117 protein-coding genes and 1 riboswitch (2 of these 118 only partly in view) are annotated in these 109,592 nt (G+C 65.9%); of the genes, 55 read left to right on the top strand and 62 right to left on the bottom strand.

All coding sequences use genetic code 11. The annotated features are described in order from the left end of the window. The 12 genes from ACTU6U_RS07965 to ACTU6U_RS07910 all read right to left on the bottom strand — a co-directional run. On the bottom strand, positions 1-214 hold the start of the coding sequence (locus ACTU6U_RS07965) for a hypothetical protein (RefSeq protein WP_443468588.1). The gene continues 434 nt to the left of window position 1, outside the view; the window shows 214 of its 648 coding nt (coding positions 1-214); its start codon is at positions 212-214; the stop codon falls past the left edge of the window. Continuing rightward, positions 211-1,404: a hypothetical protein gene (locus tag ACTU6U_RS07960; protein ID WP_443468587.1), complete on the bottom strand. Its 1,194-nt coding sequence runs from the start codon at positions 1,402-1,404 to the stop codon at positions 211-213. Before ACTU6U_RS07960 ends, ACTU6U_RS07965 begins: the two co-directional genes overlap by 4 nt. A gap of 9 nt (positions 1,405-1,413) precedes the next feature. Then, positions 1,414-1,713 (bottom strand): hypothetical protein, encoded by a 300-nt coding sequence (locus ACTU6U_RS07955; RefSeq protein ID WP_417509060.1) that lies wholly within the window; start codon positions 1,711-1,713, stop codon positions 1,414-1,416. A 92-nt stretch (positions 1,714-1,805) separates the two neighbouring features. Beyond that, a complete protein-coding gene (locus ACTU6U_RS07950; protein WP_443468586.1) occupies positions 1,806-2,093 on the bottom strand; it encodes a WXG100 family type VII secretion target in 288 nt (95 codons plus the stop codon). A gap of 213 nt (positions 2,094-2,306) precedes the next feature. Next, the gene (locus tag ACTU6U_RS07945; RefSeq protein WP_443468586.1) at positions 2,307-2,594 is read right to left on the bottom strand and encodes a WXG100 family type VII secretion target; all 288 of its coding nucleotides are present in this window, start codon (positions 2,592-2,594) and stop codon (positions 2,307-2,309) included. A 116-nt stretch (positions 2,595-2,710) separates the two neighbouring features. Next, entirely contained in the window at positions 2,711-3,727 is a 1,017-nt protein-coding gene (locus ACTU6U_RS07940) for a hypothetical protein (RefSeq protein ID WP_443468585.1), read from the bottom strand. Positions 3,728-3,759: 32 nt separating this feature from the next. Beyond that, on the bottom strand, positions 3,760-4,383 hold the full coding sequence (locus ACTU6U_RS07935; RefSeq protein WP_443468584.1) for a hypothetical protein: 624 nt from the start codon (positions 4,381-4,383) through the stop codon (positions 3,760-3,762). Between the two features lie 7 nt (positions 4,384-4,390). After that, on the bottom strand, positions 4,391-5,017 hold the full coding sequence (locus tag ACTU6U_RS07930; RefSeq protein ID WP_443468583.1) for a hypothetical protein: 627 nt from the start codon (positions 5,015-5,017) through the stop codon (positions 4,391-4,393). Beyond that, positions 5,014-6,198 carry a hypothetical protein gene (locus ACTU6U_RS07925; protein ID WP_443468582.1) on the bottom strand — a complete coding sequence of 395 codons (1,185 nt, stop codon included), beginning with the start codon at positions 6,196-6,198 and terminating at the stop codon, positions 5,014-5,016. The genes ACTU6U_RS07930 and ACTU6U_RS07925 overlap by 4 nt, the downstream gene beginning before the upstream one ends. 23 nt (positions 6,199-6,221) lie before the next feature. Continuing rightward, the gene (locus ACTU6U_RS07920) at positions 6,222-6,542 is read right to left on the bottom strand and encodes a hypothetical protein (RefSeq protein ID WP_443468581.1); all 321 of its coding nucleotides are present in this window, start codon (positions 6,540-6,542) and stop codon (positions 6,222-6,224) included. A gap of 120 nt (positions 6,543-6,662) precedes the next feature. Continuing rightward, complete coding sequence (locus tag ACTU6U_RS07915; protein WP_443468580.1) at positions 6,663-11,354, bottom strand: type VII secretion EssC family protein; 4,692 nt, start codon at positions 11,352-11,354, stop codon at positions 6,663-6,665. A gap of 33 nt (positions 11,355-11,387) precedes the next feature. Further along, entirely contained in the window at positions 11,388-12,761 is a 1,374-nt protein-coding gene (locus ACTU6U_RS07910) for an RDD family protein (RefSeq protein ID WP_443468579.1), read from the bottom strand. 136 nt (positions 12,762-12,897) lie between these two features. On the opposite strand from ACTU6U_RS07910, the gene ACTU6U_RS07905 reads away from it, so the two are divergent. Continuing rightward, on the top strand, positions 12,898-13,767 hold the full coding sequence (locus ACTU6U_RS07905; RefSeq protein WP_443468578.1) for a spermidine synthase: 870 nt from the start codon (positions 12,898-12,900) through the stop codon (positions 13,765-13,767). An 81-nt stretch (positions 13,768-13,848) separates the two neighbouring features. On the opposite strand, the gene ACTU6U_RS07900 is transcribed toward ACTU6U_RS07905, so the two are convergent. Beyond that, positions 13,849-14,823, bottom strand: coding sequence for an EamA family transporter (locus ACTU6U_RS07900; protein ID WP_443468577.1), 975 nt, complete (start codon positions 14,821-14,823; stop codon positions 13,849-13,851). 103 nt (positions 14,824-14,926) lie between these two features. Here ACTU6U_RS07900 and ACTU6U_RS07895 point away from each other — a divergent pair, with 103 nt between their 5' ends. The 3 genes from ACTU6U_RS07895 to ACTU6U_RS07885 are packed head-to-tail and all read left to right on the top strand — an operon-like array spanning position 14,927 to position 16,766. Continuing rightward, positions 14,927-15,178, top strand: a complete 252-nt coding sequence (locus ACTU6U_RS07895; RefSeq protein ID WP_443468576.1) for a hypothetical protein — start codon at positions 14,927-14,929, stop codon at positions 15,176-15,178. Beyond that, on the top strand, positions 15,175-16,230 hold the full coding sequence (cds1, locus tag ACTU6U_RS07890) for an L-cysteine desulfhydrase Cds1 (RefSeq protein ID WP_443468575.1): 1,056 nt from the start codon (positions 15,175-15,177) through the stop codon (positions 16,228-16,230). The genes ACTU6U_RS07895 and cds1 overlap by 4 nt, the downstream gene beginning before the upstream one ends. 29 nt (positions 16,231-16,259) lie before the next feature. After that, positions 16,260-16,766 carry a glycine cleavage system transcriptional repressor gene (locus ACTU6U_RS07885; protein WP_443468574.1) on the top strand — a complete coding sequence of 169 codons (507 nt, stop codon included), beginning with the start codon at positions 16,260-16,262 and terminating at the stop codon, positions 16,764-16,766. Between the two features lie 103 nt (positions 16,767-16,869). Here ACTU6U_RS07885 and ACTU6U_RS07880 read toward each other — a convergent pair whose 3' ends face one another. From ACTU6U_RS07880 to rlmN, 3 genes are all read right to left on the bottom strand, one after another. Further along, entirely contained in the window at positions 16,870-17,883 is a 1,014-nt protein-coding gene (locus tag ACTU6U_RS07880; RefSeq protein ID WP_443468573.1) for an aldo/keto reductase family protein, read from the bottom strand. Between the two features lie 24 nt (positions 17,884-17,907). After that, a complete protein-coding gene (locus tag ACTU6U_RS07875; protein ID WP_443468572.1) occupies positions 17,908-19,422 on the bottom strand; it encodes a DUF4407 domain-containing protein in 1,515 nt (504 codons plus the stop codon). 72 nt (positions 19,423-19,494) lie between these two features. Continuing rightward, positions 19,495-20,739, bottom strand: coding sequence for a dual-specificity RNA methyltransferase RlmN (gene rlmN, locus ACTU6U_RS07870; protein ID WP_443468571.1), 1,245 nt, complete (start codon positions 20,737-20,739; stop codon positions 19,495-19,497). Between the two features lie 173 nt (positions 20,740-20,912). Here rlmN and ACTU6U_RS07865 point away from each other — a divergent pair, with 173 nt between their 5' ends. Further along, positions 20,913-21,659: a sulfite exporter TauE/SafE family protein gene (locus ACTU6U_RS07865; RefSeq protein WP_443468570.1), complete on the top strand. Its 747-nt coding sequence runs from the start codon at positions 20,913-20,915 to the stop codon at positions 21,657-21,659. Positions 21,660-21,751: 92 nt separating this feature from the next. Here the strand turns inward: ACTU6U_RS07865 and ACTU6U_RS07860 are convergent, their stop codons facing one another. Together ACTU6U_RS07860 and ACTU6U_RS07855 are read right to left on the bottom strand one after the other, a co-directional pair. After that, entirely contained in the window at positions 21,752-22,585 is an 834-nt protein-coding gene (locus ACTU6U_RS07860) for an SDR family oxidoreductase (RefSeq protein ID WP_443468569.1), read from the bottom strand. Between the two features lie 105 nt (positions 22,586-22,690). After that, positions 22,691-23,452, bottom strand: coding sequence for an SDR family NAD(P)-dependent oxidoreductase (locus ACTU6U_RS07855; RefSeq protein WP_443468568.1), 762 nt, complete (start codon positions 23,450-23,452; stop codon positions 22,691-22,693). 97 nt (positions 23,453-23,549) lie between these two features. On the opposite strand from ACTU6U_RS07855, the gene ACTU6U_RS07850 reads away from it, so the two are divergent. Beyond that, positions 23,550-23,909, top strand: a complete 360-nt coding sequence (locus ACTU6U_RS07850; RefSeq protein ID WP_443468567.1) for a DUF488 domain-containing protein — start codon at positions 23,550-23,552, stop codon at positions 23,907-23,909. 38 nt (positions 23,910-23,947) lie between these two features. Then, the gene (locus ACTU6U_RS07845; RefSeq protein ID WP_443468566.1) at positions 23,948-24,340 is read left to right on the top strand and encodes an MmcQ/YjbR family DNA-binding protein; all 393 of its coding nucleotides are present in this window, start codon (positions 23,948-23,950) and stop codon (positions 24,338-24,340) included. Positions 24,341-24,348: 8 nt separating this feature from the next. Here the strand turns inward: ACTU6U_RS07845 and ACTU6U_RS07840 are convergent, their stop codons facing one another. The 3 genes from ACTU6U_RS07840 to ACTU6U_RS07830 all read right to left on the bottom strand — a co-directional run bounded on the left by ACTU6U_RS07840 (position 24,349) and on the right by ACTU6U_RS07830 (position 27,219). Then, a complete protein-coding gene (locus ACTU6U_RS07840; protein WP_443468565.1) occupies positions 24,349-25,137 on the bottom strand; it encodes an energy-coupling factor transporter transmembrane component T family protein in 789 nt (262 codons plus the stop codon). Then, positions 25,134-26,579 carry an ABC transporter ATP-binding protein gene (locus tag ACTU6U_RS07835; protein WP_443468564.1) on the bottom strand — a complete coding sequence of 482 codons (1,446 nt, stop codon included), beginning with the start codon at positions 26,577-26,579 and terminating at the stop codon, positions 25,134-25,136. The genes ACTU6U_RS07840 and ACTU6U_RS07835 overlap by 4 nt, the downstream gene beginning before the upstream one ends. Before the next feature lies 1 nt (position 26,580). After that, positions 26,581-27,219 carry an ECF transporter S component gene (locus ACTU6U_RS07830; RefSeq protein WP_443468563.1) on the bottom strand — a complete coding sequence of 213 codons (639 nt, stop codon included), beginning with the start codon at positions 27,217-27,219 and terminating at the stop codon, positions 26,581-26,583. Then, positions 27,211-27,321, bottom strand: a riboswitch (TPP riboswitch). It overlaps the preceding gene by 9 nt. A 70-nt stretch (positions 27,322-27,391) precedes the next feature. On the opposite strand from ACTU6U_RS07830, the gene ACTU6U_RS07825 reads away from it, so the two are divergent. Beyond that, on the top strand, positions 27,392-28,975 hold the full coding sequence (locus ACTU6U_RS07825; RefSeq protein ID WP_443468562.1) for a D-alanyl-D-alanine carboxypeptidase family protein: 1,584 nt from the start codon (positions 27,392-27,394) through the stop codon (positions 28,973-28,975). Positions 28,976-29,040: 65 nt separating this feature from the next. On the opposite strand, the gene ACTU6U_RS07820 is transcribed toward ACTU6U_RS07825, so the two are convergent. The 3 genes from ACTU6U_RS07820 to ACTU6U_RS07810 form a co-directional block, all read right to left on the bottom strand. Then, positions 29,041-31,179, bottom strand: coding sequence for an ABC transporter ATP-binding protein (locus ACTU6U_RS07820; RefSeq protein ID WP_443468561.1), 2,139 nt, complete (start codon positions 31,177-31,179; stop codon positions 29,041-29,043). 8 nt (positions 31,180-31,187) lie between these two features. Further along, the gene (locus tag ACTU6U_RS07815; protein ID WP_443468560.1) at positions 31,188-32,915 is read right to left on the bottom strand and encodes an ABC transporter ATP-binding protein; all 1,728 of its coding nucleotides are present in this window, start codon (positions 32,913-32,915) and stop codon (positions 31,188-31,190) included. 145 nt (positions 32,916-33,060) lie between these two features. Beyond that, positions 33,061-34,128, bottom strand: coding sequence for an enoyl-CoA hydratase/isomerase family protein (locus ACTU6U_RS07810; RefSeq protein ID WP_443468559.1), 1,068 nt, complete (start codon positions 34,126-34,128; stop codon positions 33,061-33,063). Positions 34,129-34,236: 108 nt separating this feature from the next. Here ACTU6U_RS07810 and ACTU6U_RS07805 point away from each other — a divergent pair, with 108 nt between their 5' ends. After that, positions 34,237-35,484, top strand: a complete 1,248-nt coding sequence (locus ACTU6U_RS07805) for an ABC transporter ATP-binding protein (protein ID WP_443468558.1) — start codon at positions 34,237-34,239, stop codon at positions 35,482-35,484. Positions 35,485-35,491: 7 nt separating this feature from the next. Here ACTU6U_RS07805 and ACTU6U_RS07800 read toward each other — a convergent pair whose 3' ends face one another. From ACTU6U_RS07800 to hemE, 11 genes are all read right to left on the bottom strand, one after another. Next, positions 35,492-35,941 (bottom strand): hypothetical protein, encoded by a 450-nt coding sequence (locus ACTU6U_RS07800; protein ID WP_443468557.1) that lies wholly within the window; start codon positions 35,939-35,941, stop codon positions 35,492-35,494. 82 nt (positions 35,942-36,023) lie between these two features. Continuing rightward, on the bottom strand, positions 36,024-37,349 hold the full coding sequence (locus ACTU6U_RS07795) for a glutamate-1-semialdehyde 2,1-aminomutase (protein WP_443468556.1): 1,326 nt from the start codon (positions 37,347-37,349) through the stop codon (positions 36,024-36,026). 17 nt (positions 37,350-37,366) lie between these two features. Continuing rightward, a complete protein-coding gene (gene hemB, locus ACTU6U_RS07790) occupies positions 37,367-38,347 on the bottom strand; it encodes a porphobilinogen synthase (RefSeq protein ID WP_443468555.1) in 981 nt (326 codons plus the stop codon). Beyond that, positions 38,344-39,144 carry a uroporphyrinogen-III synthase gene (locus ACTU6U_RS07785; RefSeq protein ID WP_443468554.1) on the bottom strand — a complete coding sequence of 267 codons (801 nt, stop codon included), beginning with the start codon at positions 39,142-39,144 and terminating at the stop codon, positions 38,344-38,346. The genes hemB and ACTU6U_RS07785 overlap by 4 nt, the downstream gene beginning before the upstream one ends. Next, positions 39,144-40,136, bottom strand: a complete 993-nt coding sequence (hemC, locus tag ACTU6U_RS07780) for a hydroxymethylbilane synthase (RefSeq protein WP_443468553.1) — start codon at positions 40,134-40,136, stop codon at positions 39,144-39,146. Before hemC ends, ACTU6U_RS07785 begins: the two co-directional genes overlap by 1 nt. Before the next feature lie 6 nt (positions 40,137-40,142). Then, positions 40,143-40,820 carry a hydrogen peroxide-dependent heme synthase gene (hemQ, locus tag ACTU6U_RS07775; RefSeq protein WP_443468552.1) on the bottom strand — a complete coding sequence of 226 codons (678 nt, stop codon included), beginning with the start codon at positions 40,818-40,820 and terminating at the stop codon, positions 40,143-40,145. 68 nt (positions 40,821-40,888) lie between these two features. Then, positions 40,889-41,164: a hypothetical protein gene (locus ACTU6U_RS07770; RefSeq protein WP_443468551.1), complete on the bottom strand. Its 276-nt coding sequence runs from the start codon at positions 41,162-41,164 to the stop codon at positions 40,889-40,891. After that, positions 41,151-41,558 carry a phage holin family protein gene (locus ACTU6U_RS07765; RefSeq protein ID WP_443468550.1) on the bottom strand — a complete coding sequence of 136 codons (408 nt, stop codon included), beginning with the start codon at positions 41,556-41,558 and terminating at the stop codon, positions 41,151-41,153. Before ACTU6U_RS07765 ends, ACTU6U_RS07770 begins: the two co-directional genes overlap by 14 nt. Before the next feature lies 1 nt (position 41,559). Next, positions 41,560-41,991 (bottom strand): hypothetical protein, encoded by a 432-nt coding sequence (locus ACTU6U_RS07760; RefSeq protein WP_443468549.1) that lies wholly within the window; start codon positions 41,989-41,991, stop codon positions 41,560-41,562. A 98-nt stretch (positions 41,992-42,089) separates the two neighbouring features. Further along, on the bottom strand, positions 42,090-43,610 hold the full coding sequence (gene hemG / locus ACTU6U_RS07755) for a protoporphyrinogen oxidase (protein ID WP_443468548.1): 1,521 nt from the start codon (positions 43,608-43,610) through the stop codon (positions 42,090-42,092). Continuing rightward, complete coding sequence (gene hemE / locus ACTU6U_RS07750; RefSeq protein ID WP_443468547.1) at positions 43,607-44,626, bottom strand: uroporphyrinogen decarboxylase; 1,020 nt, start codon at positions 44,624-44,626, stop codon at positions 43,607-43,609. The genes hemG and hemE overlap by 4 nt, the downstream gene beginning before the upstream one ends. Before the next feature lie 64 nt (positions 44,627-44,690). Here hemE and ACTU6U_RS07745 point away from each other — a divergent pair, with 64 nt between their 5' ends. The 3 genes from ACTU6U_RS07745 (at position 44,691) to ACTU6U_RS07735 (ending at position 48,211) form a co-directional block, all read left to right on the top strand. Continuing rightward, on the top strand, positions 44,691-46,007 hold the full coding sequence (locus ACTU6U_RS07745; RefSeq protein WP_443468546.1) for a glutamyl-tRNA reductase: 1,317 nt from the start codon (positions 44,691-44,693) through the stop codon (positions 46,005-46,007). Positions 46,008-46,202: 195 nt separating this feature from the next. Further along, positions 46,203-47,564: a hypothetical protein gene (locus ACTU6U_RS07740; protein ID WP_443468545.1), complete on the top strand. Its 1,362-nt coding sequence runs from the start codon at positions 46,203-46,205 to the stop codon at positions 47,562-47,564. A gap of 74 nt (positions 47,565-47,638) precedes the next feature. Beyond that, positions 47,639-48,211: an HhH-GPD-type base excision DNA repair protein gene (locus ACTU6U_RS07735; protein WP_443468544.1), complete on the top strand. Its 573-nt coding sequence runs from the start codon at positions 47,639-47,641 to the stop codon at positions 48,209-48,211. A gap of 67 nt (positions 48,212-48,278) precedes the next feature. On the opposite strand, the gene ACTU6U_RS07730 is transcribed toward ACTU6U_RS07735, so the two are convergent. From ACTU6U_RS07730 to ACTU6U_RS07705, 6 genes are all read right to left on the bottom strand, one after another. Continuing rightward, positions 48,279-48,740 carry an adenylyltransferase/cytidyltransferase family protein gene (locus ACTU6U_RS07730; protein WP_443468543.1) on the bottom strand — a complete coding sequence of 154 codons (462 nt, stop codon included), beginning with the start codon at positions 48,738-48,740 and terminating at the stop codon, positions 48,279-48,281. A gap of 188 nt (positions 48,741-48,928) precedes the next feature. Continuing rightward, positions 48,929-49,747 (bottom strand): serine hydrolase domain-containing protein, encoded by an 819-nt coding sequence (locus tag ACTU6U_RS07725; protein ID WP_443468542.1) that lies wholly within the window; start codon positions 49,745-49,747, stop codon positions 48,929-48,931. Positions 49,748-49,756: 9 nt separating this feature from the next. Beyond that, positions 49,757-51,142, bottom strand: coding sequence for a glycine--tRNA ligase (locus ACTU6U_RS07720; RefSeq protein WP_443468857.1), 1,386 nt, complete (start codon positions 51,140-51,142; stop codon positions 49,757-49,759). Between the two features lie 85 nt (positions 51,143-51,227). Beyond that, on the bottom strand, positions 51,228-51,896 hold the full coding sequence (locus ACTU6U_RS07715; RefSeq protein WP_443468541.1) for a YdeI/OmpD-associated family protein: 669 nt from the start codon (positions 51,894-51,896) through the stop codon (positions 51,228-51,230). 33 nt (positions 51,897-51,929) lie between these two features. Beyond that, positions 51,930-52,070 (bottom strand): hypothetical protein, encoded by a 141-nt coding sequence (locus tag ACTU6U_RS07710; protein WP_443468540.1) that lies wholly within the window; start codon positions 52,068-52,070, stop codon positions 51,930-51,932. 173 nt (positions 52,071-52,243) lie between these two features. Then, positions 52,244-52,933 (bottom strand): GNAT family N-acetyltransferase, encoded by a 690-nt coding sequence (locus ACTU6U_RS07705; protein WP_443468539.1) that lies wholly within the window; start codon positions 52,931-52,933, stop codon positions 52,244-52,246. A gap of 231 nt (positions 52,934-53,164) precedes the next feature. On the opposite strand from ACTU6U_RS07705, the gene ACTU6U_RS07700 reads away from it, so the two are divergent. From ACTU6U_RS07700 to ACTU6U_RS07690, 3 genes are all read left to right on the top strand, one after another. Further along, positions 53,165-54,475 carry an ABC transporter substrate-binding protein gene (locus ACTU6U_RS07700; RefSeq protein WP_443468538.1) on the top strand — a complete coding sequence of 437 codons (1,311 nt, stop codon included), beginning with the start codon at positions 53,165-53,167 and terminating at the stop codon, positions 54,473-54,475. Positions 54,476-54,571: 96 nt separating this feature from the next. Next, a complete protein-coding gene (locus ACTU6U_RS07695; protein ID WP_443468537.1) occupies positions 54,572-55,513 on the top strand; it encodes a carbohydrate ABC transporter permease in 942 nt (313 codons plus the stop codon). 1 nt (position 55,514) lies between these two features. Then, on the top strand, positions 55,515-56,438 hold the full coding sequence (locus ACTU6U_RS07690; protein WP_443468536.1) for a carbohydrate ABC transporter permease: 924 nt from the start codon (positions 55,515-55,517) through the stop codon (positions 56,436-56,438). 65 nt (positions 56,439-56,503) lie between these two features. Here the strand turns inward: ACTU6U_RS07690 and ACTU6U_RS07685 are convergent, their stop codons facing one another. Continuing rightward, the gene (locus tag ACTU6U_RS07685) at positions 56,504-58,300 is read right to left on the bottom strand and encodes a glycoside hydrolase family 35 protein (protein ID WP_443468535.1); all 1,797 of its coding nucleotides are present in this window, start codon (positions 58,298-58,300) and stop codon (positions 56,504-56,506) included. 107 nt (positions 58,301-58,407) lie between these two features. On the opposite strand from ACTU6U_RS07685, the gene ACTU6U_RS07680 reads away from it, so the two are divergent. Together ACTU6U_RS07680 and ACTU6U_RS07675 are read left to right on the top strand one after the other, a co-directional pair. Next, positions 58,408-59,445, top strand: coding sequence for a LacI family DNA-binding transcriptional regulator (locus ACTU6U_RS07680; protein WP_443468534.1), 1,038 nt, complete (start codon positions 58,408-58,410; stop codon positions 59,443-59,445). Positions 59,446-59,542: 97 nt separating this feature from the next. Then, positions 59,543-60,928 (top strand): MFS transporter, encoded by a 1,386-nt coding sequence (locus tag ACTU6U_RS07675; protein ID WP_443468533.1) that lies wholly within the window; start codon positions 59,543-59,545, stop codon positions 60,926-60,928. 17 nt (positions 60,929-60,945) lie between these two features. On the opposite strand, the gene ACTU6U_RS07670 is transcribed toward ACTU6U_RS07675, so the two are convergent. Then, positions 60,946-61,332, bottom strand: a complete 387-nt coding sequence (locus ACTU6U_RS07670) for a hypothetical protein (RefSeq protein WP_443468532.1) — start codon at positions 61,330-61,332, stop codon at positions 60,946-60,948. A 143-nt stretch (positions 61,333-61,475) separates the two neighbouring features. On the opposite strand from ACTU6U_RS07670, the gene ACTU6U_RS07665 reads away from it, so the two are divergent. Beyond that, positions 61,476-61,949 carry a MarR family winged helix-turn-helix transcriptional regulator gene (locus ACTU6U_RS07665; protein WP_443468531.1) on the top strand — a complete coding sequence of 158 codons (474 nt, stop codon included), beginning with the start codon at positions 61,476-61,478 and terminating at the stop codon, positions 61,947-61,949. A 14-nt stretch (positions 61,950-61,963) separates the two neighbouring features. Here the strand turns inward: ACTU6U_RS07665 and ACTU6U_RS07660 are convergent, their stop codons facing one another. The 3 genes from ACTU6U_RS07660 to ACTU6U_RS07650 form a co-directional block, all read right to left on the bottom strand. Beyond that, positions 61,964-62,848 carry a serine hydrolase gene (locus ACTU6U_RS07660; RefSeq protein ID WP_443468856.1) on the bottom strand — a complete coding sequence of 295 codons (885 nt, stop codon included), beginning with the start codon at positions 62,846-62,848 and terminating at the stop codon, positions 61,964-61,966. Between the two features lie 155 nt (positions 62,849-63,003). After that, positions 63,004-64,968, bottom strand: a complete 1,965-nt coding sequence (locus ACTU6U_RS07655) for a M13 family metallopeptidase (RefSeq protein WP_443468530.1) — start codon at positions 64,966-64,968, stop codon at positions 63,004-63,006. Between the two features lie 104 nt (positions 64,969-65,072). Continuing rightward, positions 65,073-65,606: a DnaJ family domain-containing protein gene (locus ACTU6U_RS07650; RefSeq protein ID WP_443468529.1), complete on the bottom strand. Its 534-nt coding sequence runs from the start codon at positions 65,604-65,606 to the stop codon at positions 65,073-65,075. A 104-nt stretch (positions 65,607-65,710) separates the two neighbouring features. On the opposite strand from ACTU6U_RS07650, the gene ACTU6U_RS07645 reads away from it, so the two are divergent. The 3 genes from ACTU6U_RS07645 (at position 65,711) to ACTU6U_RS07635 (ending at position 68,359) form a co-directional block, all read left to right on the top strand. Continuing rightward, positions 65,711-66,691, top strand: a complete 981-nt coding sequence (locus tag ACTU6U_RS07645) for a diaminopimelate dehydrogenase (RefSeq protein ID WP_443468528.1) — start codon at positions 65,711-65,713, stop codon at positions 66,689-66,691. A 41-nt stretch (positions 66,692-66,732) separates the two neighbouring features. Further along, positions 66,733-68,043 (top strand): MATE family efflux transporter, encoded by a 1,311-nt coding sequence (locus ACTU6U_RS07640; RefSeq protein WP_443468527.1) that lies wholly within the window; start codon positions 66,733-66,735, stop codon positions 68,041-68,043. 124 nt (positions 68,044-68,167) lie between these two features. Continuing rightward, positions 68,168-68,359, top strand: a complete 192-nt coding sequence (locus tag ACTU6U_RS07635) for a hypothetical protein (RefSeq protein WP_443468526.1) — start codon at positions 68,168-68,170, stop codon at positions 68,357-68,359. A gap of 34 nt (positions 68,360-68,393) precedes the next feature. On the opposite strand, the gene ACTU6U_RS07630 is transcribed toward ACTU6U_RS07635, so the two are convergent. Beyond that, entirely contained in the window at positions 68,394-69,011 is a 618-nt protein-coding gene (locus tag ACTU6U_RS07630; RefSeq protein WP_443468525.1) for a TrmH family RNA methyltransferase, read from the bottom strand. A gap of 22 nt (positions 69,012-69,033) precedes the next feature. Between ACTU6U_RS07630 and ACTU6U_RS07625 the strand changes: the two genes are divergently transcribed. From ACTU6U_RS07625 to ACTU6U_RS07610, 4 genes are read left to right on the top strand one after another with little or no spacing between them, the layout of a single operon-like run. After that, positions 69,034-69,666, top strand: coding sequence for a metal-dependent transcriptional regulator (locus tag ACTU6U_RS07625; protein ID WP_443468524.1), 633 nt, complete (start codon positions 69,034-69,036; stop codon positions 69,664-69,666). Between the two features lie 9 nt (positions 69,667-69,675). Beyond that, a complete protein-coding gene (locus ACTU6U_RS07620; protein ID WP_443468523.1) occupies positions 69,676-70,482 on the top strand; it encodes an HAD-IIA family hydrolase in 807 nt (268 codons plus the stop codon). A gap of 14 nt (positions 70,483-70,496) precedes the next feature. Continuing rightward, positions 70,497-70,955 carry a YdeI/OmpD-associated family protein gene (locus ACTU6U_RS07615; protein WP_443468522.1) on the top strand — a complete coding sequence of 153 codons (459 nt, stop codon included), beginning with the start codon at positions 70,497-70,499 and terminating at the stop codon, positions 70,953-70,955. Then, positions 70,952-71,110 (top strand): hypothetical protein, encoded by a 159-nt coding sequence (locus tag ACTU6U_RS07610; protein WP_443468521.1) that lies wholly within the window; start codon positions 70,952-70,954, stop codon positions 71,108-71,110. Before ACTU6U_RS07615 ends, ACTU6U_RS07610 begins: the two co-directional genes overlap by 4 nt. 14 nt (positions 71,111-71,124) lie before the next feature. Here the strand turns inward: ACTU6U_RS07610 and ACTU6U_RS07605 are convergent, their stop codons facing one another. The 3 genes from ACTU6U_RS07605 to pyrE form a co-directional block, all read right to left on the bottom strand. Further along, positions 71,125-72,285 carry an anhydro-N-acetylmuramic acid kinase gene (locus ACTU6U_RS07605; protein ID WP_443468520.1) on the bottom strand — a complete coding sequence of 387 codons (1,161 nt, stop codon included), beginning with the start codon at positions 72,283-72,285 and terminating at the stop codon, positions 71,125-71,127. A 162-nt stretch (positions 72,286-72,447) separates the two neighbouring features. After that, positions 72,448-73,350 carry an ROK family protein gene (locus tag ACTU6U_RS07600; protein ID WP_443468519.1) on the bottom strand — a complete coding sequence of 301 codons (903 nt, stop codon included), beginning with the start codon at positions 73,348-73,350 and terminating at the stop codon, positions 72,448-72,450. After that, positions 73,347-73,904 carry an orotate phosphoribosyltransferase gene (pyrE, locus tag ACTU6U_RS07595; protein ID WP_443468518.1) on the bottom strand — a complete coding sequence of 186 codons (558 nt, stop codon included), beginning with the start codon at positions 73,902-73,904 and terminating at the stop codon, positions 73,347-73,349. Before pyrE ends, ACTU6U_RS07600 begins: the two co-directional genes overlap by 4 nt. An 85-nt stretch (positions 73,905-73,989) precedes the next feature. Here pyrE and ACTU6U_RS07590 point away from each other — a divergent pair, with 85 nt between their 5' ends. The 5 genes from ACTU6U_RS07590 to ACTU6U_RS07570 all read left to right on the top strand — a co-directional run bounded on the left by ACTU6U_RS07590 (position 73,990) and on the right by ACTU6U_RS07570 (position 77,272). After that, positions 73,990-74,526 (top strand): YbhB/YbcL family Raf kinase inhibitor-like protein, encoded by a 537-nt coding sequence (locus ACTU6U_RS07590; protein ID WP_443468517.1) that lies wholly within the window; start codon positions 73,990-73,992, stop codon positions 74,524-74,526. A gap of 41 nt (positions 74,527-74,567) precedes the next feature. Next, positions 74,568-75,413, top strand: a complete 846-nt coding sequence (locus ACTU6U_RS07585; protein ID WP_443468516.1) for an exodeoxyribonuclease III — start codon at positions 74,568-74,570, stop codon at positions 75,411-75,413. 227 nt (positions 75,414-75,640) lie between these two features. Continuing rightward, positions 75,641-75,928 (top strand): SRPBCC family protein, encoded by a 288-nt coding sequence (locus ACTU6U_RS07580; RefSeq protein ID WP_443468855.1) that lies wholly within the window; start codon positions 75,641-75,643, stop codon positions 75,926-75,928. Continuing rightward, entirely contained in the window at positions 75,915-76,682 is a 768-nt protein-coding gene (locus tag ACTU6U_RS07575) for a glycosyltransferase family 2 protein (protein WP_443468515.1), read from the top strand. Before ACTU6U_RS07580 ends, ACTU6U_RS07575 begins: the two co-directional genes overlap by 14 nt. Next, positions 76,679-77,272, top strand: a complete 594-nt coding sequence (locus ACTU6U_RS07570; RefSeq protein ID WP_443468514.1) for a DUF2238 domain-containing protein — start codon at positions 76,679-76,681, stop codon at positions 77,270-77,272. The genes ACTU6U_RS07575 and ACTU6U_RS07570 overlap by 4 nt, the downstream gene beginning before the upstream one ends. A 17-nt stretch (positions 77,273-77,289) precedes the next feature. Here the strand turns inward: ACTU6U_RS07570 and ACTU6U_RS07565 are convergent, their stop codons facing one another. Further along, the gene (locus tag ACTU6U_RS07565; RefSeq protein ID WP_443468513.1) at positions 77,290-77,655 is read right to left on the bottom strand and encodes a MarR family winged helix-turn-helix transcriptional regulator; all 366 of its coding nucleotides are present in this window, start codon (positions 77,653-77,655) and stop codon (positions 77,290-77,292) included. Positions 77,656-77,931: 276 nt separating this feature from the next. Here ACTU6U_RS07565 and idi point away from each other — a divergent pair, with 276 nt between their 5' ends. The 10 genes from idi (at position 77,932) to ACTU6U_RS07515 (ending at position 86,659) form a co-directional block, all read left to right on the top strand. Continuing rightward, positions 77,932-78,474 carry an isopentenyl-diphosphate Delta-isomerase gene (idi, locus tag ACTU6U_RS07560; protein WP_443468854.1) on the top strand — a complete coding sequence of 181 codons (543 nt, stop codon included), beginning with the start codon at positions 77,932-77,934 and terminating at the stop codon, positions 78,472-78,474. After that, entirely contained in the window at positions 78,467-79,531 is a 1,065-nt protein-coding gene (locus tag ACTU6U_RS07555; RefSeq protein ID WP_443468512.1) for a polyprenyl synthetase family protein, read from the top strand. Before idi ends, ACTU6U_RS07555 begins: the two co-directional genes overlap by 8 nt. Beyond that, the gene (locus ACTU6U_RS07550; protein ID WP_443468511.1) at positions 79,528-80,394 is read left to right on the top strand and encodes a phytoene/squalene synthase family protein; all 867 of its coding nucleotides are present in this window, start codon (positions 79,528-79,530) and stop codon (positions 80,392-80,394) included. The genes ACTU6U_RS07555 and ACTU6U_RS07550 overlap by 4 nt, the downstream gene beginning before the upstream one ends. Next, a complete protein-coding gene (gene crtI / locus ACTU6U_RS07545; protein WP_443468510.1) occupies positions 80,391-81,950 on the top strand; it encodes a phytoene desaturase family protein in 1,560 nt (519 codons plus the stop codon). The genes ACTU6U_RS07550 and crtI overlap by 4 nt, the downstream gene beginning before the upstream one ends. Continuing rightward, entirely contained in the window at positions 81,947-82,270 is a 324-nt protein-coding gene (locus ACTU6U_RS07540; protein WP_443468509.1) for a lycopene cyclase domain-containing protein, read from the top strand. The genes crtI and ACTU6U_RS07540 overlap by 4 nt, the downstream gene beginning before the upstream one ends. Continuing rightward, positions 82,267-82,602, top strand: a complete 336-nt coding sequence (locus ACTU6U_RS07535; protein WP_443468508.1) for a lycopene cyclase domain-containing protein — start codon at positions 82,267-82,269, stop codon at positions 82,600-82,602. The genes ACTU6U_RS07540 and ACTU6U_RS07535 overlap by 4 nt, the downstream gene beginning before the upstream one ends. After that, positions 82,595-83,485 carry a prenyltransferase gene (locus tag ACTU6U_RS07530; protein WP_443468507.1) on the top strand — a complete coding sequence of 297 codons (891 nt, stop codon included), beginning with the start codon at positions 82,595-82,597 and terminating at the stop codon, positions 83,483-83,485. Before ACTU6U_RS07535 ends, ACTU6U_RS07530 begins: the two co-directional genes overlap by 8 nt. Next, positions 83,482-84,954 carry an SDR family oxidoreductase gene (locus ACTU6U_RS07525; RefSeq protein ID WP_443468506.1) on the top strand — a complete coding sequence of 491 codons (1,473 nt, stop codon included), beginning with the start codon at positions 83,482-83,484 and terminating at the stop codon, positions 84,952-84,954. Before ACTU6U_RS07530 ends, ACTU6U_RS07525 begins: the two co-directional genes overlap by 4 nt. Continuing rightward, the gene (locus tag ACTU6U_RS07520; RefSeq protein WP_443468505.1) at positions 84,951-85,442 is read left to right on the top strand and encodes a pyrimidine dimer DNA glycosylase/endonuclease V; all 492 of its coding nucleotides are present in this window, start codon (positions 84,951-84,953) and stop codon (positions 85,440-85,442) included. Before ACTU6U_RS07525 ends, ACTU6U_RS07520 begins: the two co-directional genes overlap by 4 nt. A gap of 134 nt (positions 85,443-85,576) precedes the next feature. Further along, the gene (locus ACTU6U_RS07515; protein ID WP_443468504.1) at positions 85,577-86,659 is read left to right on the top strand and encodes a ferrochelatase; all 1,083 of its coding nucleotides are present in this window, start codon (positions 85,577-85,579) and stop codon (positions 86,657-86,659) included. A gap of 41 nt (positions 86,660-86,700) precedes the next feature. Here the strand turns inward: ACTU6U_RS07515 and ACTU6U_RS07510 are convergent, their stop codons facing one another. The 6 genes from ACTU6U_RS07510 to ACTU6U_RS07485 form a co-directional block, all read right to left on the bottom strand. Next, positions 86,701-87,531: a TspO/MBR family protein gene (locus ACTU6U_RS07510; RefSeq protein WP_443468503.1), complete on the bottom strand. Its 831-nt coding sequence runs from the start codon at positions 87,529-87,531 to the stop codon at positions 86,701-86,703. Between the two features lie 97 nt (positions 87,532-87,628). Beyond that, on the bottom strand, positions 87,629-88,321 hold the full coding sequence (locus tag ACTU6U_RS07505; RefSeq protein WP_443468502.1) for a hypothetical protein: 693 nt from the start codon (positions 88,319-88,321) through the stop codon (positions 87,629-87,631). Positions 88,322-88,928: 607 nt separating this feature from the next. Next, positions 88,929-89,522, bottom strand: a complete 594-nt coding sequence (locus ACTU6U_RS07500) for a GNAT family N-acetyltransferase (RefSeq protein ID WP_443468501.1) — start codon at positions 89,520-89,522, stop codon at positions 88,929-88,931. 453 nt (positions 89,523-89,975) lie between these two features. Further along, positions 89,976-90,599, bottom strand: coding sequence for a dihydrofolate reductase family protein (locus tag ACTU6U_RS07495; protein WP_443468500.1), 624 nt, complete (start codon positions 90,597-90,599; stop codon positions 89,976-89,978). Beyond that, entirely contained in the window at positions 90,596-91,291 is a 696-nt protein-coding gene (locus ACTU6U_RS07490; RefSeq protein WP_443468499.1) for a winged helix-turn-helix transcriptional regulator, read from the bottom strand. The genes ACTU6U_RS07495 and ACTU6U_RS07490 overlap by 4 nt, the downstream gene beginning before the upstream one ends. A 1-nt stretch (position 91,292) precedes the next feature. Then, complete coding sequence (locus tag ACTU6U_RS07485; RefSeq protein WP_443468498.1) at positions 91,293-91,739, bottom strand: VOC family protein; 447 nt, start codon at positions 91,737-91,739, stop codon at positions 91,293-91,295. A gap of 183 nt (positions 91,740-91,922) precedes the next feature. Between ACTU6U_RS07485 and ACTU6U_RS07480 the strand changes: the two genes are divergently transcribed. Together ACTU6U_RS07480 and ACTU6U_RS07475 are read left to right on the top strand one after the other, a co-directional pair. Further along, positions 91,923-93,182: a sensor histidine kinase gene (locus ACTU6U_RS07480; RefSeq protein WP_443468497.1), complete on the top strand. Its 1,260-nt coding sequence runs from the start codon at positions 91,923-91,925 to the stop codon at positions 93,180-93,182. Further along, positions 93,179-93,865, top strand: a complete 687-nt coding sequence (locus ACTU6U_RS07475; RefSeq protein ID WP_443468496.1) for a response regulator — start codon at positions 93,179-93,181, stop codon at positions 93,863-93,865. Before ACTU6U_RS07480 ends, ACTU6U_RS07475 begins: the two co-directional genes overlap by 4 nt. 1 nt (position 93,866) lies before the next feature. On the opposite strand, the gene ACTU6U_RS07470 is transcribed toward ACTU6U_RS07475, so the two are convergent. Then, positions 93,867-94,631, bottom strand: coding sequence for an IclR family transcriptional regulator (locus ACTU6U_RS07470; RefSeq protein ID WP_443468495.1), 765 nt, complete (start codon positions 94,629-94,631; stop codon positions 93,867-93,869). A gap of 127 nt (positions 94,632-94,758) precedes the next feature. Between ACTU6U_RS07470 and ACTU6U_RS07465 the strand changes: the two genes are divergently transcribed. Continuing rightward, positions 94,759-95,361, top strand: a complete 603-nt coding sequence (locus ACTU6U_RS07465) for a bifunctional 4-hydroxy-2-oxoglutarate aldolase/2-dehydro-3-deoxy-phosphogluconate aldolase (protein WP_443468494.1) — start codon at positions 94,759-94,761, stop codon at positions 95,359-95,361. Further along, positions 95,358-96,323, top strand: coding sequence for a sugar kinase (locus ACTU6U_RS07460; protein WP_443468493.1), 966 nt, complete (start codon positions 95,358-95,360; stop codon positions 96,321-96,323). The genes ACTU6U_RS07465 and ACTU6U_RS07460 overlap by 4 nt, the downstream gene beginning before the upstream one ends. A gap of 55 nt (positions 96,324-96,378) precedes the next feature. On the opposite strand, the gene ACTU6U_RS07455 is transcribed toward ACTU6U_RS07460, so the two are convergent. Beyond that, on the bottom strand, positions 96,379-96,951 hold the full coding sequence (locus tag ACTU6U_RS07455) for an NADPH-dependent FMN reductase (protein WP_443468492.1): 573 nt from the start codon (positions 96,949-96,951) through the stop codon (positions 96,379-96,381). A 120-nt stretch (positions 96,952-97,071) separates the two neighbouring features. On the opposite strand from ACTU6U_RS07455, the gene ACTU6U_RS07450 reads away from it, so the two are divergent. The 4 genes from ACTU6U_RS07450 to ACTU6U_RS07435 all read left to right on the top strand — a co-directional run bounded on the left by ACTU6U_RS07450 (position 97,072) and on the right by ACTU6U_RS07435 (position 101,040). After that, complete coding sequence (locus tag ACTU6U_RS07450) at positions 97,072-98,244, top strand: benzoate/H(+) symporter BenE family transporter (RefSeq protein ID WP_443468491.1); 1,173 nt, start codon at positions 97,072-97,074, stop codon at positions 98,242-98,244. Between the two features lie 79 nt (positions 98,245-98,323). After that, positions 98,324-99,220, top strand: coding sequence for an ABC transporter ATP-binding protein (locus ACTU6U_RS07445; RefSeq protein WP_443468490.1), 897 nt, complete (start codon positions 98,324-98,326; stop codon positions 99,218-99,220). Beyond that, positions 99,217-100,338, top strand: a complete 1,122-nt coding sequence (locus ACTU6U_RS07440) for an ABC transporter permease (protein ID WP_443468489.1) — start codon at positions 99,217-99,219, stop codon at positions 100,336-100,338. Before ACTU6U_RS07445 ends, ACTU6U_RS07440 begins: the two co-directional genes overlap by 4 nt. Positions 100,339-100,446: 108 nt before the next feature. Continuing rightward, positions 100,447-101,040 carry a nitroreductase family protein gene (locus tag ACTU6U_RS07435; protein ID WP_443468488.1) on the top strand — a complete coding sequence of 198 codons (594 nt, stop codon included), beginning with the start codon at positions 100,447-100,449 and terminating at the stop codon, positions 101,038-101,040. A 17-nt stretch (positions 101,041-101,057) separates the two neighbouring features. Here ACTU6U_RS07435 and ACTU6U_RS07430 read toward each other — a convergent pair whose 3' ends face one another. Further along, a complete protein-coding gene (locus tag ACTU6U_RS07430) occupies positions 101,058-101,663 on the bottom strand; it encodes a TetR/AcrR family transcriptional regulator (RefSeq protein WP_443468853.1) in 606 nt (201 codons plus the stop codon). Between the two features lie 125 nt (positions 101,664-101,788). On the opposite strand from ACTU6U_RS07430, the gene ACTU6U_RS07425 reads away from it, so the two are divergent. Genes ACTU6U_RS07425 through paaZ form a run of 3 tightly spaced genes read left to right on the top strand, consistent with a single transcriptional unit; the run spans position 101,789 to position 105,386 of the window. After that, positions 101,789-102,529, top strand: a complete 741-nt coding sequence (locus ACTU6U_RS07425) for an enoyl-CoA hydratase/isomerase family protein (RefSeq protein ID WP_443468487.1) — start codon at positions 101,789-101,791, stop codon at positions 102,527-102,529. Between the two features lie 26 nt (positions 102,530-102,555). Then, positions 102,556-103,365 (top strand): 3-hydroxyacyl-CoA dehydrogenase family protein, encoded by an 810-nt coding sequence (locus ACTU6U_RS07420; protein ID WP_443468852.1) that lies wholly within the window; start codon positions 102,556-102,558, stop codon positions 103,363-103,365. Further along, positions 103,362-105,386 (top strand): phenylacetic acid degradation bifunctional protein PaaZ, encoded by a 2,025-nt coding sequence (gene paaZ / locus ACTU6U_RS07415; protein ID WP_443468486.1) that lies wholly within the window; start codon positions 103,362-103,364, stop codon positions 105,384-105,386. The genes ACTU6U_RS07420 and paaZ overlap by 4 nt, the downstream gene beginning before the upstream one ends. An 86-nt stretch (positions 105,387-105,472) precedes the next feature. On the opposite strand, the gene ACTU6U_RS07410 is transcribed toward paaZ, so the two are convergent. Next, positions 105,473-105,901 (bottom strand): hypothetical protein, encoded by a 429-nt coding sequence (locus ACTU6U_RS07410; RefSeq protein ID WP_443468485.1) that lies wholly within the window; start codon positions 105,899-105,901, stop codon positions 105,473-105,475. Between the two features lie 9 nt (positions 105,902-105,910). Next, positions 105,911-106,576 (bottom strand): HAD family hydrolase, encoded by a 666-nt coding sequence (locus ACTU6U_RS07405; protein WP_443468484.1) that lies wholly within the window; start codon positions 106,574-106,576, stop codon positions 105,911-105,913. Between the two features lie 52 nt (positions 106,577-106,628). Between ACTU6U_RS07405 and ACTU6U_RS07400 the strand changes: the two genes are divergently transcribed. From ACTU6U_RS07400 to ACTU6U_RS07385, 4 genes are all read left to right on the top strand, one after another. Continuing rightward, entirely contained in the window at positions 106,629-107,264 is a 636-nt protein-coding gene (locus ACTU6U_RS07400; RefSeq protein ID WP_443468483.1) for a class I SAM-dependent methyltransferase, read from the top strand. After that, positions 107,249-107,656: a RidA family protein gene (locus tag ACTU6U_RS07395; RefSeq protein WP_443468482.1), complete on the top strand. Its 408-nt coding sequence runs from the start codon at positions 107,249-107,251 to the stop codon at positions 107,654-107,656. Before ACTU6U_RS07400 ends, ACTU6U_RS07395 begins: the two co-directional genes overlap by 16 nt. Before the next feature lie 36 nt (positions 107,657-107,692). Continuing rightward, positions 107,693-108,436, top strand: a complete 744-nt coding sequence (locus ACTU6U_RS07390) for an alpha/beta fold hydrolase (protein WP_443468481.1) — start codon at positions 107,693-107,695, stop codon at positions 108,434-108,436. Positions 108,437-108,710: 274 nt separating this feature from the next. Then, positions 108,711-109,592: the 5' portion of an HNH endonuclease signature motif containing protein gene (locus ACTU6U_RS07385; protein WP_443468480.1), read on the top strand. Its footprint extends 645 nt past the window's final position; only the first 882 of its 1,527 coding nucleotides appear in the window; it begins with the start codon at positions 108,711-108,713; its stop codon lies off the right edge, out of view.

The following is a 109,592-nucleotide window of genomic DNA, read 5'->3' as shown; positions in this document are numbered from 1 at the left end:
CCAGCAGGTCCGACTTCTCCCTGTCGCCGGCAGCTTCCGCCAAAACACGACAGATCGCAGGCCCTGCATCAGGATCGAAGCGATCTCCGTGTGCGCGCGCGACGGCATCGACGACCGCGCCGGCCCAGCGGTCACGTTCCGCGTCGTCACCGAGGATCGGTATCTCGATCCACCCGCCCGCGTCCGTGCCTGCACGTGCCCGAATCCGTGTCACCAGATCACGTCCAGCACCGGCAGGTAGGTGTCGCCGACGTCGACCTTGCCGACCTCTTTCTTCATGCCGTCATAGTCAGGGAGAACCTTCGCGAACATCCCATCAACCTTGAAGATCGCCCCCACGAGTCCTCGTTGCATCTCGACGACCCCCGCGAAGAGCTGCCATCCCCCGGCCCCACCGAGATCCTCGAAGAACTTGGGTTCTTTACCGGTAAACAGGCGGGTCATCACGCCGCTGAGACCGCCGGAGACGCCGCCGAACGACGAGGGGTTCTTGATCAGACCCGCAAGGTCGTCCAACCCGGTCCTATTCGTGACGTTCGTGAACTGCGAGACGAACTCGGAGCCGAATTTTCCGCCCTTCGTCGCCCAGGTGCCGCCTTCGGCGAGGATCCCGCCGATCTTTCCGATCGGGATCACGTCGATGATGGCCAGCGTGAGATCGACCCACGTCGCCTCGCCACGCGCGAACTGGATGACCACGATGATCAGCGTCAGCCCTGCGACGATCGCTGCGAGAGCCCCGATGATCGGGCCCCCGATGATGATCGCGGCGATGCCCAGCACGAAACCGGCCCAGGAGAGAACGTTCTTGATGGCCGCAAGCCATTGCGTCCATCCGTCGGCGATCTTCCCCGACATCTCATCGGTGATGCCGCTGACGGCGTCGTCGAACGCCTGCTCCCACGTGTTGTAGTCGGCGTCGAAGTCCTCGGCCTCGCCTTCCCAGGCTTCGAAGGCCACCTTCTTGGCAGCATCCTCTTCTGCCTGCGCGTCAGCCTCAGGGCTGCCTTCGTCTGGCTGGAACAGTCCGCCCGCACCTCGTGGGTCGACCTTGCCGGGGAGCCCCTGGTACGAGGCCCACAGCTCATCGCATGTATCGACGCGAGTGTCGATCTTGGGCTTCAGTTCGGCGAGCTTGTCGCCGTAGGTGACGAGCACGGGACCTATGGGCTTGTACAGCTCGCCGGCTTCCTTCAGCTGCTTGTAGGCGTCGCCGATCGTCTCGATGAGCTTGTCGACCGCTTCTCCCTGCTGGTCGGTGGCGCGCGTGGCGATCCGCTCGAGCACGATCGCGCTATCGATCATCTGCTCGCCGAGCGTTCCGATAGCAGCCCCTCGCGCCGAGATCGTTTCCGGCGTTCCCTTGACGTACTCGATGTCACGCCCTGCAGGCGACTTGTCCATGCTGCTTCCCTACTGCTCCGGCTCGAGAGCAATCGCGAGCTCATCATCACCCTGACGGAACCCATCAAGGATCCCGGTCACGCGCTCGAGTATCTTCGAGAGGTCATCTTTCAGCTCGTCGCGCTTCTTGTCCCAGCGCTCTTCGAACTCCCTCGCCGCATTGCGCAGTTCATGACGCCCATACGGATCGCTGATCGCTGCCTCGAGCTCGTCCGAGCCGCTCACCGCGCCCTCGAACTCCGCAACGATGCTGGTCAGACTCGTCTCGACCTCACCGAGCTCTGTGTACGAGATGTAGACGTCGCTCATCCCCACTCCTTCACATCATGTCCGAGCAATCGAGTCGACGATGGTGGGGCCGCGCGACACACATCCGGCCCCGCCATCGATCGCATGGCGGCTCAGCCGCCGGCGAGTGCGTCGTCGAGGTCCTGGATAGCCTGCGCCATGTCGCGAAGCGCCGAAGCCATGTCGGTCACTCCCTCAGCAGCCTGCTTCATACCGTCGGTGAGCTCCTGGTAGCCCTCCTGGAACTTGCCAGAGGCCTTCTCCGTCTTGAAGCCATCCTCGACAAGGTCATCCACGTGACCCTGCAACTCATCAAGCAGCTCGTCAATCGAGATCTTGCCATCGTCCAGCTTCGTAGCCGCCGAATCCATCTCGTCGTATGTTGCGCCGAAATCACTCATGCGCTCACCCCATTCCTGTCAAGACCGGCAGCCCACCGCGGACCACCTACACACACATTAATGAGACCCCGCCCACGACACTATGGGGAGCAATACCCACTGCTTCGGGCCTGCGAACAACGACATCAGGCCAGCGGAGCTCATGTCTCCGCTGGCCTGATAGCCCTCGCCTCCGACTGAGGCGGGCTTCGTCAGTTCTACGACTCGAGCGGCTCAGCCGCCGGCGAGTGCGTCGTCGAGGTCCTGGATAGCCTGCGCCATGTCGCGAAGCGCCGAAGCCATGTCGGTCACTCCCTCAGCAGCCTGCTTCATACCGTCGGTGAGCTCCTGGTAGCCCTCCTGGAACTTGCCAGAGGCCTTCTCCGTCTTGAAGCCATCCTCGACAAGGTCATCCACGTGACCCTGCAACTCATCAAGCAGCTCGTCAATCGAGATCTTGCCATCGTCCAGCTTCGTAGCCGCCGAATCCATCTCGTCGTATGTTGCGCCGAAATCACTCATGCGCTCACCCCATTCCTGTCAAGACCGGCAGCCCACCGCGGACCACCTACACACACACTAATCAAGCGAACCGGAGGAACACGATGGGGACTATTCCCCATCGTGAACGATTGCGGTCAGCCGAGCAGTCCCCGAGCATTGAGCACGATGAGCGAGAGCACGACGGCGAACACACCCGCGATGCCGAAGACGATGGCAACGCTGCGAGCAATGTCGGCGCGGAGCGCTTGGTATCTGGGCCCGGTCCCGCGGCTCTGCCGACGCACGAGCTCCCACACTGCCGAGCCTGCCACCGAGGTGGCGAGTTCTTCGATGAGCTCGAGTTTCTCATCCCTTCGACGCTCAACGCCCGCGGTGACCGGAGCGGATGGGAAGAGGTAGAGGTTGCGATCTTTGATCTCGATGTCGAAGTATCGTCCGACCCGCTGGAACAGCTGCACCGTCTCTGGGCTGAAGAAGGCGCGCGCCAGGTGTTCGCCGCCATCGCCGACGAACAACCGTCCCCGGCGGGCAAAACCCCCATCCACACGCTGCGAACGGTGCCACTGGTCCGGTGCCACCCGCACCCCCAGAATCCGAGAGAGGTGGCCGAAGCTCAGAATCATGTGCGGCATGCGCTCCGGCAAGCGGATGACGACGTACGGATGACGACGGCCGGTAGGTGCCCGATAGCGGGCCGACACCTGGGAGGACAGATGGCCGATCTCGATCGGGATGCCGCGAACATCGTAGTTGAGCATGCCGAACCGCTCGTGCTCCGCACCGTAGGCGAACGGGACGCCTGCGTACCCACCCGTGCCCGCTTTCCACAGCGTGAACCGTCCGCCCACGTGCGGCGCCAGGGAACTCAACCTGGCCATCACCCGTGGTGAGTACCTGATGACGTTCACCATCGCCAGCACGCAGACCAGTGCCGAGATCACCGTCACGGCGAACAGCGGCATCGACGTATCCTCGAGCACGAAGAGATTCACTGCCGCGGTGAGCGGCACCAGAACGCCGCTGATCAGCGCAGCTCGCTTCGGGAACCGCATGATCGCCGCAAACCGCTCCTGCGCGGTGTCATCAGCGCTCGATGTCCCGCGGTGCGCGTCGCCGCCCGCCGCTTCTGCCGATCCGGAGGGATCCGTCATCGTGTCGTCTTCTCCATGTGAGTCGGTCAAGGTCACCTAGACACATTCTTCCACCGCAGCGACGCGACCATCAGATCGAAGAATGCGTGGACGAACTGAATCTGTTCGTCATCACGCGGAATGTCGGCGGGGCGCCCATAGCCGGCAAGCAGTTCCAGCGCGCGCCGGCGGCGCGTTCCCGGCACCGGCGTGACGTACAGGGTCGAGCTCAGCACCATCTGCGCGTCGCCCTCGCCTCGGATGCTTTCCCGTTCGATCCGCAGCAGCGTATGGTTCTTCCCCAGCGGCTCGGCTCGTTCTTCGAGGATCATCCGCTTGATATAGCCATCCATCTCGGCGGAAGACGGTGCAGAACGGATCGTCGCGATGATCGATGCTGGCACGGGAAACGGCGTCGACACATCCGGCCCCGACGGTGCGAAGTATGCCACGACGTTCTGCTTTCGCATCTCGTCCATCGACTGACGGAGCATGTTGCGCAGCACACCGGCCGCTTGGAGCGCATCCACGGTGCCGACGTGCATGAGCTTGCGGCGCAACCGCTGCTCGATCAGTGCCTGATTCTCCGGAGAGGGTTCGTGGCGTTCCCACCCTTTTGGCAGCGACAGGTCGAACTCGGGGTCCGGACGAGCGCCCAGCAGATCACGCAGGGACATGCCGCCATCAGACACCAATGCCTGTTCCTTCCTCGAGCCACTGATCACTATCGGCGGGCAACAGATGCTCACGCTTGCCCGTTGCAAAAGCGTTGCCCGTCGAGTCTGTCAGAACGCACGAGTCGATCGTCTCGGCGATGGCGGGTGCCGCCATCATGTACGCGTCGAGCGGGCAGGCATGCACGCGCACGACCAGTGCCGCATCGCCACGGTCAAAGATGATCGCCGCATCGATCGATGCGCTCCCCTGTGTGAGCTCGGGCGCTATCCGGCGGGAGTACTGGATGCCCTCCCCGAACGGACTCGACAGGTAAGGCGAGGCCTCGAAGCCGAGTGATTCCCACTCGGTCGCGCCGTCGTCGGCGGCGACGTGGAACGTCACGCGGACCGGCAACGGTGAGTGTGTGGGCCAGGTCACGAGGTCGGCGAGAGTTCCCTCCGGCCTCGAGCGCTGGAGCATCTCGAGCACCTGATCGAGAGCGTCGGAGAAGCGTGCGTCCTCATCGGCCTCCCAATACTCCCTCACCATGTCGGCGACGACGACTCCCCACTGCCGACGCCGCTCGTGCTCATCGGGCGCAGGAACAACGGCCCATGCATCAAGAGGTCCGTCGAACCGCAGTTCCCACATCAACCATCACCCTTGATCCAACTGACAACGGTATTCACGGAGGACAGGGGCGAATACTGCGAGATGACCGTGTCGATCCCCGTGTCAGCAATGAAGTCAGTGACACGCAGGACATTCGGGATATCGAAGAGCATGCCTGCGCCGACGCTGCCGTGAACGATCAGATCAGAAACGCTGTCCGCGAAGACCCTCGAGATATCGAGCCCTCCATCGGCTGCGATCCTCACCGTCGAGGGCAAGAAGTCTGCGAGGCCCGACGCGCCGACACCGAGCTTCGTGACGAGGGGCCCCATGTCCGAGACGGCATTGGCAAGAGGACCCAGCCCAGGGACTGCACACACGAGGTCGATGGCCAGCGTCAACAGGTTGGTTTCTCCCCGGGCGAACCGAACGATGGAAATGACGGCGGTGGCGATACCGATGATGGCGCCCACCGTCGCTGCGATCCCGGCGATCGCCGCAGCGATCGGTCCGGTGATGACGAACGTGCAGACAATGAACACGACGGCAACGATGATCGCGACAACCGCCAGAATGTTGTAGGCGATCTCCAGGAAATCCCCGAACCACTCGCTCCAGCCGTCCTTCGGACCGTGTTCGTGGGCGTTCTCGATCGCGGAGACCGCCTGGTTCCAGGCCGTCTCCCAGTCGTCGTACTGCTGGTCCCAATGGTCCGCCGCATTCATCCAGGCTTGGAACGCGTCATACTTCGCCTTGTTGTCGGCCGCATCGGCCTCGGCGTTCGGGTCATCGTCGCCGTCTTCAGCGGCGACGTCACCGTAGAGATCGCCGTCGGTTCCGGCATACGTCGACCACTTCTCGTCGGCGTCTGAGTACGCAGTGGCGAGCGCTTCCGCAATCCCGCCGACATCACCGATCGCCCAACCATAGGTGCGGATCGCGTCGGCAGTGTCGTAGTACAACGCGCCAGCATCGCCGAGGATCTGCCAGGTCTCACCCACGCTGTCGCGCAGCTTCTCGACCGCCTTTCCCTGCTGGCCGTCGTCGCTATTGGCGAGTTCCTGCAGCGTCGTCGCGGCACTTTTCATGCGCGACGCGATGGTGATCATGGCTCCCGCGGTCGAGACGACCTCACCCGGCGACATCGACGCCTGCTCGATCTCGTTCCCCCCTGGCGTCGACGGCCAGTTGACGTAGGCACCTTCACTCCAGCATCTGCTCATGCCTTATCCCCCTTGACTGCTGCTCAGTAGTCCGAGCTGGTCGGCACATCGGCGCCGTTCTCGAACTGCGCTGCGGCATCATCCTCGAACTTCTGATAACCGTCGTATATCCCCTGTGCAAGATCCCTGATCGACGTGAGGTCTTCCACGAGGCTCTCGCGCTTGCTGTCCCAGCGGTCCTCGGACTCCTCGGCCGCATCGGTGAGTTCGCTCCGTCCGAAAGGCTCGCCGATCGCGTCACGCAGAGCCGCGCCTTTGCTGCCGGAGTCGAGCTCCTCGATCATGCTGTTGAGTCGGAAGAGGAGAGTGCTGAGCTCGGTGTATTTGATGACGACGTCAGCCATGCGTCAGTTCCCCGTCTTTCTCAAAAATGGCGAGCCGGTAGAGCTCCCATCCACACAGTAGTCAGGCGCACCCTCATCGCACGATGGGGAGCATTCCCCATCCTGAGGTGCTCCCGTGCATCAGCCGGCCTCGCCGGTCGACGAACCGCGCTGTGCTTCGAGGCGCGCTTGCCTGCGCGCACGTCGCGCATTGCGCTCATCGTCGTTCGACAGGCCGCGACCAGCCGGCGCGGCCGCGGGCGCAGCCGTGGCTACAGGCGCGGCCGCATCCTTGGGCTTCTCCGGCATCCGGAATCGCGCATCCGAGACATCGGGCCTGTCGTCATGCGCGACCGGCATCTGGACGAGAGAGGCCCGCCCTGCCTGCACGAACATGCCCCGCCCGTCCGGGAAGTCCGCGCGCTTGACGCGCCCGAACGGCACTTTGAACAGGCTGTCACCATCGTACGCGTCCGGCTTCAGCGCAATGCCCTGTCGCGCGGCCTTCCATTCGCCCATGACCCCGGAGCCGCCACCGGCTCGCGAAACGTCCGCATCGCCGATGAGCATGTGATCACTGTCGTTGACGGCCTTCAGCAATGCCCGCATCGGCCGATCAGCGGCACCATCGGCGAGGTGAGGCATGTCTTCGCAGACGATTAGGATCCGGAACGGAATCGATTCGTCGGCGACGATGTCCGTCAGCTCCGCGGCGAGCTCCTTCTCATCGTCCGATTTGGTGGCGCTGCGCACCCACGGTCGGAAATCAGCGAGCTCGGAACGGCGCGTGCCGAAGTGGAACAGCTTCACCTCCGGGTCGAACCGTTCCATCGCGATGATGAGTGACTTCATCGCATTGGTCTTGCCTGACGCAGGCGGACCAGTGATGATGAACGATCCTGCCGGGTCGAAGCCACGCGGTTCCAAGGTGTCGTCGGCGATGCCGAACACCGGCTGCCGACCGATGCTGCTGGGCAGGTCGCGGATATCAGCGTGGAGCGGCAGCGACCCGATCGACGGCGCCTCCTGCGCCCCCTTCGCTCGCAGGTCGGCGGCCAACTGGTCGAGCCACTTGGCCTGCTCGGATGTGTTCGAGGTTCCACCCGGCACAGCGAGCTGCACCTCGCTCTTGTCGACGATCGCCCGCCCGGGGCCCGACTGATCGCTCAGGACGTCCTTGGGCGCACCGACGAGTGTGTACTGGTTCACGTCCGACAACCGCAGGATGATTCGACGCGAGATATTCGATGACACACCGGTCGGCACTGCACCGCCACGATCGGCCGTGATCACCGCGTGGACGCCGAGCGGACGGCCTTCACCGAGAATCCGCATGAACTCCCGATAGAACGGTGCGCGGTTCGCCGTGATCTCCCAGTCCTTCTTGAACTCGGGGAAGTTGTCGATCAGCAGGAAGATGCGTGGCATGGACGAGTCCACGAGTTCCCGGTACTCGGCGAGGTTCGAGGCGTGCGCCGCCGCGAAGCGCTCGCTGCGCGTGTCGAGCTCTCTTCCGAGCATCCGCAGCAGTCGCTGGATGCGCTCGGAATCCTCGCCATCGATGATCGATCCGACGTGCGGAAGCTTTTCGAGCACGCCCAGGGCACCCGACGCGAAGTCGAGCCCGTACACCTGAACCGCACCGAGATCCGGACGCATGCCGGCTGCGGTCGCGATCGACTTCAGAACCGTCGATTTGCCAGCCCCGGAAGTACCGAGGGCGAGCAGCGAACCATCGCGGTCCGGAACGAAGTGGATGGGGTTCTGCTGCTGCCGCTCAGGAATGTCGGCGACGCCGAGGGCGATACGCCCGTCGCCTTCGAGTGGCATCTTTCCCAGATCGATCATGTCGGCCAGGTCATCGAGCCAGGGTCGCCGCGGCGCGACGAGCGCGGCCTGACGGTGGGCCGCGATGATCGACTTCACGACGCGCTTCTGGTCGTTCGGTCCGAGATCCGCATCATGCGAGTCGCTCTCGGCCGGACGGTCGGGTTCCCATTCGTGGACGCTACCGAACCGCAGTTCCGCAACCTTGACCTCGGCGGCAGCGACGGCATCCTCCGTGTTCGTCCATCCGCCGGCGTACGCCGACTGGAAAGGCGTCAGCGGCCCAGGCCCGGTCTTCGCGATGGCGCGACCGGGAAGCGACGGCGGGAAGGATGCGGCGACGACATCATCGACGACATCGCGAGAGTCCGATTCATCCGCCATGCGCAGAGCGACGCGAAGGTTCGTGTTGGCGCGGAGATTGTCTTTGATGACACCCGCGGGACGCTGCGTCGCCATGATCAGGTGGATGCCGAGCGAGCGCCCTCGCTGCGCGACATCGACGACGCCGTCGACGAACTCCGGCACTTCGCCGGCCAGCGCCGCGAACTCGTCGATCACCAGCACCAGCGCGGGCGGGGTCTCCGGGTCCTGTCGCTTCTCGAGCTCGAGCAGGTCCTTCACCTTCTTCCTGTTGAAGAGGTGCTCCCGGTAGTGCAGCTCGGCGCGCAGACTGGTCAGCGCGCGTCGCACGAGATGGGGGCTGAGGTCGGTGACCAGCCCGACGCAGTGCGGCAGCTCGACGCAGTCGGCGAACGCGGATCCCCCCTTGTAGTCGACGAAGAGGAATGTGACGCGATCAGCGCTGTGAGCGCTCGCGATCCCGAGCACCCATGCCTGCAGGAACTCCGATTTTCCGGCACCGGTGGTGCCGCCCACCAGAGCGTGCGGCCCCTGGGCGCGAAGGTCGAGGGTCATCGCGTCGCTGGCGCCCTGACCGACGATCGCACGCAGGTTCCCCGCTTTGCGCAGGCGCGGGCGCTCGGTCGCGGAACGATCGATGATCGTGTTGTTCTGCCGCCAACGGTCGATGACGGCCTGCGGGTCACTGGCGACCTCTTCGCCGACGAGCGAGAGGAACGCCACTGAACTCGGGATGTCGGATTCGTCATGGATCACCGTCGACACATCCGTGACGGACGCGAGTCGCTTGGCGAGCATGTCCATATACGCGTTGGACACACCCTCGACCCGTGTGTGGGTGTACTGCTCACCAGAGCGGACGAGGCCCACCGTGACATCATCCAGGCCCGCGGTGACATCAAGGTAGCTCCGGCAGGCCGCCGGCAGCGACTCCACCGTCGGCGAGACGAAGATCGCGTGCACTCCGACTTCAGCCCCGAGCTCGAGGATCTGCGTCAGTCGCGCACGATCGACGGGTGCGTCATTGGTGACCATGATGATCACCGAGATCCGTGTCTTCACATCGGTCTCTTCCGCAGCCCGGTGGACGTCGGTGCCGTACAGCATCGGGTTCCAGGTCTCTTTGAACGGCCCGCGGTGCGCCGGCCCCTTGACCAGGCGCATCACGTAGTCCTCGAGCTGATTGAGCAGCGCGTTCGCGGTCGGAGCACTGTCGGCAAGCGGCAGATCCTTGAAGGGACTCGTCTCACTCGAGGTGTGCGGCAGCCACTTGAGCCATTCGAGCTCCTCGACCCAATCGGAATCCGCGAAAGCCACCGCCACGACGTCATTCGGCGCGTGCAGCCCGAATACCTGCACCGCGAGTCCACGCACGGCATCCGCTGCCACGGCATCCGGCCCCGCGACCCCGATGGAACCGCTCGCAGGCAGCGTCTCCAGCACGGGCACTTCGTGCACCAGCCGGTAGCGCTCCTTCAAACGATCGACGCGCTCGATGTACTCGGGCAGGCCGTCCAGCGATTCGGACTCGCGGATCGCGTTGCGCGACACCGCGGTCGAGACCCCCAGTCGCAGAGCGAGGAAGTTCCAATGCTCAGGACGCCGCGTCCACAGCATCGGGCCAAGACGCATCGCATGATCGAACACCTCGACGACGGGAGGCACCTCTTTGTTCCTGGCGCTCTCCTCACGAGGCTTCTCGTGGAAGAAGACCTCTTCCAGATGCTCGAACTGCCGCTCGAACAACTGCAGTTCATGATTACGCTTGTTCTTCATCTGCACGCGCTGGTTGATGAAGTTACCCAACGCCATGAGCGGCGTCATGATGATCAGCAGGAGCGCGCGTGGGCGCTCTGTGATGAGGTAGATCGACAGCGCCATGATGATGGGGGCGACGAGCATCGTCCACGGGAACAGACGCATGAGCGTCTCTGTCGGCATCCGCGGTGGCGTGTGCTGGATGCCGGGATAACGTTCCTCCACGCGCGGGCTGCGGTTGAACCGCAACCCACCGCCGCGTTCAAGAACCGGGTGGTCTTCGAACGGGTCGTAGTCGTCGGCGAGGGCGACGACCAGCGTCGAAGCCCCGATGACGAACTGCTGCCCAGGCTCCAGGCGCACGCGTTGCACCTGCTCACCGTCGACGTAGACGCCGTTCGTGGAGTTCAGGTCGACCAGTTCCAGAGAGGTCGAGACCTCAAGACGCGCGTGCTTCTTCGATACCATCGCGTCGGGGAGCACGACGTCGTTGGGTCCGACGCGCCCGATGAACGAATAGCCCTGGGCTACGGGGAACACCTGCCCTTTCATCGGCCCATCGATCGCACGCAGGAAAGCCACGATCTTGCGGTCTTCGGCGGACTGGCCCTGGTCGCGCTTCACTGGGCGCACGGCGGCGGCGAAGCCGGACCCGATCGGCGCCTCGCCGATCGGAATGTCAGGTTGCAGAAGCTCCAGGTGCTCGCCGGTCGGCGGAGCGACGGCGAGAGTGAGGACATCGTTCGGATCGACGAAGATCGACCGTGCAGGATCTGCGGCAGCGATATGCCGCGCGACATCTCCGGTCGTGGCCGTCGAGTCAGCGACGACAGCGATGTCCACAGGGTCGCCGCTCGGGCGATGCAGAGTGAGCTTAACCTTCATTCATCTCTTCCCTCTGTTCACCATTCGTGAACGTCATACCGTGCCGATCGCCATCGTGCGGTCACCGAATCGCACCACGTCACCCGGCGCGGCGATGAGCGCCGCGCCGGAGGGCACCTGCGTCTCGACTCCACCGCGCAGGATGAACGTGCCGTTGGTCGATCCCAGGTCCTGGACCTCGATGCCCGATGCCGACCGGCGAATCGCGAAGTGTGTCTTCGAGACCGATCGGGTGTCATCGGACACGGCTACGCGCTGCGCAGCACCGAAGCTCCCGGTCTCGTCGGGATTGCGCCCGAAGATCATCGGCTCGGCGAACACGTACGTGTCGCCGGAGTCGAGGGCAAGTCGTACGGCAGGTTCCGGGGCGGCCGCGGGAGGCGTCTGCGGGGCGGGAGCGGGAGGCTCCGGGGCGGGCGCGGAAGGTGTTCGCGGGGCGGAGCCGGACGCGATTTCGGGCGGCACGCCGAGCACGACGCGATGATCCTCAGGTGCGCGCGGCGGAAGCCCTGTGGCAAGAAGCGGCGCCTGGCCCGATCTGTCGGCACGATAACCGCCGACGACCGCGGCGCCTTCCTTCTCGACCGCCGTCACCGTACTCGCAGGACCCAGGTGTTTCGCGACGATCCCGACGGAGTCATCGCGGCCAGCACGCCTCGACTTGGCAACGCCCAGTACCCCGGCACTGACGCTGTGCGCCGGTCGGTACTCGGGCTCCGCTCCGCTGCTCTCGGCTGTCGCGAGCGAGGGCAGATCGCGGGTCTGAGGTGCGATCTCGACCTTCACGACCTTTCGTGCGATGCGCATGCGCTTTCCGTCGTAGGGGTCGAGCCCCTTCTTCACGTCGATCAGCCAGACCTGGGTGGCATGATCATGCCACGCGCGTCCCCGCTGCTCGGAATCGCCCAGCGCCGAGAAGAACATCAGCGTCGGTCCGATCACGGGCACGATGTTCGAAGCGCCGACGATCAGAGTGCGCAGAACGATCCGCCAGAACCCCGGCTTCGCAAGTCGCACCACGTTGATGCTGCGTATGCCGGTGATGGCTTTGCCGATCGTGACGCCCACTCGCCCTTGGAAAACGCCCTGCACGATCAACAGCGCGAGGGTGAGCAGTGCAGTGATGCCCGCGATGAGCACAGCGACGAAGAAATTCGGATGCGCCACGAGCCCGTACAGGGTGATCTCCGACCGAGCGAACATGAGCAGTAGAGGGACGCTGAAAGCCCAGTAGGGGATCTGCACGATCAGATAGATGACGACGTCGATCGTCACGGCGAGGAACCGTCGCCCGTAAGGGGCGCGAATCAAACCGAGCGCGGCGGCGTACGCGGGATCGGGCCGCCCGGCCGCGTCCAGCCCCTCGATCTCTTCGTCAGCGTCATCCACTTCCCAGATCGTCGTCACGTGCCCACCTCCTCCGGCTGCGGCAGACTCGTTCTGCCGTACCCTGCAACGTTACCGATACTGGCTCGATGTCTGAACTGAACGCATGGGCACTCCTCCCCGGAGCCGGTGCGCTCGGACGTGACAGGATCGAGGGATGCCGAACGACGAACCGCTCTCGATCGTGCTCACCGATGGACGCACCGCCCACGTCATCCCGCATGCTGACGGATGGCTTCTCGAGGTCGGTGGCGTGCAGCAATCGCACATCGCCGAGCCCGGTCGTCCCCTCTCACTCGCATACGCACGCTGGATGATGGCGGCTCTCGACAGCCGAGATCACCGCCGCGTCGCTCAGCTCGGCGGTGGTCTGCTGATGCTGGCGCGCGCGATCGCGGGGCGATGGCCGGATGCTGTGCAGGTCGTCCTCGAGTCCGAGCCTGCGCTCGTGTCACTCGTTCGCTCACACTTTCCGCCACCCGCCGGCGTCACGATGATCGAGGGCGACGCGCGCGTCTGGCTCGCTCAGGCGGCGTCCGGCTCGCAGGAGGCGATCCTCATCGATGTGTTCCACAACGGACGAGTCCCCCCCGCGTTCTCGTCGGTCGAGCTCGCTGATGGCGCGCGACGAGTCTTGACTGATGAGGGGATGCTCGTCGTCAATTCCGTGGCGGGACCGGAGCTGGAATTCACTCGCCGTCAGCTCGCCACCTTGCAGAGCGTCTTCCCCCATGTCGTCATGATCGTGCAGGGCTCGTCCCTCGGAGGTCTGCGTTTCGGCAACGCCTGTCTCATCGCCAGCGGTGCAGAGATCGACGCCGGCAGCATCCGCGAGCACCTGCGAGGCGACTCGTCGAAGGGCGCGCTGGTGACCGACGTCGCCTCGATCATCGATGGCGCGACGCCGATCAGCGAAACCGAGGGACTATGGTCTCCGGAGCCGACGCTGCCTGATGTGTCGTCCTCGGTTGAGATGCTCGAAGGGATGCGGCACGCACTCCTGGGCCTCCTGCCGAAACGTGGCTAGGGCGGGCCAGGTCGCAATATCTGCCGTTCTGAGCGCCCCATAGCGGCGTTAAGTGCGACCTGAACGCCCTCTGCGGAAGATCTAGTCGCCGGGCGGCGCCAGCGCCGGGTCACCGGAGACGGATGCCGCCGGCTCCCCGAGCTTCACCACGATGACGCCGGCGAGCACCAGCACCGCGCCGAGACCCTGCAGAAGGTTCGGCAGCTGCCCGAGCAGCAGCCAGCCGAACAGCATGGCTGCGATCACTTCGGCGAGCGCGATGAATGACGCAAGACGTGAACCGAGCAGACGGGTCGACGCGATTCCGAGCACATAGGCGAGGGCGGTCGCGATGAGGCCGATCGCGAGGACCGGAACGAACCACGGCACGGTTCCGAAGCGGTAGACGACGTCGTCAGTGTTCCAGACCATCGGCAGAATGCCGATGAGGCCGGCGATCGTGAGACCGACAGCGCCGACGAGAAGGCCGGCTCCGGCGAGCGCGATGGGCGGCAGCCCGGTATCGCTCTTGGCCGACAGCACGAAGTACGCCGCAGCTCCCACCATCGCACCGAATGCCCACAGCACGCCCGAAATCGGGGCACTGCCGCCGGCGAGCACATCGAGCATGAGCACGAGTCCGACGAGCGCGACACCCGCCCCCACGATGCTGCGCCCAGTGGGCTTCTCCCCGCGGCGCACCCACAGCCAGAGCACCACGGCGATCGGTGCGGTGTACTCGATGAGCAGCGCGAGCCCGACGTCCATGACAGCGACGGCCTGGAAGTAGAAGAGCTGCGTCGCGGTAACGGCCAGCAGTCCGTACGCGGTGATGATCCACATGTTGCGACGCAGCAGCACCCACTTGCCGCGGAGTGCGATGAGCGTCGGCACAAGCAGCACGAGGGCCGCGACCCAGATCCGTACGGTGACGGCGGCACCAGGGGTCCAGCCCGCGTCGATCAGACCACGCGCCCATGCCCCCGACATGCCGAACGACAGCGCGGCGGCGATCGCGAGCGGCATTCCGAGCCGCAGGCCGGAGCGCGCTCTGGCGCCATCTGAGAGAGCATCCATCATCACTGACAGTAACGCTCATCCGCCGGGTCTGCGCCGGCGAGGGCGGGGCCGACGGTACAGTCTCTGTCTAAGGCATTCACTCGCCTCGGAGAGGACAACGATGGTCACCGGCGCAGCTCCTGATCAGAACCCCGGCAGCGAGAGACAGCCACGCACCGGCCCGACCCCGCCGATGGCGGACCTGACCAGCAGACCGGAGCCCTCTCCCGGTCCACTCACCAAGCCAGCGCCCGTCATCCGTCCTCCGCGCAGGCGCGCGAGATGGCTCGCGCCGCTCATCATCGTCGTCGTGCTCGCCGCTGCCGGTGGCGCGGTCGTGTTCTGGCAGCTTTCGCAGACCGGGCTCGGATGACCTCCTGGTCCAGCGCCGCGATCGCCATGCTCGAGGCCGATGCCAATCGCAGTGCAGACACGCATCTGCATGTCTTCCCGCTTCCCGCCGAGTGGGGCATCGATCTGTATCTGAAAGACGAATCGGTGCATCCGACCGGTTCGCTCAAGCATCGCCTCGCACGTTCGCTCGTTCTGTACGGACTGGTCAACGGGCGGATCAACGAGTACACGACGCTCGTTGAAGCCTCGAGCGGATCGACCGCCGTCTCAGAAGCGTATTTCGCGCGGATGCTGGGACTGGACTTCATCACGGTCGTGCCCCGCTCCACCAGCCCTGAGAAGATCGAGCTCATCGAGTTCTACGGCGGCCGCTGCCACTACGTCGACAGCGGACCGGAGATGTACAGCGAGGCCCAGCGGCTCGCGACCGAGTGCGGCGGACACTACCTCGACCAGTTCACCTACGCGGAGCGCGCGACGGACTGGCGCGGCAACAACAACATTGCCGAGAGCGTGTTCAGCCAGCTCGAGCGGGAGAAGCATCCGATTCCTGCGTGGATCGTCGTGGGAGCCGGGACCGGCGGCACCAGCGCCACCTTCGGGCGGTATGTGCGCTACCGGCAGCATCCGACCCGCGTCGCCGTCGTCGACCCGGAGGGGTCGGCGTTCTATGGCGGCTGGTCGACGGGATCATCCGACTATACGACCGGCGTCCCGAGCCGGATCGAGGGCATCGGCAGGCCACGCGTCGAGCCGTCGTTCGTGCCGAGCGTGATCGACGAGATGCTTCCGATCCCGGATGCCGCGTCGATCGCCGCCATCCGCCTGCTGAAGGAGCGCACGCTGCACTGGGCGGGCGGATCGACCGGCACGAATCTCGTCGGCGCGTTCCAGCTCATCGCGCGGATGCGCGCTTCCGGAGAGCAGGGCAGCGTTGTGACGCTCATCTGCGATGGGGGCGCCCGCTACGCGGGAACGTACTACTCCGATGAATGGGTCGCCGATCAGGGCATGGACCTCGAGCCGCACCGCGCGCAGCTGGACCGGTTCCTCGAGTCCGGCACCTGGTAGCCACGAAGGCGCCGGGCTACGCTTCAGGCATGACCACTCTGATCCTCACTGTCGCCGGATCCGATCGCCCTGGCCTTGTCGCGGCCGTCGCCGATGTCGTCGATGCACACGGCGGAAACTGGGAGAGCAGTCAGCTCGCCGAGCTCGCCGGAGTCTTCGCCGGAGTCATCCAGGTCGAGGTTGCCCCTGAGCACGAGGGCGAACTGCAGAGCGCGCTGCGCGGCCTGGACGGACTGCTGAGCGTCTCCATCCACACAGGGGCGGATGCTTCAGATGCTGCCGAGCGGCCGATCACGCTGCAGATCCTCGGAAACGACCGGCCTGGCATCGTGCGCGAGGTCTCAGCGGTGCTGCACGCTCATGAGCTCAGCATCCAGGACATGACGACCGAGACGCGGGATGCCGCGATGGCCGGCGGCCGCCTGTTCGAGGCGTCGGTGGCGGCGACAGTGCCCGCGTCTGCTGATCTTGCCGTGCTGCGCGCCGACCTGGAGCGGCTCACGGCCGAGCTCCAGGTCGACATCACGCTGGGTTGAGCCCGGAACTCCGCCGAGACCCCCGGTTGCTACCGAGACCCCGGGTTGCAGGCGTGAAAAACCCGGGGTCTCGACGAGGGCCCGGGGTCTCGGCGGAAGAGAGTCAGACCAGGCGGGACTTCGGCGACACGGAGTAGGTGTGCTCCGCATCGTGGTTGACGACATCTCCCAGGGCGGTGTCGATTGCCTGGAGAGTCTCCGGCGCGAGCGTCACGCCGGACGCCTTGACCGTGTCTGCCAGCTGCTCAGGACGGGATGCACCCACGAGAGCTGCCGCGACATTCGGGTTCTGCAGCACCCAGGCGATCGCGAGCTGCGGCATCGTGAGTCCAGCGTCCGCGGCGATCGGCTTCAGGCGCTGGACGGCGGTGAGAATATCGTCCTCGAGCAGTCGCTTGATGAAGTCCGCTCCGCTGTGTGGGTCGGTCGCGCGCGAGCCGGCCGGCACGGGCTGACCGGGGAGGTACTTGCCGCTGAGCACGCCCTGCGCCATCGGCGACCAGACGATCTGCGAGATGCCGAGTTCTTCGGATGCGGGAACGACCTTACCCTCGATCACGCGGTGCAACATCGAGTACTGCGGCTGGTTCGAGATGAGCTGCACGCCGAGCTGCGTGGCCAGGGCGTGTCCTTCGCGCAGCTGCTCTGCGGTCCACTCGCTCACGCCGATGTAGAGCGCCTTGCCCTGACGCACAACGTCGGCGAACGCCTGGAACGTCTCCTCCAGCGGGGTCTCGTAGTCGAAGCGGTGCGCCTGGTACAGGTCGACGTAGTCGGTACCGAGGCGCTGCAGCGAACCATTGATCGACTCGAAGATGTGCTTACGGCTGAGGCCGGTGTCGTTCGGGCCCATGGGTCCGGTCGGGAAGTAGACCTTTGTGAAGATCTCCAGGCCCTCACGGCGCTGGCCGGTCAGAGCCTTGCCGAGGATGACCTCCGCGGCCGTGTTGGCATAGGTGTCGGCGGTGTCGAAGGTCGTGATTCCGGCGTCGAGGGCGGCGTGCACCGTCTTCACCGCCGCGTCATCTTCAACCTGCGAAGCGTGAGTGACCCAGTTGCCGTAGGTGATCTCTGAGACCTTGAGGCCGCTGTTTCCGAGATAGCGATAGTTGACCATGACTACACGCTACGGCCATCCGGATCAGGCACTGACCGATTTGCGAAGATCGGCGCGGGTCGCGGGTGCGGATGGCGCAGGTTCGGATGCCGCGGGATCCGCAGCCGTGACAATCGATGCCCTCTCGCGGAATCCCTCAGCGGTCACCCGGTCAAGATCGACCTGCTTGCGGATCGCATGGGCCTTCTCGTACAGCGAAGGGGCACCGTAGCTCGTGAGCACCTTCACCAGCACCGGCAGCAGCTCGATCATGAAGAACAGCGCGGCGATCAGCCAGTGCGCCCAGAGGATCGTCGGCTCCTTCTCGGAGAGCCGGTTCAGCCCACTGATCTGGCTGAGCAATCCGACCGCACCGGCATTGCCCTGCGCCACCGAATCGGCTCGCGCGTTGTAAGCGGCGAGCGCCTGGTCATAGCTGTCGCGCGCTGCGGGCAGCTTCGACGTCGCCTCCTCACGGTTGCGCGTCTCGGAGCTCGCCGTGCTCTCCTTCGCGGTGGTTCCCGCGCTCTCGAGGTCGGCGTTGGCGTCGCGCAGCTGAGCGGCAAGCGCGTCGTAGGTCTGCTGCGCCTGTCCGAGCTGTGCCTCTGCGGCATCCGAACTCGCACCCTCGCCGTTCACTCCCGTGCAGCCGGGGACTGTTCCGGCACCCTCACCGGTCAACTCGCACTGGTACAGCGCACGCGCCTGATCGATGACGGCCTGCTGCTCCGTCATCTTGGCGGTGAGGTCATCGACGGTCGCCTGTGCCGCCGACTCGCTCGCAGAGGATGAATCGGTGCCTGCGACGATTCCCGTCGCCGCCTGGTTCTCCAGTGCCGACACCCGGTCGGTCGCCTCATCGAGAGCGATCCTCTCCGGTCCGCTCTCGAGTGCTTCCTGATCGGACTGGGCCTGGACGATGTTGGTCGCCGCGACCTCACGACTGATGTCGTTGTGGAAGACCTGCAGCACGAGCGGCTCGGCGACGACGAAGCCGATGATCATCGCCATGATCACTCGCGGCAGCGCGAGGCCGAGCAGCTTCAGGATGCTCCGCGTCGACGTCATGGTCGAGGTGAGGAAGCGGTCAAGATTGAAGATGACCAGCGCCCACACGATCGCGAGCGGCACTGCCAGCCAGATGGCAGCCTGCACTCCGGTCGTGAGCGCGAAGAGCATCGAGATCGCCGAGACCAGCGCGGTGCCGGCGAGGACGAAGAACATCTGCACGAACCGGGGCGTCTCGCCGGGGACGCGGTCGAGGATCTCGCCGTCGGCTCCGCCGAGGATCGCGAGGGTGCGCAGGCGAGAGCCGGGGGTGCGTTCCCGACGCGTGCGCTTCTCCTCAACAGGCGCGGATGCTTCAACCGGCGCAGCGACAGGCACCTCAGCATCCTCGGTCAAGGACGTGCCCACGAATGGATCGGTGACCTCCGGGGTCCCGGTCGGCTCGTAATCGCGCAGGAAGTCGAGATCGTCGTCATCGCCCGCGGAGTCGCTGTCGATGACGATCCGTCCCTGCGAGTCGAATCGCCCTGGTCGGTGAGCAGAATAAGGCATTCGAACAACTTACGAAAGAGCGCCTGTGGAAAGGTTGGAAGATCCCTGCGAACTGCTCACAGGAACGTCCGCTCAGGCGAAGGCTTCGGCTGCCGCTTCGTCTTCGGTGGTGGCCACGAGCTGACCGCAGGCGCCGTCGATCTCCTTGCCACGGGTATCGCGCAGGGTCGTCGGGATACCGGCATCGTTCAAGCGACGCACGAACTCGTTGGTGACCTCGCGAGTGGATGCCGTCCACACCGATTCCGGCGTCGGGTTCAGCGGGATCGGGTTCACGTGCACCCAGCCGCGACCGCGCTGGTTGAGCTTCTCCGCCAGCAGGTCGGCACGCCAGGCGTGGTCGTTCATGTCCTTGATGAGCGCGTACTCGATCGAGACGCGGCGGCCGGTCTTCTCGTAATAGTTGTAGGCGGCATCGAGTGCCTCGTCGACCTTCCAGCGCGAGTTCACCGGAATGAGCTCGTCGCGCAGGGTGTCATCCGGCGCGTGTAGTGACAGGGCGAAGGTGACCGGGATGTTCTCTTCGGCGAGCTTGCGGATCGCAGGCACCAGACCAACGGTCGAGACGGTGATCCCGCGGGCGCTCATGCCGAGGCCATCGGGCTGCTGTGCGACCATGATGCGCACGGCATCCATCACGCGCTTGTAGTTGGCGAGCGGCTCGCCCATCCCCATGAAGACGATGTTGCTCACGCGCTCCATCGAGTGGTCGTCGGCCTTCTTGCCGCCGAGACCCCCCTCGGCGATGAGCCGGTTGGCACGCACGATCTGCTCGATGATCTCAGCCGTCGACATGTTGCGGGTGAGCCCCGCCTGGCCGGTCGCGCAGAATGGGCAGTTCATGCCGCATCCGGCCTGGCTCGACACGCACAGCGTGATGCGCCCCGGGTAGCGCATGAGCACCGACTCGACCAGCGCGCCGTCGTGCAGGCGCCACAGGAACTTGATCGTGTCGCCCTTGTCGGTCTCGAGCCTGCGCACCTCGGTGAGCAGCGGCGGGAGCATCCCGGCGACGAGCTCGTCGCGCTGAGCTGCGGGGAGGTCGGTCATCTCGGCGGGGTCGGACGTGTAGTGCGTGAAATAGTGGGTGGCCAGTTGCTTCGCGCGGAAACCGGGCAGGCCGAGCTCCTTGACCTTCTCGATGCGCTCGGCCGGCGTCATGTCGGCGAGGTGCACGGGAGGCTTGCCGCGCTTCGGGCTCGCAAACTGCAGCAGCGGGCGCCCTTCGGCATCCTTCTTCTGCGTCCAGCCCTCGGTGCGCGGGCGCGTCTGGCGCACACCCGTGTTCGCAGGGCGCGCAGGAGAAGTCTCGGTCATGCTTCCAGGGTACGGGTCTACGGGTGAGAAGAGGCTGGGTCGCCCCCTGCCGCTGGCGCCGTCGACCCGCACACCACCAGCGCATCGCCCTCACCACCACGGCCGAGCGTCCCCCTCTTGTCCCGCTGACCTCTCACGACGAATGGAGCCGGCGGCAACGGCATGATTGATCCATGATCGATCTTGCGCCGTGGGCGTGGCTGCTGCTCGGCCTCGCGGCGCTGTTCGTCGGGCTCGCCAAGACCGCGATCCCCGGCGGTGGCATCCTGCCTGTCGCGATCTTCGCCGCTGTTCTGCCCGCGCGCACCTCGACAGCGGCGCTTCTACTGCTGCTGATCGTCGGCGATGCCTTCGCGCTAATCGCCTATCGACGCCACGCGCACTGGCCGACGCTCCTGCGACTCGCGCCCGCGGTGGTGGCGGGGCTTCTCATCGGCTTCGCGTTCCTCGCGCTCGGCGATGATCAGGTCGTGCGCCGCGCGATCGGCGTCATCCTGCTGGCCATGATCGCGGTGACGCTGTGGCGCAGATCGAGGCGGGGAAGAGCGGATGCCGCGTCCGCAGAACACGGAATCATCGCGGCATCCACCTATGGCTCTCTCGCCGGGTTCACGACCATGGTCGCCAATGCGGCGGGGCCGGTCATGTCGATGTATTTCCTCGCCAAGCGCACGCCGGTGCAGGTGTTCCTCGGGACGTCCGCGTGGTTCTTCGCGATCGTCAACGTCGCCAAGGTGCCGTTCCTCGCCGGAATCGGACTCTTCGACACCCAGACCCTGCTGATGGATGCCGTGTTCGTTCCGCTCGTCATCGTCGGCGCCTTCGCAGGGCTCTGGCTCGCGCGACGCATGAAGCAGCAGGTGTTCGACCGCATCGTGATCGTGCTGACGATCATCGGTGCGATCTACCTGCTGTTCTGACCAGACTCTTCACAAGCCTGCAAAACCACGCCGAAACATCGGCGACCCGTCGCCGGCTCGGCGTGGTTTTGCAGGCTCGAGAAAGCGGGGGCCTAATCGAGGAAGATGTCGGGGAACAGGCGGTCATCCGGGGTGCCGGGGACTGCCGCGTACTTCGAAAAGTCCGTGACGCCGTCGGCCTCGAGGACTTCCTCGACGATGAGCGTCTGTCCGGTGTAGCCGCTCGCCTGCTTCGTGAGCACGGCGTATGCAGCATCCGCGTAGATATCCGGCGTGCGGCTGGCTGCCATGACCTGGTCTCCGCCGAGGAGGTTCTGCACCGCAGCCGTTGCGATCGTCGTGCGCGGCCACAGGGTGTTCGCGGCGATGCCGTCGGCGGCGAACTCGGCGGCGAGGCCGAGAGTGGCCATGGTCATGCCGAACTTCGCAAGCGAGTATCCGGTGTGCGCGCCGAGCCACTTCGGGGTGGGGTTCAGCGGCGGCGAGAGCGAGAGGATGTGCGGGTTCGCTGCCTCGCGCAGCTGCGGGATCGCCGCCCGCGAGAGCATGAACGTACCGCGGACGTTGACGTCCTGCATGAGGTCGTACTTCTTGGCGCCGAGGTCGAGCGAGCGCGACAGGTCGATGACACTGGCGTTGTTGATGACGATGTCGATGCCGCCGAACTCGCCCTGCGTCTTCATGACGGCACCGGTGATGTCGTCATCGTCGCGCACGTCGCCGACGATGGGCAGCGCCTGGCCACCGGCTGCACGGATCTGCTCCGCGGCCGTGTGGATCGTACCCTCGAGCTTCGGATGCGGGGTGTCGGTCTTCGCGAGCATCGCGATGTTCGCGCCGTCCGCTGCAGCCCGCAGCGCGATCGCGAGGCCGATGCCGCGGCTGCCGCCCGACATCAGGATGGTCTTTCCGGCGAGGTTGGTCATTCGTGCTCCTTACGTTGTGGTGTGCGTTCGGGTCGCGATTTGTGCCGCTTTTGCACGCTCAGAGCGGCACAGATTGCGACCTGAACGACGGGTCGGTGCGCGCCGTTACTTCGGCGCCATGCGGATGGCGCCGTCGAGGCGGATCGTCTCGCCGTTCAGGTAGCCGTTCTCGACGATGCTCTGAACCAGCGCGGCGTACTCGGTGGGCCTACCGAGACGCGCGGGGTACGGCACCTGCTGACCGAGAGAGGCCTGCGCAGCCTCCGGGAGGCCGGTGAGCATCGGGGTCTCCATGATTCCTGGAGCGATCGTGCACACCCGGATGCCGTAACGCGCAAGCTCTCGCGCGATCGGCAGGGTCATGGCGTGCACGCCGCCCTTCGACGCGGAGTACGCGGGTTGCCCGATCTGTCCGTCGAATGCCGCAACGGATGCCGTGCTGATGATCACACCGCGGTCGCCACTTTCAGTCTGCGCATTCTTCGCGATGATGGCGGATGCCTGGGAGATGACGTTGAACGTGCCGACGAGGTTGATGCGGACGATGCGTTCGAAGTCCGCGAGCACTGCCGGGTTTCCGTCGCGGTCGAGGACCTTGGCGGGCGGGGCGATGCCAGCGCAGTTGACGACGATGCGCAGCGGCACTCTCTCGTTCGCGGCGGCGACAGCGGCCGCAGCATCCTCGGGGCTGGTGACGTCGCCCTGGGCGAACGTGCCACCGAGTTCAGCGGCCATCGCAGCGCCCGCAGACGACGGAAGGTCGAGCAGAGTGATGTGTGCGCCAGCCGCGGCGAGTGCACGGGCAGTGGCCAGGCCGAGGCCAGAGGCGCCACCGGTGATCAGAGCGCCGGATCCTTGGATCTGCATAAGTTCTCCTTCGAACGGTTCTGCAACTCAGTCTCAGCATACGCGGGCTTCAGTTCCACCACTGGTGCAGATGGATCACGAGGTGTTGGCTGGAGCTATGGAACTGCGTCGCAAGCGAGCCTACGACACCGCTGAACCCGACGATGGTTTCCGCGTTCTAGTCGACCGACTGTGGCCCCGAGGCGTCTCGAAGGATCGCGCCCAGATCGATCTGTGGGCGAAGGGCGTCGCGCCGAGCCCCGAGTTGCGCAAGGCCTGGCACGCAGCATCCGGCGACGAATGGGACGTCTGCGTCAGTCGCTATCGAGCCGAACTCGCTGGCGAATCCGTCGCGGCACTCGAAGAGCTCGCGGCAGAGGCGAAGGAGCATCCGGTCGTCACGCTCATCTACGCCTTGCATGACGAGGAGCACACGCACGCGATCGTGCTCGAAGAGGCCCTCCGCGAGTTGCTGTGACCTCGCCCCCCACTGCACAACTCTGAACGGAGCATCACATGGCCCACCCGATGATGTTCAGAGACGATGACCCGCTACTCGCGCGGGTTCGCACCATCGCTCTCGCGCTGCCCGAGGCCGCGGAGAAGATCAGCCACGGACGCCCGACGTTCTTCACGCAGAAGGTGTTCTGCCACTTCGGCGGCTCGATGCGGCGGGACGGCGAGTGGATCGCCCACGACGCGGCGATGACGGTGCGCCCTGACCCTGCGGATGAACCCGCCCTGCGTCAAGACCCCCGGTTCTGGGTCCCCGCTTATCTCGGCCCCTCCGGTTGGCTCGGCATCGACCTCGACGGTGATACCGACTGGCAGGAGATCGCCGAGCTCATCGATGCCTCCTACCGCGTGACGGCACCGCGCCGGCTCGTGCAGGAACTGGACGGGGGCTGATCGGGTTGTTATTCCGGTCCGAGGATGAAGTTCCACGAGCCGGTCATCACGGCAGAGGTCACCGCGACCGCCGAGATCAGCGCGCCGACGAGCAGGAGAGCCCACTCCCTGCTGCCGAACTTCGATTCGCGCGCCCACGTGCGCGAGACCGGCGCTCCGAAGCCACGGGCTTCCATCGCGGTCGCGAGCTTCGCACCTCGGCGGATCGACAGAACGAGCAGCGCGAACACCATTCCCGCGAAACGGCGCACGCGCCCGCGATCGGCGACCCCGCGCGCGCGTCGTGCGAGCTCGAGCGCGCGCCAGTCATCGATGAACAGCCCCACCATGCGCAGTCCCGCGAGCGCGCCGAGAACGAACCGGGCCGGCAGCTTCACGATCTGCGCGAGTCCGTCGGCAAGATCGGTGGGATCGACCGTGATGAACAGAACGACTGAAGGAAGCGCGATCGCGAGCACGCGGAACATCGTCGCCAGCGCCAGCGTCAGAGACCCCTCGCTCACTCTCACGACGAACCACTCGAAGTAGATCGCACCGCTCGCTTCTCCGTACAGCGCGATCGTGACGCCGGTCAGCGGTGCCGCGATCCACACCGGCCAGGTGCGACGCCAGAACTCCCGCCAGCCGACGCCGGCGAACAGGAAGAGCACGCACTCCAACCCCAGAGCCACCGCCGCCGAGACGACGTCCAGCGTCAGGATCAGCGGGATCGCGATCAGCGCGCTGACGCCGAGTTTCGCGACAGGGTTGATCTTGGCAACCACTCCGTTGCGCGCAGGGCTATCCAGAAGGGTCATCGGCCGATCTCGAATCGTTCGGCATGCAGCGCCTCGACGACGCCGGGGTCATGGGTCACGGTCACGATTGCCGTGCCATCGTCACGCAACGCCGCCAGCATGGCCATGAGCTCGGCCCATGTGCGAGCGTCCTGCCCGAAGGTCGGCTCGTCGAGAACGAGCATCCGAGGTTTCGTGGCCAGCGCCGCCGCGACGGTCAGTCGCCGCTTCTCGCCACCCGACAGCGTGTATGGATTCGCGCGCGCGAGACGATCGAGGCGCAGACGGAAAAGGAGCTCTTCGATGCGCCCTTCTATCTCCGCCTCACCCAGGCCGAGCGCGCGCGGACCGACGGCGAGCTCGTCACGCACGGTCTTCGAGAGCAGCTGATGCTCCGGCTCCTGGAACACCATCCCGATCCTGGTCAGCAGTCGGCGGGACGACCAGGCGATCGGCGTCGGCCCTGCGCCATCCGCCAGAGCGGGCTCGGCGACGACACTCCCCGCGGCCGGGGGCAGGAGACCGGCCAGCGTGAGCGCCAACGTCGACTTTCCCGCTCCGTTCGGCCCGGTGACGGCCAGGGCCGCTCCGGCGCGCACCTGCAATGAGATGCCGGCTGTCACCGGCCGATCCTTCACGCGGGCCACGGCCAGATCATCTGTGGTCATCAAGGTCTCGCCGACGGCGCGAGGCGCAGATGGCAGGGCAGGCGGATGCCCGGGAACCCAGACCCCCGCGGCGGCCAGCTCCGCACCGCGGCTGCCCAGCACGGCATCCGGTGTCCCATCGGCAACCACTCCTCCGTCTCCGACGACGATCACTCGCGTGATCAGCGGCAGCCAAACATCGAGTCGATGCTCGACGACGATAAGCGTCGCCGGTCGGGCCTCCAGCATCCGCCGGACAGCATCGCGGACCTCCACGACGCCCTCCGGGTCAAGGTTGGCTGTCGGCTCATCCAGCAGCACGAGCCCCGGCCGCATCGCGAGGATGCCGGCGAGCGCCAGCCGCTGCTTCTGTCCTCCCGACAGCGCCTTGGTCGACCGATCCAGTGGCACGTCGAGCCCGACTGCGTCGAGCGCGGCTCGCGCCCGCGACCAGATCTGTTCGCGTGGGATGCCGAGGTTCTCGCAGCCGAACGCAACGTCATCACCGACGCGAGCGAGGATGACCTGCGAGTCCGGATCCTGCAGCACTAGCCCTGACCGCCCGCGGGTGGCGGCGGCGGGCTCCGAGTCGACGAGCAGCCCTCCCGCGCTCTCGCCCTCCTCATCTCCGCCGAGCACCCCCGCGAGACCGTGCAGCAGGGTCGACTTGCCGGCCCCGGATGCTCCCAGGACGAGCACGCGCTCTCCGGGCTCGATCCGGAACGTGACGTCGCGGAGCGCCCACGCAACGCGGCTGGCATGCCGCCAGCCCCAGCCGCGCGCCTCGACCGCCGCGGGACCGTTCTTGTCTGTCATGTCAGACGCGCGCCCGTACCTCTCGCCCGGATCCGAAACGATCCAGGGCCCCCGTCGCCGCGATACCGCGCGCCAGCGCCCAGCCGAGAGCTCCGGCCAGCACCGCGCCGGAGACGACCGTGCTGATCAGGTAGATGGCGGTGAAGGTGATGTCGGCCCCAGCAAACCACAGAATCAGGTTGTTGATGCCGCCGAGGAGGGCGGAGCCCGCACCGGCGAGCATTGCGACAGGCAACTTCCAGACGCGGTACGCGAACAGCAGGAAGATCAGTTCGGCGCCGAGGCCCTGCACGAGTCCCGCCTCGATCGTGAGGAACCCGCCCCATTGCGCTCCGGCGAGCGCCGAGACGACGGCGGCGATGGTCTCGACGTAGATCGCCGCCCCCGCCTTGCGGATGATCAAACCGCCCAGCACACCGGCGATCAGCCAGGGCCCGTCAAGGAGCCCCTGCATCCCCGGCAACAGCGGCTCGAGCAGGGCCTTCGGCCCGAGGTAGCCGACGTTCCAGGCAAGGAACAGAAAACCGCAGGCGACTCCGAGAACGCTGGCGACGACGATATCGACGATGCGCCAACGCCAGATCTCAGGACGTCGCAGGCCGGTGCGCGTGATTGCGGGCGTGCGTGTAGACGTGTTCATATTGCTCCTCCCTGCGCTGGCATGACCCAGATCAGGTTCGACGGTCGAAGCGCTTTTCGCTCCCTCTCAGCCCGGCATGCCCGGACTCCCGTGGTTGTGCAGACGATCCTACCCGCACCAGGACCGCTGTGTCCGCTCTCGCTCTGGACGCTCTATTGGGTAGCGTGATCAGGTGACCTCTGAAGACCAGGCCCCGTTGACCGGCGGGACGACTCGACGCGCACTGCGCGCGCACGGCGGTGTGACAGATTCGTCGCGCACGCCGACCTTGCCGTTCAGTGACGCCGCGGATGCTGCTCAGACAGGCGTCCTCGACCTTTCGGACGCGCCGGAGACAGACCAGGATGCTGACGAGATCGTGTTCGAGGACGACCTCGACGTGGACGAGTCGCTCAGGGAATGGGCTGACGAGGAGCGCCCTGCCACGGCCCTCGCCTGGCTGGAAACCGCCGATGTGGAGGAGTCCACACTCCCTGCGGATCTCAATGCCATAACGATGGCCGACCCTGGCCCCGACATCTTCGCCGACGCGAAACTGCGCCCCGCGCTGCTGAGCGGACGGTGGCTGGCCCCGCTGGGAACGCTCTCGGCGCTGGCCATCGCCTACAGCGCGACGACGCTGCTCTGGCCGCTGCACGCAGTGCCTCCCACAGTGGAGGCGGTCGAGTTCACGACCGTTTCCGCGCCGGCCGTCGAGATCGCGTGGCCGGTCGCTGGCAGCGCCGGCGTGAGCATCGCCGGCGTCTCCGCAAGCTCATCGACCGCGGATGCCGCATCGATCGCGAGCATCACGAAGGTCGTCAGCACTCTGATGGTGCTTGACCGCATGCCGTTGCAGGTCGGCGAGCAGGGGCCGGAGTTCTCCTTCACCTACCGTGACAGCGTCGACTACTGGGATTACCGCCGCGCGAATCAGTCGGCTCTCGATGTTCCGGTCGACGGAGTGCTCACCGAGTATCAGCTGCTGCAGGGAACGCTGCTGGGCTCCGCCAACAACTACATCGACCGCCTCGCCCGTGACATCTGGGGCTCAGACGCTCAGTTCGCCGAAGCGGCGGCAGTCTGGCTGGCAGAGCGCGGGCTCTCTGACATCACGATCGTCACCCCGTCCGGATTCGATGAGGGCAATGTCGCCACGCCGGCGGCGCTCCTTCGCCTCGGCGAGCGCGCTATGCAGAACCCCGTCTTCGCGGAGATCGTCGGATCGCCCGGGGCCGAGATCCCCGGTGCCGGTTACGTCACGAACACCAACGGAATGCTGGCCGACCCGGGAGTGGTCGGCATCAAGACCGGAACATTGGTCGGTTGGTGTCTTCTGACTGCCAAGGACGTCACCATCGGCGACACCACGGTGCACCTGTACGCCTCGGTCCTGAACCAGACTGACAACGATGAGCGTCTTGCGGTCACCCGCTCCCTGTTCTCCCAGGTCGAGACCGCGCTCGCCGACATCACACCGGCCGTATCGGCCGGGACCGTGGTGGGCGAGGTGAGCACGCTCTGGGGCACGAAGATCGACGTCGTCACTGATGAGGATGCCGCGGTCGTACTGTGGAACGGCGCAACCGCCGACGCCGCTGTCGTGCTCGACCTGGGCGATGAGCGCGCCGAGGGCGACACAGTGGGCACACTCACCGTCGACGGCCCGATCAACACAGCGACCGGAAGTGTCTCGCTGGCCGACGACATCGGTGACCCCAGCCCGTGGTGGCGACTGACTCACCCGATGGATCTTCTCGGCATCAACGAGAAGTAAGCCCTGCACAGGAACGGGCGGGCGGCCAACGCCACCCGCCCGTTCCTGTGTCAGCCGTGAGTTCGTCAGCCTTCGACCGGCGCGTCGTCGGCAGCCTCGGGTGCACCGGAGGCGACCACCGGAACCGCGTCGGTCATCGCTTCTTCTGCGTCGATGTCGGTCGCCGCCTGCTCGAACTGGGACTGGTACAGCCGCCAGTACGCCCCCTGTGCGGCGATGAGCTCATCGTGCGTGCCCTTCTCGACGATGTCACCGTGCTCCATCACGAGGATGAGGTCTGCGTCACGGATCGTCGAGAGCCGATGCGCGATCACGAACGAGGTGCGTCCCTGTCGGAGCGCCGCCATGGCGTGCTGCAGCAGCAGCTCGGTACGCGTGTCGACCGCGCTCGTCGCCTCATCGAGGATCAGGATCGACGGTTTCGACACGAACGCCCTGGCGATCGTGATGAGCTGGCGTTCACCGGCCGACACGTTCGAGGCGTCTTCGTCGAGGACGGTCTCGTAGCCTTCTGGCAGCGAGCGCACGAATCTGTCGACGTAGGTTGCGGTCGCCGCGTCGATGACCTCTTCATCGGTGGCGGTGGCTCGGCCGTAGCGGATGTTCTCGAGGATGGAGCCTGCGAACAGCCACGGGTCCTGCAGCACCATTCCCGTGCGGGAACGCAATTCTGCCCGGGTGACTTCGGCGATGTCCTGACCGTCGATGAGGATGCGGCCAGAGCTCAGCTCGTAGAAGCGCATGACCAGGTTGACCAGGGTGGTCTTGCCCGCACCCGTCGGACCGACGATCGCGACCGTCTGCCCCGGCTGCACCTTGAACGACAGGTCCTTGATCAGCGGATGATCCGGTGTGTACGCGAACGACACATCCTGGAACTCGATGACACCGCGACCGGCGGCATCAGCGTCTGGCAGCGGAGGCGCGTCCTCTGCGTCGGCGTCCTGCTCGTCGGCATCGAGGAAGTCGAACACCCGCTCAGCCGAGGCGGTTCCAGACTGCACGACCGCCGCCATGCCGCCGAGCTCAGACAGCGGCTGCGTGAACTGCTGCGAGTACTGGATGAATGCCTGCACGTCGCCGAGACGCAGTTGGCCGCCGGCGACCATGAGCCCGCCGAGCACAGCGATCCCGACGAAGGTCAGGCTGCCGATGAACGTCATGGCGGGCATGATGACGCCCGACAGGAACTGGGCCTTGAAGCTCGCCTGGTACAGCTCCTCGTTCTCGTCTTTGAAGCTCTCGAGGGCCTCCTGCTCACGACCGAAGACCTTCACCAGCGCGTGACCGGAGAAGGATTCCTCGACACGTGCATTGAGGCGCCCGACCTTGCGCCACTGCGTTCCGAACGCCTTCTGCGAGCGCGGACCGATCACGCCGAAGATGATGCCCATCAGCGGCAGTGCGACCAGAGCCACCAGAGCGAGCTGCCAGGAGATGGAGAACATCATGACCAGCACGCCGATCACGGTCAGCACAGAGGTCAGCGCGCCGGAGAGCGACTGCTGCATCGCCTGCGTGATGTTGTCGATGTCGTTCGTGACGCGCGAGATGAGCTCGCCGCGCTGCACCTTGTCGAAGTACGACAGCGGCAGGCGGTTGATCTTCGCCTCGACGGATTCACGCAGCCGCCACATGGTGCGCACCATGATGACGTTGATGACGTAACCCTGCAGCCAGCTGAGGAGCGCAGCACCCACGTAGATCACCAGCACCGAGATGATGACCCAGCGCAGCCGATCGAAGTCGATGCCCGCACCGACCTGGAAGTGGTCGAAGGCAGCGACCATATTGGCGAAGTCGTCTTGACCCTGCGAGCGCAGCATCTCGACGACCTGCTCCTGCGAGGTTCCGGCAGGAACGCCGTTGTCACCGAGCTGCTTCGAGATGAAACCCTCGTAGATGAGGTTGGTGGCCTCGCCGAGCACCTTCGGCGCAGCGACGGTCAGCACGACTCCGATCGCGCCGAAGAACGACACCAGCACGAACCAGAGCGCCGAAGGCTTGAGCAGACCGATCATTCGAGCGAAGCTCTTGCCGAAGTTGTCGGCCTTGCCGGCGGCAGGGCCATCCCAGCCGCCGCCCTCGAGGCGTGCCGCCTCTGCGAGCTCGGCTTCGTACTGCTCATCGACCGTCAGCGTTGCGGTGGGCCCGACCTCGGCCCCACCGACAGACTCGGGGATCGACGACGATGGTTCAGGCATCGAGGAGCTCATGCGTCCACCCCCAGCTGCGATTCGACGATCTCTCGGTAGGTCTCATTGCTCGCGAGAAGTTCGTCATGTGTTCCGACGCCGACCATCTCTCCTCCTTCGAGGACCACGATGCGATCAGCATCGGTGATTGTGGACACGCGCTGAGCGACGACGATCTTCGTCACGTCAGGCAGCTCTCGCCAGAGTGCCTGCCGCAGTCGCGCGTCTGTCGTCAGGTCGAGTGCCGAGAACGAGTCATCGAAGATGAGGATCTCGGGCTGATGCACCAGGGCTCGCGCAATTGCGAGTCGCTGACGCTGACCGCCGGAGACGTTCGTTCCGCCCTGCGCGATGCGGGTTTCGAGTCCCTCTGGCATAGCCTCGACGAAGTCTCTGCCCTGCGCGATCTCGAGGGCGTGCCAGAGCTCTTCGTCTGTGGCGTCCGACCGACCGTATCGGAGGTTCGACGCGATCGTGCCGGTGAACAGGAACGGACGCTGCGGCACGAGCCCGATGGTCTTCCACAGTGCATCCATGTCGGCTTCGCGCACGTCGACGCCGCCGACGCGTGCTGCGCCACCTGTCACGTCGAACAGGCGCGGAATGAGCGAGATCAGCGTCGTCTTTCCGGCTCCCGTCGATCCGACGATCGCCACCGTCTCGCCGCGCTCGGCTCCGAACGAGATGTTCCGCAGCACGGGCGACTCCGCACCCGGGTAGGTGAACTCGACGTTCTCGAACATCACGGTGCCGGGAAGCGGGAAGTCCGTCGCGCCGTCGACCGGCCGCTCCAGGCTCGATTCGGCATCGAGGACCTCGCCGACGCGCTCTGCGGAGACCGCGGCACGCGGAATCATCATCGCCATGAAGCTCGACATGATGACGCCCATCATGATCTGACCGATGTACTGCATGAACGCGAACAGCGTGCCGACCTCGACATTGCCGTTCTGCACTTCGAGACCGCCGAACCAGATCACGCCGACCACGGTGACGTTGAGGATCAGCATGAACAGCGGGAACAGCAGCACGAACAGCGAACCGATCTTGCGGCCGAGAATCATGAGGTCGGTGTTGGTCTCACGAAATCGTTCTTCTTCGACGCGCTCGCGCACGAACGCACGGACGACGCGCACGCCGGTGAGCTGCTCTCGCATGACGCGGTTGATTGCATCGAGCTTGCCCTGGTTGCGGCGGAACAGCGGCACCATCTGGCCGATGATGATCGCCGCGGCGATGAGCAGAATCGGAACAGAGATGGCGATCAGCCAGCTGAGGCCGACGTCCTGCTGCACGGCCATGATGATGCCGCCGATGGCGAGCAGCGGAGCGGTGACGAACATCGTCGCGCCCATCATCGCCAGCATCTGCACCTGCTGCACATCGTTGGTGTTGCGGGTGATCAGCGAGCCTGCGCCGAACTGCGAGACCTCGCGCTCGGAGAAGGCGCTGACCCGTGCGAATACGTCATTGCGGATATCGCGACCGATGCTCATCGCCGCCTTCGCGGCGAAATACGTCGCGATGATCGCGCAGACAATCTGGCCGAGCGAGACGACCAGCATCCAGGCGCCGGTGCGCCAGATGTAGCCGGTGTCGGCCGTCGCGACGCCCTGGTTGATGATGTCGGCGTTCAGCCGAGGAAGGTAGAGCGTAGCCAGCGCACTGGCGAACTGGAAGACGAGCACGCCCACCAGCAACGGCCAGTATCTGGACAGATAGCGGAAGAGAAGCTTGCCAAGCATGAGGAGTCCTTTTGGGGAGCGGGCCGAAGTGGGCCACCAGATAGCGTGCCACGCCCCACCGACATTGCACATCCCCCGAATGGACTAATCCGCTCACGGCGAACGATCCGCAGATGAGATCAGATTTTTCACCCCGGTGCAGAAATCACCCTCGGTCGAAGAGCGGCCGCTCTGGAACGAACGCACGGGCTCCCGCACCAGCATCCGGTTTCAGCTCGGCGATGGTCGCCGGCTGCCAACGAGGCGAGCGATCCTTATCGACGAGTTGCGCGCGAATGCCCTCTGCGAGATCGGGGTGGTGACCGGCGAACCACATCACGCGGCGATACTCCCCGATCAGCGCATCGCGCAGGTTTCCTTCGCGCGCCTCGCGCACCGCATCCAGCGTGACGGCGAGGCCAGTCGGGGCGAGCTCTGATAGCAGCACGGCAGTGGCGGATGCTGAGACCTCTGATCGAGTGGCGAGGCGCTGTGCGATCTCGCCCACGGTGTCGGCGGAGAAGACCTCGTCGATCCACGCGCGCTCGTTCGCAAGAGCGGCGGGCTCCGGAGTCTCATCGAACAGCAGCACCAGCTCCGAGGGGCTCGATGGGTCGGCGCGCTTGCCCAGCGCCTCGCGAAGTTCGTCGATGCGCTGCGAAGGTACATAGTGATCCGCAAACCCTGCGTACACAGCATCCGATGCCGACATCGTGCTGCCGGTGAGACCGAGGTACTCCCCCAGGCGCCCTGGCGCGCGGCCGAGAAGGTAGGTGCCCCCGACGTCGGGAGTGAAGCCGATCCTGGTCTCCGGCATCGCCAGCCGGCTGCGTTCGGTGACGATGCGGATGTGGGCGTGGCCGGCCAGCCCGATGCCCCCGCCCATCGTGATGCCGTCGGCGATCGCGACGACCATCTTCGGGTATTCAGCGATCATCAGGTTGAGGGCGTACTCGGCGCGGAAGAACTCCGCGGCACGCTCAGGATGACCTGCAGTGATCTGGTCGTACAGCGCGCGCACATCACCGCCCGCGCAGAGCCCTCGCTCGCCCTCTCCATCGATGAGGACGATGTCGATGTCGGTGTCGTCACGCCAGGCGTCCAGCGCGGCGGTGATCTGACCGATCATGTCGATGTCGAGGGCATTGATCGCCTTCGGTCGGTTGAGGCTGAGACGCCCGAGCGAGCCCTCAGTGCGAACCAGAACCGTTGCGGCGATGTCGAAGTCAGTCACGGAAGCCACGTTACATGGGCCTGTTCTGGCCTTTATCCGCACGCCCGATGCGGGATTCTGCGCATTTTCCGGCAGGATAGAGGCGGACCTATGCAGGAAAGGCAGCAGATGCCAGACGGACAGCTGATCGAATTCGACCACGCGACCAAGCGCTTCGGCGCTGTCGCGGCAGTGTCGGATCTATCGGCGCGCGTCCGCCCGGGAGTGGTGACCGGCTTCCTCGGGCCCAACGGCGCGGGAAAGACGACCACGCTTCGCATGCTGCTCGGGCTCGAGCGCCCCACCAGCGGAACCGCCACGATCGGCGGAACCCGCTACGCGGAACTGCGCAGCCCCGCACGTGTCATCGGCGCCATGCTCGAGGACCCTGGCTTCCGCCAGCGCCGCACGGTCGAGCGCCACCTCATCCAGGCGGCAAAGGCGAATGACATCCCACTCTCCCGCGTGGGTGAACTCATCGCTTTCGTCGGCCTCGGCGACGACGTCGACACGCGCATTGCTGCGCTGTCGCTCGGCATGCGCCAGCGCCTCAGCGCCGCAACCGCTCTGATCGGCGACCCGGGCGTGCTCGTCCTCGACGAGCCGGCGAACGGGCTCGACCCCGAAGGCATCCGCTGGATGCGCACACTCATCCGCGGCCTCGCCGACGAAGGGCGCACTGTTCTGGTCTCGTCGCACGTGCTGAGCGAGGTCGAGCAGATCGCCGATGAGATCCTCGTGATCTCGCGCGGCGAACTGAAGTTCGCAGGCACCATGGAAGACCTCGCCGACCCGCGCACCGGGCCGGTCGTGGTGGATGCCGCAGACCGCGAAGCCCTCTCCAAGACCCTGCAGGACGCCGGATACGACTTCGAAATCCTGCGCTCGGGCCTCACCGTGCGCGGCAGCGATGCTGCGACCATCGGCAGCATCACGACCCGCGCCGGAGTTGCGCTGACGACACTGCAGCAGCGCGGCCCGACGCTCGAAGACGTCTTCCTCGACCTCGTGCACGACCGCTACGTTCCGCCGACACCCGCGCCAGTGGTGGAAGAGACCGCACTCTTCGACCTGCCTGATGTGGATGCGCCAGAGCTGGTCACGCCAGAGCCGGCCGCGGCAGAGCCGGTCGCAGAGACCGCAGCGGATGCCGAAGACGAAGACTCGCACGACGAATTCGCGCTCAACCTTGACGACCGCCCCCTTCCCGGGCTAGCCGACTTGGCGGCCGTCGCGAGCATGTTCGCGAACCCGATGACCGAGCCGAACAGCGCTGCAGCAGCCATCGAGGCCGAAGAGGCCGAAGCGGTCGAAGAGGCCGAAGAAGCCGGCGAGCAGGCCGGAACCGCTGATCACTCGGCGCCGGAACAGCGCTGAACGTAGCTCAGGCCGGTCGCGGACGGACGACCGGCCGTTTGCGCCCCTTCTGCACGGAGACCGGGATCGTTCCGGTGATCTCTGTGACGTCGACCGGCTCCTCAGAGACGTCGAGGCGCAGCGCCTGAGTCAGCGCGAGCCCGTGACGCGTGGTGAAGATCAGCCGCTGGAACTGCTCGTCTCCCTCTAGGTCGATGACGACGCCAGGACGGTGACGACGGATGAGGACGAAGTCCGTCGTTGCGGCGGCCTTCCAGGTTCCTGCCGCGAGGATCCCGGGGACCTGCGTTCCACGACCGGGAACTCCGCGCAGCCAGGTCCACGCATCGTCCGTCAGCTGCACCTTGATGATCGTCTCGCGCGCAACCCGCAGGTTCTCACGGTGAAACGTCACCGCGCGCTCGAACGGAGACAGTACGACCTCAAGCTGCGTCTGATCCAGGAGCAGGGTGACCATTCGTCCAGTCTGCCAGCGTCGACCTGCAAACTGTCTGCGACTTCCTCACAGGACGACAACAATCACCCTGTGCCGCGCGAATTCAGGCAGGCTGAGCGGATGCTGCGGCACGCGCCGCAGCAGGAAGCGCCGCCTCGATGCGGCCGATCGCGTCATCGTCGTGCGCCGCGGTGAGGAACCAGGCCTCGAACACGCTCGGCGGCAGCGCCACGCCCTGCTCGCGCATGGAGTGGAAGAACGGCGCGTAGCGGAACGACTCCTGCGCCTGAGCCTCGGCGTACGTGCGCGGAGCGGTGGCCGCGAACGCAACGCCGAACAGGTTTCCTGCGCGCGGGATCGAGTGCACGACACCGGCGTCGGTGAGCGCCGCGTCAAGAGCGGATGCCACGCGCGCCGCAGCCTCATCCACGCGGGCGTAGACGGCGGGCGTGGCCAGCCGCAGCGTCACGAGGCCCGCAGCGACCGAGAGCGGGTTCCCCGACAGAGTGCCGGCCTGGTAGACAGGGCCGGTCGGAGCGAGCTGGTCCATGACCTCGGCGCGACCGCCGAGCGCCGCCAGCGGCATACCGCCACCGATGACCTTGCCGAAGGTGATGATGTCGGGGAGGTATTCCTCACCCGCAGCCGCCTGCAGCGCCCAGTAGCCTGCCTGGTGCACGCGGAATCCTGTCAGCACCTCGTCGAGAATCATCAGTGCCCCATGCGCGTGGGCAGTGTCGGCGATGAAGCGGTTGAAACCAGCATCCGGAGCGACGACGCCCATGTTCGCGGCGGCTGCCTCGACGATGACGGCGGCGATGCGGTCGCCGTGCTCGGCGAACACTGCCTGAAGAGCTTCTCGGTCGTTGTAGCCGATCACCAGCGTCTGCGCCGCGATCGGCGCGGGCACTCCAGCTGACCCTGGCAGGGCAAGTGTTGCGACGCCCGATCCCGCCTCGGCGAGCAGCCCGTCGGAGTGCCCGTGGTAGTGCCCGGCGAACTTCACAAGCAGGTCGCGTCCGGTCACACCGCGGGCAAGACGGATCGCGGTCATCGTCGCCTCGGTGCCGGTGGACACCAGACGCACGCGTTCGATGGGTGCGAGGTCGCCGAAGCGCACGCGCTCGGTGATCTCGTGCGCGAGCGCGACCTCACCCTCGGTGGGTGCGCCGAACGAGAGACCGCGCGTCGCGGCATCCTGAACCGCCTGAACGACCTCGGGGTGCGCGTGACCCAGCAGAGCGGGGCCCCACGACGCGACCAGGTCGACGTATTCGTCGCCCGCGGCATCCGTGACGTACGCGCCACGAGCGGATGCGAGGAAGCGCGGCGTCCCGCCGACGGAGCCATATGCCCGCACGGGCGAGTTCACCCCTCCTGGGGTGACGGCTCGCGCGGCGGCGAACAGCTCATCGTTGCGGTCGGTCATGATGCCTCCTGTAGTGCTCAGCGCTCGCGCAGCCATCCGGCGGCCTCGGCCGCCCAGTACGTCAGCACCGCGTCGGCGCCGGCGCGGCGAATCGACAGCAGAGACTCCAGCACGGCCGCACGGCGATCGATCCAGCCATTGGCTGCAGCCGCCTCGATCATCGCGTACTCGCCGGAGATCTGGTATGCCCACACCGGCACGTGCACAGCGTCACGCACCTCGCGCAGCACATCGAGGAAGCCCATGGCGGGCTTCACCATCACGACATCAGCGCCTTCGGCCTCGTCGATCAGCGCCTCGCGCAGTCCCTCGCGGCGATTGCCCGGATCGAGCTGATAGGTGCGGCGATCGCCCTGCAGCTGCGAGTCGACCGCTTCGCGGAAGGGTCCGTAGAACGCGCTGGCGTACTTGGCGGCGTAGCCGAGCAGCAGAGTGTCGGTGAAGCCCTCGGCGTCCAGCCCCTGGCGGATGGCGGCGACCTGGCCGTCCATCATTCCGGAGAGCCCGAGCAGCTGAGAGCCGGCGCGCGCCTGCGCGAGCGCCATCGAGACGTAGCGCTCGAGGGTGGCATCGTTGTCGACCGACCCGTCGCCCGAGAGAACCCCGCAGTGACCGTGGTCGGTGAACTCGTCCAGGCACAGATCGGTCTGCACGACAAGCGCATCGCCGATCTCGGATGCCAGCGCGCGCGTGGCGACATTGAGGATGCCGTCAGGGTCGTCGGCTCCAGAGCCCACGGCATCCCGAACTGCGGGAACGCCGAACAGCATCACACCGCCGACCCCGACCTCTGCGGCTTCTGCAGCCGCCCGGCGCAGCGAGTCCATGGTGTGCTGGAGCACGCCCGGCATCGAGGAGATCGCGACGGGGTCGGTGATGCCCTCGCGGACGAACATCGGCAGCACGAGGTGCCGCGGCGAAAGCGACGTCTCGCGCACGAGCGTCCGCACAGCCGCGGATTGACGCAGCCGTCGCGGCCTCACCTCGGGGAAGCTCACGGAGCGAACTCGTCTGCTGCATGTGGAAGCGTGAAGTGCGACACCGCGTCGATGAGCGCATCGACGGTCTGCTTGTCGGCGACCACCGTAATCGGAAGGCCGGCCTTGCGCGCATCCTTCGCGGTGCGAGGCCCGATTGCCGCAAGCAGCGTGCCGTCGGGGATATCGGGGAACTGCTCGCGCACCTGCTGCGCCACCGAACCACTGGTGATCAGGATGGCGTTGATGCGTCCGCTGTCGACATCACGGCGGATGCGGTCGGTGACAGGCACCCCCACGGTGCGGTAGGCGACGATGCTCGAGACGTCGTGGCCTGCTTCGATGAGAGAACGCGTCAGCACGGGCTTGGCGATCTCACTGCGCAAGGTCAGAACGCGACGCGGCTCCGGCTCGAGGGCGATGAGCTGCTCTGCCATGCCTGCTGCAGAATTGTCTCGGTCAGGAACGAGAGCGACTTCATAGCCGACCGCCTGAAGCGCGGCGGCAGTCGTCTCACCGACCGCGGCGATCTTCGTCGACTTCGGGACGACGGCGCGGTGCGCGAAGAGAACGTCGACCGTCGTCGCGCTCGTCACGGTCAGCCAGTCGAAGCTGCCTGCGGCGAGCTTCTCGAGCGCGTCGTCAAGCGCTTCCTGATCGGTGGTCGGGCCGAAGTTGATCAACGGCGCCACGACGGGGACAGCGCCCTGGGAGCGCAGGGACGCTGCGACACCGTCGCCCCACGGGCCTCCTCGCGGAACGAGGACGCGCCAGCCGGTCAACGGCTTCTCATGTTTCAATTCGGGTGTGCTGGTCATCAGGGTTGCTCTCGGGGTACGAGTTCGGCCGCCCCTTGTTCGAGCAGCCGACGGGCGACAGAAAGTCCGATCTCGCGCGCTGCGTGATTCGGGTCCGCACCATCGGCAGCATCCGCATCGTTGCCACTGCCGTTCTGACGAATATACCCCCCGTTCAGGGATTCAGTGACGTCAAGTCCGATTCGGCGGTCGCCGACGGGGTCGTAGACGATGCTTCGCACCCGCACGGAGTCACCGGTGACGACGGCATGCGCAGCCATCGGCGCCTGGCATCCGGCGTCCAATCCTTCGAGGACGCCGCGTTCGACGGTGATGGCCAGACGCGTGTCGGCATCGTCGAGTTCGGCAAGCGCCGCACGCAGATCGGATGCCGCATTCGCTGTCGTCTCGACGGCCAGCGAACCTTGTCCCGGCGCAGTCGGCCATTCGGCGAGGCCGAGATCCTCCCGCTTCAGTCTGGTCTCGGATCCGAGGCGTGAGAGTCCGGCTGCGGCGAGGATGACAGCATCCAGTTCGCCCGACTCCACCCGCGCCAGACGCGAGTCGACGTTGCCGCGGATGTCGATCACCTCAGCGCGAGGGGCGCGGATGCGCACCTGCGCGATGCGGCGCGGCGATCCCGTTCCGACCTTCGCGCCGGCACGCAGCGCGTGAAGCGGCACCCCGTCGCGCGTGATGACGACGTCGCGAGCGTCCTCGCGCACCGGTGTCGCGGCGATCACGAGTCCTTCCGGAATGGCGGTGGGCAGGTCCTTCAGCGAATGGACGAGGATGTCGCACTCGCCCGCGAGCAGCGCTTCACGCAGCCTGGTGGCGAAAACACCGAGGCCGCCGATCTCAGAGAGAGACGCACGGTTCGTGTCACCCTCGGAGACGATTGGAACGAGTTCGACTCTGCGGCCCGAGATCTTCTCGAGAGCAGTGGCGACGTGCCCGGACTGGGCTTGGGCGAGTGCGCTTCGGCGTGTGCCGAGACGGATAGGAGCAGACATCGTGACCTACTGCAGAACGTCGGCGATCTCGTCGAAGCGCAGACGCCGTCCCGTGTAGAACGGGACCTCTTCTTTCACATAGCGGCGCGCATCGGTGTAGCGCAGGTCGCGCATCAGATCGACGAGCTCGGCGGGGTCATCAGCCTCGAGCGGAAGCAGCCATTCGTAGTCGCCGAGTGCGAATGCCGCCACGGTGTTGGCGGTGACGCCCGTGAATGCGGCGCCCTTGCGGCCGTGGTCTGCGAGCATCTTGCGACGGTCGGCGTCATCGATCAGGTACCACTCCGGCGTGCGCACGAAGGGATACAGGCACAGCCAGCTCTTCGGCTCGATGCCGCGCAGGAATCCCGGCACGTGCGCACGGTTGAACTCCGCGTCGCGGTGCACGCCCATGACGTTCCAGACCGGAAGGAGCGAGCGGAGCAGCTCGGTGCGGCGCAGGCGGCGAAGCGCCTTCTGCAATCCTTCGGCGGTGGGTCCGTGCAGCCAGACCAGAAGGTCGGCTTCAGCCTTCAAACCGGACACATCGTAGAAGCCCCGGACGGTGACGCCGGAGTCCTCGATGTGCCCGACGATCGTCTCAAGCTCCGTGGCATCCGTCTCGGCGACAGGCGCATCAGGATTGCGTCGCCAGACGGCCCAGAGGGTGAAACCGGACGGGTTCTGTTCACTCGCTTCGGACATTCTTCCAGTGTGCCCCTTTCGGGACCAAGGAGCGAATGCAGACGCTCAGCGGGCGATTCCGCGGTCCCTCAACGAGAGATCGTGCGGGCGATCATCCAGACCAGTCCGCCTGCCGTGGCGGCGATGCCGATGGCCGCGGCGATGGCTCCCGTGGGATTGCGGTCGGCGAAGGCGCGGGCCTTCGCGATCCCCCGCTGCGAGGCCTTCTCGACGCGGCGCGGCACATTGCCCTTGATCTCGATCGCGGCGAGCGCGGCCTTCAGTTCGGCGCGAGCGGATGCCACCGGATCGGTGATTCCGGCAGGAACAGCGGTGCGGGGCAGAGCGGAATCAGGCGTGCTCATTGCCAGCCTCCTTCACGATTCGAACGTCGGTTGCGACAGCCTGGCCAGGATTCTCCCGGCTGAGGACCTTGCGGAATTTCAGTGCGCCGATCACGACGCACACCAGCACGCACACCAGCAGGAGTCCGAGCACGGCCAGTACGGAGACCCACACCGGCCACCAGGAGGAAAGCCCGACGATCGCGAACACGAGGATCATCGGCACCAGCCAGAACAGGAAGAACAGCGCGAGGATGAACCATACGCTGCCGATGCCGGCGTCCTTCGCTGTGCGCGACACCCACGCCTTCGCGGAGTCGATCTCGGCCTTGACCAGTTTGGTCACGAGCTCGGGAAGGTCTCCGAGCAGCGTCAGAAGACTGTCGTCTGCGCGGTCACGGTATCCGCGGAACATGTCACTTTCCGTTCGTCTTGTTCGCTGACCCCGTCGACGAGCTCTTCGTGCTGGACGAACCGGTCTTGCTGGGTGAGCTCGTCTTCTTCGATGCTGCCTTCTTCGCGGCATCGACGGCATCTTCGACGGCGTCTTCGACATTGTCGACAGCCTTCTTGCCCGTGGCGATCGCGGAGTCGAGCTTCTCGCCGGGGGTGCTGCCGTCACCGGCGGCCTTGGCCACCTTGACGACGCCGTTCCAGATCGCACCGGGCACCGCAGAGGCCTTCGCCCCCACGAACGCCTTGGCCTTGATGACCTGGTTCTGCACCGGATCGGTGTTCCACAGCTTCAGCCACTGCGTCTTGATCTGTTCGTAGCGCTCACGTCCGGCGCGTGTTCCGAGCACGTATCCGACGCCGAGTCCGACGACGAGTCCGATCTTCCCCTTCATGGGGTCTCCTCACGTTGTTCCGGTCGAGCCGCAGGCGATGGATGCCGTCGGCCAGGGGTACCAGCGTAACGCCATATGCCGAAAACGGCATCAATGCCTCAAGGGGTTGACAGCGGCCCGCCTTCTCCCCAGAGCAGCGTGCGGCGAACGCGATCGGCCTCGGCCGCAGCATCCGGAATCACCTGCGCGAGACCGGTGCCCGACAGCCATGCGCCGACCACACCGAGCCCGTGCGTTTTGCGCACCGCGGCGCGCACCTCATCGCGCCGCTCGGCGGCACCGATCAGCGATGCGGGCTGCGATTGCGTGAAGCGCGCGCGGTGCGCCGCGACGAGGGCCGATTCGGGCAGAGGCAGACCGAGAAGAGCGGATGCTTCGCTCAGTGCCAGCGAAGCTGCAGCATCGTCATCGAGGTTCGCAGTGGCTGCCGGTTCGCCCTGCGCACCGAACGAGACGCGCACGACGTGGCGGCCTGCTGCCGTCTTGCGGAGCCACTCCCACTTGGCGGTCGCGTGGGTGAGTGCCTTCGCCGTGTGACTGCCGGGGACCGTGAGGACCCCGGTGCCGCGGGGCGCGGCATCCAGCTCGGGAGAGTCAAGGAGCAGGCTGACGATCTCGATCTGCGGGGCATCTCCCCCGGCGGCGAGACCTGTGACGTGACCGGTCAGCAGCAGGCGGGCACTCGGCTCGGCCGTGGCGACGATGAGGGCGTCCGCAGTGAGCGTCTCGTTCTCGTTCTCAGGCTCAGACTCGAGGTCATCGTCGTCGGATGCTGTCGGAAAGGAGACCTTCCAGCTATCGCCGTCGCGTGCGACTGTCTCGACGGTCACGCCAGTGCGGACGACCGCGCCGAGCTCCTCCAGGTCTGCCACCAGCGCGTCGACGAGTCCGCTCATGCCCCCCGCGAGCGCTTCGACGGCCGATCCGGGCGCCTTCTTCGTGCGCTCGGCGCGATCGGTTCGCTCGGCGAGCAGCTGGGCAACGCCGCCAGAAAGCGATCCAGTGCGGGTGAGCGCTTCGTTGAGGCCAGGAGCCGCCATCTCGGTGTCGACGTCATCGGGGCTCGCCGAGTAGACACCAGCGGTGACCGGGGCGACAAGCAGGTCGCGCACTTTGGCGCCCATGCGCTTGGCGACCAGGTTGCCGAGACTGTGCTCCTGTCCGATCGTCAGCGGCGGGCGCAGACGGTCGACATACGCACGCCACGCACCGCTCCAGCCGATGATGCGGCGCACGTCGTCGGCGAATGGGTTGGCGGGAATGCCGAGAATGCCGCCCTTGGGCAGCGGCGCGGCTTTCACTCCGGGGGCGCCGACGAGCCAGGCGCCGGCGGGATTCGGGGTGACGATGCGGTCGGTGAGGTCGAGCTCGGCGAGGATCTTTCGCACGTGCCCACCTCGGGTCGCGTAGCTCTCAGCTCCGGCATCCACCGTCACGCCGTCGAGGTCGGCGCGCTGGATCGCTCCGCCGAGCTCGTTCGCCTCCTCGAGCAGGGTGACCTGCATGCCGACCTTCGCGCATTCGCGAGCGGCAACGAGTCCGCCAATGCCACCGCCCACCACGATGACGTGGCGTTCAGCTGCGCGTTCGGCAAGCCCCGCAGTGTTGTTCTGGCTCATGAATGCGCGAGCTCCACGATGCGGGTGAGCTGGTCGGGGTCGGTCTCGGGCGGCACGCCGTGGCCGAGGTTGAGGATGTGCGCGCGGGCGGTGCGGCCGCGCTCGATGACGTCGCGAACGTGAGCCTCGAGCACCGGCCACGGCGCCTGCAGCATCGCCGGGTTGATGTTGCCCTGGACGGTGACGTCGGGACCGAGGATTCGTGCGGCCTCATCGAGGGGCTGGCGCCAGTCGACGCCGACGGCGGATGCTTCGCCATCCAGTCGCATGTCGGCGAGGAAGGGGCCGGTGCCGACACCGAAGTGGATGACGGGAACTCCGAGGCCGGCGACGGCCGCCTTCGAGTGGGGGGCGACGTGCGCACGGTAGTCGGCAGGACTCAGCGACCCTGCCCACGAGTCGAACAGCTGCACTGTCGCCGCTCCCGCGTCGCGCTGCGCTTCGAGGAACCGGCGGGAGACGCGTGAGAGCCATCCTGCGAGGCGCCCCCAGGCTTCGGGATCGGCGTGCATCATGGCACGCGCGCGAAGATGCTCCTTCGACGGGCCGCCCTCGACAAGGTAGGCGGCAAGGGTGAACGGCGCCCCAGCGAAACCAATGAGCGGGGTGTCGCCGAGCTCTGCGGTCACGATGCGCACCGCTTCGGCGATCGCCGTCGTGTCCAGAGCATCCGGATCGATCGCCGTGATCCGATCGACATCGGCACGGGTGCGCACCGGCTCAGCGAACACGGGGCCGCGGCCAGGTTCGATGACGACGTCGACACCTGCCAGACGCAGCGGGATCACGATGTCGCTGAAGAACACTGCGGCGTCCACCTTGTGCCGCCGCACCGGCTGCAGGGTGATCTCAGCCGCGAGATCCGGAGTCAGGCAGGCATCCAGCATCCGCGTGCCGACGCGAAGCTCGCGGTACTCGGGGAGAGAGCGTCCGGCCTGGCGCATGAACCAGACGGGGGTCCGTTCTGGGCGATCACCGGCGAGGGCGCGAAGCAGCGGGGCGTTCGAGTCAGGCATGCTTCCATCCTCCCATTTGCGCTCATGAATGGCCTGTCAGCGAGAGACGGGTAAACTGGTCAGCGTGCTGCTGTGCGTGACGGCGAGTCACAAGACCGCCTCCTTCAACATGCTCGAGCGATTGAGCCGCACCCCTGACGACGTCGCGCCGAATCTTCTGCGCATCGCTTCGTGCGTGCAGGGGGCCGTTGTGCTCTCCACTTGTAACCGCTTCGAGGCGTACGTCGAGGTCGATGAGCCGGTGACTGCCGCGGGTGCGGTGGGAGTGGAAGCAGTGCTCGAGGCCATCGAGCAGTCCACCGGCATCCCCGCATCCGAACTCGACGGCGCTTATGCCGTGCACTCCGGTCGTCGCGTTGCCGAACACCTGTTCGCCGTGGCATCCGGTCTGGAATCCGTCGTCCCCGGAGAGGGAGAGATCGCCGGCCAGGTGCGTCGCGCGCTGAAGACGGCGCACGAGGAAGGCACGACCTCGCCCGAGCTCGAGCGCCTGTTCCAGCGTGCGAGCCAGGCGCAGCGCAAGGTGAAGAACGTCACCGCCATCGGACGCGCCGGGCGCTCACTCGTGCGCCTCTCTCTCGAACTCGCAGACAGCCGCATCGCCGACTGGTCCGCAGAGCGCGTTCTTCTGGTCGGCACCGGGGCGTACGCCGCGGTGACCCTTGCGACGCTGCGCGAACGCGGGGCGACGAACATCGCCGTATATTCACCATCTGGCCGTGCAGAGCTGTTCGCGAAGAAGCACGGCATCGCCGCAGTGCACGACGACGAGTACACGCGCGTCGCGACGCAATCGACTCTGCTGATCACGTGCACGAATGCGGCTGAGGAGCCTGTGCTGCGCCCGCATCATCTGCAGGCACCAGCTGGTGCGACCGGAGCGACCACGGGCGGATGCCCGATCGGCGCGTCATCCGCATCGTCGCAGTTGGTGATCGATCTCGGGATGCCCCGCAACGTCGACCCGGCCGTCGCGAACATCGAACGCGTCGCACTGCTGGATCTCGATACCATCCGCTTGCACGCCCCGCTCGAAGAGCTGCAGGCGACGGATGCCGCGAGGTCTGTCGTGCGCGAGGCCGCAGACACCTTCAACGTCGTCGGCGACCGGCGGAGCGTCACGCCGGCCGTCGTCGCCCTGCGCACGCACATCTTCAGCCTGCTTGAGGACGAGATCGACCGCGCGCGCCGCCGCGGCGACGAGCAAGGCCTCGTCGAGCAGGCGATGCGTCACCTGGCCGGTGTGCTCCTGCACACGCCCACGGTGCGCGCGCACGAACTCGCCGCCGATGGTCGCGCGAGTGATTTCACGGACGCACTCGAGACGCTCTACGGACTGACACCTGATACTGGCGAGTCTCAAGAGGCCGCGACCGCCTGAGTATTCCCCCTGAGAACCGAAAGGCTCATCGGGTAACCTGGAGATTTGAGGATCTTCCGCGCTGGGACTGCGCGGCTGTTAGCAACCGTCGTCGGTTGCCTCTTCGCGGCTGACGCCGGTTGCGCTCGCGGCATCATCGATGCTGCTCTATTCGGCGTGGGCTGCGCTTTTCGCGTCCATCCTGAAAGGTACTTCATGCGTCGTAAGGGGATCATCCCACTTCTCGCGCTCAGCGCTCTGGTGAGCGCTGGTTTCGTCGCCGTCTCAAGCGCTCCGGCACTTGCCGATGCGCCTCCAGCCGCGGTAGAGGAGTTCACCGCAGATCTCTGTGCCGGCTCCACCCCCGCCGACCCGACAGCAGAGACCGTCGGCGGAAATCCGCTGAACCGCGTCTTCGGCGAACGCCTCACCGCCTACAACGCCGGTCACGTCGTGACGCTCTACGGCACCAGCGGCAAGAACGAACCCAGCACGCCCAACTGCGGTGTGCGGTTTGTCGAAGGCGTGGGTCCTGTATCGGAGTGGATGTACTGCACCGACATGACCAACCACACCTGCAGCGTCACTGATGAGCAGGGAGAGCTGACGCACGACGGCGGCTACGTGGGCACTCCTGAGCTCGTCGATGGCAACGGCGACCTCACGGCCGAGCAACAGCGCGTGATCGAGTACATCGCCGCCAACGATTTGACCACCACACCGATGCCCGAGGGCTACAGCGGCGCAGGGGAAACGCTCGCATCGAACGATTCCGAGAAGAACCGTTCCGTGAGGCAGCAGATGATCTGGTGCGTTTCGGATGCTGACCTGATGCAGTGGTACCCAGGCATGGACTTGTGGTGCCCGGATAACATCGGCGACGACGTTCGTGCAAGGATCCTGGCATCCGCGCCCGTCGAGCCAGTCCTGGAGCTCGCGCCGGTGACCTCGGAAGCGGCAGCCGACGAGGTCGCCCCGCTGACGCTCACCACCAACCTGCTGAACCAGCCCATCGCGCTCACCGCAGCTACCGGCACCATCGAGCTGTGTGCACCTCAGGATGGCGTGGAGCTCGAGAACGGCGCCATAATCGTGACTGGCTCCGCCCCGGTGACGACGACTGTCGACCTGTGCACCACCGGCGCGGCCGGCACTGATGTCTCAATCCAAGCAACGGCTGAGGCACTTGGCGCAGCGACCTGGGCCCAGTCGCCGTTCGCGGCGCCGGACGGCACTTTCTGCCAGGTGTACACGACTGCTTCGGAGAGCAGCACGCCGTTCACGGCATCCGCGAGCATCGCCTTCGCCGCTCCCGTCGACGAGAACGAGAACACGCCCACCAACCCGAGCGAGAACACGCCCACCGGCCCGGTCGAGAACGCCCCCACCAACCCGAGCGAGAACACGCCCACCAACCCGGTCGAGAACGGGACCACTGCTGGCGATGAATCCGCCGCGCACGGCGAGCTCGCGGTGACCGGTGCAGACAGCGCCCTTCCGCTGACGGCAGGTGGGGCGTTGCTCCTCGCCGCAGGCATCGCGCTCGCGTTCCTGGCACGTCGCCGCCAGGGCGCCTGAGCACTGACACGTACGCGAAACGGTGCTCCGGGGATTCCCGGGGCACCGTTTCACATAGGTGCCAGACTGGAGGCATGGCCCTTCACATCACCGGAGACACCGCCGCCGACGCGCTGCTCACCGACAACCCGCTCGCACTTCTGGTCGGCATGCTGCTGGACCAGCAGGTGCCGATGGAGACCGCCTTCGCCGGCCCGCTCAAGATCGAACAGCGCACCGGCGCTGTGGATGCCGCGGAAATCGCCGCGATGGACCCCGAGGAGTTCCTCGAGGCGTTCAAGCAGACTCCCGCCGTGCACCGGTTCCCGGGTTCCATGGCGGCCCGCGTACAGACACTGTGCCGGGAGCTCGTCGCATCCTGGGGCGGCGATGCCGCAGCCCTCTGGACGCGGGGCGACCCAGACGGTGCCGAAGTGCTGCGACGCCTGAAGAAGCTTCCCGGGTTCGGTGAGCAGAAGGCGAAGATCTTCCTCGCTCTGCTCGGCAAGCAGTACGGATTCACCGGTGCAGACTGGCGCGAAGCATCCGCCCCCTACGGAGAAGAAGGCGCCCTGCGCAGCGTCGCTGACATCGTCTCACCCGAGTCGCTCAGCCTCGTGCGCGCGCACAAGCGTGCGATGAAGGCGGCGGCGAAAGCCGCCAAGTGACGCCCAGGTCGCAATTTGTGCCGCTTTCGCGGGGCGTAAGCAGCACAGTTTGCGACCTGAACGTGGTTCAGCCCCGCGAGAGACGCTCTGCCTCTTTGGCTGCGACGATCTTCCGCAGACCCGAGCTGGAGAACCGGTGGTGGCGGCTGTTGAAGTACAGCTCGATGCCGGCCTCTTCGCAGTACTCACGACCCGTGAAGTCGCGATTCTCGTACTCGTCGCCGACGATGCGCACGTCGAGCTTGAACGAGCGAAGAATGTCCTCGAGGTCCTGTTCGGTGGAGTACGGCACGATCTCGTCGACGGACTCGCAGCCGCGCAGTTGGATGTAGCGCTCGACGACGGTCTGCGTCGGCGCGTTCTTCTCCGGGCGGTCGAGCGTCGGGTCCATCTGCAGCCCGCAGATCAGGTAGTCGCATTGCCGCTTGGCCTCGGCAAGCATCATGATGTGGCCCGCGTGCAGCAGATCGAACGTCGAGAACGTGATCCCCACACGCGGACCAGGGTTGTAATCCTGGTGCTTCTTCACTGCTTCAGCTTCCAACGTTGCCCTCCAGCGGTCTTACGAACAGACGAAGTTTACCGACGCGCGGGCTCGCCCCGTGCTGCGAAGGCCGCCAACTGGACACCCAGGTCGCGATTCGTGCCGCTTTCGCCTCGTCGAAGCGGCAGAAATTGCGACCTGAACGGGGATCCCGGCCGAGACCGAAGACCGGGTCAGCGCCCGCCGTACCGTGCGAGGATCTCGTCGGTGAGCGGCGGCCAGATGCGCTTGTGCTCGTCACCGAAGGGCACACCTGACAGAAATGCTGCGGCGATGTCGCGAGAGCGGTCGACGAAGAAGAAGCTCCCCTGACCACCGAAGTGGCCCGCCGTCTCGAGTGGGAACGAGTCGCTCAACCAGTGCGGGCTCTTCACGCCCTTGAGCTCGAACCCGAGGCCCCACTGGTTGTCATCGAAGGACCCGTAGCCGGGGACGACGCCCTTCAGCCCTTCACGCGAGACCATCAGTGCGAGGTCGCGCAGAGCGGCGGGGATCAGGGTCGGCCGCAGCACTTCGCGACCGAAGATCAGCAGGTCGGCGATAGAGGCCTTGTAGCCGGCCGAGGGCCGGCCGGCTACATCGACCTCACGCATCCCGAGCGGCTGGACGACCTCGCGGGTCATCCACTCGGAGAACTCCATGCCAGCTGCGGCGGCAACATGCGCGCCGAGGGCATCGAAACCGGCGTTCGAGTAGATGCGCCGAGTACCGGGGGCCGCCTGCACCGGCTCGCCCTCGAACGGCAGTCCGCTGGTGTGATCGAGCAGGTTGAGCAGCGTCGATCCCTCAGGCCCTGCCGGCTCATCAAGGTCGATCAGCCCGCGCTCGACAGCGATCAGCGCGCCCCACGCTGTGAGCGGCTTGCTCACAGACGCGAGTGCGAGCGCGGCGTGCGGGTCGCCCTGCACGGCGATGGTCTGCTCAGGACCGGTGACCCCTACGAGAGCGGTGTGCGGGAAGCCGTCGGTCGCGGCGAAAGTCGTCGTCTCCACGGCTCTGTCTTACGCGCCCTTGAGCCGTGCGGCGAGGTACTCGTTCAGCTCGGCGACCGGCACGCGCTCCTGCGCCATGGTGTCGCGGTCACGCACGGTCACAGCGTTGTCATCGAGCGAGTCGAAGTCGACCGTGACGCAGAACGGGGTGCCGATCTCGTCCTGACGACGGTAGCGGCGACCGATGGCGCCAGCGTCGTCGAAGTCGATCGCCCAGCGGCCACGCAGCGAGTCAGCGACCTCGCGCGCGAGCGGCGAGAGCTTCTCGTTGCGCGACAGGGGAAGCACGGCCACCTTGACCGGAGCCAGACGCGGGTCGAGCTTGAGCACAGTGCGAGTGTCGGTGCCGCCCTTCGCGTTGGGCACCTCTTCTTCGACGTACGAGTCGACGAGGAACGCCATCATCGAGCGAGTGAGGCCGAACGAGGGCTCGATCACGTACGGTGTGTAGCGCTCACCGGATGCCTGGTCGAAATACGTCAGGCTCTGGCCGGATGCCTCGGAGTGGCTGTTCAGGTCGTAATCGGTGCGGTTGGCGACACCCATGAGCTCGCCCCACTCGGAGCCCGCGAAACCGAAGCGGTACTCGAAGTCGATCGTTCCGGCGGAATAGTGCGCGCGCTCATCCTCAGGAACGTCGAACTGACGCATGTTCTCGGGCTCGATGCCGAGGTCGATGAACCACGCCCAACAGGTCTCGACCCAGTGGTCGAACCACTCCTGAGCCTCAGCCGGCGGCACGAAGAACTCGATCTCCATCTGCTCGAACTCGCGAGTGCGGAAGATGAAGTTTCCGGGCGTGATCTCGTTGCGGAACGCCTTGCCGACCTGGCCGATACCGAATGGCGGCTTCTTGCGGCTCGCGGTGAGCACGTTAGCGAAGTTCACGAAGATGCCCTGCGCGGTCTCGGGGCGCAGATAGTACAGGCCCGACTCGTCATCGACGACGCCGAGGTAAGTCTTCACGAGGCCGGAGAACGAGCGGGGCTCGGTCCATTTGCCGCGGGTGCCGCAGTCGGGGCAGGCGATGTCGGCCATGCCGTTCTCGGGCTTGCGCCCCTTCTTCGCCTCGAACGCCTCGAGCAGGTGGTCTTCGCGGTGGCGCTTGTGGCACTGCAGGCACTCGACGAGCGGGTCGCTGAAGGTGGCGACGTGGCCGGATGCCTCCCACACGCGCTTGGGCAGGATGATCGAGGAGTCAAGACCCACCATGTCGCCACGGCCGCGGACGAAGGTCTGCCACCACTGGCGACGGATGTTCTCCTTCAGCTCGGTGCCGAGGGGCCCGTAGTCCCACGCGGAGCGCGAACCGCCGTAGATCTCACCCGCTTGGAACACGAACCCGCGGTGGCGGGCGAGGCTGATGACCTTGTCAAGACGGGACTGTTCGGCCACGGTGGCTCCAATGGTCGGGAGAGATTTGGATGCTGCGCGGACATGCCGCGGCATCCTCCATCCTATCCGCGCGGATGCGTCGGAATCAGCCCTCCGCCGCAGCCGCCGCAGCGGCGGCGGCGCGCCCCAGCCACGCCGGCGTCTTGCCCGCACGTGCGAACGGCACGAGCCGCCCGGCTGCGCTATCGGTCACGAACTGCTCGGCGCGCGCGATGCGGGTGGCAGGGCGCTTGGCTGTGGCGATCCAATGCCGCACAGCTTTGCGGTACCCGGGAGCCGCGGCATCGAGGAATGCCTGTGCCGCTGCCGAGCGATCGAGCACGGCCTGTACCTCAGGTTCGAGTTCTGCATCGCCGTTCTCGTATGAATACGTCCCGGTGCGCTCCGCGCTGCGCGCCTCGAACGCAGCGAGGCCGGCAGGCGCCATCCGGCCCTCTGCCTGCAAGCGCTCGATGTGCGCCACGTTGATCTTTGACCAGGTGCTGCCCCGCTTTCGCGGGGTCCACCGTTGCCGACGCCGGTCCTCGTCGACGGGTTGAGACACCGAATCGATCCATCCGAAGCACAGGCCCACGGGAACGGCATCCGCCCACGTCAGACCCTGGTTCGTGACATGCGCCTTACGCATCTCCATCCACAGCTCCGACTCGGAGGCGTGATAGCGCTCCAGCCATGCGCGGAACTCGGCCGCGTCACGGAAGAACACCGCGGGCTTCTCCGCCGAACCGCCTGCCTGCCCCGCCTCATCATCCATGCGATCAGAATGACACGAGCATCCGACATCCGTTCAGCGGTTCGGGAAGGCTTCTCCTCCACCCGCGGCGAGCGCGGCCGCAACGATCCCGATGTACTCGTTCATCATCGCCTCCGGCATCGCCGGCATGCTCTGCTCCCAGTACGGAAGGATCGCGCCGCGCCCCTGCATCATCCCTGCTGGCCGCGCATAGGCCCACAGATGCAGGTGCGCCGAACCGTCGTTCCAGCGCGAGAAGTGGCATCGTGCGACTGCGGGAATCGCCGTGGTCGCCTCAGAGAGCCGTTGCAGAACTGAGCCTCATCACCGAGATCGGCGAGGATCCGCCGACCCGCGAGGGCTGAAGCTCACTCGGTGAACAGATAGCCGCGCGTCACGTCGAAACCGGCGAGGCGCAGGCCCCGACCGAACAGCTCTTCCATCTCTCCGCGCAGGCGCATGCGCCATTCGTGGGCAGCATCCGGATCAGAGGTGCGCATGGACTCGACATCGGAGGGGATCTCGAGGGTCGCCACCACGGCAGCATCCGCCGGCGGCTTGGCGATGTCGGCGAGCGCCCACTCGACGTCGAGCCGGTCGCTCTCGTCACCGGCATCCCCGCCACCGAAGATTCCGTAGTTGTTCACGGTGTAACCGGTCGCTCTCGCACCGAGCACGGTGAGGAAGAAGTGCGCGTTGCGCGCGACCAGCGGATCGAAGGTCCAGGTGATGCATCCGACATCGCGGGAGAACGCCCACTGGCGTTGGTGCTCCTTGAGCTCGCGTCCCCAGCCGCGTCCGCGATAGTCCGGAAGCAGGGCGGTGATGTGGGAATGCATCCGCCGCTTCGCGGGTGCGCCGAAGAAGGCGATGGATGCTCCGACCATCTGCTCCTGCCCGTCTTCGCCGTCGAAGAGCCCGACGACGTAATTGCCGGACTGCTGCAGCGCACGCAGCGTCCCTGCGTCGATGACGCGCTCAGGCCCCCGGATGGAATCCAGCAGGCTCTGCGCGTCGATGATCAGTTCAACGGTGTCGAGGTCACGGATGGTTCGCACGATCCCAGTCTGCCCCTCTCCTGCGCGTCTGGGGAATCCTCTCCGGGTTCGCTACGGGCCACACCGAATGTCAGCGCACGACACTCCCGATCGTAAAACGTTACCGTGACAACGTTCTTCAGCTTGTGAACGCAAACATTTGGGCGTTTAATGGTTCCACCAGCGCGTGTGCATCACGGCATCCGCACTGTCCGTCAGTCACCTGACCCTCAAAGGGGAGAATCACTTTTCATGGCCAATACACGCATCATCCGCACCGCGGCGGTCGTCACCGTCGGCGCCATCTCTGCATTCGGCCTCGCCGCCTGCAGCACCTCCAGCGACAACGCCGGCAGTTCGAGCGATGAATCCGTCACGATCGAGTACATGCATCGTCTCGACAACGGCGCTGATATGGCGACGGTCGCAGAGATCACCGAGCGCTGGAACGAAGAGCACCCCGAAATCCAGGTCAAGACGACCAAGTTCGACGGTGCCGCGACCGACATGATCCTCAAGCTCGAGACCGACGTGAAGGCCGGCAACGCACCGTGCCTCGCCCAGGTCGGATACTCCGAGGCACCGCAGCTGTATGTGAAGGGTCTCCTCGAGGACGTCACGACCGAGGCAGAGAAGTACGCAGAGAACTTCTCCAGCGGCGCATACGCCGGCATGCGCGTGGGCGATGTCGTCGTCGGCCTCCCCCAGGATGTCGGCCCGCTCGTCTACTTCTACAACGAGGCCGAATTCGACAAGCTCGGACTGACCGCACCTGCGACGATCGAAGACCTGACGGCAGAGTCGGCGACCGCCGCCGCCGCCGGCAAGTACCTCAGCGCTTTCTCGGCAGATGAGGCGACCCACTGGCTCGCGGCGCAGTCTGCCGCAGCCGGTGACACCTGGTTCTCGACCGAGGGCGACGAGTGGGTCGTGAACGCCGAGGGCGAAGGCTCGCAGAAGGTCGCAGCTCTCTGGCAGGGCCTGCTCGACAACAACCAGACCCTCAAGGCTGACCGCTGGGGCGAGCCCTTCACGATCGCGCTGAACGACGGCTCCCTGATCGGCCACATCGGCGCTGCGTGGGAGGCAGGCTTCCTGCTCGACTCGCTCGACGGCACCCCTGCCGAGGGCCAGTGGCGCATCGCGCAGCTGCCCGACTTCGGCGCCGGCGCCATGACCGGTCCTGACGGTGGTTCTGGTGTCGCCGTACTCAAGGGCTGTGACCACCCGGCCGAGGCCATGGAGTTCAACAACTGGTTCAATACCCAGATCGATGACCTCTCCTCGCAGGGCCTCGTCGTTGCAGCCAACGGCACGCCCGAGACCCCGGAGAAGATGCTGCGCCAGTTCGGCGACCAGGATGTCCTCGCCGAGCTCGCGACCGCGACCGCGAACCTGAACCCGGACTTCCCGTACGCTCCCGGTTTCTCCACGCTGTCCTCGATGACCGAGACCGCAGCGGCAGTCGTCGCCGGTGACGCCACCGTCGCAGACGTCTTCACGACCGCTCAGGACACCGCAGTCAAGGCGCTGACAGACCTCGGTCTGCCCGTCGCCAAGTAAGCTCCACGCCCGTACCGAGCACGCGCTCGGTGGAGGGTATTCGATTCGGATGCCCTCCACCGGCCTCTTTCTCCCGAAGGATGAGATCACGCCGCCATGACAACCGCTGAGACCACCGGCCACCGGCCGCGCCCGAGAAGGGGCTTCCGCGCGCGCCAGGAAGCCCGAAACGGCTGGCTGTTCATGGCACCGTTCTCGATCCTGTTCATCATCGTCTTCCTGGTGCCGATCATCATCTCGGTCCGGTCGGCGTTCTTCGCGCAGGTTCCCGCAGGCGAAGGCCTGTACGGCGGAGGCGAGCTCATCGACACCTTCGTCGGCTTCGACAACCTCACTGCGGCCGCGAGTAACGGCGCCTTCTGGTCGGGCATGGGTCGCGTGGTCATCTACGCCGCGTTCCAGATCCCGGTCATGATCATCGTCGCTCTCGCGCTCGCCCTGCTGCTCGACTCGTTCCTCGTGCGGCGCCCTGCCTTCTTTCGGCTCTCCTTCTTCCTGCCTTTCGCGATCCCCGGCGTGATCGCGGCGATGATCTGGATGTACATGTACACCCCAGAGGTCTCGCCGTTCATGCAGTTCCTCCCCGAGGGCACGAACTTCATGGCGCCCGGCACGATCCTCGCCTCGATGGCCAACATGACCACCTGGACCTACACCGGGTACAACATGCTGATCTTCCTCGCAGCCCTCCAGTCCATCCCGCGCGAGCTGTACGAGGCGGCGCGCCTGGACGGTGCGAGCGGCTTCCAGATCTCGCTGAAAATCAAGGTGCCGATGGTGCGCGGTGCGGCGCTGCTGGCCGTGCTGCTGTCGATCATCGGCACGATCCAGCTGTTCAACGAACCCATGATCATGGAGAGCTCGAACTCCTGGATGGGCTTGGACTACACCCCGATGATGCTCACCTACAACTCGATGATGGGCGAGCTGTCGCCGTCAGGCAGCGGTCCTGCATCCGCATACTCACTGCTGATGGCCGTCATCGCCGGCGCCCTCGCCGTTGTCTATGCACTCCTGCAGCGTAAGAAGGCCGTCTGACATGAGCACCACGACACTCATCACCGCTCCCGCAGAAACCCCACGCCGGGCACGGCGTGCGCCCGCAGCCGCGGATCTGCCGCCGCGCTCGGTCGCACCCGGCCCTGTCGCCAAGACCTTCGGCATCATCGCCCTGATCGTGGCGCTGGTCTACTTCCTCATGCCCGTGTACTGGGTCATCGTGGCATCCACGAAGTCCAACGCCGACCTCACGAACACCTTCGGGTTCTGGTTCGCGAACTGGAACCTCGACACCAACTACGCCAGCCTCATGGACTGGACGCAGGGCATGTTCTGGCGCTGGGTCGGCAACTCGATCCTGTACTCGACTGCCGCCGGAATCATCGGCACGCTGTTCGCCATCATGGCCGGCTACGCCATCGCGAAGTTCGTCTTCCCCGGCAAGAAGATCGCCGTCGCGATCATCATGGCGGGCCTCCTGCTGCCGGTCGCGCTGCTGACAGTGCCGCTCTACATGGAGTTCCAGGCGCTGGGCCTTGCCAACACCATGTGGGCGATTATCATCCCCTCTGCGGTCTCGCCGTTCGGCGTCTTCCTCGGGATGGTCTACGCCGAGACTTCAGTGCCTACCGAGCTGCTCGAGGCCGCGCGCATTGACGGCGCGAGCGAAGCGCGGATCTTCTTCACGATCGTCCTGCGTCTGCTGGCGCCGGCGATGGTGACGATCTTCCTGTTCATCTTCGTCGCGACCTGGAACAACTTCCTGCTGCCACTGATGATGCTCTCCAGTGCCGAGCTGAAGCCGGTCACTCTGGGCCTCTACGGCATGATGAGCTATTTCGCCCCGGACAAGGGCGCCGTGATGCTGGGCGCTCTGCTGGGCGTCGTGCCGCTGATCGTCCTGTTCTTCGGTCTGCAGCGCTTCTGGCAGTCCGGTCTGGCGGCCGGCGCGGTCAAGGGCTGATCGCCCTCACGAAGAAGGGCTCGCGACTTCGGTCGCGAGCCCTTCTTCGTGTCTCCGGTCGCGGGTCAGGACCCGATGAATTCCTCGACGGCGCCGTACTCCGGCGTCTCCCGGAGCTCGACCATAGCGGGAAGCGCGTCAGTGTCGAGCACGACGATCTCGTTCGCGCCGGGCTTCCACAGCGGTGCAGGAGCGTAGAGCGTGACCTGCGGGCCGCGGTCCCAGTAGCGTCCGAGCAGGAAGCCGTTCAGCCACACCATGCCCTTGACTCCGCCGCGGAAGGCGAGCCAGGAATCAGCCGGAGTCTCGACCTGAATGCTCGCCACGGCGACGCCGTCGGCGTCGTCTGCGCGTTCAGTCCTGCTTGCGCCGGCACCCGCCGCAGCCTGCGGCGCGTCGAGCGGGAGCGCACGATGGGTCCAGCCGTGCACGAAGCGGCGACCGCCCACGAGGACGCCACCGAGGATGCCCTTGTGCGCCCCGGTCTGCGGGCCGTAGTTGATGCGCCCGAGGCTCTCGACGACGATCGTCAGCGCGCCCTTGCGTGCACCGCCGGGAATGGCGAGCGCGTGCTCGCCGTCGTGCTCCATCGTGCCGATGCGCTCATCGTCGACGAACACCGTTGCGCGGTCACGCAGATCGGCGATCGTGATCGTGGATTCGGCGGGAATGTCGATGGATGCCTGATAGACGACGATCCCGTCCTCGACACCGAGCTGCTCGAAGCTCTGCGGTGCGGGGGTGCGCTCGCCTATCACGGGGAGCGTCTCCACGAGTGCACGCAGGGATGCGGCCTGCTGCAGACGGACCGTCTGGGCAGGCTGCACGGGGTTCGGCGCGGGCGGTTCGGAAAGCTCACCGTCATGGAACGGGGCGAATGCCGCCCGCAGGGCATCGAACTTGTCGCCGAGTGATCCGTCTTCATGGATCGGAGCATCCGAGTCGTAGCTGGTGATGGTCGGCTCGATCATGCCGAAATGGTTGGCACCGTTCCACAGCCCGAAGTTCGTGCCGCCGTGCGCCATGTAGATGCTGACCGAACCGCCGGCGGCGAGCAGCTCGTCGACCGTGCCGATCATGCTCGCGGCCGAGCGCACGTGATGCTGCTCGCCCCAGTGGTCGAACCATCCACCCCAGAGCTCACTGCACATCAGAGCCTGTCCGGGGACGAGAAGCTCTTCGGCCGCCGGGACTCCCGTGCCGAATGTGAAGGTTCCCATGGCGCCGCCCACGGACCCGTGCGCGACCATGTCGGAGGTGATCCCGTCGGCAGTCGTGAGCAGCTCGACGATCCCGCGCGAGCGCAGCGCATCACGCTGGTGCTCGAGGTACGCGTGGTCGCTTCCGAAGGAGCCGTACTCGTTCTCGACCTGCACGGCGATGATGGGTCCGCCGTTGACCGCCTGCAGCGGCACCATCCGAGGTATGAGCGCGTCGAACCAGCGATCGACGGCCGCGAGGAACTCCGGATCGCTCGTGCGCAGTGCCGAGACCCGGCCGGTCAGCCACACCGGCAGCCCGCCGTTGGACCACTCCGCACAGATGTAGGGGCTGGGGCGTAGGAAGACGTCGAGTCCGACCTCTCCCGCGAGACGGATGAATGCCTCGATGTCCTGCCAGCCGTCGAAACGAACGTCACCCTCGACGCGTTCGTGGAAGTTCCAGGGCACGTAGGTGTCGACGGTGTTTGCGCCCATAGCGGCCAGGCGGCGCAAGCGGTCCTCCCACTGCCCGGGGTGCACCCGGAAGTAGTGCAGCGCGCCGGCGAGGATGCGATGGGGACGACCGTCGCGGATCAGCTGGCCGCCTTGCCAGACAAGCGCGGACTCGCCGCCTGATGCTGGCGAGAATGCGTCGTTCATCATGGACTCCTCTGGCATGAATCTCAAAATTGTTTGCGTTCACATTATCTCATCAAGAACACGGCAAGTACTCGCTCAGCCGCATCGCGATCACTAGCATGGAGGGCATGCCTCCCCGTCGAGACCCCGCTGATCGCGCTCCCAATCAGAATGACGTCGCTCGACTCGCGGGGGTTTCTGCCCAGACTGTGTCACGGGTGATGTCCGGGCAGAGCAATGTGCGCCCCGACACCGCACGGAAAGTGCTCAATGCCGTCGAAGAGCTCGGCTACCGCGTGCATGCCGCGGCCGCGTCGTTGGCATCCGGCCGCACCCGCATCCTCGGCGTCATCGTGCTGAGCACCAACCGCTACTCGACAGCGGCCCTGGGCGTCGGCATCGAACGCGTGGCTGCCGAGAACAACTACACGGTGACCACGGCATCCGTTTCTGACCACGCCACCATCGAAGACATCGCCGCGGCCTTCGATCTCCTCGAGCGCCAGGGCGCCGAGGGCATCATCCTCGGCGTTCCGGTCTCGCTCGATCACCCGCTCATGCGTGCGCGAACAGAGCGGACACCCTCCACGCGCAACGTGCGAACCTCCCCGGAGGAGGAGTCCGAATTCTCCGTCGATCAGGGCGAAGTCGCCCGCCTCGCCGTCGAGCACCTGCTCGACCTCGGACACGAGACCGTGTGGCATGTCAGCGGTGACGAGTACTGGTCAGAGAGCGTGCAGCGTCGCGAGATGTGGGAACGCGTGCTGCGCGAGCACGGCATCGAACCTCCACCGGTGATTCCCGCGGACTGGACCTCTGAGTCCGGCTACCGCGCCGGACGCACGATCGCCGCGATCCCCGGCGCCACAGCCGTTTTCGTGAGCAGTGACGAGATGGCATTCGGCGTGATCCGCGCGCTGCACGAAGCAGGACGCAGCGTGCCGGATGACGTGTCGATCGTCAGCGTCGACGACATCGCTCTGGCAGCGTACGCATCACCGGCACTCACGACAGTGCGCCAGCCGTTCGAGTCTGTGGGTGCGGGCGCTGCCCGGCGGGTGATCGCGCAGATCGAGGGAACAGAGCCGCGCGGTGAGATGCCGCGCGTGGAGCCGACTCTGATTCTGCGCTCCTCGACCGCGCCTCCCCATCTGCCACAGGACTGACCGGGCGCCGACCGTCGCAATCGCCCACTAGCCTGGTCAAGTGGGAAATGACGACGAGAGAGCCAGAAAACGGCTCTCCCGTACCCCCAATCGAGGGATGACAGTCGCCGTCCTCGCTCTTGCGGGCCTCTGCTCATCGTTCATGTTCACGCTCGTCGTGCCGCTCCAGGCCGAGCTGCCCACCCTCCTCAACGCCTCGCGTGAAGACACCTCATGGGTCGTCACGATCACGCTGCTCGTCGCCGCGGTCGCGACGCCGATCTCTGGGCGCCTCGGCGACATGTACGGCAAACGCCGGATCGTGGTCGTGCTTCTGGTGCTGCTCGCTCTCGGCTCGGTCATCGCGGCGGCTTCGGCCTCGATCGTCGGTGTGGTCATCGGCCGGGCGCTGCAGGGCGCCGTCACTGGCGTCATCCCGCTCGGCATCGCGATCATGCGCGACATCCTGCCCCCTAAGCGCGTCGGCACCTCGGTCGCACTGATGAGCGCGACGATGGGCGTCGGCGGCGCTGTCGGGATGCCGCTGGCCGCGTACCTCGCGCTCAACGCCGACTGGCACTCGCTGTTCTGGCTCTCGGCGGGGCTCGGCATCACCGTGCTCATCCTGGTGCTGATGTTCGTGCCAGAGGACGTGCTGCTCTCCCCCGGCCGCCTCGACGTCGTCGGCACCATCGGTCTCGCCGTCGGCCTCACCGGCCTCCTGCTCTACATCTCTCGCGGAGCCCAGTGGGGATGGGCATCGCCGCTCGGACTGGGCCTCCTCATCGGTGGCATCGTCGTGCTGCTGCTGTGGGGCTGGTACGAGCTGCGAGTAACCGATCCGCTGGTGGATCTGAGGGTTGCCGCACGGCCCGCAGTGCTCCTGACGAACATCGCAGCGATCGGCATGGGGTTCGCACTGTTCTCATCGAACGTCACGTTCCCGCAGATCCTCGAGCTTCCCGTCGAGACAGGGTCAGGCTTCGGGCTCGACATGCTCGCCGCATCGTTCGTCATCATGCCGGCAGGCCTGGTGATGATGGTGCTTTCGCCGCTGTCCGGCCTTCTCGAACGCTCGATCGGACCGAAACCGCTGTTCGCCGTCGGCAGCGCCGCGATCGTCGTCGCATACGTCTATGTGCTCCTCTGGTCCTCGGAATGGGTGCACATCCTCGTCGCCAATGCACTGATCGGCGTCGGGATCGGCTTCACCTTCGCCGCCATGCCGATGATCATCATGCGCTCGGTTCCGGCCAATGAGACGGGCGTCTCGAACGGCCTGAACGCGCTGTTCCGCTCCGTGGGCACGTCCAGTGCCTCGGCCGTCATGGGCGCCGTGCTCGCAGCGATGAGCATCGATATCGACGGCGTGGCCGTTCCCACTCGCGAGGCCTTCAACGTCTGCTTCTGGCTCGCGATCGTCGCCGCTGCCGTCGCCCTTGTGCTGTCGCTGTTCATCCCGAAGACCACCCCACTCGAGAAGCATCCGTCACTCCCCAGCTGAGTTCGGCCGAGCCGGCCTCAGAGCGTGTATCCGTCCGGGTCTCCTCGTCGCGGCGGGCGCAAGTTCTCGGGGACCGGCCACGGCAGCACGATCGACTCCGCCGCCGGTCGGGTGATGTCCCCGTAATCGTCGATCTTCACGACGATGCGTCCGCGGATGCCGTCATGCTCGGGGGCCACTTCGACAATGCGGACCCGGATCGGGCGCCCCTCGTCTTCCAGCATCCACGGCTCGGCGAGCCATGCGAGCCCGTGCTCTTCCAGCAGCTCCTCGGCAACGAGCCAGTCGACAGCATCCGAGATGGTGCGTCCGAACACGTCCACTGCCACCCAGTCATCGCCCGATGGGTGGATCCAGCCGAGCAATTCGCCGTCGTCGCGGCGATGCGGGGTCCAATCATTCATCCGACGAGGGTACCTCGACGACAGATGTCGGCCTGAAATACAGAGGTCGGACTGAAACGCACGTTCTCGACCAACCTTTGTGATCGGGACTGACGAGTGTCGGGCGCGCTTGCCTCGGCAACTATTCCCGGCAGAATGGAGACATGTCCGCACCTCTCTCGCGCATGACGCCGCAGCAGTCAGCGGCCTGGCTCGCCCTGATCGGTACTGCAGAGCTCTTGCCGGCCGCTCTCGACGCTCAGTTGCAGCGAGACTCGTCCATGACGCACTACGAGTTCATCCTGCTCAGCGTGCTGCAGCGTCAGGGAGCATTGCGCCTGAGCGATCTCGCAAGCGCGACCAACGCGACGCTCCCCCGCACCTCCAAGGTCGTGAGCCGGCTGCAGCAGCGCGATCTCATCGAACGCGAAGAGAGCACGAAGGACCGCCGCAGCGTGCTGCTGGCTCTCACGAAAGAGGGGCGCCGACAGCTCGTGCTCGCAACCCCAGGCCACTTCGACATGGCGCACCGCCTGGTGCTCGACCGCGTCACCGAAGAGCAGCTGGAGAACCTCGCCGATGCGCTCGGCCCCGTCGTCGAAGCGCTCGATCCGCACCGGAGGTTCGGACCGTTCTGAGCGGCCCGCGCCGGTCAGTGCGCGTACTCCATGAGTTCGATGCCGAGGATGCGGAACGCCTCGTGCACGCGAAGACGGTGCGCGATCGATAGATCATCGAAGCCGACGATCATCGCATAGGAGATCCCCGCCCGCGGACCCGCGAGCACCCCGGCCTCGGCGCGGGCGCCACGATCACGACCGGTCTTGTTGATGAACAGCAGACCGTGCGCGTCATGGTCGTGCGCGAAGGGATCAAGACCAGTGGATGCCGCGACCAGACTCAGGTCATGGTTCAGGCTCAGCCACTCCGAGACCTGAGCGCTCACTGCAGGATCGACGACCTTGGAGTTGACCAGCGCCGAGAACAGCCCGGCCAGCTCGCGAGTGGTGCCGACTGCGACGTGCGGTGCGTCATCGGGGCCGCGCTCATCGCGGAAACGGTCGAGCATGGCGGTTCGCCGCAGCCCGAGCGCATCGATGCGCTCGCGAACGCTGTTATGCCCGACGCGCTCCAGCAGCAGATTCACCGCCAGCGGATCGCCGGTTGCTGCGGCAAGAGTTGCGAGATCAGCCAGCGGGAGGACCGGAGTGCGCAGATGACGCCACACCCCGGACGCCGCCACTGGTTCTCCCGCCGAACGCTCGACGATCTCGAGCGGATCGAGGCTTCCGGCCTCGAATCGTGCCGCTACCTCGATGAGCAGCGGCACGACGCCGAGTCCAGCAATGGGAAGGGTCACATGATCGTCACCGGTCAGTACCGGCGCGCCGGTATCGAGATCCTTGACGTGCACGGAGACCTGAGCCCCAGCATCCGCCAGCCCTTCCAGCGCACGCATGGTCGCCGCGAACGACCTGCGTCCGATTGCCGCTCGACGCGGCAGTCGACGAGTCTTGCGGTGGGATCGACGCAGCATCGCCGTCGTTTTGGCCGGTTCAGAGGGCTGGGGGGTGCCCACACATGTTCCTTCCCGCGAAGGTTTTGGGTGTTGCCTTCATCGGCACAGCCGAGACGGCATTGGCTATCGTAACCCCGCCTACCGACTCCCCGCTGGGCGCCGGTAAGTAACCGTCACCAGATCGTCACCCGCTCTTCAGTCGGAAGGTGCAGCGCGTCGTCTTCGGTCACCCCGAATGCCTCGTAGAAAGCATCGATGTTGCGCACGATCTGGTTGCAGCGGAACTCGTTCGGGGAGTGCGGGTCAATCGTCAGCAGACGGATCGTCTCAGCATCGCGGCTCTTCTGCTGCCAGACCTGGGCCCAGCTCAGCAGCAGACGCTGCACGCCGGTGAGTCCGTCGATGACCGGGGCATCCGCGCCGCCGAGAGACAGCTCGTAGGCCTTCAGCGCGATGCCGAGACCACCGAGATCCCCGATGTTCTCGCCGATCGTGAGTGCACCGTTGACGTGGTTCTCGTCTCCCAGCCCCACAGGGACGAGCGCGTCGTACTGTGCAATGAGGGCCTTGGTGCGCTCCTCGAAGGCAGCGCGGTCAGCATCCGTCCACCAATCATCGAGCTTGCCCGTGCCGTCGTAGCGACTGCCCTGGTCATCGAATCCGTGTCCGATCTCGTGCCCGATGACGGCACCGATTCCGCCGTAGTTCGCGGCGGCGTCGCGAGATGCGTCGAAGAACGGGTACTGCAGGATCGCCGCGGGGAACACGATCTCATTCATGGACGGGTTGTAGTACGCATTGACCATCTGCGGCGGCATGTGCCACTCGTTCCGATCGATGGGCTTTCCGACCTTGTCGACGTTGCGGTCGTGCTCGAAGACGTTCGCCCGGCGGACGTTGCCGAAGATGTCGGATGCATCGATCTCGAGTGTCGAATAGTCGCGCCACACTTCGGGGTGGCCGATCTTCGGGGTGAACGAGTCGAGCTTCGTGAGCGCGCGCTCGCGGGTCTCTGGGCTCATCCACTCCAGCGTCGTGATGCTCTGGCGGTACGCCGCGATGAGATTCGCGACGAGTTCGTCCATGGCCGCCTTCGCCGTCGGCGGGTAGTGGCGCTCGACGTAGACCTTGCCGATCGCCTCACTGAGGGCGCCTTCGGTGACCGAGACGCCGCGCTTCCAGCGCTCACGGATCGTGGGGACGCCGGTGAGCTCGGTGCCGTAGAACGAGAAGTTCTCCTGCACGAAGTCATCGGTAAGGAACGCCGCCGCAGCATGCACGACCTGCGAGCGCAGCCAGGCCTTCCAGTCGTCGAGGCGCTCTGCGCTCAGCAGCGCGCCGAGACCCTCGAAAGCGCTCGGCTGGCTGACGACCAGTTCGGCGAAAGCATCCGGGTTCGTGGGCCCGACCGCGTCCCGCCAGGGTGCGAGGTCGACGTCGACGAGCGCCTGCAGCTCATCCCAAGTCTTCAGGTTGTAGGTTTCGACGGCGTCGCGGCTGCGGACGTTGTCCCAGTGGTGCGAGGCGATCTCGGTCTCGAGCGCGAAAGCACGCTCGGCGTCACCGGCAGCATCCGCAATGCCGGCGAGCGCGAGCAGACGCTCGAGGTGCGCGCGGTAGGCGGTGCGGGTGTCGGCGAAGTTGTCGAGGCGGTAATAGCTCTCGTCGGGGAGCGAGAGGCCGGACTGCACGAGAACGGGCACATAGCGCTCGGGGTCACCCGGGTCGCCATCGACGTAGAACCCGATCAGGTGGGCGCGGCCATCGCGCTCGTAGGCACCGGCGGTGGCGAGAAGGGCCGGGATGCTGTCAATCCGGTCGATCTCTGCGAGGGTCTCCTGCAGCGGCCGGGCGCCGGCGGCATCGATGCTCGCCGTGTCCATGAAGCTCGTGAAGAGGTCACCGATCTTGCGCGCGAGACTGCCGGCGTCAGCGCCCTGCGACTCTTCGATGATCGTGCGGACGTCCTTCTCGGCCTGCTCGGCGAGCAGATGGAAGGAGCCCCAGCGCGCCTTGTCGCCGGGGATCTCGGTGCGCTCGAGCCACGCACCGTTGACGTAGCGGTAAAGATCGTCCTGCGGGCGGATGTCGGAGCTGAATTCTTCGGTCGCGAGACCGGCGGGAAGCACATCAGTCATGCGTCCACCCTATGCGCCGCGTGCCGATGCGCGCGGTGCGACAATGCGCGCGGATCGGCGCCGTCCGACCGATGCGAGAAGACTTTCGCGGCTGCGGACGCGTCCTAAGCCGTGTTTTCCTTCCGCCATCCGCGGAACCGGCGCCGCACCCCGCCGCGCGAATCCGTCGTGGGCTCGGACGGAACGACGGTAGCCCGCGCAGCCCGTCGCTCGCGCCAGGCTGCGACCTCCGCATCCGCATCTCGCGTCTTCGTCACCACCGGTGGGCCGCCCTGCAACTGGCGCCGGGCGGCGATCACTCGACTGTTGAAGTCCTCGAGCACATCGCGCACGTCGCTCTCGCGAGAGAGCGCGTCGAGGTTCGCGTCGAGCTCGCGGTCCTCGGTGCGCAGCAGGATGGCGGGCGGGCCGAGCCCGGAGAGGTTCTCGGTCTCGATCTTGCGCCGGATCCACCAGTCGGGATCATGGTGGGTCCCGAGATCCTCGAGTGGCTTGCCGGCGCCGGGAAGGTTGTCGAACTCGCCGCGGCGCATGGCGACCTGAATAGCGCTCTCGACGAACTCGTGCTTGTTCTGCGCTGTGAGCGCGGAGGGCGCGGCCGGTTCGCGGGGCTGTTGCGGTGGTCTCTCGTCAGACATGGCGCACCTCCGGCATGGTTCGTGATAAGCCTACGCCGCCGGTCGCCACCCGCTCCGGCTTCGATACGCTGGGGTACTCTGCCCCTCGTCCAAGGAGTCCCCGCATGAGTACGCCGATCCGCATCGGAATCGTCGGTTATGGAAACCTCGGACGCGGCGTCGAGGCCGCGATCGACCGTAGCGAAGATATGGAACTCGTCGGCGTCTTCACCCGGCGCGATCCCGCAGATGTGCGCACGGCCGGAGCTGCCGCGCACCGAATGGACGATCTCGACCAGCACGCAGACGCTCTCGACGTGCTCATCCTCTGCGGCGGGTCCAAGAACGATCTGCCCGCGCAGACGCCGGAGCTCGCCGGGCGCTTCAGCGTCGTCGACAGCTTCGACACGCACGCCCGCATTCCGGAGCACTTCGCGGCAGTGGATGCGACCGCGCGCGCTGCCGGGACGACCGCACTCATCTCGGCCGGGTGGGACCCCGGGATGTTCTCGCTGAACCGCGTCTTCGGAGAGGCACTGCTGCCCGAAGGCGACACCTACACGTTCTGGGGCCGCGGTCTCAGCCAGGGCCACTCCGACGCGATCCGCCGGGTCGACGGCGTCGCAGGCGGAGTGCAGTACACCGTCCCGAGTGCAGATGCGGTGGCATCCGTTCGATCGGGCGAGCGACCGACCCTCACCACCAGGCAGAAGCACACGCGCGAGTGCTTCGTCGTGCTCGCTGACGGCGCCGATGCCGATGCCGTGCGCGAGGCGATCGTGACGATGCCCGACTACTTCGCCGACTACGACACCGCCGTGACCTTCATCTCGGCCGACGAGCTCGCCCGCGACCACGCAGCCATGCCGCACGGCGGGTTCGTGATCCGCAGTGGTGTGACCGGTGACGGCGCAACCCAGACGATCGAGTACGGCCTGAACCTCGGCAGCAACCCGGAGTTCACCGCCAGCGTGCTGGTCGCCTACGCTCGCGCTGTGCACCGCATGAATGCTGATGGTCAGATCGGCGCCCGCACGGTGTTCGATGTCGCCCCCGGCCTGCTCTCGCCGAAATCACCGGAGCAGCTGCGCGCAGAGCTGCTCTGAACGTCAGTGCCAACGCATAGTCTCAAGAGGTGAGAGGCGCGATGACCCTGAACCGGGAGATCCTGCGGCTCGCGGTCCCTGCCCTGGGCGCCCTGGTCGCAGAGCCAGCGTTCCTGATGGTGGATGCCGCGCTCGTCGGCCACCTCGGAACTGTTCCGCTTGCGGGTCTGGGCATCGCCAGCGCCGTGCTGCAGACGATCGTGGGACTGATGGTGTTCCTCGCGTATTCGACGACACCAGCGGTTGCTCGACGCTTCGGCGCGGGTGATCACAAGGATGCCGTCTCGATCGGGATCGACGGCATGTGGCTGGCGCTCGGGCTCGGCGCCGTGCTCGCCGCTCTCGGCGCGTTCTCTTCGCCATGGCTCGTGTCGCTCTTCGGCGCAACTCCAGAGGTCGCCGAGCAGGCCGATACCTATCTCGTGATCAGCATGTGGGGCCTGCCTGCGATGCTGATCGTGTTCGCGGCGACAGGCCTTCTGCGCGGCATGCAGAACACTGTCACACCGCTCTGGATCGCCGGCTTCGGGTTCGGTGCGAACGCTCTGCTGAACTGGCTCTTCATCTACGGGTTCGGCTGGGGCATCGCCGGTTCCGCGATCGGAACTGTCACCGCGCAGTGGGCGATGGTCGCCGCGTACGTCATCATCGTCGGCAGGCTGGCCCGCACTCACTCCGCCTCGGTGCGGCCGCAGCGAGACGGGGTGCGCGGTTCGGCGAGGGCCGGCGGCTGGCTGTTCCTGCGCACGGTGAGTCTGCGGGTCGCCCTGCTGCTCACGGTCGGCGTCGCGACGGCCCTCGGCACGGAAGAGCTCGCCGGCTGGCAGGTCGTCTTCACGATCTTCTCGGCGGCGGCTTTCGCTCTGGATGCCCTCGCCATCGCCGCACAGGCGCTGATCGGCAAGGGGCTGGGCTCCGGCGACGTTCCCGGCGTGCGTCTCGTGCTGGCCCGAACGGTTGCGTGGGGCGCCTGGTTCGGCGTGGTCGTCGGGCTCATCATCGGCGCGCTTTCCGGCGTGATCGGGCTCGCCTTCACCGGGGATCCAGAGCTTGCCGCACTGATCCAGCCTGCGCTGATCGTGCTTGCGGTCGCTCAACCGATCGCAGGGGTCGTGTTCGTGCTCGACGGAGTGCTGATGGGGTCAGGCGACGTGCGCTATCTCGCGATCGCCGGCGGCCTGAACCTCGTGCCGTTCATCCCGACGCTCGTGATCATCGCGATGGTCGGGGTCAGCGGAATGCCCGGAGTCACCTGGCTCGCCGTCGCCTTCTTCGGCGTCTACCTGCTCGCCCGGTTCGCGACCCTCGGCTGGCGTGTCAAGACCGGCGGTTGGCTGCGGCAGGACGCGTAGACGACTCGTTCTGCACAACACTGCGCGACGGACGGCAATCCAGGTTTGTCGGCTCTGCCGCACGAACTGTCTGCGTCCCCTGGCGTCCTGGTCTCACGACGGCGAGAATGGAGAGATGCTGACCATGAGCGAACCGCAGGTATGGATGCTGATCGGCGTATTCGCCGCAGGCCTGTTCGGCATGATCACGCTCATGTCGACGATGTTCGTGCGGATCATCCGCACCGAGGTCCAGGGCGTGCATCACCGTCTGGATCGCCTCGATTCAGACGTCAACGCGCTCATGCGGCACACCTTCGGCATCCAGCGCGACTGATCGCGCATGCGACGACGATCGCCGCTCGGGTGACTCACCCCGCGTAGCGGCGGCACCATTCGTACATGATCACCGCGCCCGCGGCGCTCGCGTTGATCGACCGGGTCGAGCCGTACTGGGTGATCTCGATGTGTCCGGATGCCGCGGCGATCGCCTCGTCCGTCAGGCCCGGCCCCTCCTGTCCGAATAGCAGCACGCAGCGTTCGGGCAGCTCTGCCTTGTCGACGGGCACGGCGCCTGTGACGTTATCGACGGCGATGATCGGGATGCCTTCACTCTCAGCCCATGCCGCGAACGAGGCGACATCCTCGTGGTGCACGACGTGCTGATAGCGGTCGGTGACCATGGCACCGCGCTTGTTCCAGCGGCGTCGGCCGACGATGTGCACGGTGTCGGCGAGGAACGCGTTGGCGCTGCGCACGATGGATCCGATGTTCATGTCGTGCTGCCAGTTCTCGATCGCGACATGGAACGGATGCCGGTGCGTGTCGAGGTCGGCGACGATCGCATCCATCCGCCAATAGCGGTAACGATCGATGACGTTGCGGGTGTCGCCGTTCTCGAGCAGTTCCGGATCGTACTGGTCACCGGTGGGCCATTCGCCTTCCCAGGGGCCGAGGCCGTGGGTGCTGCGCTCTGGAGTCTCGGTCACTGCTTCAGCGTAGTCTGGAGCGGTGGCATCCCCGGCAGCAGACGACTACCTGAAGACCGTCTACGCGCACACCGAATGGCAGGATGCTCCGATCACTCCGTCGCAGCTGGCCGCGGGGCTCGGCATCGCTCCCTCGAGCGTGACCGAGATGGTCAAGAAGCTCGCAGCCGCAGGCCTCGTCTCGCATGTGCCGTACGGCGCGGTGCGCCTGACGCCGGCAGGCGAGACCAGGGCGCTGCAGATGGTGCGCCGCCATCGCCTCATCGAGACGTGGCTGGTGCAGGAGTTCGACTACTCCTGGGACGAAGTCCACGATGAGGCCGAAGTTCTCGAGCACACCATCAGCGATCGACTGCTCGAGGGCATCGACGCCCGTCTCGGACACCCTCGTTTCGACCCGCACGGAGATGCGATTCCAGATGCCGCGGGTGAAGTCATCCGCGAGCCCTTCGTGCTGCTCGCTGACGCGGCGACCGGTCACATCGGCCGCGTGCTGCGCGTCGCGGACACCGATCCGGATCTGCTCCGGGCGCTGGACGCGCTGGGCCTCGCTGTGGGGTCGGAGATCCGCGTCACCATCGGTGGCATCGCCCTCGACGGAAAGAATGTCGCGCTGCCCGACGGCGCCGCTGGTGTGGTGTGGCTCAGCCAATAGGCTGAGCACATGGCACACCGCGATGACATCGAATGCTGGCTCACCGATATGGACGGGGTTCTCGTCCATGAGAACGTCCCGATCCCCGGAGCATCCGACATGCTCGCCGGCTGGGAGAGCAACGGCATCCCGTATCTGGTGCTGACGAACAACTCGATCTTCACCGCGCGCGACCTCTCCGCCCGACTGCGCGCGAGCGGCCTGAACGTTCCCGAAGACCGCATCTGGACGTCGGCGCTCGCGACGGCATCGTTCTTGAAGCAGCAGCTGCCCGGCGGTTCTGCGTTCGTGATCGGCGAGGCCGGCATTCTCACCGCGCTCCACGACGCCGGGTACATCATGACCGAGACGGATCCTGATTTCGTCGTCGTCGGCGAGACTCGCACCTACTCCTTCGAGGCGATCACCAAGGCGATCCGCCTGATCAACAAGGGCGCGCGGTTCATCATCACCAACCCTGATGCCACCGGTCCCAGCGCCGAGGGCGCGCTGCCGGCAACCGGCGCTGTCGCCGCTCTCATCACGAAGGCCACCGGCATGGAGCCGTACGTCGTCGGCAAGCCGAACCCGATGATGTTCCGCTCTGCTCTGAACAAGATCGGTGCGCACTCGAAGAAGACCGGCATGATCGGTGACCGCATGGACACCGATATCGTCGCCGGCATCGAAGCGGGCCTGCACACGGTGCTCGTCCTCACCGGCATCAGCGATCAGGCCGAGATCGAGAAGTACCCGTTCCGCCCCGACGAGATCGTCGATTCTGTCGCCGATCTGCTCCCCACCATCACCGAGACGATCACGACGATCAAGGACTGACTGAGGAAGGATCGATGGGCGTTCTCGACGACGGCGAGCGGATCACCGCAGCGGATGCTTTGGTCTGGCGCGCCTGGCTCGAGGCCCACCACGCAACCACTGCGGGTGTGTGGCTGCTGAACGTCCGCGGTGCGAATGGGTCGATGGAGTACGACGATGCCGTGCGCCAGGCCCTGTGCTTCGGATGGATCGATGGCCCGACCAGAACGTTCCCCGAGGGCAACGGTCAGTGGTTCTCGCCCCGACGTGTCTCGAGCGGATGGGCTGCGACGAACAAGGTGCGGCTTGCCGAGCTCGAGGTCGCGGGACTGCTCGCACCGGCCGGCATCCGAGCGATCGAGACTGCCAAGGCGAACGGAACCTGGACGATGCTCGACGGTCCGGAGGCCGACATCGAGCCCGACGAGTTCGCCGCGGCTCTGGATGCTGTCCCCAAAATCGTCGCGGATGCCGCAGAAGGGAAGCGACCATGAATCAGAACGACCTGCTGTTCCTCGTGCTGATCCTGATCGGCCTGTCATCGATCACGATCGTCATCTGGCAGTTCGTGCGCTCGCGCCGCGGCCGCGGCGACGGGAGATCGGGCAACTGGTGGGAAGGCCCGTGGGACGACGACCGCAAGGGCTGACCCGCCCGGTCGGCTCAGCTCGCCGAGAGCACCAGTCCACGCAGCTGGGCGACAGGCTCAGGCATCCGAAGCGGTCCTGCACCGGGCGTGATCGTGCCGAGGATGCGGGGGGCGCGCGCACCGGTCACCCCCGGCATCACCGCGGGAATGCCATGCATCGTGCACCAGCCGATCAAGGCGAACAGGATCGCCTCCTTCGCATCCGTCGAAGCACCGAGCACATCGGCGAGCACGACCTCGGTGTAGGGCAGCGCCGAGCGGAGGCCGCCCATGATGAGCGGATTGTGGCATCCACCGCCCGAGACGGCCAGGAACTCCACCCCGGCGGCACGCACATCCGCAGCGACGGTCTGCACCGTCAGCTCCGTCAGCGTCCGCACCAGATCGGCGATCGGGATGTCGCGACCGAGCGAATCGACGTGTTGACGCACATACTCGAGGTGGAAGTGCTCCTTGCCCGTGCTCTTCGGTGCGGCCAGTGAGTAGTACGGGTCGGCGAGCAACCGCTCCAGCAGTTCTGGGTCGACGTTTCCCGCACGGGCGATCTTGGCGTCCTCGTCATAGCCGAGAGGATTGAGGCCGTACTTGGTGATCACAGCATCCACCAGTGCGTTCGCCGGACCCACGTCAAACGCCGAGACAGCGTCGCCGACGATCGTGATGTTCGCGATTCCGCCGAGATTCAGTGCCGCCGAGACACCGCCCCGACCACGCAGGAGCAGCTCGTCGAGGAACGACACGAGCGGGGCGCCGTGGCCTCCGGCGGTGATATCGCGGATGCGCACATCCGAGACGACCGGCGCGCCGACGGCCTCGGCGATCCATGCCGGCTGCCCGATCTGCAGCGTTCCCCGTGCATGATCATCTTCGACCCAGTGGTAGACGGTCTGGCCGTGAGTGCAGACCGCATCGATACCGCCCACGGATGCCGCGGCATCCCGCGCGACGTCGGCGAAGGCCTGCCCGATCAGGGTGTCGAGTTCACACACCTCGGCAAGAGTCGTCGGCGTTGGCGGAAGGGCTGCCACAAGTCGTGCGCGCAGCTCCGGTGCGTACGGGACGCTGTCTTCATGCAGGACAGTTCCGTGCAGATCGCCGTCCGATTCGGTGAATTCGACGACAGCGACGTCGATTCCGTCATGAGAGGTGCCGGAGAGCAGGCCGAGTACGCGCATCCGTCGAGCCTACGACGTTCGCGGCCCGACACTCTGGGGGCCGACACGCCAGATGTCGGACCGTTTGCGGCGAATCGACCGACATCTGGCGTGTCGGCCCCCTAACTGTCGAGTCGGGTCAGGCACGCCAGATCGGGCCGGGCGCGGCGCCCCGGCCCACCGCTACCGCAGGACGAACGCCGCGGCCCCGATCAGCGGCCCCTCATCGCCGAGCCCGGAGCGCACCACGCGTGCGGCGCGCGAATAGTCGTGCGCCGCGGATGCCGCGAGTGCCTGCTGCACGAGATCGATGTAGTCATCGGAGACCCGGGAGAACCCGCCACCTACCGCGATGAGGTCGAGATCGAGGAGGGTCGCGGCATCCGCCAGCGCCTGACCCACCTCGCGGGCTGAGCGTTCGATGGCCGCCCGCGCGACCTGGTCGCCGTCAGCCGCAGAACGTGCGAGATCTTCACCGGTAGACCCTGCCCAACCCTGCGACCGCGCCCAGGCGGCACTCGCCGGCCCCGACGCGATCTCTTCGAGAGTCAGCCCACCCTCGCGACGCATCTGTCCGAGGTGGCCGGCGTTTCCACTCGCGCCGGGCATGTACTGTCCTGCGACGACGAACCCGCCACCGACGCCGGTCGAGACGACGATCGACAGTGATGCGCGCGCCTCGCGCGTCGCGCCGAGCCAGGATTCGGCGAGCGCGAGCGCACCACCGTCATGACCGAACACGGTGCGCACGTCACGACCGAGAACATCGGATGCCGCGGCGCGCACAGCATCCGCCAGTGCGTAGCCATGCGCGAGCGGCATGTTCACCGGGAAGATTCTTCCGGCATGGCGATCGACTGGCCCTGCGCTGCCGATACCCGCGCCGATCAGCTCAGCATCAGGGGGCAGTGCGGCAAGCGCGTGTGTGACAACGGCACTCACTGCCGCGTCGAGGGAGGACGGCGTCGATTCGCGCCCGGTCGCCCGACGGCTGCGGCTCCCGGCTGCGACCTGGCCGTCAGCAGAGACGAGGGCGGCCTCCATCTTGGTGCCGCCGACATCGACGGCCAGCGCGTACCGGATCACTGCGGATCGAGGCCGAGGTCGTCAAGGTCGAAGGCGGCCAGCCACTGCAGGCCCTCGGCTTCGATCGCGGCCTGGGCTCCGGTCTTGCGGTCGACGATCACGGCGACGGCAACGACTTCCGCGCCCTCACGGCGCAGCACTTCGACGGCCTTCAGCGCGGACTGCCCGGTGGTCGAGGTGTCTTCGAGAACGACGACGCGCTTGCCGGCGACATCCGCGCCCTCGACCTGACGGCCGCGGCCGTGGTCCTTGGGCTCCTTGCGGACGACGAAGGCATCCACCGGCTTATCAGCTGCGACAGAGGCGTGCATGACCGAGTTGGCGATCGGGTCAGCGCCGAGTGTGAGACCGCCGACCGAGACGGCGCCGAGGCCATCGATCAGGTCGAGCATGATGCGGCCGATCGCGGGGGCCGCCCGGTGATCGAGGGTGAGCTTTCGCATATCGACGTAGTACGTCGCCTTCTTGCCGCTCGAGAGCGTGAAGTCACCGTGGAACACCGCCTCATCCTTGATCAGGGCGAGCAGGGACTGGCGGTCGGCTTCGAGAGTCACGGCATCCAGTGTATGGCGCTCCGGCCCTGGCCACGCCTGCGCATTTCGCCTATCGTGACGGGAGATCCGCAATGCAGGGAGGCCCGTGTTCTCTTTCGACCCCTATGCCGAATTGGCCGCGCTCCGCGAGTTCGCACCTCTCGAACTGACGAGTCCGGACTTCGAGGGCGGTGGCCCGCTCCCGCTGTTCGCCTGGTCGACCGATCGCGGCGGCGAGGACCGCTCCCCCGGACTGCAGTGGTCGCAGGCCCCCGCGGGGACGAAGAGCTTCGCGGTCTCGTGCTTCGATCCGGATGCTCCGACCGGATCTGGATTCTGGCACTGGGCGGCTTTCGACCTGCCTGCTGACACTTCGACGCTCGCGAGCGGCGAAGGCACGGCTGCGGCGTTGCCGCCCGGCGCGCGCGTCCTGCCGAACGAGGAACGACTCAAGCGTTTCATCGGTGCCGCTCCGCCTGCTGGCACCGGAATCCACCGCTATTTCTTCGTGGTCGACGCGCTCGACGTGCCCACTCTCGACATCGACGACGAGGCCACACCAGCGACGCTCGGCTTCAATCGTCATTTCCACACGCTCGCGCGGGGCGTGCTCATGGGGAGGGCCGACCCGTCGGAGCGCTGATGCCGACTCCGTCTGTCCCCACCCACCCGTAGGCTGGAAGCATGCGTCTGGCCACCTGGAACATCAACTCGATCCGCACCCGCGTCGGCCGCGCCGTCGACTTCGCCGTCCGTGAAGACATCGACGTGCTCGCGCTGCAGGAGATCAAGTGCAAGCCGGAGCAGTTCCCCTACGCACCGTTCGAAGAAGCCGGGTACCACGTCGAGGCGCACGGCCTGAATCAGTGGAACGGCGTCGCGATCGCGAGCCGCCTGCCGATCACCGACGTCGAGACGTCTTTTGCCGGGATGCCGGGCTTCGCAAAGGGGCATGAGGGGCCGGATGCTCCGCTCGAAGCACGCGCGCTGGGCGCGATGATCGAGGGCGTGAAGGTGTGGAGCCTCTACGTTCCCAACGGTCGCTCACTTGATGACCCGCACTACCGATACAAGCTGCACTGGCTCGATGAGCTGCGTCAGGCCACGGCCGCCGAGCTTCAGTCGAAGCCCGATCTGCCACTGGCCCTGGTCGGCGACTTCAACATCATTCCGTTCGACTCCGACAACGGCGATCCCGATATCGTCGAAGGAGTCTCCACGCACGTCTCGCCCGAAGAGCGCGCCGCGTTCTTCGCCTTCCAGGATGCCGGTGTGACCGATGTCGTGCGGCCGCTGATCCCGGAGGGCTTCACCTACTGGGACTACCAGCGCCTGAAGTTCCCCCGCAACGAGGGCGTGCGCATCGACTTCGTGCTCGGCTCGCGCGCCCTGGCCGATGCCGTCACCGGAGCATCCATTCATCGCAACGAGCGCAAGGGTGAACAGCCCAGCGACCACGTCCCGGTCGTCGTCGACCTCGACTTCGGCGGCGCCGAAGAAGACGACGACATGCCGATGATCTTCTCGTAGCGCAGCGGCGGCTGTCTCGGATCTCATCAACTCACGCGGCGTACATCGCCAGCGCTTCGCGAATGAGCTCCGAACGGATCTTGTGCTCTCGCTCGGCGGCCATGTCCTCGATGTGTCGAGCGGATCGTCCCAGACAACGATTCAGATGCCGAAAGTTATCCCATACCCCTGACGCACATTGAGTTCGAACCGTCCTCAGCGCACGCCGCGTTGGAACAGTCAACCCCCTGTGGAGATCTCCAGAATCTGTGGTGAATGGAAGCCAGATTCAATCGATCAGCGAGGAGCCGGCCATGGTGCAGATCATCGAGACCTTCGACGTCGACGGAGCTGATCGGGAGCTCGAAGCGGAGATCACCGAACAGCATCCTGATGAGCGGGTCGCCTGGGTCAGCACTGGCGGAGAGACGCATCATGCGGGAGCGGTTACGTTCCATAAGCTCACCGACTCATCGACGCGCGTCGAAAGCCGGGGGCGTGAGACGGGCGCATGGCGAGGGGATGTTGACGCCTGACACGCACATCGAGTCGCCAGAGCGAGTCCAAATCACGGTGGTCATCCCTGTCAAAAACGACGCCGTCGAGCTGGCGAGGTGCTTGTCTGCCCTTCGGTTACAAACGCGACTCGCTGACGAGATCATCGTGGTGAACAACGCATCGTCAGATGCGTCGGCGAAGGTGGCCATCGCGGCGGGAGTGACGGTGATTGAGTGTTCGGAACCGGGCATCCCCGCAGCGAGTTCGCGCGGATACGATCTATCGGCGGGCGACCTGATCCTCCGGCTGGACGCCGACTGTGTACCACCGACGTCGTGGGTTGAGCATGTTGAGGCGGCATTCGCAGATCACCCTGACGTGGCGGCTTTCACCGGAGGCGCGTACTTCATCGACGGACCGCGCCCGCTGCGTGCAGTGTTGTCGCGAATTTACCTGCTCGCTTACGTCCTCGCTGCAGCGCCCGCCTTGGGGCATCGTCCGTTGTTCGGCTCGAACTTTGCCATGCGACGAGAAGCCTGGCACGCGATCCGCTCGGCGGTGCACCGCCATGATCCAGAGCTGCACGACGATCTTGACCTGTCGTTTCATCTCGGAGAACATCATCCAGTCGGCCGTCTGGGTGGTGAGCCGATGGGTATCTCCATGCGACCATTCCGCAGCGTAATCTCGTTCCGTCGCCGCATGTACCGCGGCTTTCGGACTGTCCTTGTGCATTGGCCGCATGATTTCCCGCCATCGAGGTGGTACCGGTTAGCGACTCAGAGGCCATGATCGAGAACTTCCTGCGTCGACCACAGACCGTCGCCGAGGCGTGTGCGGATGCGGTTCGGGGAGTGGGCGCCCTCAGCGTCATCATCGCAGCAGTCTGGTTCGACCTGACGGATGCGGGCCTACTCGCCTTCGCTTTACCAGGGCTGCTCATCCCACGTTTCGTCGGCGTCCGAGCCTGGGTGGACATTACTTTCGGCGCAACGCTGCTCGTCGCCGCATGGAGCAATGTCTTCGACCTGTATACCCGCATCGTGGGGTGGGATCTGCTCGTGCATTTCGCATGTACCGCGGCATTGGCAACGGTGTCGTATGTGTTTTTGCGTCGTGCTGAGGTGGTCACGGTCCCGGTTGCTCCCCGATGGGCAGTGATCGCCACCGTTCTGATCACGACAATGTTGGGGCTGGCGTTGAGCGCCGTCTGGGAGATGATCGAGTGGCTCGGTTACACCTACATCAGCGATGAGATCTTCGTGGGATACGAAGACACGATCGCCGACATGGCTGCTGGGGGCCTTGGCGCGGCAGGTGCTGGCTTCGTAGTTGCATTTGTGCCGCTCCTTCGAGGCGCGACTCTTGGACATGCACCGTGAGTGCGAGCTTTATCTTGTTACTCCGCCGTGCTCGAGAACTCGTCGAGCACGCCCTGGGGCGTGTCAGCATCGACCAGGGCTCCGAGAAAGCGGATCACTGCGTCACGATCTTCTCGGCTCATGGATGCGGCCGCGGTGAATCTTCGGGCGTGCTGGCGGCCGATGGTTTCGTGCGCGGCAAGTCTTGTGTGCGCGGTGACTTCGATACAGGTCGTTCTGCGGTCGCTCGGATGCGGAACACGAACGACGTGCCCACCGGCAAGGAGGCGGTCGACCAGCTTCGTCGTGGATGCGCTGGAGATCCCGACCTCGCGGGCGATGTCTTTCGGCGTCACGATCTGCTGCTGCTGCTGGGCGCGTATGAGCATGCGGATAGTACGCATATCGCTTTCGTTGAGCTTCATATAGCGCTTGGATGCTTCGGAAAGTGTTCGCGCTGCCTCGTGCCATTCCCGCAACGCTTCCATCACGCGAACGCATTGGTCTACGTCCTCATCGGACAGTTCAGCGCGATCGATGAGGTCGGAATCATTCGCGAAATAGCGTACGTCCGTTCTCGACGGGGCTCTTCGTTCTGCTTCGGACACGATGACAGCATACTCTTTCGTATGCTACGTTGAACTCTCGCCAAGCTAACGAAATGAGGTCACGCAGTGGAGATGGTTGTTCTCGTCGACAGCGAGGGTTCGCCTGTGGGCGTGCAGAGCAAAGAGAGCGTGCACGGTGTCACCACACCTCGCCACCTTGCGTTCTCCTGCCACGTCATCGATTCCGAGGGTCGACTTCTCGTAACCAGGCGCGCACTCGAGAAGAGGACATGGCCCGGCGTGTGGACGAATGCGTTTTGTGGCCACCCGGGTCCGGGCGAGACCTTCGAGGATGCGGTGCGCCGTCGGGCGGCTTTCGAACTCGGGCTCACTGTCGACAGCATCGCCTGCGCGCTTCCCGATTTCGGATACGTCGCGCGTGACGCGTCAGGAATCGAAGAGAACGAGCATTGCCCGGTCTTCATCGCGAAGGCCGCGTCGCCGCTGGCTCCGAACCCGGATGAGGTCGCCGAGATCCAGTGGACCAGCGTGTCAGCACTGTCGACGGCGACGAAAGCTGCGCCCTGGGCTTTCAGCCCGTGGCTCATCGAGCATTTGCCTGAGCTTCTCTCCTCCTTGGCAAATCTCACCATCGAGTCGGGTAGAGATGTCTGACTCGGCGTCACGACTCGACGACGTCGCGCTCACGTTCGAGACGAGGCTGATGGAAGTACTGGCGCAAAGGAGGGAACGTTCGCTTTCGTTCTCCGTTCCGTACACGCAGCTGTGGGAATCGTTGGAGCGGATGGCGAGACGCGGAAAGAAGATCCGCCCACGCGTGCTGATGGACGCATATCAGGCCCTCGGCGGCATCGATGAGCGCGTGGCCGTCGATGCTGCATGCGCGGTCGAACTACTCCACATCGCACTCGTGATTCACGACGATGTGATCGACAAAGATCTGATGCGTCGTGGCGAGATGAATATATCGGGGCGATTCGCATCGGAAGCGATGCTGCGAGGCGCGGCCAGACGCGACGCGCACGCGTGGGGGGAGGCATCATCGCTTCTCGCGGGCGATCTCATCCTCACCCTGGCTCATTCCCTCCTCGCCCGACTCGAGATCCCGGAAGACCAACGACAGGCGGTTCTCGACATCTTCGATGCCACCGTCTTTGAGAGCGCGGCCGGAGAGCACTCCGACGTGTGGCTCAGCATGCATCTCGAGCCGGCGGACTCGCACGATGTCCTGGCGATGATCGACCAGAAAACGGCCGCCTACTCCTTCCAAGCTCCCCTCGTGCTCGCCGCGGTTCTTGCCGGCGCTACGACGAGACTGATAGAAGAACTCACAGTCATCGCTCGCCAGATCGGCGTCATCTACCAGCTGCGCGATGATGTTCTCGGCTTGTTCGGCGATGAGCGAGACACGGGAAAGTCCGTACTCAGCGACCTGCGCGAAGGGAAGGAAACTCTCCTGATCGACTACGCCCGCTCTGACCCCGCCTGGAACGAGGTCGAGTCCCTCTTCGGAGACGATGCGCTCAGCATCGCTGACGGTCATCGCCTGCGACGCGTCATCGAGGAATCGGGAGCACTTATGTTCGTGGAATCACTCATCACCGAACGCTGCGCTACCGTCAACCAGCTGATCGAAGAAGCGACTCTGCCCGCAGCGCTGCGAGACCAGCTGACCACTTTGACCACCGCCTGCAACTCGCGAAACTCATGAACACCACTGATCTTGACCTTTACAACGCGACAGCGAAAGCAAGTGCAGCCGTCGTCATCCGTCGGTACTCGACATCATTCGGGTGGGCCAGCCGCCTGCTCGACGTTCCCGTGCGAGACCACATCGCCCGCATCTACGCACTCGTACGCATCGCAGACGAGCTGGTCGACGGGCCAGCCGAGATCGCCGGAATCGACAGGGCGACGCGAGGAGTGCTGCTCGACGAGCTCGAAGCAGAAACAGAGCGAGCTCTTCGGCTGGGCTTCAGCACGAACCTGGTCGTGCACGCGTTCGCTTTGACAGGGCGCGAACATGGGATCGGCATGGACCTGTGTCAGCCGTTCTTCGCATCGATGAGACGAGATCTTGAGGTCACGTCGTTCGACGCGCAGGAGCTCAACGAGTACATCTACGGCTCCGCCGAGGTGGTTGGCCTGATGTGTTTGGCCGTCTTCGAATCCGGAGTGATTCGTGAGAACGGGGAGCGTGAGCGATTGAACGATGGCGCTCGGCACCTCGGAGCGGCGTTTCAGAAGGTGAACTTCCTTCGAGATTTCGCCGATGATCATGATGACCTTGGCCGCGCGTATTTCCCGGGTACGGAGAAGGCACTGACGGAGCGCTCGAAGGCAGACATCGTCGCATCCATTCGGGAAGACCTTCGGGTCGCCGACCGATCGATTCCACTTCTTGCTCCGGGATGCCGGGCATCCGTATGGGCTGCGCGCGCGATTTTCGGTGAACTGACGGATCGCATCGAAGCAGCACCGGTCTCTGTCCTGACACACACCCGCGTACGAGTGCCGAATCCCGTCAAGGCACGAATCCTCGCCCGTGCGCTCGGAATGAAGGTGGCCCGGTGAAGGCATCGCGCGTCATCGTCATCGGCGGAGGTGTCAGCGGGCTTGCAACCGCATGCCTGCTCGCTCGCGACGGACACCAAGTCACCGTTCTGGAGAAGAACAGTGAACTCGGCGGCAGGGCAGGGTCTTGGGAGCAGGACGGGTTCACCTTCGACACCGGGCCCTCCTGGTACCTGATGCCCGAGGTCTTCGACCACTTCTACCGCATGATGGGCACGACGACCGCCGAACAGCTCGACCTGGTGCCGTTGCAACCCGGATACCGGGTCTATGGCGAGCCAGTGGGCAAGACGCCCGAGAATCCGATTGATGTGCGTTCCGGTGCGGAAGCCGTCGCTGAAGCCTTCGAAGCGCGCGAGAGCGGGGCCGGCGACCGAGCCCGCACCTACCTCCGATCCTCGACCAAGACGTATCGCGCGGCAGTAAGGTCCTTCCTCTACAACCCGTTCTCGTCCTGGCGTGATTTCGCATCACTGCGGGTTCTCACCTCCGCCCCTGCGGTTCTTCCCTTGCTGACACGGTCGCTCTGGACGTTCGTCGCGAGCCGCTTCGCGGACAATCGTCTTCGTCAGATCCTTGGCTACCCCGCCGTCTTCCTCGGCACGTCGCCGTTCGACGCGCCCGCTCTTTACCATCTGATGAGCCACATGGACCTGGTCGACGGCGTGAAGTACCCCGTCGGCGGCTTCCGCAGGTTCGTGACCTCGCTGGTCGACGTCGCACGAGAGAACAACGTCGAACTTCTCACCGACAGCGATGTCATCGCCATCTCGAGCGAAAACGGCGCGGTGCGCTCGGTCAAGTACAACCGCGACGGCAAGGTGGTCGAACTCGATGCGGATGTCGTCGTCTCGGCGATCGACGAGCACCACACCGAGGCAGAGCTGCTCGAGAAGTCCGACCGTTCATATGCGCCGAACCGGTGGGACAAGCAGATCTCCGGACCGAGCGCCGTGCTCATCATGCTCGGCGTGCAGGGTGAGCTGCCGCAATTGCTGCACCACACCCTGTTCTTCTCCAACGACTGGCACGAGAATTTCGATGCGATCTTCGGGTCTCCGACGCGCATCCCGGAGGCGCCATCGCTCTATGTCTGCAAGCCGAGCGCGACCGATGACGGCGTCGCCCCGGACGGCCATGAGAACCTGTTCGTGCTCGTTCCGCTGCCACCCGATACGAACATCGGACACGGCGGGCTCGACAGGTCGGGCGACGAGCTCGTGAACGCCGTGGCGGACAGCGCGATCGAGCAGGTCGCCGCCTGGGCGGGCATCCCCGATCTCGCCTCCCGCATCGTCGTGCGACGCACCGTGGGGCCTGCGGACTTCGCCGCGCAGTTCAACACCTTCCGCGGCAGCGCGCTCGGCCCCGCACATACGTTGCGCCAGAGCGCCTTCTTCCGTGGGGTCACGAAGTCCCGCCGCATCGATGGTCTCTTCTACGCCGGCGCAACCTCAGTGCCGGGTGTTGGCCTGCCCATGTGTCTCATCAGCGCGGAACTGGTGCTGAAACACCTGCGAGGAGACCACTCACCCGGGCCCTTGGAGGAGTCATGAGTGGCGTCTACGCGGCATGCCTGCTCGTCAGCACCGCATGTCTCGTGCTGCTCGACATGCGTTTTGCGTTGGTCTTTCGACGCCGGGCGGTGGCGAGCATGGTCGCCCTCATCGTCGGCGTCGTGTTCTTCGCCGCATGGGATGCCGTGGGCATCGGCCTCGGAGTGTTCCGGCACCTCGACTCGCGGTGGGCCAGCGGCGTCCTGCTCGCGCCGGAGTTTCCCATCGAGGAGTTGCTCTTCCTGGTCTTCCTCACCTATCTCACGCTCATTCTTCTGAGCGGTTGGCAACGCTGGCGGGAGAACGTGAACCCACGATGACATATCTGCTCATGTCGCTGCCCTTCCTCGGAATCGGTCTCATCGTTTTCGCCATCGGCGCCGTCCACGCGCGTCGGCGTGACACCGCGCGACGCTACATCTCATCGTGGGCGGCGGCGACGGTGGCCCTGCTCATTCTCACGGCGGTGTTCGACAACGTGATGATGGCAGCCGGATTCTTCGACTACGGCACCGAGCAGATCTCCGGACTCCGGCTCGGACTCATGCCGGTGGAGGACTTCCTGTACCCCCTCGCCGGTGCGTTGCTGCTTTCTGGCGTCTGGCAGCTGCTGAATGGCCCCCGCGAGACGAGAGGACACAGCGATGGCTGAGCGCACGTCTCTGATCCGCACCCTTTTCGTCGCATCGCGGCCGCTGAGCTGGATCAACACCGCGTACCCGTTTGCCGCGGTCTACGTACTGACGACGGGGCGCATCGATGTGTCGTTGGTGGTCGGGACGATCTTCTTCCTCGTGCCGTACAACCTGGCGATGTATGGCGTGAACGATGTGTTCGACTACGAGTCCGACCTCGCCAACCCCCGCAAGGGCGGTGCCGAGGGTGCAAAGCTCCCGCCCCGGCTGCACCGAGCGACGCTCGTGTCGGCTGCGGTGCTGGCGGTGCCGTTCGTGGTCGCGCTCGTCATCCTCGGTGCACAGCGACCGTTGTCATGGGCCGTCCTCGCCGTGAGCCTGTTCGCAGTGCTCGCGTACTCCGTGCGCGGACTCCGTTTCAAAGAGATCCCGGTGCTCGACTCGATCACCTCGAGCACCCATTTCGTCACGCCGGCGCTCTATGCGCTCGCTCTCGCGGGAACGACCATCACCCCGGCGATCGTCTTGACCATGGTCGCGTTCTTCTGCTGGGGCATGGCCAGCCACGCGTTCGGTGCCGTGCAAGATATCGCGCCCGACCGGGATGCGGGTATCGGATCGATCGCCACTGTTTTCGGCGCTGCGGCGACGGTCAAGATCGCGGTCGCGCTCTGGGCCGTGGCCGGCATCCTCATGCTCTTCACCCCGTGGCCCGCGAACCTCGCCGCGATCGCCGCGCTGCCGTACATCATCAGCGTCGCCCCGTATCTGAACGTCGACGACGCACGCTCGGGAACCGCCAACCGCGCGTGGCGCCGGTTCCTGGTGATCAACTATGCGGTGGGTTTCGTGGTCACCTTGCTGCTGATCCTCTGTGTGGCGGAAGGGCTTTTCTCATGACACGCGTGCTCGTGACCGGCGCGACGGGCTACATCGGCGGCCGTCTCGTGCCCCAGCTGCTCGAGGCAGGGCACGAAGTGAGCGTGTACGTCCGCTCTCCGTGGAAGCTCCATGATGTGCCCTGGCGCAACCGCGTGCGCGTCTTCAAGGGTGATCTGTCGAATGCTGTCGCAACCCGCCGTGCGATGAACGGCGTGGACGTCGCGTTCTACCTGGTGCACTCGATGAGCGCAGGTCATGACTTCATGCGCTCCGAGGAGGAGGCAGCGCGCACCTTCACCCACTCAGCCGAGGCCGCGAAAGTGGAACGCATCGTCTACCTCGGTGGGCTGCATCCGGACGGCGCCGAGCTGTCGGAACATCTGGCTTCGCGCGCCGCTGTCGGACAGGTCTTCCTGGACTGTCCGGTGCCGGCCATCGTGTTCCAAGCGGGCATCGTGATCGGATCCGGCTCGGCGTCGTTCGAGATGATCCGCCACCTCACCGAGGTGCTGCCGTACATGCCCGCGCCGCGCTGGGTACGCAACCGCGTGCAACCCATCGCCGTTCGCGATGTACTGCGTTATCTGGTGCACGCCGTCACGGTGCAGGAAGAGCTCAATCGCACTTTCGACATCGGCGGTCCGGACATCCTGCGCTACGGACAGATGATGAACGGATATGCCGTCGAGGCTGGGCTTCCGCAACGACACATTGCGGCACTTCCCGTACTCACCCCATGGTTGGCCTCACAATGGGTGAGCCTCGTCAGCCCTGTTCCACGCCAACTCGCGGTGCCGATCATCGCGTCCCTCCAGAACGACTGCGTCGTGCGCGAGCAGGACATCGACGGATACATCCCGCCGCCGGCGGAAGGCCTGCTGCCGTATCGCACCGCCGTGCGTCTGGCGCTCACGCGTGAGGCTGAAGGACAGGTCGAGACGAGTTGGCAGAGTGCCACGGTGGCCGGCGCGCCCAGCGATCCGCTCCCGAGCGACCCGGAGTGGTCAGGTCATACCGTCTTCATCGATCTGCGCGAGCGGGAGAGCACCGCATCCACCAACGCTGTATGGGACGTGATCGAAGCGATCGGCGGAGAGAAGGGGTGGCATTCCTTCCCTCTGGCATGGGCCGCGCGCGGGTGGATCGATCGACTGGTCGGCGGCGTCGGCATGAGTCGCGGACGACGACACCCGTCCCGGGTGAACAGCGGCGACGTCATCGACGTGTGGCGCGTGGAATCCATCGAACGCGGACGCATGCTGCGGCTGCGGGCCGAGATGCGGCTGCCTGGCCGCGCGTGGCTCGAGCTGAGCGTCGAGCCGACCGAGACGGGAAGCCGCTACCGCCAGCGCGCGGTCTATTTCCCCAAGGGGCTGTCCGGGCGGTTGTACTGGGCGGTGCTGCTGCCGTTCCACGGCATCATCTTCCCCGGAATGGCCGCCAGTATCCTTCGCGAAGCTGAGCGCTCGACCGAGAAGGCGCAATGAGACTGTGGTCGATGCATCCTCGCTACTTCGACCGCCAGGCCCTCACGGCATGCTGGCGCGAGGGGCTCCTCGCCCAAGCAGTGATCACTGAACCCGGCAGGGGATACTCCCACCATCCCCAGCTGCGACGGTTCCAGCACACGGACGACCCTCGAGCCGCGATCGGGGACTATCTCAGCGCAATTGTCGACGAGGCAGATGCGCGCGGGTATCACTTCGCGAGAGAGAAGATCCGCGTCACCGGGGCGGCGGAACGACTGACGCTCAATGACGGTCAGCTCGTCTACGAATGGGCGCACCTTCGCAGCAAGCTGCAACTTCGCAGTCCGGACGCCTGGGCACACTGGCACACTCTCACCTTCCCCGACCCGCATCCGAGCTTCGTCGTGATCGACGGACCGATCGCCGACTGGGAGAAGATCGCCCCTGCGACAAACCAGCCTTCGGAACAGAGAACTACCAGTGAATCGGAGGATTCATCACGATGAGCACCGCACCCGATCGATCACCCCGGCGCGACACAAAGCCGCCCACCGCTTCCAGCGCGCATTTGGAAGAGGGGGCGGTCGTTCCCGGAGCGACAGAGGCGACACGGAGCGGACCCGAACACGCCACACAGCCGATGAGTTACGACGCCGTGCTGCTGTCGGGCTTCGGCGGTCCCGAAGGGCAGGAGGACGTGCTGCCTTTCCTCAGAAACGTCACGCGCGGGCGGGGGATCCCGGACGAACGGCTCGAGGAGGTCGCGCATCACTATCGTGCGTTCGGCGGTGTCAGCCCCATCAACGAGCAGAACCGTGACCTCAAGCGTGCTCTGCAGGCCGCGCTCACACAGGCAGGTCTCGACATTCCCGTGTACTGGGGCAACCGCAACTGGGCGCCGTATCTCGATGAGGCACTCGAGCAGGCCGCGAAGGATGGCATCCGCACGATGATCGCGATTCCGACGAGCGCATACTCCTCGTACTCGTCGTGCCGCCAATACCGCGAGGATTGGGCCGATGCCCTCGAAGCGAGCGGTCTGCAGACGACGCTTCAGATCGACAAGGTCCGTCAGTTCTTCTCGCATCCCGGTTTCATCCAGCCATTCATCGACGGGGTGCAGAGTGGTGTCGCCGCGGCGATGCAGGCGGGCCACGACCGGTCGGCCATCGAGGTGCTGTTCTCCACGCACAGCATCCCGATCGACGATGCCGCGCGATCCGGTGCGGGTCTGTTCACCGACGTCGAAGGGGGCGGCTACGCCGCACAGCAGCTCGCTGTCGCAGCGCACGTCGTCGCTGAGGCTGCGCCCGGGATCTCATGGCAACTCGTCTACCAGTCGCGTTCCGGCCCGCCATCGCAGCCCTGGCTCGAGCCTGACATCAACGATGCGCTCGAAGCGCTCGAAGAACGCACCGCCGTGCTGATCGTCCCGCTCGGTTTCGTGAGCGACCACATGGAAGTCATGTGGGATCTCGATACCGAAGCTCGCGAAACGGCGGCTCGCCTGGGCCTGTGGTTCACACGAACCCCGACGCCGGGCACGCAGCCAGACTTCATAGACGCGCTCGTGGACCTCGTACAGGAGAGGATCTCTGGTCGTCCCACCGGACAGCGCGCGAACACGACCGCCATCGGGCCGTGGTTCGACGTGTGTCGTCCAGGATGCTGCGAAAACCCTCGCCTGGGATTCAAACCCGCGATCGCAGGTCTGCAACCGTAGCCGGCTGCTTGACGGCGCGAGTATCGAGTGGAGACCGCGGCTTACGCCACGGCAGAGCGGCTATCAGCGTGCTGAGCGACGACGCGGTACACAACCGCTGCGACGACAACGACGCACGCCGCAACAACAGCCGCGATCCCGACCAGTTGAGACGCAGGTTCGTCAGTGATTCTGGCGACAGCAACCCAGCACAGTCCCCATGCCAAAGCGATCGCCGGCGTCAAGCGTCCGCGCCCCGAGATCGCCGTGGCCACGCCACACAGTGCAGCGACGACAACGACACCCACACCCCAGGCGTCAGGGTCGATACCGAAGCCACGGAACCCAAGGGCAGTCAACCACGCAGCCACGTTCGCAGCGGTCGCGATCGTCACCCACCCCAAATACAACCCGACCGTGCCGTCAAGAACGATGGACTCGACGACGACTGCCGCCTTCGAATCAGCATTCCGGGGCGTGCGCAGCAACAGACTGAACGTGACGCCGAGCACGGTGAGTAGGACGAAAATGACGAGCACGGACAATCCGACCTGGCCGAGCTGTATGACTCCGATCCATGCGGCGTTGAGCAGCATAGACAGAGCGATGAGGTACCCGACGCGACGGTGCACCGCTCGCGCCGCCTGGCTGGGGAACAACTGCCACACGGCATATGCCATCAGCCCGAGGTAGATGACCGACCAGACACTGAATGCCGGACCCGCCGGCGCGATCAGCGTCGAATCAGATGCAAGCGCGCCGCCGGCCGCGTCTTGAATCGGTGTACCGCCAAGCGCGCCGGAACCGAAGAAGGCACCAGCGATCGCCACGAGCGCAAGAACGAAGACGATGACTTGTCTCACACGGTCAGAGGTCTGAGGTGAACCGGCCATGCTCGCACCCTACGCGAGCGATGCCCACGAAGACAGAGGAATTGGGCGTAGACCTCCATATTCAACCAGCAGGCGCCCATCCCACAACGCATGTAGATCAACGATCCGGATACCGGGACTCGGGCATGCGGCGAGCCGAGGTCCGGTCTTGGAACGCGATCGTCGCCACGATGCCGATGAGCAAAATCAGCTCGAAGGCGTTGACGATCGCAGTACTGGGAACTGGCAATGTGATGGAGCTACCCGCCACCATGATCACCGTCACGACGGTCAGCCACGGCCAGCGCGTGCGCACCCATGCGAATGTGCCCGCGAGCAGCAGAGCGAGGGCGACGATGAGAACCATGATCGGGGGCCCATCCGGGGCATTCTCGTTGTTGTAGCTGAGTGCCCCATATTCACGATCGGCCACGAGCCACATCTGCAGCGGGCCGACGATGGCCTCGTAAATCACGAGTGCCGCCGTTACCCCGAGCGCCACTACGGCGGCCCAAACGGTGCGCGCCCAACGGAGGCCGGTGCGTCTCAGCACATGCCAGGCGACAAGAACCAGCAGTGGCGTGAGGAGCGCGTGCAACCAGTACCGCGCCGAGTTCAGCACTTCGAGCGCGGCACCTTCACCGATGATGGCACCGAGTCCGATCACGGTGTTGTCGTAGACGAGGCCGAGCACGACGAGCAGAGCCAAATCAGAAGCGGTCGCCCTGCGCCGTTTGAACAGCAGAGCAACACCCCAGACGAGCAGGGCGATGTATGCGATCGCGAAGCAGAGGAAAATGAAACTGTCCATGCCGACTCAACGTATGTGTCTTTCGGGGTTAAAACCTGGCCCTTGACGCAGCACGGCCGCTTATGGCATCTCGCCGACGAACAGCACGCGCGAAGAATGGTCACCCCTCGATCAAGGAGTCCAGCATCCCCGTCGTCAGCGGATCGAAGTGCCGCTCGAGGGCGTCGCGGCTCCGCGCCATCCATATGCTGGTGAGCTCGCGATAAGACGCCTCGCGAGCGGCTAGCGTATAGAGCTCGTGGTTGAGTACGAGTCGCGCTCAGTGCCGAAGATGTCTTCGGTGATCAGCACCACGGCTTGACGGGCCTCATCGTGGTCGTCGCTGCAGAAAGCCAATGCGGCGCAGCCGTTCCGCATTCCAGACCCTGCCGCGCACGAGGCGTCACAGACTCGCTGGCAGACGGTTGCTGATCTCATGAACAAGCGCTATACATGCGGCGGCGAGGCGACGGCAGATGTCCCGCAACCCATGCGTTACGAGACAGGGAGGTTACGAGACACGAGCTGCGCATCGGGAACCAGCCCCGTCGCCGACATGAGTTCGGGTCAGCGAAACCGCAGATACCCCGGCCGGAGGGTGCTTGAAGGGCATCGGTGAATCAAGGCTCTATTCCGCGGAGCCAGGTTGCTCTTCGAAGCTCAACCTCATCACAGGTCGACTCGGGAACGTCCGGCCTATTTCTGAGAAGCCCGCGTCTTGAAACGTTGCCAAGGTTCCGGTGAAAAGGGCCGCTCCACTCACTTTGCTGGCTGACAACCGCTGGACGTCTACCGGATGCCCTTCCAGAGCGGACGCGCCGTTCACGCGCGCGTGCTCGATCGCTCCGGAAAGCAGCGCTCTCCCGACCCCCCGATGGCGGAAGGCAGCCTGGACTGTGAAGCATGCAACCCACCATGCGAAGGGGTCCGGGGGGAGGACCCTCCGCAACGCGGTGTTGGCGCGGACGCCCGGCAAGTCTAGTCGTCGAGAGACCCGGGACCACCCGACGGGATCGTCGTCGATGAGGGCGACGAGCCCGAATGGTGGCTTGTTCTCGTGTATCTGGTGGCGGAGTGCGCTCTCCTTGTCGCCGTCGGGCGGCGCCCCGATGAATCGCTGACACCAGCAGGACGTCGGCCGCGTTCCTCGCGAACCGAAAGCCGACCGCACGAGCTGCCAGTCCTCCGAACCCGCAACGATCACCTTGACAATGTTGTTCATCCTTCCCAGTCTGGCGTCGTGAGATGACGCAGGCTAGCTAGTCTTCCGCTGGCCACCGAACTGCGACAGATCGGGCCCCACGCCGCGCCAACTCCCGCAATCTCGATGCCGGACGCCTCCCCGCCTCGAAGATCATCGAGTCCGCTGGGTGAGGTGTGTCTTCACCGATGAACGCGTCCAGGTCACCAGGCCATTGGAAGACAACTGTCGGAGACTTCGGCGCGACCGGCTCGAACGTGAGCAAGCGAATAAGTGTCTCAAAGCCCTAGAGACACGAGGCGTCTGGGACTGATCACCGGTTTCGAGGTGCTCGACGTTAGTTATGAGACACCCCGAATATCCGTGTCCAGGGGTGACCGCATCCGCGCTCAACACCTCGTGGAATCTACGGCGGAGTCGTCTCGCTTCGTTCGCGCAGCGACCGGCGGGAGCGTCGGTCGCGGGCCCGCCGGGTCACTCCCCCATCACTCCGGTGCGCACCGGACCGGGCCCGGGCGCGTAGCGCAGGCTCACCGCGCCGCTTTCACCCGCCTCGGCGCCGAGCAGCCTGAGATTCGCAGCGGCGGCCCCGTCGGGGAACACTTTCTTGCCCCGGCCGAGAACGACCGGGTAAACCCAGAGTTGCAGCTCGTCGAACAACTGCTCGGTGAGCAGAGTCTGCACCAGGCCGACGCTGCCGATCACGTGGACATCCTCATGCTGCGAGCGCAGCCGTGTGATCTCAGCCGGAAGGTCGCCGCCGACGCGCGAGCTGCCCTGCCATTCGAGCGCGATGTCGGCGTCGCGAGAGGCGACGTACTTCGGCACCCGATCGAACAACTGCCCGATCGGTCCCTCAGAACCGGTCATGTGGTGTGGCCAGTACGACGCGAAGATGTCGTACGTGCGACGGCCGAGCAGCAGCGCGTCGAGCGTGGACATGCCGTCCATGACCCACTTGCCGACGGCATCATCAGGCACTCCGGCCTGCCAGCCGCCGAAGGGGAAGTCGTCTGCGGTGTCCTCCTCCGGGCCACCTGGCGCCTGGGCGACGCCGTCGAGCGTGGTGAACAGATCGATGATGATGCGGCCGGTCATGATTCGGCTCCTTGCAACTCGAATGACGCGATGTGGAATGTCGAGGCGAACGAGTCCAGGAACGACTCCTCGCCCCGGACGACCGCGACGATATCGTGGGCGATCGCTTCAGCAGGCGTGATCTCACCGCCGATCAGGCGGCGGATGCCGGGGCCGGCGACGAGCACGGCATCCGCTTCGCCGTCCGTTGCACGCCCACCGACGGGCGGCGCGGATGGCGTGATCTGCGCGACGGACAGCATCCCGTCGCGCACCTGCGCGCGCAACGCGACCTCGCCGACGTGCAATTCGTAGTCGGCATCCGTCGCCGCCTCAGATCGGAACGCCGTTCGCAGTGCCATGGTGAGCGAATCGGGAGTGACGACGTCGCCTGCCGAAGGGTTTCCCATGGCTGGGAAGCCCCAGCGTCCGATCGCGAGCATGATTGGCTCGAGAGCCTGCCCGTAGGGGGTGAGTTCGTAGACGAGCCCGCAGTTCTTCAGCGGAACTCTGCGCACGACGCCGCCCTCCTGCAGCTCCCTCAGCCGCGTGGAGAGGATGTTCGTGGGGATGCGCGGGAGGCCCTTTTTGAGATCGGTGTAACGCCTCGGCCCCACGAGCAGATCACGGACGATGAGCATCGCCCATCGCTCCCCGATCAGTTCCACGGCCGTCGTGATCCCGCAGTACTGGCCGTAGCTGCGCGCCGCCACGTCAGGCCGACTCCGCGCTCTGCTCGGCCATGTACGCCTCCGGGCCCTTCTCGACGGCCTCTTCACTCATGTAGAGGAAGCCGAGACTGTTGCCGTCCGGGTCATCCAGATCACGGGAGTACATGAATCCGTAGTCCTGTGCTGGCTTCGGCTCGGTACCGCCGGCCGCGAGCCCCTTGGCGAGGATCGCGTCGACGGCCTCTCGAGACTCTTGGCTGAACGAGACCGACACCTGCACGGATTCATTCGGATCGGCGATCGGCTTGTCGGTGAACGTGGCGAAGTATTCGCGCTTGAGAACCATGAAATAGATGTCCTCGCTCCATACGACGCAGGCGGCGTTCTCATCGGTGAACTCCGGGCTGATGTCACAGCCGAGCCCGGTGTAGAACGCCTTGCTGCGCTCGAGATCGGCGGTGGGGAGGTTGACGAAGACCTTGGTTGACATACTGACTCCTTTGTCGGATCGTCGGGGTCGGCGAGCTCGCCGGACCTGATGACATCGATACTTGCAAAAAACAAGTATCGCTGTCAATGGGGTTCGCGGCAACGAGGACCGGCACTGATTCTCGTCGGCAGAATCCGTCGCAGGGCGGATGCCGCGGCATCCGCTTCCCCGTACCGTTGAAGCATGTCTGACTTCTCCCGCACGCTGAGCCCACGCCAGCGACGGGCTGACGCCCTGCTCGCCGTCATCGTCTTCGTCGCCGGTGTGATCAGTGCCGCGCTGTCTGCGGTCTCCGAGCTCTATGGCGACCTGCAGGCTCCGCTCTGGCAGGCGCTGATCTACCTCGTGGTGATCGCTGTCCCACTCGCGTGGCGTCGCATCCGCCCCGGAATCGTGGCCGTCATCGTCGCCGCCGCATATTTCGTGGCGGTGACGCTGCACATCCCCGAGATGTATGCGGGGAACATCGCGATGTTCATCACCCTGTACACCGTGGGCGCCTGGATGCAGAACCGTCGCGCAGCCATGCTCGTGCGCGTGGCGATCATCATCGGCATGTTCATCTGGCTGATGATCACGATGTACTACGACGTGATCAGCACCGCTCAGGAAGAAGACGTGATCGCAGGTGCCATGTCGCCCTATGTCGCGTTCATGATGCTGCAGGTTCTTCTGAACGTGCTGTACTTCGCCGGCGCCTACTACTTCGGTGAGCGCGCATGGAAGGCTGCGATGCAGCGTCTGGCTCTCGAGCAGCGCACGGCCGACCTCGAGCGCGAACGTGAAGTGACCGCGGCTCAGGCCGTGGCTCTCGACCGGGTGCGCATCGCGCGCGAGCTGCACGATGTCGTCGCCCACCACGTCTCGGTCATGGGCGTGCAGGCGGGAGCCGCCCGCATCGTGATCGACCAGGACCCCGCCGCGTCGAAGCAGATCCTCACCGGAATCGAAGAGTCCGCACGCACGGCGATCAGCGAGCTTCGGCACCTGCTCGAAACGCTGCGCTCGTCGGATGCCGATGCCGAAGATGCCTCCACGATCGAGCTTTGTGACATCGCTCAGTTGGTGGAAGCCGCGAATGACGCAGGCATGCCGACCACCTTCACCACGGTCGGCGAGGAGCGTCACGTGTCCTCAGTCGTGCAGGTGAACCTGTACCGCATCGCGCAGGAGTCGCTCACGAACGCGCGCCGTCATGCAGGACCGGGTGCCACAGCGGACGTGCGCCTGCGTCGCACCGCCGCGGACGTCGAGCTCGAAGTCGTGAACACGGGCAGGCGGGTGCTGACACCCCGCCCCGGCATGGGCCAGCTCGGGATGCGTGAGCGCGCACTGTCTTCGGGCGGAACGATCGAATCGGCGCCCCGCGAACAGGGCGGGTGGCGGGTACGCGTGCGCGTGCCGCTGACGGATGCCGCTTCCCTCACCGGAGCATCCGCATGACCGAACCGATCCGCGTGCTCCTCGTCGACGACCACGCGATGCTGCGCGCCGGCTTCCGCACGATCCTCGATGCGCAGCCCGACATCACGGTGGTCGGCGAGGCATCGACGGGCGCGGAGGCTGTGGCGGCGGCATCCGCTCTGAAGCCCGACGTCATCTGCATGGATGTGCAGATGCCCGACATGGACGGCATCGAGGCGACGGGGCGCATCGTCGCCGATCCCGAGGTGCACGCCACGATCGCGATCGTGACGACCTTCGATCGCGACGACTACCTGTTCAGCGCGCTGGATGCTGGCGCGAGCGGCTTCCTGCTCAAGAACAGCAGTCCCGAGGATCTCGTGTCGGCCGTCCGCGTGCTGGCCGCCGGCGACGGGATGCTGGCGCCAGAGGTGACCCGGCGCGTGATGCAGCGGTATGCGGTTTCGTCCGGCGCGGGCGGCGCGTCGACAGCACCTCCGACGCTCTCACTCACCGCCCCCCTCACCGACCGCGAGGCAGAAGTGCTCGCGCTCATGGCCGAGGCGATGAGCAACGCCGAGATCGCCACCGCGATGTTCATCGGCGAGGCGACGGTGAAGACGCACGTCTCGCGGATCCTGCAGAAGCTCGGCGCTCGCGATCGCGTGCAGGCGGTCGTGCTGACGCTGCGCCACTACCCCGATCTCGCCGGGTCTCGCTGAGCTACGGAGCGCCGAGCAGCCGGGAGATCTCGTTACCGGCAGCAACAGCGAACGGGGCCAGCTCCTCGATGCTGCACCCAGGGTGCTCCAGCGCGATCGATGAGACCGACAGCCCCGATGTGACCCGCCCGGTGTGATCGCGGATCGGCGCCGACACACACACCGTGCCGACCTCGTTCTCACCAAGATCCAGGGCATAGCCGCGCTCGCGGATCTTTGCGAACTCCTCCTGCAGGCGCCCGAGGTCAGTGATCGTCGCGTCAGTGTACGCGGGCAGCCCCGTGCGCTGAGCGAGTGCTGCAACGTCGCCGTCGGACCGTGCCGCCAACACGACCTTCCCCATCCCCGTGGAGTGCAGGGGGATGGCAAGCCCCACGCGCGAGCGCATGCGGTACGGCTTGGACGAGTCCGTGCGGATGATGTAGACCATCTCGTCGCCGGAGACGACGCCCACGTGCACGGTGCAGTCGACCTCGGCTACGAGCCGGTCGACCACCGGCTGCGCGATCTCGGACATGTCGAGCTCAGAGATCGCACGGCCCGCCAGTGCCATGAACCGCGGCCCGGCTCGGAACCCGTGGTCGGCGTCGCCGAAGACGAAGCCCTCAGCCACGAGCGTCGCGAGGATCCGGTGCACTGTCGACTTCGGCAGCCCGGTGTCGGCGACGATGTCGGTGAACCGATCGTTCAACAGCGCAGCCTCGAGCACCTCCAGTGTCTTCTGGCTCGCGCCCCCGGAGGGCGCTTTGTTCCCCGAATCGATCATCTTCCCATCATCTCAGCGCGCTGCAGATCTTCCTTATAGCCGCTAGAGTAGCGAAAATAGAACTAAGTTCCGTCACATGGATCATGTCGCGCGCCAAATCTGCGTCCGCCGACAGAGAGGACCCCGGATGAGCACCCTGTTAGAGCACCGGATCATCCCCCTCGCCTCCGTCGCTCAGGCGTCCGACATCGACGCGATCGGAGCCGGACTCGTCGCAGGCGGACTGCCTGTCGTCGAAGTTGCCCTGCGCGGCGAGCACGGCATGCCCGCGATCGAGAAGCTGGCCGCACGCGGCGATCTGCTGGTCGGCGCAGGCACTGTCCTGAGTGTCACACAGGCGAAAGAGGCGATCGCCGCCGGCGCGCAGTTCGTGGTCACTCCTGGTCTGGACGAAGATGTCGTGCGATTCGTGCAGGATGCCGGTCTCCCGATTGTGCCGGGGGTGCTGACTCCCACCGAGATCCAAGCCGCCATGCGGCTGGGCTTGAACCGACTGAAGCTGTTCCCGGCGGGGCCGTTCCAGGCCCTATCGGTGCTGTCGGCGTACGCCGACGTGTACCGCGACGTGCGCTTCATGCCCTCAGGCGGAGTGACGGCCGAGAACCTCCGCGAGCACCTGTCGCATCGTGCGGTGTTCGCCGCGAGCGGCAGCTGGATCACGAAGCGCGCGGCCGAGGGCGCGGATGTCGTGGCCGATGCCGCCCGCGCAGCATTGACGCAGCTGCCATGAGCCTCGACGTCCTCACGATCGGCGAGAGCCTCGGACTCCTCGTGCCCGCTCGGACCGGCCAGCTGGCACTGACGCGCGATATGCGACTGGGCTTCGGGGGCGCGGAGAGCAACGTCGCCATCGGTGTCGCGCGCCTCGGCGGTCGTGCCGCATGGTGCGGCAGGATCGGCGACGACGCGATCGGTTCTCTGATCACCCGCGAGATCCGTGCCGAGGGCGTGGAGATCGCCGCGACTGTCGATCCGGATGCCGCGACGGCGTTGATGCTCAAAGAACGACCCCGCACCGGAACCACGCGAATCGTCTATTACCGAGACGGCCAGGCCGGAAGCAGACTCCAGCCCACCGATGTCCCTGCAGGGCTCGTCGAGCGCGCGCGCATCCTTCACATCACCGGCATCTCAGCGGGCCTCGGACCTGGCCCTCTGAAAACCGTGAATGCGGCGATCGATCGCGCGAAGGTTGCCGGAGTGCTCGTCTCGTTCGACGTGAACCACCGCAGCGCGCTGTGGCGAGATGACCGCGACCATGCCGAGGCCTATCGTGCACTCACCTCACGGGCTGACATCGTCTTTGCCGGAGAGGACGAGGCCGCACTCGTGACCGGCGTGAGCGACCTCGATGCGCAATTGCATGCGCTGCGCGCGCTGGGCCCGACGGAGGTCGTGATCAAGCGCGGCGCCGAGGGTGCGGTCGGGATCACCTCGATGCCAGACGACGACGAGCGGATCGAGAGCGCGGCGATCGCCGTCGACGTGGTCGACACGGTCGGCGCGGGAGACGCGTTCGTCGCGGGCTGGCTCACCGAACTCGCGCGGGGCGCGTCTCTTCAGACGCGCCTGGCGACCGCCATCGCGTGCGGTGCGATCGCCTGCACGGGCGAGGGCGATTGGGAGACGGCGCCGTCGCGTGCTGATCTCGACGAACTGCGGATGCCGGGTGCCGAGCCCGTCCAGCGCTGAGCCTCTACGACGAACGCCCACTCCGGGGAGCGGGCGTTCGTGTGCGGTCGGTGCGTCAGGCGCCTACGAGCTCCGCGGAATGCTGCACGCGCGAGATGAGACCGTTGAACGCCTCGAGATAGCCGACGAGGAAGCCTGCGGTGCTGTCGTCGGTGACCTGGCCCTCATCGGTGAACAGGCCGGGGCGATCCTGGATGAACCCCTCGGGCTGGCCCATGGTGATGGCGTTGAAGTGACCGAGGATCGCACGCAGGTGCTGCTGAGCTGCGGCGGTGGCCACACCGGATCCCGAAGTGCCGATGACGGCGACGGGCTTGCCGAAGAACGACATGTCACCGTACGGGCGAGTCGACCAGTCGAGAGCATTCTTGAGCACGCCGGGGATCGAGCGACTGTACTCAGGGGTGACGATGATCACGCCGTCGACGTCGGCGATGGCCTTCTTGTAGTCGAGAGCGGCCTGCGGGAAGTCGCCGTCGAAGTCGGGCGAGTAGAAGGGCAGATCTTTGATCGGGATCTCGACGAGCTCGGTGCCCTCCGGGGCGAGGTTGGCCAGAACGCGCGCGAGGCGGCGGTTGATGGAGGTGCTCGAGATGCTGCCGACGATGTATCCGATGGTGCGGGTCACGGGTATTCCTTCTGTTCGGGCTCAGACGAGCCGATTGCGGTCTGATCATGTCAACTGCCGAAGACAGAATTATATTCCAGCGCATATAAGAATCTGGTGGGAACCGCTAGCCTCATTCCTATGACCGACGCGACCTCCCCGCTGTCGCGCCCCATCACCGCGGGGATCGTGACGGCACTCGTCGGCTTCACCAGCTCCTTCGCGGTCGTGCTCACCGGTCTGGACGCGGTGGGCGCCACAGCCCCCCAGGCAACGAGCGGACTCATCATCCTGAGCCTCACGATGGGCATCGCGTGCATCGTCCTCGCCTGGCGGTATCGGATGCCGATCACCGTCGCCTGGTCGACGCCCGGAGCCGCGCTTCTCGCTGCCACCGGCGCCGTCGAAGGCGGTTGGTCCGCGGTCATCGGCGCATTCCTGGTCGTCGCGGCCCTCACTCTGCTCGCCGGGCTCTGGCCGGGGTTCGGCCGGCTCATCGCTCGGATTCCGGCATCGATCGCGCAGGCGATGCTCGCAGGCGTTCTGCTCCCCCTGTGTCTCGCGCCGATCACCGGTCTCGCCGAGAACCCCTGGGGCGTTCTGCCCATCCTCATCACCTGGCTGATCTTCATGAGGCTCGCGCCCCGCTGGGCCACCCCGCTCGCCTTCGTCGCCGCGGCGGTCGTCATCACCGTCGAACTCATCCGCACCGGTGCACCGCTGGATGCCGGTCTGCTCATTCCCCGCATCGAACTCACCATGCCCACCTTCACCGTCGGCGCCCTCGTCGGCGTCGCCCTGCCGCTGTTCATCGTGACGATGGCCTCGCAGAACGTCCCCGGCGTCGCGATCATGCGCAGCTTCGGATACGAGGTGCCCTGGCGGCCGGCGATGCTCGTCACCGGGATCGGCACGGCACTCGGCGCCCCCGCAGGCGGACACGGCATCAACCTCGCCGCGATCAGTGCCGCCCTCGCGGCTTCCCCCGAAGCGGACCCCGACGCGAGGCGACGCTGGGTGGCCGGAGCATCCACCGGTGTCATCTACATCGTGCTCGGCGGACTCGCGGCGGCCTTCTCCGCCCTCGTGATCCTGGCGCCCGCCGCGGTCATCCCCGCAGTCGCAGGCGTCGCCCTGTTCACGGCCCTCGGCTCGGCTATCCACCAGGCCGTCGCCGAGCCCGGCGAGCGCATGGCGGCCGTCGTGACCTTCCTCATCGCGGCATCGGGCCTTGCGATCGCCGGCGTCAGCGCCGCGTTCTGGGCGCTGGCCGCAGGACTCCTCGTCCGCGCGGTGCTGACCCGACGCCGGTGACGCCGCGCCGCAAGGCGGATGCCGAAGATCCCCCCTGTGGGGGATGCCGACGCCCACCCGCGCTCAATAGCGTGGAGCCATGCCTTCAGGAACACTGCAGCTCACCGGCGTCACGAAAAATTACGGCGCCCGTCGCGTCCTCGATGACGTCTCCTTCTCAGTCGCAGCCGGGCGCCTCACCGGCTTCGTCGGCGGCAACGGCGCCGGCAAAACCACGACGATGCGGATCGTCCTCGGTCTGCTCTCATCCGATGGCGGAGAGATCACGCTCGGTGCCGCACCGCTCACCGCCGACGCCCGCCGCCAGTTCGGGTATATGCCCGAAGAGCGCGGGCTTTACCCGAAGATGAAGGTGCTCGAGCAGGTCGTCTACCTCGCTCGCCTGCACGGGTTCACCAAGGCGGATGCCGTGGAGAAGGCGACCGCACTACTCACAGAGCTGGGTCTCGGCGAGCGCCTGAACGACAACCTCGAGGCGCTCTCGCTCGGAAACCAGCAGCGCGCTCAAATCGCGGCATCCCTCGTGCATGATCCTGAAGTGCTCATCCTCGACGAGCCGTTCTCGGGCCTCGATCCGCTCGCCGTCGAGACCGTCGCCGGCGTGCTGCAGGAGCGCGCATCCCGCGGAGTCTCGGTGCTGTTCTCCTCGCACCAGCTCGACGTCGTCGAGCGGCTCTGCGACGACCTCGTGATCATCGCCGGCGGCACCATCCGCGCCGCAGGCCCCCGCGACCGGCTTCGCGAGGAGCACTCCGCTCCGCGCTGGGAGCTCGAAAGCAGCGGCGATGTCGGCTGGCTGCGTGACGAGCCGGGCGTGAGCGTCATCGACTTCGAGGGCGGCAACGCCATCTTCGACGCTGAAGACCCCGCCATCGCGCAGCGCGTTCTGCGCCGTGCACTCGAAGGCGGCGACGTCGCCCACTTCGCCCCCCAGCATCCCTCGCTCTCGCAGATCTTCAAGGAGGTCATCCAGTGACCACGTCAACACCCTCCACCCGCGCACTGCCCTCCACCCGCGCGCTGTCGTCCGCACAGGGCGTCTGGCTCGTCGCCGAACGCGAACTCTCCACCCGACTGCGCAGCAAGGCGTATCTGATCTCGACCGGCATCCTGCTGCTCATGGCCCTCGCCGGTGTCATCTGGGCGGGTTTCGCGAGTGCTGCGCCCAGCACCACGCCGATCGCGGCGACGAGCGGGGCTTCCGCGCTTCTCCAAGACGCAGACGGCTTCGACGTCACTGAGGTGGTCGATCGCGCCGCAGCCGAAGAGCTCGTCACGGACGGCACGGTCGACGCCGCGCTCATCGAAGACACCTCGTCGCCGACCGGAATCGTCATCATCGCCGACAAGGAGGCACCGCAGTCGCTGGTGATGATGCTCTCGCAGGCACCGGCGGTCGAGCTGCTCGACGCCGATCCGGCGAACGGCGCGCTCCGCTACATCCTCGGCATCGGGTTCGGGCTGGTGTTCATGATGGCCGCGATCACTTTCGGCTCCCCGATCGCGACGAGCGTCGTGGAGGAGAAGCAGACCCGCGTCATCGAGATCCTCCTCTCGGCGATCCCCGCCCGGGTGCTGCTGGCCGGAAAGGTTCTCGGCAACACCCTGCTGGCGATCTCGCAGATTCTGCTCCTCGTGATCGTCGGAACGATCGGACTCATCGTGTCGGGACAGACCGAGGTCCTGCAGGGAATCGGCGGACCGATCGCGTGGTTCGCGGTGTTCTTCTTCTTCGGGTTCATCCTGCTCGCGGCGATGTTCGCGGCGGCAGGTTCGCTGGTCTCCCGCCAGGAGGATGTCGGCGCCACGATGACGCCGGTGATGTATCTGACGATGATTCCGTACTTCCTGGTGATCTTCTTCGGCGACAACCCGGTGGTCATGACCGTGCTCTCCTATGTGCCGTTCTCGGCGCCGGTGGGCATGCCGATCCGGCTGTTCTTCAACGAGGCCGCGTGGTGGGAGCCGCTGGCATCGCTGGCGATCATGCTCGTCGCCTGCGCGATCGTCGTGCTCGTCGGCGCGAAGATCTACGAGAACTCGCTGCTGAAGATGGGGGCGCGCGTGAAGTTCCGTGACGCGCTGCGTCCGTGAGCCGAGCCTCCGTTCAAGCGAGTGCACCCTCCGTTCAGGAGGGTGCATTAACCTGAATACGAAAGCCGACGACGGGGTCTGCGCAGAATTCTGACCTCGAAAGGCACCATGAGCACTCCTACTCTTACTCTCGAGCGCACCGCGTCGACTTCCGTTCCCGTCCTCGATGTTCTGGCGGGGCGCTGGAGCCCTCGGGCATTCGACGCCAGCACGCCGATCGACGAGAACAAGCTCGCCGCAGCTCTCGAGGCCGCCCGCTGGTCGCCCTCGGCGAGCAACACCCAGCCGTGGCGCTTCATCGTCGCCCGTCGCGGCACCGAACTGCACACGCAGATCGACGAGGCGCTCATCGGCTTCAACCGCGAGTGGGCTGGCGCCGCTCAGGTGCTGATCGTCGCGCTCTCTGAAGATCAGGATGCCGAGGGCAAGGCCCGCCCGTGGGCGCAGTACGACCTGGGCCAGGCTGTCGCGCACCTCTCGGTGCAGGCGCACGCCGATGGACTGTACGTGCACCAGATGGGTGGCATCGACCGCGATGCGCTGCGCGCCCTGCCCGGGGTCGAGGAGCGGTTCACTCCGACCTCGGTGATCGCTCTCGGCGCGCTCGGCGATGCGTCAGCGCTGTCCGAGAAGCTGCAGGAGCGCGAGTCCGCCCCGCGCGTACGTCGCCCCCTCGACGAGACGGTCATCGCGAGCGCCTGACCTGTTCGCGCGAGAAGCTACCGCGCCCCCAGCCCGTCGAACACAACGCGCAGCACATCGCGGGCCAGTTCCTGCGCGCCTTCTTCACCGCTCGGCCGGTACCACTCGACGATCGAGTTGACCATGCCGAACAGCAGCCGGGTGGCCACCGGCGGCGCGATATCGCTGCGCACCGAACCCTCACCCTGCGCCTCGCGCACGAGCGCGGTCACCTCCCGGTCGAACGCACGCCGGCGCTCGAGCGCCGCCCGCTCGACGTCGCTGTTCCCCCGCACGCGCAGCAGCAGCGTGACGTAGGCGAGCTTGTCGACAAGCACGAGCACGGCGCCGCGCAGCACGTGCTCCAGGCGGTCGCGGGCAGATCCGTCACCAGCATCCGCCAGCGCATCCTCGAGACCGCTGAGTGCCTCATCCAGTGCGACCTCGAGCAGCGCCTCTTTGGATTCGAAGTGGTGGTACAGCGCCGACTTCGACAGTCCGAGCCGCGTGGCGAGAGTCGCCACTGAGGTTGCGTCGTAGCCCTGTTCGATGAAGACCTGCACGGCAATATCGAGGACTTGCCCCTGGTCGTAGCCCGGCCGCCCTCGCCGCACGCCGCTCTCGCTCGCGGGTTGTTTCGACACTGACACGCGCTACAGTCTGGCATCATTGCCGACCCGCGACTTCCTTGTCATACTAAATACTGAACGAATGGTCAGGAATTGGCCATGCTCGCACAACGACGCCGACGATGCAGTCAGGGGCAGTGATGGACGACGTACTCGCCATCGAGCGACGCCCCGATCGCGTGATCGCTCGCCTGAATCGGCCAGAGAAACGCAACGCGATCGACCGCGAGATGATCGACGCCCTGCACCTGCTCTGCGCCGAGCTCGAGGTCGATCCGCGCATCCTGATCCTCACCGGCAGCGGAGATGGTTTCGCCGCCGGCGCCGACATCACCCAGCTCCGTGCGCGCCGGGCCGACGATGCACGTCGCGGCATCAATGCGATGGCGTTCATCCGTGTCCGCGAGCTGCCGATGCCCGTGATCGCCGCTCTCGACGGCTACGCGCTCGGCGGTGGCGCCGAGCTCGCCTGTGCCGCCGACATCCGCATCGCGACTCCCCGCCTGAAGATCGGCAACCCTGAGCCGAGTCTCGGCATCATCGCGGCGGCGGGCGCGACCTGGCGCCTGCGCGAGATCGTCGGCGAGGGACTGGCGAGCGAGATGCTGCTCACCGGACGCATCCTGACTGCCGATGATGCTCTGGCCGTCGGTCTTGTCTCCGCCGTTCGCGCGCCGGAGGAGCTGATGCCGGCTGCGCACGCGATCGCCGACCGCATCGCCGCCGCGGATCCGCTCGCGATCCGGCATACGAAAACGGCGCTTCGGGCTCCGCGCGATGCGCACCCTGCGATCGACGGCGAGCTGCAGGCCGAACTGTTCGAGAGCGCCGAGAAGATGCGGCGCATGACTGATTTCCTCGAGAGAAAGGGACACCCGTGAAGGTCGGAGTTCTCGGCGGTGGTCGCATGGGGGCGGGAATCGCACACGCGTTCCTGCTCGCCGGCTGCGAGGTCGTGGTGGTCGAGCGCGATGCGGCGACAGCGGATACCGCGGCAGACCGCATCCGCCAGGGCATCTCCCGCTCGATCGACCGCAGCGTCACCACCCGTGATTCCGCTGCGCTGCATCGCGCACTCCACGTCGGCGACGACATCGCCGCCTTCGAGGGCTGCGACCTGGTGATCGAAGCGGTACCCGAGAATCGCGTACTGAAGGCAGCAGCCCTCGCGCGAATCGAAGCGGCGGCTCCCGGCGCGGTGCTCGCCTCGAACACATCGTCGATCTCGATCACTGACCTGGCTGCCGCGCTGACGGCGCCGGATCGGTTTCTCGGGCTGCATTTCTTCAACCCGGTGCCGACCTCTTCGATCGTGGAGATCGTGGCGAGCATGGCTACCGACCCCGCCATCGTCGAGCGTGCCCGCGAGTGGGTGACGATGATCGAGAAGACACCGATCGTCGTGCGCGACTCCCCCGGGTTCGCGTCGAGCAGGTTGGGCGTCGCGCTGGCGCTCGAGGCGATCCGGATGCTGGATTCGGGGGTCGCATCTGCCGAAGACATCGATCGGGCGATGGAGCTCGGATACCGGCATCCGATGGGTCCGCTGCGCACGACCGACATCGTCGGGCTCGACGTACGCCTCGATATCGCCGAGGAGCTGCACGCGACGCTCGGCGATCGTTTCGCACCGCCCGCACTGCTGCGCCGGCTCGTTGCCGAAGGGAAACTCGGCCGCAAGAGCGGCGAAGGATTCTACAAATGGGAGACACCATGACTGCCGAAATGCCGCTCGTGCCGAGCTACGCGCAGGATGCGTGGTGGACGCCGGACTCCGAGGGCGAGGCGACCATCGTTCGGGATGCGTCGACCGGCGACGAGGTCGCACGCGTCAGCGCCGAGGGCTTCGACCTCGCGGGTGCGCTGGCCCACGCGCGGACCGTCGGTCAGGCATCGCTCGGCGAGCTGACATTTCATCAGCGCGCCCTGCTGCTCAAGCAGTTCGCGCTTGCGCTGACCGAGCGCAAGGACGAGCTTTATGCGCTGTCGGCGCAGACCGGTGCGACCAAGGCCGACTCGTGGGTCGACATCGACGGCGGCATCGGAGTGCTGTTCGCGTACTCGGGCAAGGGGCGTCGCGAGATGCCAAACTCGCAGGTGTATGTCGATGGAGCGATTGAGCCGCTGTCGAAGGACGGCACCTTCCTCGGGCGGCACATCTACACCCGACTGCCCGGTGTCGCCGTGCAGATCAACGCGTTCAACTTTGCGGTGTGGGGTCCGCTCGAGAAGTTCGCTCCCGCGTTTCTCGCCGGCATGCCCTCGCTCATCAAGCCCGCGACTCCCACCGGCTATCTCACCGAGGCGATGGTCCGGATTCTCGTCGATTCAGGCCTGCTTCCCGCCGGTTCGCTGCAGCTCGTCAGCGGCGGCGTACCCACGCTGTTCACCCAGCTGCAGGTCGGCGATGTCGTCGCTTTCACGGGAAGCGCGTCGACCGCGGCGGCGCTGCGCGCGCAGACGCCCACCGGCGTGCGGTTCACCGCCGAGACAGATTCGATCAACGCGTCAGTGCTCGGGCCGGATGCTCTCGCCGGCACTCCCGAGTTCGACGCGTACGTGCGCCAGCTCGTCACCGAGATGACGACGAAGGCCGGGCAGAAGTGCACCGCGATTCGTCGTGCCGTCGTTCCTGCCGGTCAAGCGGATGCTGTGATCGACGCCGTCCGGGCACGCCTCACCGCGAAGGTTACCGTCGGGGATCCGCGGGAGGAGGGCGTCACGATGGGGCCGCTCGTCTCTCTCGCGCAGCGCGATGAGGTGCTGCGCCAGGTGCAGGCTCTCATAGATGGCGGTGGGCGGATCGTGATCGGTAGCACCGAAGCATCCGACTCTTCAGGCGCCTTCGTCCCGCCCATCCTCCTGCGCTTCGATGACGCACGCGCCGACGCCGTCCATGAAGTGGAAGCGTTCGGTCCGGTGTCGTCGCTGATCACGTATGACACTGTGGCAGAGGCATCTGACATCGTCGCCCGCGGCGGCGGGTCTCTCGTGACGAGTGTCGCGACACACGATCCTTCCTTCGCGACTGAGATCATGACGGGCGTCGCCGCTTGGAACGGGCGAGTGCTCTTCCTCGACCGCGACGATGCTCGTTCGTCGACTGGTCACGGCTCACCGATGCCTGGCCTGGTGCACGGCGGACCGGGGCGGGCCGGCGGGGGTGAGGAACTCGGCGGCATCCGGGCGGCGCTGCACCACATGCAGCGCACAGCAGTGCAGGGTTCGCCCGAGATGCTCACGGCGATCACCGGTGTGTGGCACGCGGGTGCTGCGGCGCGAGACGACGGCATCCATCCGTTCCGGAAGCCCCTCGCACAGCTGCGCATCGGCGACCGGATCGCGTCGGAGTCTCGCGAAGTCACGCTCGACGACATCGAGACGTTCGCGCACTTCACCGGCGACACGTTCTACGCGCACATGGATGAGGAGGCCGCATCTGCGAACCCGTTCTTCCCCGGACGCGTCGCGCACGGCTACCTGCTCGTGTCGTGGGCGGCAGGGCTCTTCGTCGACCCGGAGCCAGGGCCAGTGCTGGCGAACTACGGGCTCGAGAACCTGCGCTTTGTGACTCCGGTATCGCCGGGCGACAGCATCCGCGTCGATCTCACGGCCAAGCAGATCACGCCGCGCGAGACGGACGGGTACGGCGAGGTGCGCTGGGATGCGCTCATCCGCAACCAGAACGACGAGACCGTCGCGACGTACGACGTGCTGACGCTCGTCGAGAAGGAGTAGGCGGGCGCGGGATGCTTTTCGCGGCCCCCAGCCACTTCTCGCGCGCGAAATCCATCCCGCGCGGCATCCGCTCACGGCGGCATCCGTCAGCCGACAGCGAGGAGTGTCGACCAGGCGACATCGATCACGCACAGGCCATCGTCCGTCTCGCGATAGAAGATGTCGCTGGGGAACATGTCGCCGGGGACCGACCCTTCGGGACGCCCCTCCACATTGATGTTCCACTGCGGATCAAGCGCCGCTTGCTCTTCCCAATAGTCGGCGAAGAACCGCTCCGGTTCACCCGCGGATCGACCGGCCCAATCCGCGGCAGCACCGAGGTCTGCGTCGAGATCTTCACAAAGAAGATCGGATGCTCCGCCGGAAGAAAGATCTCCCACGAGCTCCTCGGTCGTCGCGATGACTTCGGCGCCGTCGTTTCCCCAGATCAGCGCATCGACGTTCGAACACCCCGTGATGGACACAGCACCTCCGGCAGCGAGGAGCGCAAGGGCGAGCGGGCGACGGAGCTTCATGCAATGACCCTACGAGAAGGTTCCCGCAAGTTCTTTGAGCGTCGCGATCACGGCCACGTCATCCCCCACGTACCGGCCGTCTCGATCCAGAAGAATCGCTCGCAGACCTGCGTCGAGCGCGCCGCGCACATCATTGTCGATGCTGTCACCAACCATGAGAACATCGGCTCCCTGGCGACCAAGGGCTTTCGCCGCAGCCGCGAATGCACCGGGATGCGGCTTTCCGTACGGGAGGTCTGAGGAGCACACAATTGCATCGAAGAAGCTCGAGATACCAAACCGATCGATCTTCTGCAGCTGCTGAGCGCGGTCACCGTTGGTGAGGATGCCGAGCGTCACTCCGGCGTCCTGGAGTCGAGTTAGACACGGCAGGGTGTCGGCATACATGGCCCATCCTGCTTCGTAACGCCGAAGATATCCGGCGAAGAGGTCGTCGGCCTCGCTGTCATCGAGCTCACGCCCGAGCAGATCACGGACACGCTCGCGACGCTGCCCCTGAAACGAGATCTCCCGCGCTTGATAACGGGCGTAATGACGCGAAGAGAGCGTCTCCCACTGCTCCGCGATGCCGTCCATCGGCAACCCCAGCTCGGCGCCCCACTCTCGGACGGCCGGCGCTGAAGCCGACGCGTGATCGATGAGAGTGGAGTCGAGGTCGAAGAGAATCGCGGTCACCACCTCAGCTTGCCAGGAGACGCACCTCCCACCGCCCCGATACCCTCGTGACGTGACGACGACAACCACCGCTTACTCGGCGCGCGCCGCGGAGTATGTCGAGCTGCTCGGCTCGATGTCGGCAGTGCACCCGTCAGACCGGCAGATCATCGGCACTTGGGCGACGCAGGTCGACGGAGAGATCCTCGACGCGGGCTGCGGACCAGGACACTGGACGAACCACCTGAACGAGCTCGGCTGCGATGCGCGCGGCATCGACCTCGTGCCTTCTTTCCTTGAGCATGCGCGCTCGAGCTATCCCGGCATCCGATTCGATCTGGGGAGCATCGACCACATCGATGCAGTCGACGGCTCACTCGGCGGCATCCTTTCGTGGTTCTCGACGATCCATCACGAACCGCACGCGATCGTCACACTGTTCTCCGAGTTCGCGCGCGTGCTGCGCCCCGGCGCGCAACTCGCGCTCGGCTTCTTCAGCGGGGACGCAATCGAGCCGTTCGACCACGCCGTCTTGCGCGCGTACCGCTGGCCGGTGCAAGAGTTCAGCGACCGGCTGGAAGCCGCCGGCTTCTCCACCCGGGAAACCCACCTGCGCGAAACGCGCGGACAGCGCCCAGTCGGGACGATCATTTGCGAACGCCGACAGCCCACCCTCCACTCGGAAGGCACTCCATGCCCCAAGCAGTAACCCTGATCCGTTCGTCCGCTCTCTCCGACGCCGCTGAGTACGCCTACGCCGCGACTGCCCCAGCGGATGCACGCCTGATCTTCCTCGCCGGCTCGTGCCCACTGAACGAAGACGGGTCGACGGCCGGCATCGGTGATTTCGCCGCTCAAGCAGCCAAGTGCATCGAGAACATGAGAATCGCTCTCTCGGCGGCCGGCGCCGACATCGACGACGTCATCAGCACCCGCGTTCTCGTCGCCTCAACGCACCAGTCAGACCTCGTCACCGCGTGGAACGTCGTGCGCGACGCATTCGGCAGCCACGATGTGCCGAGCACCCTCCTCGGCGTCACCGTCCTCGGCTACAACGGCCAGCTCGTCGAGATCGAAGCAGTCGCCGCCGTTCAGGACTGAATGCGCTCCAGGCAGGTCTGACAGGATTGAAGGACCATGTTCCTCGCCTCTCACGGACCGCGCGATGCACCCCCGGTTCTCCTCCTGCATGGCGGCGGTGTTGCGGGGTGGATGTGGGATTCTTTGAAGGAGCGACTGCGGACGGACTACGCAGTTCTCATCCCCGACCTCCCCGGGCACGGCCGCTCCGCCGACGAACCGTATGTCTCCCACGCGGCCACAGTCGACGAGCTCGCTCGAATGCTGGCCGAAGCCGCCCCCGGTCGCCCCGCCACCGTCGTCGGGTTCTCTCTCGGTGCGCAACTCGCCATCCAGCTCGCATCCGAGCATCCCGACTTCGTCGCCCAGGTCATCGTCGTCAGCGCACAGGCTGAACCTCTGCCGCTCACTGGCCTCACCCTCGCAATGCTGAGCGCCAGCGCGCCTCTCGCCCGCAAGCGATGGTTCGCGAGGTTGCAGGCTCGCCAACTCTTCATCCCTCCGCACTTGATGGAGGACTACATCACCACCAGCACCGGCATCACGAAGGCCACGCTCCTCGCCGCCGTGGGCGCGAATCTCCGATTCACGTTGCCCGGCACCTGGCCCGCCTTCCCCGGTCGCGCACTCGTCCTGGCCGGACGACGCGAGCGGCGATTGATGCGCGATTCGGCTCGCGCCATCCACGGTGCACTGCCCGGCAGCGAGCTCGAGATCGTCGACGACAGCGGGCACGGCATCCCCCTCCAGCGCCCCGTGTGGTTCACCGATCGCGTCGCCGAGCTGCTCCGTCGCGGCTGAGCAGGGCCACGCGGTACCGTGATCGCGCGCCCCAGCTTTCCTCGAGTTGCTGCGGCCAGCACATGCCAGATGAATTTCGCCGGTTGCGAGCGTCGGGAATCGACCGAAATCATCTCGCATCACCAGTGTCGGGAGGGGCGCGCTCCCGCCGGGGGATGTCGGAAACAGCAGCGGATGCGGGAAACAGCAGCGCGACCGAAAATCTTCGAAAAAGTCTTCTGATCAGCCTGAATATTGGGCCTGAATGTCGGTGGCCCTCAGTTGAATAGAGGGTATGAACACCATCGTCGCTCACCTCGAAGACCTGGAACGGTCTCTCGCTGAGGCGAGCGGTGAGGCATTCGAGAACGAGGTGATCCCCGACCTGTCGGATGCTGAGATCGCCGCACTGCTCGAGACGACAGGGCGCATCCAGAAGAGGATCGAAGCCCTTCAGGTCGAGGCATCCATTCAGGTTCTCGAGCGCTCGACTCCGATGCGCGACGACAAGATCACCGAGAAGTACGGCTGGGCGCGTCCCGTCGATCTGATTCGAGTGCTGACCCGAACCGAAACGCGAGACGCGAACCGCGTCGTCAAGACCGCCCGACTGCTGTCGCGCACCCGCGGCATGTCGAGTGGAGAATTCCTGCCCGCCCGCTACCCCGAACTGCGATCGGCGATGGTCGACGGAGCGATCGGAGTCGCGGGGCTGCTCGCGGCGATGGAGCCGCTTGAGCAGTCCCGCGCGCGCATCCTCGACGACGCACGGATCGAAGCCGATCGGCAGCTCGCGATGCTCGCCTGCGGCATCAACGACGATCGCGATGCCGATGCTGATGCTGCAGAACCGAACTCCCCCAACCCGCTCCCCGTGCCGGAGGATCTGCGAATCCTGTCGAAAGTCCTCGTCGCGTATCTCGACCCCGACGGCGCGGAGCCCTCCGACGAGATCGGCGCACGCACCCGCGGCTTCATCATCGGCCGCGAACGCGACGGAGCAGTTCCCGTGCGCGGCAATCTGCTGCCCGAGGTCGCCGGCCAGCTGAGACTGCTCCTCGACAGCCTGCTCAACCCGCGGGTGGACGCTCCCGACGACCCCACCGGCGGCGTCCGTTTCGTCGACAGCGCAGATGTCGACACAGAAGACAGCAGCACACGCGGATCCGTCAACGAT

The sequence above is a fragment of the Microbacterium zouquanmingi genome (assembly GCF_052266695.1).
GTDB lineage: Bacteria > Actinomycetota > Actinomycetes > Actinomycetales > Microbacteriaceae > Microbacterium.
This window is presented reverse-complemented; position numbering and strand designations above follow the sequence as displayed.

Excerpts from the sequence above, each read along its gene's own strand:
- ACTU6U_RS07960 (WP_443468587.1), bottom strand. The coding sequence starts at position 1,404 with ATGGACAAGTCGCCTGCAGGGCGTGACATCGAGTACGTCAAGGGAACG.
- ACTU6U_RS07955 (WP_417509060.1), bottom strand. The coding sequence starts at position 1,713 with ATGAGCGACGTCTACATCTCGTACACAGAGCTCGGTGAGGTCGAGACG.
- ACTU6U_RS07950 (WP_443468586.1), bottom strand. The coding sequence starts at position 2,093 with ATGAGTGATTTCGGCGCAACATACGACGAGATGGATTCGGCGGCTACG.
- ACTU6U_RS07945 (WP_443468586.1), bottom strand. The coding sequence starts at position 2,594 with ATGAGTGATTTCGGCGCAACATACGACGAGATGGATTCGGCGGCTACG.
- ACTU6U_RS07940 (WP_443468585.1), bottom strand. The coding sequence starts at position 3,727 with ATGACGGATCCCTCCGGATCGGCAGAAGCGGCGGGCGGCGACGCGCAC.
- ACTU6U_RS07935 (WP_443468584.1), bottom strand. The coding sequence starts at position 4,383 with ATGTCCCTGCGTGATCTGCTGGGCGCTCGTCCGGACCCCGAGTTCGAC.
- ACTU6U_RS07925 (WP_443468582.1), bottom strand. The coding sequence starts at position 6,198 with ATGAGCAGATGCTGGAGTGAAGGTGCCTACGTCAACTGGCCGTCGACG.
- ACTU6U_RS07920 (WP_443468581.1), bottom strand. The coding sequence starts at position 6,542 with ATGGCTGACGTCGTCATCAAATACACCGAGCTCAGCACTCTCCTCTTC.
- ACTU6U_RS07915 (WP_443468580.1), bottom strand. The coding sequence starts at position 11,354 with ATGAAGGTTAAGCTCACTCTGCATCGCCCGAGCGGCGACCCTGTGGAC.
- ACTU6U_RS07905 (WP_443468578.1), top strand. The coding sequence starts at position 12,898 with ATGCCGAACGACGAACCGCTCTCGATCGTGCTCACCGATGGACGCACC.
- ACTU6U_RS07900 (WP_443468577.1), bottom strand. The coding sequence starts at position 14,823 with ATGGATGCTCTCTCAGATGGCGCCAGAGCGCGCTCCGGCCTGCGGCTC.
- ACTU6U_RS07895 (WP_443468576.1), top strand. The coding sequence starts at position 14,927 with ATGGTCACCGGCGCAGCTCCTGATCAGAACCCCGGCAGCGAGAGACAG.
- cds1 (WP_443468575.1), top strand. The coding sequence starts at position 15,175 with ATGACCTCCTGGTCCAGCGCCGCGATCGCCATGCTCGAGGCCGATGCC.
- ACTU6U_RS07885 (WP_443468574.1), top strand. The coding sequence starts at position 16,260 with ATGACCACTCTGATCCTCACTGTCGCCGGATCCGATCGCCCTGGCCTT.
- ACTU6U_RS07880 (WP_443468573.1), bottom strand. The coding sequence starts at position 17,883 with ATGGTCAACTATCGCTATCTCGGAAACAGCGGCCTCAAGGTCTCAGAG.
- ACTU6U_RS07875 (WP_443468572.1), bottom strand. The coding sequence starts at position 19,422 with ATGCCTTATTCTGCTCACCGACCAGGGCGATTCGACTCGCAGGGACGG.
- rlmN (WP_443468571.1), bottom strand. The coding sequence starts at position 20,739 with ATGACCGAGACTTCTCCTGCGCGCCCTGCGAACACGGGTGTGCGCCAG.
- ACTU6U_RS07865 (WP_443468570.1), top strand. The coding sequence starts at position 20,913 with ATGATCGATCTTGCGCCGTGGGCGTGGCTGCTGCTCGGCCTCGCGGCG.
- ACTU6U_RS07860 (WP_443468569.1), bottom strand. The coding sequence starts at position 22,585 with ATGACCAACCTCGCCGGAAAGACCATCCTGATGTCGGGCGGCAGCCGC.
- ACTU6U_RS07855 (WP_443468568.1), bottom strand. The coding sequence starts at position 23,452 with ATGCAGATCCAAGGATCCGGCGCTCTGATCACCGGTGGCGCCTCTGGC.
- ACTU6U_RS07850 (WP_443468567.1), top strand. The coding sequence starts at position 23,550 with ATGGAACTGCGTCGCAAGCGAGCCTACGACACCGCTGAACCCGACGAT.
- ACTU6U_RS07845 (WP_443468566.1), top strand. The coding sequence starts at position 23,948 with ATGGCCCACCCGATGATGTTCAGAGACGATGACCCGCTACTCGCGCGG.
- ACTU6U_RS07840 (WP_443468565.1), bottom strand. The coding sequence starts at position 25,137 with ATGACCCTTCTGGATAGCCCTGCGCGCAACGGAGTGGTTGCCAAGATC.
- ACTU6U_RS07835 (WP_443468564.1), bottom strand. The coding sequence starts at position 26,579 with ATGACAGACAAGAACGGTCCCGCGGCGGTCGAGGCGCGCGGCTGGGGC.
- ACTU6U_RS07830 (WP_443468563.1), bottom strand. The coding sequence starts at position 27,219 with ATGAACACGTCTACACGCACGCCCGCAATCACGCGCACCGGCCTGCGA.
- ACTU6U_RS07820 (WP_443468561.1), bottom strand. The coding sequence starts at position 31,179 with ATGCCTGAACCATCGTCGTCGATCCCCGAGTCTGTCGGTGGGGCCGAG.
- ACTU6U_RS07815 (WP_443468560.1), bottom strand. The coding sequence starts at position 32,915 with ATGCTTGGCAAGCTTCTCTTCCGCTATCTGTCCAGATACTGGCCGTTG.
- ACTU6U_RS07805 (WP_443468558.1), top strand. The coding sequence starts at position 34,237 with ATGCCAGACGGACAGCTGATCGAATTCGACCACGCGACCAAGCGCTTC.
- ACTU6U_RS07800 (WP_443468557.1), bottom strand. The coding sequence starts at position 35,941 with ATGGTCACCCTGCTCCTGGATCAGACGCAGCTTGAGGTCGTACTGTCT.
- ACTU6U_RS07795 (WP_443468556.1), bottom strand. The coding sequence starts at position 37,349 with ATGACCGACCGCAACGATGAGCTGTTCGCCGCCGCGCGAGCCGTCACC.
- ACTU6U_RS07785 (WP_443468554.1), bottom strand. The coding sequence starts at position 39,144 with ATGACCAGCACACCCGAATTGAAACATGAGAAGCCGTTGACCGGCTGG.
- hemC (WP_443468553.1), bottom strand. The coding sequence starts at position 40,136 with ATGTCTGCTCCTATCCGTCTCGGCACACGCCGAAGCGCACTCGCCCAA.
- hemQ (WP_443468552.1), bottom strand. The coding sequence starts at position 40,820 with ATGTCCGAAGCGAGTGAACAGAACCCGTCCGGTTTCACCCTCTGGGCC.
- ACTU6U_RS07770 (WP_443468551.1), bottom strand. The coding sequence starts at position 41,164 with ATGAGCACGCCTGATTCCGCTCTGCCCCGCACCGCTGTTCCTGCCGGA.
- ACTU6U_RS07765 (WP_443468550.1), bottom strand. The coding sequence starts at position 41,558 with ATGTTCCGCGGATACCGTGACCGCGCAGACGACAGTCTTCTGACGCTG.
- ACTU6U_RS07760 (WP_443468549.1), bottom strand. The coding sequence starts at position 41,991 with ATGAAGGGGAAGATCGGACTCGTCGTCGGACTCGGCGTCGGATACGTG.
- hemG (WP_443468548.1), bottom strand. The coding sequence starts at position 43,610 with ATGAGCCAGAACAACACTGCGGGGCTTGCCGAACGCGCAGCTGAACGC.
- hemE (WP_443468547.1), bottom strand. The coding sequence starts at position 44,626 with ATGCCTGACTCGAACGCCCCGCTGCTTCGCGCCCTCGCCGGTGATCGC.
- ACTU6U_RS07740 (WP_443468545.1), top strand. The coding sequence starts at position 46,203 with ATGCGTCGTAAGGGGATCATCCCACTTCTCGCGCTCAGCGCTCTGGTG.
- ACTU6U_RS07735 (WP_443468544.1), top strand. The coding sequence starts at position 47,639 with ATGGCCCTTCACATCACCGGAGACACCGCCGCCGACGCGCTGCTCACC.
- ACTU6U_RS07715 (WP_443468541.1), bottom strand. The coding sequence starts at position 51,896 with ATGGATGATGAGGCGGGGCAGGCAGGCGGTTCGGCGGAGAAGCCCGCG.
- ACTU6U_RS07710 (WP_443468540.1), bottom strand. The coding sequence starts at position 52,070 with ATGATGCAGGGGCGCGGCGCGATCCTTCCGTACTGGGAGCAGAGCATG.
- ACTU6U_RS07700 (WP_443468538.1), top strand. The coding sequence starts at position 53,165 with ATGGCCAATACACGCATCATCCGCACCGCGGCGGTCGTCACCGTCGGC.
- ACTU6U_RS07695 (WP_443468537.1), top strand. The coding sequence starts at position 54,572 with ATGACAACCGCTGAGACCACCGGCCACCGGCCGCGCCCGAGAAGGGGC.
- ACTU6U_RS07690 (WP_443468536.1), top strand. The coding sequence starts at position 55,515 with ATGAGCACCACGACACTCATCACCGCTCCCGCAGAAACCCCACGCCGG.
- ACTU6U_RS07685 (WP_443468535.1), bottom strand. The coding sequence starts at position 58,300 with ATGAACGACGCATTCTCGCCAGCATCAGGCGGCGAGTCCGCGCTTGTC.
- ACTU6U_RS07680 (WP_443468534.1), top strand. The coding sequence starts at position 58,408 with ATGCCTCCCCGTCGAGACCCCGCTGATCGCGCTCCCAATCAGAATGAC.
- ACTU6U_RS07675 (WP_443468533.1), top strand. The coding sequence starts at position 59,543 with ATGACAGTCGCCGTCCTCGCTCTTGCGGGCCTCTGCTCATCGTTCATG.
- ACTU6U_RS07670 (WP_443468532.1), bottom strand. The coding sequence starts at position 61,332 with ATGAATGATTGGACCCCGCATCGCCGCGACGACGGCGAATTGCTCGGC.
- ACTU6U_RS07665 (WP_443468531.1), top strand. The coding sequence starts at position 61,476 with ATGTCCGCACCTCTCTCGCGCATGACGCCGCAGCAGTCAGCGGCCTGG.
- ACTU6U_RS07660 (WP_443468856.1), bottom strand. The coding sequence starts at position 62,848 with ATGCTGCGTCGATCCCACCGCAAGACTCGTCGACTGCCGCGTCGAGCG.
- ACTU6U_RS07655 (WP_443468530.1), bottom strand. The coding sequence starts at position 64,968 with ATGACTGATGTGCTTCCCGCCGGTCTCGCGACCGAAGAATTCAGCTCC.
- ACTU6U_RS07650 (WP_443468529.1), bottom strand. The coding sequence starts at position 65,606 with ATGTCTGACGAGAGACCACCGCAACAGCCCCGCGAACCGGCCGCGCCC.
- ACTU6U_RS07645 (WP_443468528.1), top strand. The coding sequence starts at position 65,711 with ATGAGTACGCCGATCCGCATCGGAATCGTCGGTTATGGAAACCTCGGA.
- ACTU6U_RS07640 (WP_443468527.1), top strand. The coding sequence starts at position 66,733 with ATGACCCTGAACCGGGAGATCCTGCGGCTCGCGGTCCCTGCCCTGGGC.
- ACTU6U_RS07635 (WP_443468526.1), top strand. The coding sequence starts at position 68,168 with ATGAGCGAACCGCAGGTATGGATGCTGATCGGCGTATTCGCCGCAGGC.
- ACTU6U_RS07620 (WP_443468523.1), top strand. The coding sequence starts at position 69,676 with ATGGCACACCGCGATGACATCGAATGCTGGCTCACCGATATGGACGGG.
- ACTU6U_RS07615 (WP_443468522.1), top strand. The coding sequence starts at position 70,497 with ATGGGCGTTCTCGACGACGGCGAGCGGATCACCGCAGCGGATGCTTTG.
- ACTU6U_RS07610 (WP_443468521.1), top strand. The coding sequence starts at position 70,952 with ATGAATCAGAACGACCTGCTGTTCCTCGTGCTGATCCTGATCGGCCTG.
- ACTU6U_RS07605 (WP_443468520.1), bottom strand. The coding sequence starts at position 72,285 with ATGCGCGTACTCGGCCTGCTCTCCGGCACCTCTCATGACGGAATCGAC.
- ACTU6U_RS07585 (WP_443468516.1), top strand. The coding sequence starts at position 74,568 with ATGCGTCTGGCCACCTGGAACATCAACTCGATCCGCACCCGCGTCGGC.
- ACTU6U_RS07575 (WP_443468515.1), top strand. The coding sequence starts at position 75,915 with ATGTTGACGCCTGACACGCACATCGAGTCGCCAGAGCGAGTCCAAATC.
- ACTU6U_RS07570 (WP_443468514.1), top strand. The coding sequence starts at position 76,679 with ATGATCGAGAACTTCCTGCGTCGACCACAGACCGTCGCCGAGGCGTGT.
- ACTU6U_RS07565 (WP_443468513.1), bottom strand. The coding sequence starts at position 77,655 with ATGCGTACTATCCGCATGCTCATACGCGCCCAGCAGCAGCAGCAGATC.
- idi (WP_443468854.1), top strand. The coding sequence starts at position 77,932 with ATGGTTGTTCTCGTCGACAGCGAGGGTTCGCCTGTGGGCGTGCAGAGC.
- ACTU6U_RS07555 (WP_443468512.1), top strand. The coding sequence starts at position 78,467 with ATGTCTGACTCGGCGTCACGACTCGACGACGTCGCGCTCACGTTCGAG.
- ACTU6U_RS07550 (WP_443468511.1), top strand. The coding sequence starts at position 79,528 with ATGAACACCACTGATCTTGACCTTTACAACGCGACAGCGAAAGCAAGT.
- ACTU6U_RS07540 (WP_443468509.1), top strand. The coding sequence starts at position 81,947 with ATGAGTGGCGTCTACGCGGCATGCCTGCTCGTCAGCACCGCATGTCTC.
- ACTU6U_RS07535 (WP_443468508.1), top strand. The coding sequence starts at position 82,267 with ATGACATATCTGCTCATGTCGCTGCCCTTCCTCGGAATCGGTCTCATC.
- ACTU6U_RS07530 (WP_443468507.1), top strand. The coding sequence starts at position 82,595 with ATGGCTGAGCGCACGTCTCTGATCCGCACCCTTTTCGTCGCATCGCGG.
- ACTU6U_RS07525 (WP_443468506.1), top strand. The coding sequence starts at position 83,482 with ATGACACGCGTGCTCGTGACCGGCGCGACGGGCTACATCGGCGGCCGT.
- ACTU6U_RS07520 (WP_443468505.1), top strand. The coding sequence starts at position 84,951 with ATGAGACTGTGGTCGATGCATCCTCGCTACTTCGACCGCCAGGCCCTC.
- ACTU6U_RS07515 (WP_443468504.1), top strand. The coding sequence starts at position 85,577 with ATGAGTTACGACGCCGTGCTGCTGTCGGGCTTCGGCGGTCCCGAAGGG.
- ACTU6U_RS07510 (WP_443468503.1), bottom strand. The coding sequence starts at position 87,531 with ATGGCCGGTTCACCTCAGACCTCTGACCGTGTGAGACAAGTCATCGTC.
- ACTU6U_RS07505 (WP_443468502.1), bottom strand. The coding sequence starts at position 88,321 with ATGGACAGTTTCATTTTCCTCTGCTTCGCGATCGCATACATCGCCCTG.
- ACTU6U_RS07500 (WP_443468501.1), bottom strand. The coding sequence starts at position 89,522 with ATGAACAACATTGTCAAGGTGATCGTTGCGGGTTCGGAGGACTGGCAG.
- ACTU6U_RS07495 (WP_443468500.1), bottom strand. The coding sequence starts at position 90,599 with ATGACCGGCCGCATCATCATCGATCTGTTCACCACGCTCGACGGCGTC.
- ACTU6U_RS07485 (WP_443468498.1), bottom strand. The coding sequence starts at position 91,739 with ATGTCAACCAAGGTCTTCGTCAACCTCCCCACCGCCGATCTCGAGCGC.
- ACTU6U_RS07480 (WP_443468497.1), top strand. The coding sequence starts at position 91,923 with ATGTCTGACTTCTCCCGCACGCTGAGCCCACGCCAGCGACGGGCTGAC.
- ACTU6U_RS07475 (WP_443468496.1), top strand. The coding sequence starts at position 93,179 with ATGACCGAACCGATCCGCGTGCTCCTCGTCGACGACCACGCGATGCTG.
- ACTU6U_RS07470 (WP_443468495.1), bottom strand. The coding sequence starts at position 94,631 with ATGATCGATTCGGGGAACAAAGCGCCCTCCGGGGGCGCGAGCCAGAAG.
- ACTU6U_RS07465 (WP_443468494.1), top strand. The coding sequence starts at position 94,759 with ATGAGCACCCTGTTAGAGCACCGGATCATCCCCCTCGCCTCCGTCGCT.
- ACTU6U_RS07460 (WP_443468493.1), top strand. The coding sequence starts at position 95,358 with ATGAGCCTCGACGTCCTCACGATCGGCGAGAGCCTCGGACTCCTCGTG.
- ACTU6U_RS07450 (WP_443468491.1), top strand. The coding sequence starts at position 97,072 with ATGACCGACGCGACCTCCCCGCTGTCGCGCCCCATCACCGCGGGGATC.
- ACTU6U_RS07445 (WP_443468490.1), top strand. The coding sequence starts at position 98,324 with ATGCCTTCAGGAACACTGCAGCTCACCGGCGTCACGAAAAATTACGGC.
- ACTU6U_RS07435 (WP_443468488.1), top strand. The coding sequence starts at position 100,447 with ATGAGCACTCCTACTCTTACTCTCGAGCGCACCGCGTCGACTTCCGTT.
- ACTU6U_RS07425 (WP_443468487.1), top strand. The coding sequence starts at position 101,789 with ATGGACGACGTACTCGCCATCGAGCGACGCCCCGATCGCGTGATCGCT.
- ACTU6U_RS07420 (WP_443468852.1), top strand. The coding sequence starts at position 102,556 with ATGGGGGCGGGAATCGCACACGCGTTCCTGCTCGCCGGCTGCGAGGTC.
- paaZ (WP_443468486.1), top strand. The coding sequence starts at position 103,362 with ATGACTGCCGAAATGCCGCTCGTGCCGAGCTACGCGCAGGATGCGTGG.
- ACTU6U_RS07410 (WP_443468485.1), bottom strand. The coding sequence starts at position 105,901 with ATGAAGCTCCGTCGCCCGCTCGCCCTTGCGCTCCTCGCTGCCGGAGGT.
- ACTU6U_RS07395 (WP_443468482.1), top strand. The coding sequence starts at position 107,249 with ATGCCCCAAGCAGTAACCCTGATCCGTTCGTCCGCTCTCTCCGACGCC.
- ACTU6U_RS07390 (WP_443468481.1), top strand. The coding sequence starts at position 107,693 with ATGTTCCTCGCCTCTCACGGACCGCGCGATGCACCCCCGGTTCTCCTC.